A 107,677-nucleotide genomic window follows, 5' to 3' on the forward strand; every position below is an offset into this window, starting at 1 on the left:
AAATCGGGTTTGGGCTGGGTTCGGTATATAGAGGATAAAAAATGTTTACTCAACAAACTACATTGACGTAGCATAGTCAAAAAGAACCTGTTTTGCACACTTTATGGGAGACTAAAACTAGCTATATTTCACAGACACATGAACCGAAAATACCAATAACTTATACAAAAAGCTGAACTTTTGACCCTTACAACACAAAATTGGCATATCTTTTTCAGAAGGTATGAGGAAAAGGCGAAAAACAGGAGAAAACAACAAAAATCCATGAGTTTATCATTAACATCTGAAACTGCTGTTGAGTACACTATCTGATCCGCTAATGACACCTACATCATTACGGTTTATTGAGTCATGAAAATTAGAGAAAAACAGATGATTTCTACTTCATAAAATCGTTGTTGAGTAGAGCACGGATGGTGATGATAAATACATGTTTTGAGTGGTTGGAGTGAATGATTTGTTCATGATGAACAACGGGTTGTGGGAATTAGACTGAATAATATATACAGTTTTAACAAAACTCATGCACCGACAGGGTTCGATTCAATAATCCAACACTTAGGAAAAACGTCATTGCGAGGTATACGGGGTTCGACTGTATAAAACAGCACTTCGGTTATAGAGGAATAGAGATGAGTGTACTCTACGGATGTTTTATGAAGTAGAAAACAGGGGAAATATGATTGCTGGGGTAATTGGATACGACAGTATAAGGGAACACTTAGCCACGTGAGCGGCACGAGGAAAAAATACTATCTGCGAATAGCTGATGTGTACATAGAAAATTAGAGGATACGCCCGATGAGGGCCGGAGGAGTAAATGAATTATGGATATTAAAAAGGAATACGAACGCTGGCTGGCAAATGCCACCGCCGATGCCGATGTAGTAGCAGAACTGAAAACGCTGGATGATGCCAAAATCGAGGACGCATTCTATCGTGACCTTGCCTTTGGCACCGGCGGTCTGCGCGGTGTTATTGGCGCAGGCACCAACCGTATGAACATTTATACAGTGGCAAAGGCTTCTCAGGGTCTGGCGGACTATTTGAAAAAGAACTTTGAAACTCCGTCCGTGGCCATCGGTTATGACAGCCGTATCAAGAGCGATGTGTTTGCAAAGGTTGCCGCCGGGGTGTTTGCCGCGAATGGCGTCAAGGTGAATATTTGGCCTGTTTTGATGCCTGTTCCTACCGTGTCCTTTGCGACCCGCTATCTGCACACCTCTGCCGGTGTCATGGTGACCGCTTCCCACAATCCCAGCAAGTATAACGGCTATAAGGTCTACGGCGCAGATGGTTGCCAGATCACCACCGAGGCTGCTGCGGAAATCCTTGCCGAGATTGAGAAGTTGGACATCTTTGCAGATGTTAAGACTAGTGATTTTGACGCAGGCGTGGCAAACGGTAGTATCCAATACATCCCGGATGAGGTCTACACCGCATTCGTGGAGCAAGTTAAGAGCCAATCTGTCCTGTTTGGCGAAGAGGTAAACAAGAACGTGGCTATAGTGTACAGCCCGCTGAACGGCACCGGTCTGAAGCCCGTGACCCGCACCCTGAAGGAGATGGGCTATACCAACATCACGGTGGTCAAGGAACAGGAGCAGCCGGATGGAAACTTCCCGACCTGTCCGTATCCCAACCCGGAAATCAAAGAGGCTATGGCACTGGGCATGGAGTATGCCAAGAAGTGCAATGCCGACCTGCTACTAGCCACCGATCCCGACTGTGACCGTGTGGGCATTGCCGTCAAGAACAAGGTAGGAGAGTATGAGCTGCTGACCGGAAACCAGACCGGTATGCTACTTTTGGACTACATTTGTAGCCAGCGTGTGAAGCATGGCAAGATGCCTTCTGACCCCATTATGGTTAAGACCATTGTCACGATGGATATGGGCGAACAGATCGCTACCCATTACGGCTTGCGCACTATCAACGTGTTGACCGGCTTCAAGTTCATCGGGGAGCAGATCGGGAAACTGGAACAGCAGGGCAAGGCAGACAGCTATGTGTTCGGCTTTGAGGAAAGCTATGGCTACCTGACCGGCTCCTACGTCCGCGACAAGGACGGCGTGGACGGTGCCTACATGATTTGCGAAATGTTTAGCTACTATGCCACTCAGGGCATCAGCTTGTTGGACAAACTGGATGAACTGTACAAGACCTATGGCTATTGCCTGAACACCCTGCACAGCTATGAGTTCGACGGCAGCGCCGGTTTTGCCAAGATGCAGAGCATCATGCAGGCATTCCGGAGCGATATCAAGGAGTTTGGCGGCAAGAAAGTTGTTAAGCTGCTGGACTACGCTCCGGGTCTGGATGGTCTGCCCAAGTCCGATGTACTGAAGTTCCTGCTGGAAGATAACTGCTCCATTGTGGTGCGCCCCTCTGGCACTGAGCCAAAGCTCAAAACCTATATCTCTGTCAGTGCCGAAAACAAGGAAGTTGCCGAGAAGGTGGAAGCAGAGATTTGCAAGAGCGCGGAAGAGTTCTTGAAGTAAAGATAGAGGAGAAAAAATATGAATATTATTTTACTTTCTGGTGGTTCTGGTAAGCGTCTTTGGCCCCTTTCCAACGATGTACGTAGCAAGCAGTTCATCAAACTGTTCAAGAATAATGATGAGTATGAATCTATGGTTCAGCGAGTTTACCGTCAGATCACTACGGTAGAAGCTAATGCAAAGATTACTATTGCAACGAGTAAATCACAGGCAAGTGCTATTAAGAATCAGTTGGGTGAGAAAGCATCTATTTGTGTAGAGCCTTGCCGTCGCGATACGTTCCCTGCCATCGCACTGGCTGCAGCATACCTGCACGATGAGTTGGGCGTTGCTGAGAATGAAGCTGTTGTTGTTTGCCCGGTTGACCCTTATGTAGATAATACCTATTACGAAGCTGTTAAGACTCTGCAGGAGCTGGCAGAGCAGGGTGGCTCAAATCTGACTCTGATGGGTATTGAGCCGACCTATCCCAGCGAGAAGTACGGTTACATTATTCCGGAAAGCGGCGAAAATGTCAGCAAGGTTAAGGAATTCAAGGAAAAGCCAGATGTTGAAACAGCAAAGAAGTACCTTGCGCAGAGTGCGCTTTGGAATGCGGGTATCTTTGCATTCAAACTGGGTTATTTGTTGGATAAGGCTCACAGCATGATTGAGTTTGAGGATTATCGTGACCTATTCAATAAATACGACACGCTGACAAAAATCAGTTTTGACTATGCAGTGGTCGAAAAAGAATCTAGCATTCAGGTCCTGCGTTACAGCGGCGATTGGAAAGATGTTGGTACTTGGAACATGATGGCGGAGGTCATGGCTGATAAAACCAAGGGCAAGGCTATTCTTGATGAAACCTGCGAAAACACCAATGTGATCAATGAACTGAATATTCCAATCCTTTGCATGGGATGCAAAGACATGATTATTGCTGCAAGCGGCGATGGCATTCTGATTTCGGATAAGGAACGCAGCGGTTATATGAAACCTTATGTTGAGAAGATTGAAACAGAGGCAATGTATGCCGAGAAATCCTGGGGGACTTACACTGTAATTGATGTCCAGCCTGGTTCTATGACTGTTAAGGTTTCCATGAGAGCAGGTGAGCACATGAGCTACCACAGCCATGATTATAGAGAAGAAGTATGGACTGTTGTAAGCGGCAGCGGTAAGGCTGTTGTTGATGGAATGGAACAGAAACTCCGTGTGGGCGATGTTATCACCATTGCAGCAGGCTGCAAGCATACAGTAATTGCTGAGACTGATCTGGATATTGTTGAGGTTCAGATTGGTGAAACACTTAGCGTGGAAGACAAAGAAAAGTACGATTTTGAGGTTTAAAAAGTGCAAATATTAAAGTTAATGCCCGCAGGGAAAGATTATCTCTGGGGTGGAACAAGACTTAGAAAAGAATATAGAAAGAAGATTGATCTTATCCCGCTGGCAGAGACTTGGGAATGTTCAGTACATCCAGATGGATTAAGCATCGTAGAGAACGGTAAATATCGCGGACAGACATTGAAAGATGTTATTGATAAACATCCGGAGTTTTTGGGAACAAAGAATCAAGAGATGCCTGTCCTCATCAAATTTATCGATGCGATGAAAGATTTGTCCGTTCAGGTGCATCCGTATGATGATTATGCCAGAAAATATGAAGGCGATAACGGTAAATCCGAGATGTGGTATGTCATTGATGCTGAGCCAGGCGCAGAGCTGATCTTTGGTTTTGAGCATCCGGTGACAAAGGAAATCTTGAAGGAAGCAGTAGCAAACGGGACACTAGATAAGCATTTGCATAAGATAAAGATTCAAAAGGGCGATGTAATTTACGTACCGGCAGGTACAGTCCACGGGATAGGCGCAGGTGCACTTATTGCTGAAATTCAAGAAAGTTCTAATGTGACATACCGCGTGTATGACTACAACAGAACGGATAAAAACGGCAATAAACGAGAACTTCACTTCGATAAGGCAGTTGAAGTAATGAACATGGATACAGTGAAGGAATCTGGTGAAAAGCGATTGGTTCACTATTATCCGGGAAGTTCAAGAGAAATCATTTGTAGAAGTCAATATTTTGAGACCGAGAAGATTGAAGTAAACAAAGCTTGCTCATTCTCGGTAATGGATGAATCATTCCAGGTTCTTCTTTGTATCAGTGGAGAAGGACAGGTTGGATATTTTAATGATGAAAACAAGCCAGTCCGCTTTAAGAAAGGTGACTGTCTATTTATACCAGCAGGTACAGGAAGATGTACATTGCTAGGGGATGCTGAAGTATTAAAAGTTAGATGTTAAATGAAGGGGAACTTAGAAGATGGCAGAAAAACAGCATGTATTCCTCGTTGGCGCAAAAAGCCTTGGAGCTTACGGAGGATACGAGACATTTATAGACAAGCTGACTGAGTATCATCAGGATAATAAAAATATTCAATATCATGTGGCAGTCAAAGCCAATGGTCAGGGTCATATGGACGAAACAAAGGTGGATGCCAAGATCATCTCTGGTTCTCGTTTTATTTATCACAATGCGGATTGCTTCAAAATTCATGTGCCTGAGAAGCTTGGTCCAGCTCAGGCTATTTATTATGACTGCAAAGCTCTGGACAAGTGTGTAGAGATTATTAAAGAAGAAGGGATTAAACATCCCATCGTCTACATTATGGCGTGCCGTATTGGACCGTTTATGAAGAAGTATTATAAGGCAATACATAGATTGGATGGAAAGGTTTATCTCAATCCAGATGGACATGAGTGGATGCGTGCTAAGTGGTCTGATCCGGTCAGAAAGTACTGGAAAGTATCTGAGCAGATGATGGTCAAGTATTCGGATCTGGCTGTGTGCGACAGCGTGAATATTGAGAAGTATATCCACGAACAGTATGACGGTAAGGGTATCAGAGGAAGAAATCCGAAGACCACATTTATTGCTTATGGGGCTGAGACCAGAAAGAGTCTCCTTGCTGACGATGATAAGAAGTTGTTGTCGTGGTATGAGCAGAAGGGACTGAAGCCTAAGGCATATTACCTAGTGGTTGGTCGTTTCGTTCCAGAGAACAATTACGAGACTATGATTCGTGAATTCATGAAGAGCAAGACAAAGAAGGACTTCGCAATCATCACAAACGTGAATGATAAGTTCTTAGCAGAGCTTGAGGAAAAGTTGGGATATAAAAAAGATCCAAGAATCAAGTTCGTTGGAACTGTTTATAACAAAGAGCGTCTCATGAAGATTCGTGAGAATGCGTATGGATATTTCCATGGCCACGAGGTTGGTGGAACGAATCCTTCTTTATTAGAGGCGCTTGGCAGTACAGATTTAAATCTACTTCTTGATGTTGGTTTTAACCGAGAGGTTGCAGAGGATAGTGCTTTGTACTGGTCGAAAAAGGACGGAGACCTGGCAAGACTCATTGAGAAAGCTGACGAAATGAAAAGTGACGAGATTGCTAATTTGGGTTCGAAGAGTACGCAGCGAATAGAGGAAGCTTATAGCTGGCCTTATATCTGCGGGAAATACGAGAAAGTTTGGTCTATATGATATTTTTGAAAGGAAATGGCAATGAGAGTTGGAATTGATGCGCATATGATTGGCGATCACTCGGGAGGCAATGAAAGCTTTTATACAAATATTATAAACAACATGAATCCTCCAAAGAATATGGAGATAATTTTATTTGTAAAAAAAGGAGCAGATTTATCTGCTCTTACAAATAAATTTAAGCGTATAGAATTTCAGGAAAGTAGTGCTCTGAAAAGGAATTTTTTTGAGCTGCCAAAGTTATGCAAAGAGTATGAATTAGATCTTTTACATACCCAGTACTTTATTCCATTTAACAGACCGTGTCCCGTTGTGTGTACTATTCACGATATTTGCTTTGAACATTACAGTAATATTTTTACAAAAAAAGAATATTACACTCAGAAATTATTAATTCCATACGCAGCAAAAAAATCAAAGGCAGTTTTTACAGTGTCTAATCATGCAAAACAAGATATAGCTTCTCATTACCATATTCCTGAAAGCAATCTTGTGGTTACATACAACGCAGTGAATCAGAACTTTAGAAAACTAAACGAAGAAGAATTGAATGAATCAGAACTTCGTAATAAGTTTGATATTACAGGTAATAGAATTATTCTCAGCGTAGGTAACCTTCAACCGCGAAAAAACTTGCCAAGATTGATGAGAGCTTTTGTGAAATTGAAGAAGGATTCTCATTTCTCCGATGTTCAACTGGTTGTTGTTGGTAAGAAAGCTTGGATGTTTGATGACATCATGAAGGAGTCTGCTGATAACAATAAGGATATTATTTTGACAGATTATGTTTCAAACGAAGATCTTGTGAGACTTTATAATCTTGCAGATGGTTTTGTATATCCGTCTTTTTATGAAGGGTTTGGAATTCCACCATTGGAGGCAATGGCATGTGGAACACCGGTAGCGGTGGCTAATGCCACATCACTTCCGGAAGTGGTTGGTGATGCTGGGATGTATTTTGATCCTTTTAGTGAAGAGGAAATTACAAATAGCATCGTCAAATTATTAGATGAAGATAAAGCTATACGTGATGAAAAAAGAATTGAAAGAGTGAATTGCTTCAATTGGCAAGATTCTGCGAATGCAATGTTTTCTAAATATATAGAAGTCGTAGGTAATAATTAATGGCAAATACAGCTATCATTTTAATAAATTATAAAAATCCAAAGATTACTCTAGAATGCGTGGAAAGCCTGATTAGATTACAATCAAGCGACTATACAATTTATGTTGTTGATAATGCAGCAGATGAGAATACCAAAGGAGAATTTGAGAGATCTATTCTTTTTCAATATATAAAATATATACCATCAAAAGATAATTTAGGATTTGCAGGTGGAAATAATATTGCAATCCAGAGAGCACTAGATGATGGATGTGACTATATAATGCTTTTGAATAATGATACAGTGGTGGATTCGAGCTTTCTTGATGAAATGAAGAGATATTGTAATTCAAAAACGGTAGTTGTCCCTAAAATATATTATTTTGATGAACCAAGTGTATTATGGTATGCGGGCGGAATTATAAATTGGATAAGCGGAGATACGCATCATACCGGAGCTGGTAAGGTCGATGATGGCAGCTATGACAAGGTAGAAAAGGTAGAATTTGCTTCAGGGTGTTGCATTCTGATGAATAAAAATGTAATAGAAAAAGTTGGTATGCTGGATGAAAGTTACTTTATGTATTATGAGGACACGGACTTTTGCGCGCGTCTAAAAAAGGAGACAATTGACATCGTGTATGTGCCAACAGCAAAGATTTGGCATAAGGTAGGAGCGTCATCAAGCGGAGAATATAGTAAATTCACAGCATATTATATGGCCAAAAATCGTTTGAAGTTTATATCCAAATACAGCCATAATAATTTGCAACGAGCTTACCTAAGAACAATTGCAAGTGGAATTAAGGGATATATATTAAATAGAAATTCAAAAGTATCAATTAAGGCTTTGAAGGATTTTATAAAGGAACAAAGAACGTAATATGAAGATATATATGATAGGCGGGACCGATTCCCATGTAAAATGTGGTGTTAAAGACTATACTCTTGAGCTACAAAGATATTTAGAGCAAGAAAATGTAGATATTGTCCAAATTAATGATAAAAGTGATACTGCTACGATTTCAGATTGGCAATCAATTTTTGCATACCATAAACTCGCTGTGGAATTAAAAAAAATAAATGCAAGAATACTACATGTTGAGTATCCTGCAAAAGCATATGGAAAGAGTATTGGTGTGAATTTTCTTCCTATGTTTGCCAGATTGAGAGGAATCAAGGTTGTTTTTACAACTCATGAATATAGTAATAGATCTTTTTTGGGAAGGATGCGTCAAATTCCGTCGTTCCTTTTTGCAAATGAAATTATTGTAGTAGATCCGCAATTCGAGGTAGATATAAAGAAAATACCATTATGTAAAAAAAAGGTAAGAACTATTCGAATTGGTAGCAATATAGTACCGTCTGTTGCTCCGAATGATAAAATTATAGAGCTGCATAACTCTTTAGTAAAAGATAATATGAAACTAATGAGTTACTTTGGTTTTATTAATGAATACAAGTGCTTTTTAGAGCTTGTAGAGGCAATTAAACACCTCAAAGATGCCGGGAAATTGAAGTCAAAACTAGTAGTCATTGGTGAGTTAAAGGAATCTGACGAATACCATAAAAAGGTTTTAGAAAAAATTAGAGAATATAATCTTGATAACGATATTATTGTGACGGGATACCTAAAAGATTCTGTTGGAGATTACCTTAAAGCATCTGATTTTGCCGTTCTTCCTTTTTACTATGGTATTTCGGTTAGAAATGGAAGTTTTCTTGCGGCATATCAGGAAGGAATAGATATCATTACAACTAAGGGAGATAAAAATTTTCCATATGATGATGTGTATCTTATGAATGATAATACTCCGCAGACAATTGCAAGTGCAATAGAATATATGCAAGACAATAGCTTGAAGTCAGAGCATAGAAAAATTGATTTTTATTGGGATGATATTTCTAAACAACACGTGGAGTTATACGAAAAAATCTACGGATAGGATATAGGCAAATGAGATTAAAGATAAGAAAAATTAGTACTGCAGAATTACTTGTAATGTTTTTTATGTTTGTGTTGAGTGGGGCGATGTATACATTGCCAACAACATCCTATACGAACTCTAAGCTGCTATCTGTAGCTGTAGTGTTTGTTTTCATGTTTTTTTTAAAGGGTAAAATCAAACTAAAGGGAACTTATAGTCGATTTATAGTATGTTTTCTTTCCTTTGTTATTATTCTTGCTTTTTATAGCATGATTATTCACTCGGAGATGCCAACAGATGTTTTTAACATTTGTGGAGGATATTTTGCGCTAATTGGATATGTACTTGTACAAAATCTTACGATATCAAAAGAACAGATACAAAAGATTTTTGTTAATTACACCAAATTAATAGTGTTATTTTTCTTTATTCAATACGCAATTTTTAAAATTTCTGGAAATATCATTTTTATAGATTTTTACAATCCTCAAATGAGAGCTGGATTTCTTCGAGCTGGCGTGGGAAGTGAGTTTGTAGCACTTTCAATAATCATTATGTTTGCAGAGTTTTTGCAAACGTATAGGAAAAAGAAACGATTTGACATTAAACTAATAATATGGATGGGGATTTTTTCTGTATATTTTGTGTTATTCATTTGTATTAGGGCAGCGATTCTTGCAATCTTTTTATCATGTCTAGTTTTAGTGTTTATAGGTACAGATAGCCGTAAACTTAAGTTAGGAATTTTGCTACTCGGTGTACTAGGGGGGGCTTTAATTCTTCAATCTTCTGTATTTGATAAGTATATGCAAATAGACAAGATTGAGGGAGGAGGATCAATAACTGGACGGTTAGCAATGTATGCTTATTATTTTAACGGTTTCATGCAGCATCCGATCATGGGACAAGGATTTATAAAACCCATAAACTCAGCATTGACAACCCTACTATATGGTCCATATGGATTCTATTATCTTGAGGACGTTGGAATCGTAGGTTGTTTATTTACGTTCGGATTAGTTGGGGTATTCTTGTTTTTGACATTTATTACAAAAGGAATGAAAACAATTATATCTGGGTATAAAGATAGGTCAATATTTAGTGATTCTGTCGTACTTGGAGTTTTTATGTTTCTGGTATTTACAATGCCTACGTTGTTTTTATTTGATTATGCGAGAAATGGATTTTTGATGTTTGTATTACTGTTTATGACGCCTAAGTCGGAGAGAAATTAAATGTTTGGACTATCTAAGCGACAATTATTATCATTAAGTATACCAAAAACTATATATTTTAACTACAGATATTTTGGATTACATGGACTGTTTAGTTTTAACGTACTGTGTTCTAGATATGTAAAGTTTAGAAGTTTAAAGGGGAATGTAGAACTCGATGGTAAATTAACAACTGGTTGCGTGAAAATAGGTTTTCAAGAAGTCTCCGTATTTGATAACAAGTTTGAACGGACAATCTGGGAAAATTATGGAGACATTATAATGTCTCCGGGCTTTTTCCTAGGCTCTGGATCAATAATTTCAAATCATGGTTCGATGATGTTTAGTGAAAATTTTCACGTATCAGCAAAATCAACATTTATATGTAACAAGAAAATTTTCTTTGGAAAAGATGTGTTGGTATCATGGGAGTGTTTATTTATGGACACAGATTTTCACCAGATAATGGATAATAAGACAGATAGATGCATAAATGAAGATCGTGATATATATATAAGTGATAGGGTTTGGTTTGGCTGTAAATGTATAGTATTAAAAGGAAGTGAAATTTTAAGAGATACAGTTATAGCTGCTGGATCTATAGTTTCGGGGAAGCAGACAGTGCATAGTTGAGTAATAGCAGATGGAGAGGTTATTAAATCAGACGTTAGCTATATAAGATAGCAATGAAAAGAGGTGGTGAAAATGTGGTATCTAATAATTGCCGTAATATGTTTTTATATGATAGATACAGTTGCGACATTTGTATACTGTTATATTCAGGAAAAAAGGCAGAAAAAGAAAGAGGTTGATACACCTCAGAAATCAAAATCAGTCGTATTGTACGAATCAGATTACAAGTTTCCGAAAAGACAGATTAAGTGGCTTTTCCACATCTATGCTGGTTGGATTAGATATAAGTTGATACATCTAGGAAAAATACCGTGTCATACTTATAGAAATTTTATGCTAAGACATGTATACAGGATGAAATTGGCAAAAACAGCGGTCATTTATGGAGGTTTTGAGATCCGTTCTCCGTGGAATATCCATATTGCTGACGGCGCAATTGTTGGAGATGAAAGTAAACTTGATGGCAGAAATGGAATATTTATAGGAAAAAATGTTAATTTAAGCACCGGTGTATGGATTTGGACTGAACAACACGATATAAATGACCCACACTTTTATTCTAATGAAACAGGTGGAGCTGTCATTGTACAAGATAGAGTATGGATTTCAAGTCGTGTTACAGTTTTGCCTAAAACAAAAATATATGAAGGTGCAGTTGTTGCAGCTGGTGCTGTAGTGACAAAAAATTGTGAGGCATATACTATTTACGGTGGGATTCCAGCAAAAAAAATTGGTGAACGAAGTAAAAAGTTGTTTTATGAATTCACGGGAAGACATGAGGTATTCTGGTGATCGAATGAAAAATAAAAATTTAGGAATTAACTCCTTACTAAATGTTATAAAAGCCACATTATCTATAATATTTCCGTTGATAACCTACCCGTATGCAATTCGAGTATTAGGCACTGAAGGAGTTGGAAAAGTATCATATGCCAACTCTATTGTTAGTTATTTCGCTTTAGTCGCAATGCTTGGCATGGTTACATATGGGATAAGAGAAGGCGCAAAGGTAAGAAATTCTACCAATAAACTTCAAAAATTAACAAATGAATTGTTTTCTATCAATTTGCTATCTACGGTAGTTGCATATACGGGATTTATTATTTGTCTCATATTTGTACCACAATTTGTTGCGTATCGTATAGTTCTACTTATTAGCAGTTTAACTATTATTTTTCAGGTTATTGGTTTTGAGTGGATAAATATAGCATTTGAAGATTATCTGATAATCACTGTTAGAAGTATTGTCTCTAATATCGTATGCTTGTTTTTATTGCTGATCTTAGTTAGAGATAGAGAAGATTATAATATTTATGCTTTTATTTCTTCACTTCCTATTATTATTAATTCGATTTGGAACTTCTTTTATATAAGAAAGTACGTGCATCCACGTTTTACTGTTAATTTAAATTTAAAGACGCATCTCAAACCGTTAACAATCATATTTTTTAATACGATAACAGCATTAATATATGTAAACGCAGATATAACTATGCTAGGTTGGATAAAGGGAGATAGTGTTGTAGGTGAATACACTATTGCTGTAAAGGTTTACACGGTTATAAAAAATATTTTGGTTGCAATATATGCTGCGGTAACACCTAGGCTCGCAACAATGATGTCAGAAACAGCAGAAAGTCAGTATAAGAAACTAAATACAACTATTTGGTGCTATCTAAGTTTAATTCTTATACCGGCAGGATTTGGTTTAACAGCTGTTTCGAAAGATGTAATGTTACTTGTGGGCGGAGAGGAGATAGCAACTACTAGTTTTTCGTTGCAAATATTGTCTATAAGTTTGATTTTTGCAATATATGGTGGTCTGATTACATCGGTTTATAATATCACCCAAGGAAGAGAAAAAGAAAATTTGATGGCAACTACTGTGAGTGCAATTATAAATTGTGGACTAAATCTATACATGATTCCTAAATATAGTCTGTACGGTGCAGCATTCACGACATTGTTATCAGAACTGTTTGTATTTGTTTTTTGTACCCTTAGAGCTCCAAATAAAAAACGCTTTTTTGATGTAGACGAAATTAAAAATAGTATTTTATATGCAGTTGTAGGAAGTATTCTTGTATTACTAACTACAAAGGTTGTATATATGCTGGTTGAATGTTCGGCTTTATTGAGACTAATCATAGCAGTTGCATTGTCAGCAGTTGTGTACATAACATATTTAATTATTTTCAAGAACAAATATACTATCGATATAGTAAGAAATATCATGGTTAAAATTAAAAAGAAATATTGACACCATGAAATCACGCAGAGGAATTTTAAATATGAAAATTTTAGTGACAGGCGTCGGTGGCCAGCTTGGTCATGATGTCATGAATGAATTAAATAAAAGAGGTTATAATGGAACAGCTTCCGCAGAAGGATATGCTTTGAAGGATGGAACAAAACTGAATTTGTCTGACAAGGATCAGAAATGGGTTGGAGTGAAGGATACGTTTAAGTTTTAGAAAGCCAATTTAGAAAATCAATTATGCGTCCTTGAAAAGCTGAAATAAAACCTACACCGTGTGGACAAATATTACCCGTCAGTGGAGAACCTGCTGGATCTGATCTGCGAGTATTACACGGAGAACAACCCAGTAGAGAAAAATACAGTTTCCGGGAAAGCAGCAAAGGCTAAGGAAAAGGAACTGGAAGGTAAGTGCCTCAAAACATGGCGTAGTGACTGTCTTTTCCATTCCTGATATACTGTGGCAAACCGTATATTTAAGGAGGCACACTTATGGCAAGACAAAATCAGGAAACAATCACAACGTTTGGAGAGGTTCTGCATTCTTCCAGTATCTCTTATTCTCAGAATCGTTCCTCTTCCAATGATAATCGGCTGGTGATCTATTTTCAGGGAATGAAAGTCTATATTCCAGATAACTTTCAGCCGAATACACTTCTAAAACTTCTTCAGACACTGAAAAAGTTATGATGAAGCGTATTGCAGAAGGAGCGAAAATAACTTTTTGACATTTTCACAGATGCGTGATAATATGGTTATAGAAAAAGAGTGCTACCGATAGACGGTTATTCCGATATATGGTTTGACAAAAATTGCCGCCTAGTTTACCAGACCGGGGCGGCTATTTTTGTGGTTTATTATTATCCTTGCCGAATGTGTATCCGGCACAAAAGCAGGTGATGCCGAAGCTCACAACTGCAATGAAATCCACAATACTCATTGGCTTAGCCCTCCTTTTCACGGGATTCCCTTTGGGGGTTCTATGTAATCAGAGGGTCACAGTCCCTCTGTTGAAGGACTAACCGCCTACCGTTATGGTAGCACCCATGTTCTGATTATAGCAATAAAAAATCGTGGGTGCAATAAGAAAATGGCAGGGGGAAATAGCAGGCGTTGGTAACAAAGCATTTAGAACGAGGCTTTCGGTGCCAAAACGGTGCCAAGAAATCAGGCAAATAAAAATAGATCATGTAAATCAGCCATTTTTCACTGCATTTTGGGTAAGTGCCTCAAACATTGATGTAGCTATTATAGCAGGAACTCTGCTGGTTTACACTACGCCATGTTTTGAGGCACTTGCTATTAGTGTTTAAGGAGTAAAGATAATACGCGAGGCCTTGCCCCTCGTTCATATCGAAATCCAAGAGCATGACGTATTATTTCTGGTAAATAGAGTTTTTCTCCATCTCGTATGAGATAGCCTGACTGGATCATGGATTTTTCTTCAGCGGCTGTAAGTGCATCTTCTTCCAGATTCATAGGAAGTGTTTTTTTCTCAAATGGAAGATTCTCAAGTTTCTCAAAAATTGGTTTTAGGTTTTCGTATTCTGCTTTAATTTCTGTAATCTTATATTTTGAACAATTCGATACCGCATTACGGATTTCGGCGGGCATTAAAATCCTGTCATTGTAAGGCGGCTTTTTTCCATTATATTTTGAAGCATATTTTAAGAAACGAATAATATCTCGTGCCTGTAGCTGACCATTAAAGTCAGAAAGGGCAGCTAATATCCAACGGGAGGAATAGGCTTCATTGGATTCTTTCTTGCCTAATTTTAAGCCCCAGAGTTTTTCAAGATATTGATCAATTACTTCCTGAGATGCGTTTTCAACGGATATAGTTTCTTGATAAAAGTCTGATACAGAATGACTTACCAACCAGACGGCAAGCTTTAACGCTTCATTAGAAGACCATTTCAATTCTGCATAATTAAACGCTTGCTTAAACTGTTCATAGTTAACAGTGATTGCATTTTGCGCCATGTCACTTCGAAGAAAAATAATAAGTCCAATATTTTCATATCTGGCAGCAATTGTATTCAGAATACCCTGGCATAACACTTCAATTGCTTTTTGCTGGTTCTTATTGGAAGAAACCAGTTTCAATATTTCTTCCAGTCCATCGATTAGAAAGACAATCGTTTTTTGCTCTTTTTTTAATGCTTCATTAAGTTGTGCAAGGTTACTGAATTTTTTGTTAACTGAGTTTGCAAACAATTGTTCCCAAAAAATCATCCAGTCAGTTTCGCTATTTGCATTAAGATCTAATTCATAAGAATTGTCATTGTAAACGGATTTGGAAACTGCAGCACAGGAAACTGTTGTATTGAAACTGTTAATACATTCAGCTAAAACAAGTTTGAGTTTGAAAATATTCTGTGGAGCTAAAACCGGAACGAAGAAGCCGTTATCGTTGAAGATTTGTTTATTGTTTATTTCGCTGCAAAATGAATTCCAGTTTCCTTTTTCTATTAATTGACGATATAAAAATGTTTTTCCAGACCCCTTTGCTCCCTGGACAACAGCTGTGGGAACTTGGTTATTAAAGCGGGAACAAAGGTTCTTTATTGGTTCTGTTAATAATAACTCTTCTGCGCCATTTGCCTCGGCGGTAATTTGGTTATCTGCAAAATCATAAATCTTTTTTAAAATGGTTTTATGCTGTTCTTCTGTGTAATATATTTCAGCTGTTTTTACAGGCTGATAATACTGCAAAACTAATTTTTCTATGGCATAATACATATCTCTGTCTTTCAAAACCGTTAAAATCTGTCGCAGATTGGAAAGATGTATCAATTCACTGGCAAATGGGAGCTCAATAATCATATTGTCAAGAAGTTCTTCTGTGTTCTCAGTTGTCTGGAAACAGTTTGTCAGGCTTTCTTTTATTTGGTCTTTTTCCATAGTAGAAAAAGAATCAGGAATCATACTTAAGAATATGGTAGGAAGAAGAGAATCCTCTTTTACTTCCAGTCCCTTGGATATAAAATTTAAAACCTGTTTTGTGCCCATAATTGACTGCAGTGAGGTTGATGTCACGCAATACTTTTTCACTCTCGGATCAAGCAGGAGAGGAGCAGAATATTCACTTATACCAGCACGCAAATCTACAAGAACAGCAGAAGCGCCTAACTGAGCAGCCAAACTGGAAAGAACTTCTGCCAGGATATATTCTTTGTTTCGGCTTATGGTAATAGTCTGTGGGCTTGCGTATAAATCAAATAATTGCTGTTCATAGCGATAGGTAGGAAGGAAGAAATGCTCCACCCGTTGCTGACTGGTTTCGATAGGCAAAGTGAGTGTTCCCATTAAAGCTTCTGCAGTGGATACAATCTCTTCTATGCTGTTGTTATCCTGGATTAAAGTTAACAGATCCAGATAGCTAAATGCAGTTTCGTTTAGGTTTCCCTGAATTAATGTGAGACCTGGGGCTTCAAGATCGGAATCTATAATCAAGAGTTTATTTTTCTGTGGATCGTCCTGAATGCTTGTCCAGGCCTGGGCGAATGCAATCAAGGACAGAGTACGCCCCACACCGCCTTTATAGGAATGGAAAGCGATTACCGGACGGCTAAGCTCTTTTAAATTATTTTTTGGATATACGGAATCTTCATAAATTGCTTTTTTGAACAGTGGCATTATATTGGGGGAAATCGGACTAGATTCGAAATCGTATGAAACAGATAACGAGGCATTTGGGCAATCAAGTTTTATAGCAGAACAACCTGGCAGAATGTTTTTTGGAAACAGTTCTGCTAATGCAGAATGTGCTAATGCAGAATGTGCTAAATCTGATGTCTTTTCCCTGGGATACAGGATAATTTCATCGGGATATACTTCAATATCGTTAAAAGTATTTTTCCAATCTTTGTGATGCATTAAGATGTATCGATCTATATCTTTCCATGTGTAGAATTTCATACCTTATACCACCTCTTTTAACCACTCTTTAATCTGTATAAGAGTGTTGTCAAATTCTTCTAAATATGTAATCTTCTGATTAGCTGGAGCAATTAAATATCGGCATAATTGATGGTAATCAGAAGGTCCCACACTGTCACCGTATTCCGTGGGAAATTGCTTAAATTTATAGTTGCCGGCCTGCTTGGCTTTATTTAGTAAGGTTCTGAAATCGTGGGAATGAAGAACTCTTAATGTTTCGTCACTGGCTTGGGAAACGGTATTTATATTGTCTGTCTGCATGATCAGACATTTTAATCCACACTCAACGCAGTAGCATAACAGCAGACGACGGCTGTAATCGCTGCCTATACTCCATTTATCATAGGAGTTTGCGTGAGTCGTGAATGCTTTTTTGTAATTCTTTTTATCAGCTCGTAGTGTTGCCATGGAATCACTCCTTTTCAAGTCGTATTTTAACATAAATGTACGAGACCGTCTACTTGAAAAGTTCTTACATTTTCCACATTTTTCGATATTCTCCAGGTGCAATCCCTTCTGTTTTCTTAAAACTTCTGAAAAAAATCTTGAACTGGATACAAAACCGCAGGATTCATTGATTTCAGATTTTCTGAGGTCAATAAAAGAAAATCAGATACAGGATTTTCTGGATCAGTGGAATGCGGACAGATGCAAACGTGAGCGTATTTATATAATAACGATGAAAGCAATAAAAATAGAAAAAGGTATTTGAAGATATAAGAACAGGCTGCTCACCAGAAAACAGAACTTGCTATTTGCCGGAGTAAAGGATAAAATCAAAGCACAACCGTAAGTCATAAATTCAGTAAATATTTCAAACAATGATATAGCTGTCATAACAGAAAAAAATCTGTTATTTTACACTACGTCATGTTTTGAAACACCTACAAAAGGAGTACAAGAAAAATGAACCTATCAAAAATACACCACATCGCCATCATCGTATCCAACTACGAATCCGCCAAAGATTTCTACGTAAACAAGCTTGGCTTCTCCATTATCAGAGAAAACTATCGTCCGGAGCGTAGGGACTGGAAGCTGGATCTGCGTGTGGATGAGCACACGGAGCTGGAGATTTTTGCAGAACCAAATCCACCGAAGCGGGTGAGCCGTCCGGAGGCTTGTGGCCTGCGTCATCTTGCTTTCTGTGTGGAGAGTGTGGAGCAGACGGTGAAAGAACTGGCGGAGACCGGGATCGAATGTGAGCCGATCCGTGTGGATGATTTTACCGGCAAGAAGATGACGTTTTTTCATGACCCGGATGGACTGCCACTTGAGCTGCATGAGTAAGGGGGGTGGAACAAATGATGTTTCGTAAAGCAGTCATCAACTTGTTATTTGCGCTGTGAAATGATAAAATCAAAATAAAACAGGTGAGTTGTAACCTTGTGCTTGAGTAACAGCTTCAGAAAGAGATGGTATGTTATTATTGAAAGAAGAAATTTATACTATAGATGATATATATGCTTTACCAGAGGGTGAAAGAGCAGAATTGATTGATGGCCATATGTATATGATGGCTCCACCGAGTCGCAGACATCAAAAAATTTCAATGGAGCTTTCCAGTGTTATTCGTGAATATATTCGTTTTCACAAAGGAAAGTGTGAAGTATATGCAGCTCCTTTTGCTGTCTATCTTGATGAGAAAAGTAATACCTATGTTGAGCCGGATATCTCAGTGATTTGTGATCCACATAAACTGGATGACAGAGGATGTAATGGTGCACCTGACTGGATTATAGAAATTGTGTCACCATCCAGTAAAAAAGTGGATTATCTGTTAAAACTTCTGAAATACCGTTCCTGTGGTGTAAAAGAATACTGGATTGTTGATCCTGAGAAAGATCGTGTTATTGTATACAATTTTACAGGTGACGAAAGTATTAATGAGTATACTTTGGAGGATTCTGTTAAAGCAGGGATCTATGAAGAACTTGTGATTGATTTCGGAAGTATGGAATTGTAGGGGCCAATGAGCTGCCATTACTTAAAGAAGATTATATAAAACAAAGACTGCCGCAGGTTTCGCGCCTGCGGCATTTTGCAGTTTGTACAAAAAACACAGAAAATATATTGGAAAAAGAGCGGGAAAAGGGTATAATGTCAGAGAAAGTGTGATTGATAAAATACAGACGATTTTTTTCTGCTTTGTCAGGTCATAAATAAGTGAGGCGGAGGATGTAACAATGGAACAGCAGCATATGTTTACCAACCGGATGATCCGTAATCTTCTGGTGCCGGTAGTGCTGGAACAGATTTTGAATTCGATAATGGGAACCGCAGATACCATGATGGTCAGCAATGTGGGATCTGCGGCTCTTTCTGCGGTATCGCTGGTGGATTCCATCAATGTGCTTCTGATCCAGGCTTTTTCGGCGCTGGCAGCGGGAGGCGCCATTGTCTGTGCCCAGTATATCGGACAGAGGAATTATGAGAAGGCGAATATGTCTGCCAGGCAGGTGCTTTTTATCATCACAGCGATCTCTGTAGTGGTGTCTGCAGTCTGTCTGATCTTTCAGAAGCCGCTTTTGAGGCTGATCTTCGGTGCAGTGGATGCGGATGTTATGCGTGCATCGGAAATTTATTTCTTTTTCACGGCACTGTCATTCCCCTTTATTGCGGCTTATGATTCTGCGGCTTCGATCTTTCGTGCCCAGGAGAATACCAAGGGGCCTATGGCCATCTCCATGATCTCCAATATCATGAACATTGGCGGAAACGCGGTTCTGATCTGGGTTTTCCACCTTGGTGTTGCAGGAGCGGCGATCTCCACACTGGTTTCCCGTATTTTCTGTGCAGTGGTTGTTCTCTGGCAGCTGCGTAAGGATCGTCAGCCTGTCGTTGTGAAGGATTACCTGAAGATCCGTCCGGACTGGAGCATGATCGGACGGATCCTGGGACTAGGGATCCCTTCGGGAATTGAGAACAGTATGTTTCAGCTTGGAAAGCTTGCCATCCAGTCTACGGTTTCCACACTGGGAACAGCAGCCATCGCAGCGCAGGCAATGACCAATATCCTTGAGAACCTGAATGGTATCGCGGCCATCGGAGTAGGTGTGGGCCTGATGACCATCGTAGGCCAGTGTCTTGGTGCCGGCCGCAAGGATGAGGCGGTCTATTACATAAAAAAACTCTGCGTCATTGCAGAGGCAGTTATTATCGTAAGCTGTCTGATCGTGTATATTTTGGTCAGACCGGTGACGATCCTTGGCGGAATGGAGAGTACCAGTGCGGAAATGTGCATCCACATGATCACATGGATCACCATCGTAAAGCCTGTGGTATGGACAATGGCGTTCGTGCCGGGGTATGGTCTTCGTGCAGCCGGTGATGTGAAGTTTTCCATGATCACCTCCTGCTGTACCATGTGGGCATGCAGGTTCTGTCTCTGTGTTTTCCTGATCCGTGTCCTGGGCTTCGGGCCTATGGGTGTCTGGATCGGAATGTTTGCAGACTGGACTGTTCGTGGGATCATTTTTACCTGGCGTTTCCACAGCCGCAAATGGCTGGAGCACAAGGTAATCTGAAAAGGAGGGCATCGTATATATGAAGAATGGACTGGAAGACCAGTATGTCATAAAAAACAACAAGCGCCTCCGTTATGGCTACACAACAGGCTCCTGTGCAGCCGGGGCAGCCAGAGGTGCAGTCCGGATGCTGCTTTCGGGAGAGACTCTTTCCGAGGTAGAGCTTGATACCCCAAAGGGGATCACCCTCACGTTACAGCTTCACGATATTACCCGGGGCGAAACCTATGTCTCCTGTGCGGTACAGAAGGATGCAGGGGATGATCCGGATACCACCAACGGGATCCTGGTCTATGTAAAAGCGGAGAAGTTTTCTATCTCAGCGGCAGAACAGGCCGGGCAGCAGCAGAAAACAGAGAAATCCTGGCCTCAGATCATCCTGGACGGTGGGATCGGTGTGGGGCGTGTCACCAAGCCGGGACTTTCCCAGAACGTGGGGGAAGCGGCAATCAATCCGGTTCCCAGAGCCATGATCCTGCGGGAAGCCGAAGAGGCGGCCCAGGAATATGACTACGAGGGCGGTCTGAAGCTTACCGTATCCGTCCCTCAGGGGGAAGAGATCGCGAAGAAAACCTTTAATCCCCGTCTTGGCATTCTTGGCGGGATCTCCATACTTGGAACCAGCGGGATCGTAGAGCCCATGAGTGAGAAGGCTCTGATCGAAAGCATCCATGTGGAGATGAAGCAGCATTTCTGCCAGGGAGAAAACTATATCCTGGTGACACCGGGGAATTACGGTGCGGATTATCTCAGAGAGCATATGTCTATTCCCTTTGAGAACAATATCAAGTGCAGCAATTATGTAGGAGAGACCATTGACATGGCCATTGATATGGGCGTAAAGGGCATTCTTTTTGTGGCTCATATCGGTAAGTTTGTAAAGGTTGCCGCCGGGATCATGAATACCCATTCCCACTGTGCTGATGGAAGGATGGAGGTTCTCTGTGCAAGTGCTATCCGTGCAGGGGGCTCTCTGGAATGTGCCAGAGAGATCCTGGAGGCGGGGACTACCGATGAGGCGTTGGCTGTTCTTGACAGCTATGGTATCCTGAAAGAGACTATGGCTGTGGTCATGGAGAAGATTCAGTTTTATCTGGACCACAGATCCTATGAGCAGATCCTTCTGGGTGCTGTGGTGTTTTCCAATGTATACGGACTGCTGGGGCAGACCCGGGATGCAGAGGAGCTGATCCATAAGATACAGGAGCAGGCAGTCGGGGTGGATGATATTTCATGCGTGAAACCCTGATCCGGATGGAGATTTTTGATCCGGGGACAAAATTTGATATAAATAACAGACAGGTTTTATCCTGTCTGGAAAATATAGTTAGGAGGAAAGAAATATGGCAGGTAAATTATATGGTGTAGGTGTAGGACCGGGAGATCCGGAGCTTCTTACCTTAAAAGCACTTCGTCTTGTAAAGGAGGCAGAGGTGATCGCACTTCCGGGACAGGTTCCGGAGGATACGGTAGCGTTTAAGATCGTGGAGGGGGCTTATCCGGAGCTTGGAAAGAAGGAGCTTCTTGCAGTTCCTTTTCCAATGTCCAAGGATCCTGAGGTGCTGAAGAGCTATCACGATGCAGGAGCAGAAAAAGTCAAGGCTGTCCTGGACCAGGGGAAAGATGTGGTATTTCTCACACTGGGAGATCCTACCGTGTATTCCACATATCTCTATATCCATCACAGACTTGTGGCTCAGGGCTATGAGACGGAGATCGTCTGTGGCATCACATCCTTCTGTGCAGTTTCCGCCCGTCTGAACACCGGACTTGTGGAGAAGGCAGAGCCTCTTCACGTGATCCCGGCTTCCTATCAGATCGAAGATGCGCTGAAGCTTTCCGGTACCAAGGTCCTTATGAAGGCCGGAAAGAAGATGAAGGATGTGAAGGCCGAGCTTCTTTCCCAGGGGGCAGAGGCCATGATGATCGAAAACTGCGGAATGCCGGATGAAAAGATCTACCGGACCGTGGAGGAGATCCCTGAGGATGCAGGATATTATTCCCTGATCATTATCAAAGAAAACAAAGACAGAAGAGAGGAATAGATTATGGTACATTTTGTAGGAGCAGGTCCGGGAGCACCGGATCTTATCACAGTAAGAGGTAAACAGTATCTGGAAGAGGCAGATGTGATCATCTATGCGGGATCTCTTGTAAATCCCCAGCTTCTGGAGTATTCCAAGGATGTGTGCACCATCCATAACAGTGCAAAGATGACCCTTGAGGAAGTGATCTCTGTTATGGAGAGAGCAGAGGCTGAGGGTAAGATGACCGTTCGTCTCCACACCGGCGATCCATGTATCTACGGTGCGATCCGTGAGCAGATGGATATCCTGGATGAAAAGGGAATCCCCTATGATTCCTGCCCGGGTGTCAGTGCCTTCTGCGGAGCTGCATCTGCACTGAACCTGGAGTATACACTTCCGGATATTTCCCAGAGTGTGATCATCACAAGAATGGAAGGAAGGACACCGGTGCCGGCAAAAGAGAGTATTCAGTCCTTTGCCGCTCATAATGCGACTATGGTTATTTTCCTCAGTACAGGTATGCTGGAGGAGCTGAGCCGCAGACTGGTGGAGGGCGGATACCGTGAGGATACACCGGCTGCCATCGTCTACAAGGCAACCTGGCCCGATGAGAAGAAGTTTATCTGTACAGTGGGTACTCTGGCCCAGACAGCAAAAGAGAACAAGATCACAAAAACAGCGCTTATGCTGGTAGGTGATGCGGTCAATGCTGCAAGCTATGACAGATCCAAGCTGTATGATCCGGGCTTTACCACAGAGTTCCGTGAGGCTACGAAATAAAATATGAACATTTCCATCATTTGCTTCAGTATGACAGGGCTGGAGACAGGGGAAAGGCTTCAGAGGGCTCTGGAAAAAGAGGGTGAGAGTGTCACCCTTGCAAAAAAGAGCCGGTACCTTCCGGATCCGATCTCTGTTTCCACCTCCCAGTGGGCAGGGGAACAGTTCCAGGCAGGAAAAGAGGGCGTGATCTTTGTTGGTGCCTGCGGGATCGCAGTGCGCAGTATCGCACCTTACATTGCCGGAAAAAAGACGGATCCGGCTGTGCTGGTGATTGATGAGTGCGGAAAATTTGTCATTGCTCTTCTTTCCGGACATCTGGGCGGAGCCAATGAGCTGGCTCTTCGCTGTGCCGGATATCTTAAGGCGGTGCCGGTTGTGACAACAGCCACAGATCTTCACAGCCGTTTTGCAGTGGATGTTTTTGCAAAAAAGAATGGCTGTGCTATTTTTCATATGAAGGCTGCAAAGGAGGCTTCTGCGGCCCTTCTTGCGGGAGAGAGCGTTGGCTTTTACAGTGAGTTTCCATGGGACGGGGAGCTGCCGGAGGGTCTGGTGCTTTGCGGGAAGGACGGAAGGCTCTCAGCTGCAGCGGATCCGGAGAAGGGTGAGATAGCCGGTGAGGCACCGGAAACAGGTATTGCGGTGACGATCCACAGAGGCTGCCTGCCCTTTAAAAATACAGTCCATGTGGTGCCGCCCGCTGCAGTTCTGGGAATGGGCTGCCGCAGGGGAAAGGATGCAGCCTCCATCCGGAAGGCGGCAGAGGAATGTCTGAAGGGATCAGATGTTTACAGAGAAGCACTGAGAGCCATTGCCAGTATCGATCTGAAGAAAGAAGAGGTGGGACTTCTTTCTCTGGCAGAAGCCTGGCAGCTTCCGTTTCTGACCTTTACAGAGGAAGAGCTGAAGGCAGTGCAGGGTGAATTTACCCCGTCACAATTTGTAAAAAAGATAACAGGTGTAGAGAATGTCTGTGAGAGAAGCGCGGTTCTGGGTTGCGGACAGGGTACACTGATCAGAAAAAAAACAGGCCGGGACGGTGTGACCACCGCCCTTGCAGCCGGAAATCGGAGGATACGTTTTGAGTAAGATTTATGTTGTAGGAATTGGCCCGGGTGCGTATGACCAGATGACTGGAAGAGCGATCCGTGCATTAAATGAAAGTGATGTGATCATCGGTTACACGGTGTATGTGGATCTTGTAAAGGAGTATTTTGCAGGCAAAGAGTTCATGACCACACCGATGAAAAAAGAGGTAGACCGCTGTGTACTTGCTTTTGACGAGGCAAAAAAAGGAAAAACCGTTTCCATGATCTGCAGTGGTGACGCCGGTGTCTATGGCATGGCAGGTCTGATGTATGAGGTGGGAGAAAACTATCCGGATGTGGAGCTGACCATTATCCCGGGTGTGACAGCAGCCACAGGCGGCGCCGCAGTGCTGGGTGCACCGCTGATCCATGATTTCTGCCTAATCAGCTTAAGTGATCTTCTGACTCCGTGGGAGAAGATCGAGGCAAGGCTTCTGGCAGCAGCACAGGCGGATTTTGTGGTATGCCTTTACAATCCGTCCAGCAGAAAACGTAAGGATTATCTTCAGAAGGCTTGTGATCTGATGATGAAATACAAGTCCCCGGATACTGTCTGCGGCACGGTTGCCCAGATCGCACGTGACGGCGAGACGGCACAGGTTATGACACTGAAGGAGCTCCGTGATACAGAAGTGGATATGTTTACTACCGTATTTGTGGGAAATTCACAGACTAAGAATGTAAACGGCAAGATGGTAACACCAAGGGGATATAAGAATGTATAAAGCCATTGTTTTTGCAGGGACCACCGAGGGCTATGCGCTCTGTGAGTTCCTTGCGGAAAATCATGTTCCGGTTTATGCCTGTGCAGCTACGGAATATGGCGGCTCCCTTCTGAAGGAAAATGAATTTCTCCATGTCAGCGCCGGAAGGCTGAAAACCGAAGATATGGAGGAGCTTTTCCGAAGGGAAGCGCCGGAGATCGTTCTGGACGCCACTCATCCCTATGCAGCAGAGGTGACAAAAAATATCCGGACTGCCTGTGAGAACGGAAGCATTCGCTATCAGCGTGTCCTTCGCCCGGAGGGGGAGAAGAACAGGGAAGCCATCTATGTGGAAAGCACGGAGAAGGCGGCAGAGCTTCTTTCCGGTACAGAGGGGAACATTTTTCTTACCACAGGAAGCAAGGAGCTGTCTAAATTTACAGTGATCCCGGATTACCAGGAGAGGCTTTTTGCCCGGGTGCTGTCCATCCCTTCCGTGATCAGCTCCTGCGCGGAGCTGGGGATCGAGGGAAAGCATCTCATCGGTATGCAGGGGCCATTTTCCACAGAGATCAACGAAGCCATGCTTCGACAGTTTCAGTGCAGCTATCTGGTCACCAAGGATACCGGTCTGGCAGGTGGATTCCCGGAAAAGATGGAGGCCTGTCAGCGCTGCGGCGTCACACCTGTGATCATCGGAAGACCTTTGCAGGAGGAGGGGCTGTCCCTGCCGGAAGCAAGGGTATTTCTGGCAAAGTTGTTCGGCCTTACCCTGTCACAGAGGGTTTCTCTTGTAGGCATCGGCATGGGTGCGGAAAAAACCCTGACTTTGGAAGGAAAGAAGGCCTTTGATGAGGCGGAGCTTCTGATCGGTGCAAAGCGTATGACAGATGCCGTACAGAGGCCGGGGCAGATGGTTCTCCATGAGTACCGCAGTGATAAGATCGTGGAGTATATCAAGACACATCCACAGTACCGTACCGTAGCCATTGCCCTTTCCGGCGATGTGGGCTTCTACAGCGGCGCAAGGAAGCTGATCGATCTTCTGGATGGTGATGTCCAGGTGATCTGCGGGATTTCTTCCGTTGTCTATTTTATGGCGAAGATCGGTCTTTCCTGGGATGATGCCAGGATCGTCAGCGCTCATGGAAGAGACTGCAATCTGATTGCCCTGATCCGGCATAACCCCAAGGTTTTTTCCATTCTGGGAACAGAGGATGGGGTAGCTCGTCTGGCTTCTCGTCTGGTTGCGTATGGAATGGGTGATGTGACCCTTTATGTGGGAGAAAATCTTTCCTACGAAAATGAAAAGATCTTTCATGCCAGTGCGGCAGAGCTTACAGAATACCGGGGAGATGCGTTAAGCGTGGTAACTGCGTGCAATGAAAAGGCACTACCTTTGCCTGCAGTTCACGGGATCTGTGATGAGGAATTTCTCCGTGGGAAGGCGCCTATGACAAAGGAAGAGGTGCGTACGGTTTCTCTGTCCAAGCTTCGTCTTCAGGAGGATTCTGTCTGCTATGATGTGGGAGCGGGCACAGGCTCGGTTTCTGTTGAGATGGCGCTTCGTGCCTGGAAGGGGCAGGTCTATGCCATCGAGAAAAAGGAAGATGCCCTTGCTCTTCTGAAGGAGAACAGGCGGAAATTTGCCACAGACAATCTGGAGATCGTGCCGGGTACTGCACCGGAAGCGATGGTGGAACTGCCTGTTCCGACACATGCCTTTATCGGCGGGTCTTCCGGAAATATGAATGAGATCATCCGGCTTCTTCTGGACAAAAATCCAAAAGTACGGATCGTGATCAACTGCATCACGCTGGAGACGGTGACGGAAGCCATGAATGCCATCCGAGATTTCAGCCTGACGGATGTGGATATCGTACAGCTGTCTGCGGCAAGATCCAAATCTATCGGAAGGTATCATATGATGATGGGTGAGAATCCGATCTATATCATTTCCTGCAGCGGAAGAGGGGAGGAGATTTAGGTGAAGATCCCGAGAATACTTCTTGCGGCAGGTGCCAGCGGAAGCGGAAAAACCCTGATCACCTGCGGGCTGCTTCAGGCGCTGGTGAACCGTGGCCTTAAGGTGGCTTCTTTTAAATGCGGCCCGGATTACATAGATCCTATGTTCCACAGCCGTGTGATCGGTACAAGATCCCGAAACCTGGATACGTTTTTTACAGATGGAGACAGAACCCGGTATCTTCTGGCAAAGAACGCATCGGACTGTGAGATCGCAGTGATGGAGGGAGTCATGGGGTATTATGACGGTGTAGGAGGAATCACCTCCAGAGCCAGCGCCTATGATCTGGCCTCCACCACAGATACACCGGCGATCCTGATCGTAAACAGCCGTGGCATGAGTGTTTCCCTGGCTGCCTATGTAAAGGGCTTTCTGGAATACAAAAAGGACAGTCATATCTGCGGCGTGATCTTTAACCAGATGTCTCCCATGCTGTATCCCAGGATGAAGAAGCTTCTGGAAGAGGAGCTTTCCGTAAAGGTGCTGGGATATGTTCCGAAGGTGGAGGACTGTGTGATCGAAAGCCGTCATCTGGGGCTGGTGCTTCCGGAGGAGATCCCGGAGCTGAAAAGCCGTCTGCAGAAGCTTTCCGAGGTACTGGAGAAAACCCTGGATATCGATGGGATCCTGGAGCTTGCAGGGGAAGCACCGGAGCTTGCGGCACCGGAGACGGAAATGCTGATACAGAAGGATACTGCCTTCGGATACCGTACAGAGGAAAAGGTGCGGATCGGTGTGGCGGATGATGAAGCCTTCTGCTTTTTCTATGCGGATAATTTAAATCTTCTGGAGCAGATGGGAGCGGAGCTAGTACGTTTTTCACCCATTCATGACAGAGAGCTTCCGGAGGATCTGGACGGGCTTCTTTTAAGCGGCGGTTACCCGGAATTAAACGGGGAGGCGCTGGAAGAAAATCAGGAAATGTGCACCCGGATCCGGGAAGTTATCCTGGACGGAATGCCCTGTCTGGCAGAATGTGGCGGATTCATGTATCTTCATCAGGAGATGGAGGATATGGAAGGAAAGCAGCGCAGAGTCTGCGGGGTGATCCCTGGAAGGGCTTACCGCACACCGAAGCTGAACCGGTTCGGCTATATCACCCTTACGGAAAAACAGGATACCGGACTTGGTGAGATCCCGGCTCATGAATTCCATTACTTTGATTCTACAGATTGCGGAGAGGATTTTCATGCGGCAAAGCCGGCATCTAAAAGAGGATGGGATTGTATCCATGACCGGGGCAGGCTGATGGCAGGATTTCCGCATCTTTATTATTACGGAAATCCCAGGGTTCCGGCACGCTTTCTGAAGAACGCACTGGAATATAAGAAAGAACGGAGGCAGAAAAAAGATGCTGAAATATAGTCTTCCTGCACTGGTCATAGGATTTGTGCTGGATCTTCTGATCGGAGATCCCAGATGGCTTTATCATCCGATCTGTGTCATCGGCAATCTGATTGCAGTGCTGGAAAAGGTGATCCGGAAGATTTTTCCGAAAAATCACGGCGGTGAGCTGACAGGAGGCTTTCTGATCGTAGTGCTTGTCTGTCTGTTCAGCGGCGGGGTGCCGCTTCTGGTGCTTTATTATCTTTACCGGTATCTGCCGGTGGCCGGATTTGTGCTGGAGGTTTTCTGGTGCTATCAGCTTCTTGCCACCCGTTCCCTGAAGGATGAGAGTATGAAGGTTTATGACCGGCTGAAAAACGGAACTCTGGACGAGGCACGCTATGCGGTGTCCATGATCGTAGGCCGTGATACCAGAGAGCTTACGGAAACCGGCGTGACAAAGGCTGCCGTGGAAACCGTTGCGGAAAATGCATCCGACGGCGTGATCGCCCCCATGCTATATATGGCTATCGGTGGGGTGCCGCTGATGTTTTTGTACAAGGGTATCAATACCATGGATTCTATGCTTGGATATAAAAATGACAAATATCTTTATTTCGGCCGTATTGCGGCAAAGCTGGATGATGTGGCCAATTATATCCCTGCCAGGATTTCCGGATGGCTGATGGTGGCAGGAACTGTTTTTACAGGAATGGATACAAAAAACGCGGCAAAGATCTACAAACGTGACCGGAGAAACCATGCAAGCCCCAACTCTGCTCAGACAGAGGCTGCCATGGCCGGAGCGCTGGATGTACAGCTTGCGGGAAATGCATATTATTTCGGGAAATTATATGAAAAACCTACGATCGGGGATCCGATTCGCCCGGTGGAGCCGGAGGATATCAAAAGGGCTAACCGACTGATGTACGCGGCATCTATACTGGGTGTGGTTGTATTTGGACTGCTCAGTGCGGGGATCCGGTTCGGGTTATTAAGGTAACAATAAATACAGACAGGAGAATGACCAATGACAAAACACATACATGGAGGAGACGTATATAAACATAAAGACTGCCTGGATTTTTCGGCAAATCTGAATCCTTTGGGAACACCGGAAAGTGTGAAGCAGGCCATTATCCACAGTCTGGATCATATTGCACAGTATCCCCAGGTGGGATGCGGCGTTCTCAGGGAAAGGATCGCAGAATCGGAAGGGGTAAAAGCGGAAGAGGTAATATGCGGTAACGGAGCGGCAGAAGTGATCTTTACGCTTTGTCATGCAGTAAAGCCAAAGCGGGCTCTGATCCCGGCGCCTACTTTTGCGGAATACGGACAGGCTCTGGCCAGCACAGGCTGTGAGCTAGAATATTACATGCTGACGGAAAATGACGGTTTTGTGCTCAGTGAAGCATATCTGGATATCCTCCATAAGGGACTGGATATGGCTTTCTTATGTAACCCCAACAATCCTACCGGCATGCTGATCCCCCACAGGCTTCTGAAAAGGATCCTGGAAAAATGCAGAAAGCTGGATATCCTGCTGGTGGTAGATGAATGTTTCCTCGATTTTGTAAAGGAACCGGAAGAGTATTCTCTGAAGCGTTCTCTTTCCGGGTTCAATAATCTTTTTATCCTGAAGGCATTTACAAAAAGATATGCCATGGCCGGTGTGCGGCTAGGCTATGGCCTCTGTTCTGACAGAAAGCTGATGGAAAGGATGGAGCTCTGCGTTCAGCCATGGAATGTTTCCACCATGGCCCAGGCAGCCGGGCTCCAGGCACTTACAGAGACGGAATATGTAGAGGAGGGAAGACAGCTTGTTTTTCGGGAGGCACAGTGGCTGAAGGATGAGCTGGTCCGCATTGGGTATAAAGTATTTCCGTCGGAAGCAAATTATATTTTCTTTAAAGGACCGGAGGAGCTCTTTGACTTCTGTCTGCGTAAGCGGATCTTGATCCGTGACTGCAGCAATTATCCGGGTCTTACAAAGGGGTATTACCGGATCGCGGTAAAGCGCCATGAAGAAAATGTAAAACTGATCGAAGTACTTGAGGGAGGTATATTATGGCAAAAGCAATAATGGTACAGGGAACCATGTCCAATGCCGGAAAAAGCCTACTGGCTGCGGGACTTTGCAGGATCTTTAAGCAGGATGGATATCGTGTGGCTCCTTTTAAATCACAAAATATGGCACTGAATTCCTTTATCACAGAGGATGGTCTTGAGATGGGACGGGCCCAGGTCATGCAGGCAGAGGCAGCCGGGATCCGGCCGTCTGTCCTGATGAATCCCATCCTTCTGAAGCCTACCAATGATGTAGGCTCCCAGGTGATCGTAAACGGAGAGGTTCTTGGAACCATGAGTGCCAGGGATTATTTCAAATATAAGAAGACCCTGGTTCCGGATGTGATGAAGGCATACAACGCTCTTGCAGCGGAAAACGATATCATTGTCATCGAAGGTGCGGGAAGTCCTGCCGAGATCAATCTCAAGGATGAGGATATTGTAAATATGGGTATGGCAAAGATGGCCAAGGCACCGGTCCTTCTTGTGGGAGATATTGACCGTGGAGGTGTTTTTGCCCAGCTGATCGGTACGGTAGAGCTTCTGGAGGACGATGAGAAGGCTATGGTAAAGGGGCTGATCATCAACAAATTCCGCGGAGATAAGACTATTCTGGACCCTGGTGTTGTCATGCTTGAGGAAAGAAGCGGGATCCCGGTGGTGGGTGTGGCGCCTTATCTGGATATCCAGGTGGAGGATGAGGACAGCCTGACGGAGCGTTTTGACCGGAAGCAGGAAGCCGGTGTCATTGATATCGCAGTGGTCCGTACACCAAGGATCTCCAACTTTACGGATTTTAATCCTTTTGAGAGCATTCCCGGAGTTTCTCTCCGCTATGTAAAACACCCGAGAGATCTTCACTCTCCGGACATGATCATCCTTCCTGGAACCAAGAACACCATGGGTGATCTGATCTGGATGCGGGAAAGCGGAATGGAGGCAGCAGTTCTTAAGGAAGCCTCCAGAGGCAAGCTGATCTTTGGTGTCTGCGGTGGCTATCAGATGCTGGGTGAAACCTTAAGCGACCCTCATGGAGTTGAAAATGGCGGTTCTATGAAAGGAATGGGACTTCTTCCTATGGAAACGGTATTTGCCGAAAAGAAAACCAGGACCAGGGTGCAGGGGCATTTCGGTCAGCTGTCCGGTGTGTTTGCTCCTCTTTCCGGTGCGGAGATCGAGGGCTATGAGATCCATATGGGCGAAAGCATCCTGAAGGACAATGCAGGAACAGCCACGAAGATCACAGACAGCGTCAGCGGTAAGAAAAAAGAAGAGGGTGCTTTTGCGGGAAATGTGTGCGGAACCTATATCCACGGCGTTTTCGATAAGGAAGCATCTGCAGAGGCGATCATCCGCGTGATCGGCGAGAAAAAAGGTATTGATGTGGAAAATATGACAGGCGTGGATTTTGCGGCATTTAAGGAACAGCAGTATGATATCCTGGCTGCAGAGCTGCGGAAGCATCTGGATATGAAAAAAATCTATGAGATACTGGAAAACGGGATTACGGAGGAAGAATAGAAATGAAAGTTGAGCTTGAAAATGTAAAACCCATGGAGATCGAAAAAAGAAGCTTTGAGATCATCACAGAAGAGCTGGGGGATACTCCCCTGATCCCGGGAACAGAGCTGATCGTAAAACGCTGCATCCACACAAGCGCAGATTTTGATTATGCAAAAAATCTCTGCTTCTCGGAGGGGGCAGTGGAGATGGCCATGGACGCCATCCGCAACGGCGCCTGCATCGTCACAGATACCCAGATGGCAAAGGCTGGGATCAACAAGCGTGCACTTGCCCGCTACGGCGGTGAGGCTTACTGCTTCATGTCCGATGAGGATGTGGCAGCCCTTGCAAAAAAGAACGGGACTACCAGAGCCACAGCCAGCATGGACAAGGCAGCAGAGATGGATAAAAAGCTGATCTTTGCCATTGGAAACGCACCTACCGCACTGGTACGTCTTTATGAGCTTATTGAGAACGGAAAGCTTTCTCCTGAGCTGATCATCGGTGTGCCGGTAGGCTTTGTGAATGTTGTGCAGTCCAAGGAGCTGATTATGCACGCAGATGTGCCTTATATTGTGGCAAAAGGACGCAAGGGTGGAAGCAATATTGCTGCGTGCATTGTAAATGCCCTGCTCTACATGATCGATAACCGGAGAGATTAGGAGCCGGTAACATCCTTCAGAAGCTGACAGGCAGGCAGAAAATCCTTGGATGGAATGGAGGAGCAGGAGAGGACCAGGGTGACCTCGGCTCCGTTTTCTCTGAGAACCTCCAGTCCCAGACCACGGTTCCGGGCTCTGTCTGTCAGTTCACTGCCTGTGAGAGAACAGGGAAGAGTAAGGGCAAGGCTGGTTCCTGCGGCTCCTGTTTGGATCTGGCAGTCCTGGCCGAAGGTTTCCCGGACAGCCTGGGAAAGAGCCTTCAGCTTCTGGGAATAAAGGCGGCGGAGCTTTCTTGTCTGGGAAGCCAGATGCCCGTCGCGGATAAACTGGCAGAGTGCAATCTGTTCTGCCTTGGAAGCAGTCTGATTATAAAAGGCTGCTTTTTTTGTATATTTTTCCCGGAGAGAGCGCGGCAGTACCATGAAGCTGACACGGATGGAGGGCAGCAGCAGCCTGGAAAAGGAACCGATATAGACAACGTTTTCACCACCTGCAAGGCCGAAAAGTGAAGGCGTCGGTTTCTGGAAATAAACAAATTCGTTTTCGAAATCATCCTCAATGATCAGATGGTCATTGATCTCCGCATGACGGATCAGCTCCAGGCGTCGTTTTACCGGCATGATCTCGCCCCATTTCGTCATGTGAGCAGGAGAAACATAGATCACATCGCAGCTTTTGTCCCGGTAATGGACATCAAAGCCGTAATCCTGAAAGATGGTGCTGCATGTGGTGAAGGATGGTGTGGGGAACGAAACGGTTTTCCGTTCATGGATCAGAGGGCAGAGGATCTGGAGAAGGGGCTGGAGACCGGCCCCTACTACAATGTCATCCGGGGAGCAGATCACATTTCTGCGTTCCCGGATATAGTCTGCGAGAACCTCCCGGAAATCGCTTTCGCCCTGGGGTTCGCCATAAGAAAGCATACGGTCGCCCTGGCGGAGGGCACTTTTGATGTAACGCTGCCACAGATCAAAACGGAAGCTTTCCCGGTCAACACCGGAAGAAGCAAAATCATAAAGGCAGGGCGTGATATCCTTATCCTGTTTTTCGGGGGTAAGCAGATGCTGCTTGGAAGCAATGCCGGTGACATAATAGCCGCTCTGTGCCCTGGCGATGATATAGCCGTCTGCTGCCAGCAGAAGATAGGCATTTTCGATGGTGGTACGGCTCAGCTTCAGCTCCTGGGCGCATTTGCGGAGGGAGGGCATTTTGCTTCCGGGAAGGAGACGGCCTTCCAGGATCAGTTTCCGGTAATAGTGATAAACCTCCAGATAAAGGTGTTCTTTTTTGTGTTCTGCAGATATATTTAACATAAGTATGATGATTTCCTTCCAAAAATGATTGCGTAAACCTGACAGTTCATTCTATAATATTACAGAAAAAAACTCAAGACTGGAGAATTACCATGAAAAAAATAGCAGTGATCAATGATCTTTCCGGGCTGGGGAAATGTTCACTGACAGCAGCGATCCCGGTGATCTCGGTGATGGGAGTCCAGGCGTGTCCACTTCCCACCGCTGTTTTAAGCAACCAGACCGGTTATGAAAGTTATTTCTGTGAGGATTTCACAGAGCATATGGAACCATATATGGAGCAGTGGAAAAAAAGAGGATTTTTCCCGGATGGGATCTATACAGGATTTCTTTCTGACGATAAGCAGGCAGACAGGATCCTGAAATTTATGGATGCGTTTGCAGGGAAGGATACTCTGATCCTTACAGATCCGGTGATGGGGGATGACGGCGCGGTTTATCCGATCTATACAGAAGAGCTTCGTAGCCGGTTCTGCGAACTGACACGTCGTTCCTATGTGATCACACCGAACCTTACGGAAGCCCTCCTTCTTCTCTACGGAAAAGAAAAAATGGAGGAGATCTGGAAGGAACTGCAAAAGGCATCAGAGGCCCGGCGGATGGAAGAAATCCGGGAGATCGGGTGCGGACTTGCCCGGAAATTTTCACTTCCTGCCGTTGTGATCACCGGAGTGGATCACAGGGAGGAGGGGCAGCCTCTGAAAATGGGGAATCTTGTCCTGGAAAACGGAAACAGCTCCTGGGTATTTGCAGAGAAATCCGGCGGAAGCTATTCCGGGACAGGAGATCTTTTTGCATCCGTGCTCAGTGCAGGGCTGGTAAAAAGATATTCCATGAAAACCTGTGCAGAGCTGGCCGTGGATTTTATCTCGGCATCGATCCGGGATGCGGTGGAGGAAGGAACAGACCGTAACGATGGTGTATGCTTTGAACAGCATCTCGGCATGCTGCTTCCATAAAAACATAAGGGGATAAAAAAGAGCTGACCGTCAGGCCAGCTCTTCCCATTTTTCATAAAGTTCTTCCAGTTCTTCAGCGATGGATGCTTTTTCGCGGCTCAGCTTTGTACATTCCGCTACATTGGTGCAGACATCCGGAAGGACCATGGTTTCGTCGATCTCGCTGTCTCTTGTTTCCAGCTCTTCGATACGGGCTTCGACTTTTTTTAGCTCGGCTTCCCGTTTTCGTTTCTTTGCCTGTTCTTCCTTCATCTGCTGCCAGGAAAGCTTGTTCTCGGAAACCGCTTTTTCTTCTGCAGGTGCCTCCGGAGAAGTGCTTCCCGGTGCATAGGTACTGGTCAGCTCCTCCTTCTTTTCCAGATAGTAATCATAATCACCGATGTAATTTACCACTGCCTGGTTTGTCAGCTCCATGATCCTGGTCGCAGTCTGATTGATAAAGTAACGGTCATGGGATACATAAAGGACTGTACCGGTGTAGCTGACCAGTGCTTCCTCCAGGATCTCCTTGGAGGCAATATCCAGATGGTTGGTAGGCTCGTCAAGGATCAGGAAGTTGGCTTCGGAAAGCATCAGCTTTGCAAGGGAAACACGGCCTCTTTCTCCACCGGAAAGTGCGGAGATCTCCTTGAAAACATCATCTCCGGTAAAGAGAAATGCGGCAAGCATATTTCGGATCTCGGTCTCTGTGAGAGTCGGATAAGTATCGGAGATCTCCTGGAAAATCGTTTTGTCCATATGCAGAACATGATGTTCCTGATCGTAATAACCGATCTGCACCTTGGAACCAAGGGAAAATTTGCCGGCATCTGCCTCAATAAGACCGTTGATGATCTTCAGCATGGTGGTCTTTCCGGTTCCGTTGTTTCCGATCAGTGCCACACGCTCGCCGCGTTTGATATCAAAGGAGATATCGGAGAACAGGGTCTGTCCCGGAAAGGCCTTGGAAAGCGCTTCCACGTGGAGCACATCGTTTCCGCTTAACACCCGTGGTTCCAGCGAGATACGCATCCGGTCCTGGAGCTCAAGAGGTTTTTCAATTCTCTGTACACGGTCCAGCATTTTTTCACGGCTTTCCGCACGTTTGATGGATTTTTCACGGTTAAAGGATTTCAGCTTGGCGATAACGGCTTCCTGATGCTTGATATCCCGCTGCTGATTTAAGTATGCCTTGTACTGTGCGTCACGAAGCTGAGCCTTCTTGAGAGCATAGGCAGAGTAGTTGCCGCTGTATACGCGGGTCTGTCCGGCTTCGATCTCAATGACCTTGGTGACCACCTTATCCAGAAAATAACGGTCATGGGAGACGATAAAAACAGCTCCCGGATAATTCAGAAGATAAGTTTCCAGCCAGGAGATGCTTTCCATATCCAGGTGATTGGTTGGCTCATCCAGAAGCAGGATATCCGGCTTGGAAAGAAGCATCTTGCCCAGCGCCACGCGGGTTTTCTGACCGCCGGAAAGAGTTTCAATCTGCTTGTCATAATCTTCCTCCGTGAAGCCGAGACCCTTTAAGACACCGGTCAGCTCACTTTTGTAAGCGTATCCGTTCTCCAGCTCAAACTGATGGGTCAGGCGGGTATAGGTTTCCATCAGACGGTTCAGCTCATCACCGGTCACCGTGTTCATTTCCTGTTCCATATTGCGGATACGGCGTTCCATATCGATGATGTGCTGCTTGGTGGTAAGAAGCTCTTCGTAGATGGTATGATGTCCGTGGATATCCTGGTACTGGGCAAGATAGCCGATATTTTTATCCCGGGCAAGCACCACGGTACCGGAATCAGCAGAAAGCTCCTGCATGATGATACGCAGCAGTGTGGTCTTTCCTGCACCGTTGCAGCCGATCAGAGCAGCCTTTTCACGGTCTTCAATGTGAAAGGATGCATCATTTAAAATTACTTTTTCGCCAAAGGCCTTGCATATATTCTGACATGATAAAATCATAAAAACTGTCCTCCTGTATAAAGAATCACCCCTGTTTATGTCTGAACAGGGAAAAATCCTCCACCTATTATAACGGAAACTGCCGGGATTTCAAAGAAAAAATCAATTATTAGAAAAAATATAAAGAAATTTGTACAGAATAGACAACTTTAATTGACAGGAAAATGTCAATTCGTTATAATTAACCTAGTGTAAGGTAAGGAGGAAAACTATCGTGGAGACAAAACAAATCTCGAAAGCGGTGATTAAGCGTCTGCCACGCTATTACCGCTACTTAGGAGAGCTGATGGAAGATAATGTAGAACGTATTTCTTCCAATGAATTAAGTAAGAAGATGCATACCACAGCTTCTCAGATCCGTCAGGATCTTAATAATTTTGGCGGTTTTGGGCAGCAGGGGTATGGCTATAATGTACACTATCTTTATACAGAGATCGGTAAGATCCTGGGACTGGATACCGTTCATCCGATGATCATCCTGGGTGCCGGTAATCTGGGACAGGCACTTGCCAATTATGTGGATTTTGAGAAGCGCGGGTTCAGGCTGGTTGGTATCTTTGACGTAAATCCTGTGCTTGAGGGCATCGCAGTCCGTGGACTTGAGATCCAAATGCTCAGTGAGCTTCCGTTTTTCCTGAGAGAGAATAACGTGGAGATCGCGATTCTGACACTTCCCAAGAATAAAGCCAAGGAAATGGCGGATATCCTGGTGGAGAACGGGATCAAGGCAATCTGGAATTTTGCACATCTCGATCTTGAGACACCGGATGATGTGATCGTAGAGAACGTTCATCTTTCCGAGAGTCTGATGACACTGTCTTATAATCTCAGTAAATACAGGCAGGAACATGTGGATAAGTAAGAATTGTTAAGCTGCCGGAAACGGCAGCTTTCTCTATGACAGAGGGGAGGCAGAAGACAGAATGAAGAAGCTTGTTACCTGCAAAGAAATGAAGGATCTGGACTCCACAACGATCCGTGAGATCGGAGTTCCCTCCGAGGTTCTGATGGAGCGGGCAGCACTGAAGGTGGTAGAGGAAACAGAAAAGTATCTCCAGAAGGACGAAAGGATCCTGGTAGTCTGCGGAAGCGGAAATAATGGCGGTGACGGTATCGCTGTTGCCAGATTGTTCCATCTGAAGGGGATCCGGGTAGAGTTTTATATGGTCGGAAACAAAGATAAAATGACCAGAGAGACTGCTCTTCAGTATAAGATCGCTTCCGGTTATCGTGTCCCGGAGGTGAATAACCCGCAGTGGAGTGAATATACTACTATAGTAGATGCCGTGTTTGGGGTAGGCCTGACGCGTCCGATCGAGGGGCATTATGCTGATATCATCCATGAGATGAACAGTGCGAGGGCCAAAAAGATCGCAGTTGACATCCCGTCAGGAGTGAACGGAGATACTGGCCTGGAAATGGGAATTGCCTTCAGCGCCGATCTGACTGTCACATTTGCCTACCGGAAAAGAGGTCTTTGCTTTTATCCGGGAAGACTGTATGCAGGAAGGATCGTTACCGCCGATATCGGGATCTATGAGCAAGAAGCTGTGACTGCATCTGCCGCCTGTCTGGAAAATAAAGATCTGAAGCTGTTTCCGGAACGTGATCCCGGCGGAAACAAGGGTACCTTCGGAAAAGTGCTCTTTGTGACCGGAAGTGAGGGAATGTGCGGAGCCGCTTATTTAAGCGCCAGTGCAGCACTTCGTGCCGGTGCGGGAATGGTAAAGATCCAGACTGTGGAAGCCAACAGGATCCCACTGCAGATACTCCTTCCGGAGGCTATGGTCTGCAGCCGCTTTGATCAGGAATCCAATGAACAGCTTCTATCCTGGTGTGATGTGATCGTGATCGGACCGGGACTTGGAACATCAGTGGCCAGCCGTGAGAGAGAACAGTGGTTTCTCACGGCGGCTGCCCGGGAGAAAAAGCCGCTGATCCTGGATGCGGACGGCCTGAACCTTCTGGCTGCACATCCACAGTGGTATCAGTATCTGGGAGAGCATGTAGTCCTGACACCGCATATCGGAGAAATGAGCCGGCTCAGTGGCAGAACGATCCAGGAGATCCAGCATGAGATCGCAGATATTGCACTGAAATGTGCTGCGGAAACAGGCTCTGTGTGCGTATTGAAGGATGCATGTACGGTGATCGCAGATGAGAAAAGCCAGATGTATCTGAATCTTTCCGGTAATTCCGGAATGGCAACTGCAGGAAGCGGAGATGTGCTTTCCGGGATCCTGGCAGCAGTGTTATGTATGTATCTGAAAACGGAGGAACAGCCTCCCATGGTTTTAAAGGCCGCGTTAGGTGTTTATCTTCACGGACTTTGCGGTGATCTTGCAGCCGCTGAAAAAGGAAAGCGCAGTATGCTGGCAGGAGATATCATAGAATATCTGCCCAAGGCATTAGCTATAGGTGAAGAGGAGTCGGAATTATGAAAAAATACGAGAGAGTAAAAGCACTGGTATCACTGGATGCCATTGCCCACAATTTTGAGGAAATGCATAAAAATGTCAAAGAAGGGACAAAGATCATCGCTGTGATCAAGGCGGACGGTTATGGCCATGGTGCCAGAGCTATTGCCCGTCTGATCCAGGACTATGACTATATCTGGGGATTTGCAACAGCTACTGCAGAGGAGGCACTGGAACTTCGGCATGCAGGGATCACCAAGCCTGTCCTGATCCTTGGCCTTGTATTTGAGGAATATTATGAGGAACTTGCAGCCAATGATATCCGAATCACCATATCGGATCTTAATACAGCGGCAGAATATGCAAAAGCAGGTGCACGCATTGGAAAAAATGTACATATTCATCTGGCTCTGGATACGGGAATGACAAGGATCGGATATGCGGATATTCCGGAAAATGCGATAAAGATCGAAAAAATCTCAAAAATCCCGAATCTGGTGATCGAGGGAATGTTTACCCATTTTGCCAGGGCGGATGAGACCGACCGTTCTCCTGCACTGGTGCAGCTGGACCGTTATCTCCGTTTTGCAGAGCTTCTGGAAAAAAGAGGTGTTCATATTCCGGTACGTCACTGCTCCAACAGTGCAGGTATCATCCGTGTTCCGGAAGCAAATCTCAATGTCGTTCGTGCTGGCATCACCATTTACGGTATTTATCCGTCAGAGGAGGTAGAACGTGATATTGTGAAGCTGACACCTGCAATGGAGCTGAAAAGTCATGTATCCTATGTGAAAAATGTGGAACGTGGAACAGCGGTAAGCTATGGAGGAACGTTTGTTACAGAACGCTTTACCAGAATGGCAACGATCCCCGTAGGTTATGCAGATGGCTATCCGAGACAGCTTTCCAATAAGGGCTGGGTCCTGATCCGGGGCAAAAAAGCTCCGATCCTCGGACGGGTCTGCATGGATCAGTTTATGGTTGATGTCACAGATATCCCGGAGGTGAAGGCCGGGGACGAGGTCACCCTGATGGGAAGAGATGGAGAGGAATTTATCAGTGTGGAGACACTGGGAGATCTTTCCGGAAGATTTTCCTATGAATTTGTCTGTGGGATCAGTAAACGTGTTCCGCGGGTTTATATCAAAGACGGTAAGGAATGCGGAGAAGAGGAGAGCTTTTTCCAGTAGATCCGTAAATACCCGGATCCGGAAAACGCCGGGTCAGACATAAGGCCGGTAAAAAAGTACCACGCATGGTATACACAAAGAAATTGTGGAAATACTTATCTGTAAAAAGGAATACGGCTTGCAAATAAGCCGGACCAGAATCGGAGTGTGAATTGTGTGGTTATAAAAAGAGGGGATATTTTTTACGCGGACTTAAGACCTGTAGTGGGCAGTGAACAGGGCGGCATCCGTCCGGTGCTGATCATCCAGAACGATGTGGGCAACCGTCACAGTCCCACAGTGATCTGTGCGGCAATTACATCAAAAATGAATAAGGCAAAGCTGCCGACACATATTGAGATCGATGCATCCGCCTACGGGATCGAAAAGGATTCCGTGATCCTTCTGGAACAGCTCCGCACCATCGACAAGCGGCGTCTGAAGGATAAGGTGTGTCATCTGGACAGTGCTATGCTTGATAAGGTGAATCATGCGCTTGAGATCAGTCTGGAACTGACTTTTTAGGGGAACATGAGGAATTTTGACCGGTTTGTTTTCTGATTCTTGACGAAATCTTTCATAAGTGCTATATTAAACCGAGTTGCAATTATGTAAAACGGTACCCAAAATGAGCAGGGCACGAAAGAAAATATACGGTAACAAGGAGAGGAAGATACCATGTCAGGACATTCAAAATTTGCCAACATCAAACATAAGAAAGAGAAAAATGATGCCAAGAAGGGTAAGATCTTCACAGTCATCGGCCGTGAGATCGTTATGGCAGTAAAGGCCGGCGGCCCGGATCCTGCAAACAACAGCAAGCTTCGTGATGTCATCGCAAAAGCAAAAGCGAACAACATGCCGAACGATACGATTGATCGTGGAATCAAGAAGGCAGCAGGTGCGGATTCTGCAGACAGCTACGAGAAGGCTGTATATGAGGGATATGGTCCGAACGGTGTTGCTATTATCGTAGAGACTCTTACAGATAACAAGAACCGTACGGCAGGTAATGTACGTAACGCGTTTACCAAGGGTAACGGAAGCATCGGAACACAGGGATGCGTATCCTTTATGTTCGACCAGAAGGGCCAGATCATCATCGATAAGGAAGAGCTTGAGGATGAGTGCGGCGAGATGGATGCGGACGAGCTGATGATGACAGCTCTGGATGCAGGTGCTGAGGACTTCAACGAGGAAGAGGACAGCTTTGAGATCATCACAGCACCGGACGATTTCAGTGCTGTACGTGAGGCTCTTGAGAAAGCCGGGATCCCGTTTGTAGAAGCACAGATCGCCATGATCCCGCAGACCTATGTGGAGCTGACGGATGATCAGGCTATCAAAGATCTTCACAGAACACTGGATCTTCTTGATGATGACGACGACGTTACTGACGTATGGACAAACTGGGACGAATGATCTCTGAATAGAAAGTAATATTTTGCATATAATACCTCCAGAATTTCAGATTCCGGAGGTATTTTTTTATGGAAAAACAGAGCGAAGAGGGAAAACAGAAGGAACTGGACCGGGAAGCGAGCCAGAACGAACAGATCCGGGAAACCGGGCAGGCAGTGCTCGATGGAAATTCCCGGAAGCATAAAGTGGAGCTTCTGACGGTGATCGGGGAAATCGAAGGTCATGAATCCGCGCCGTCTCACAGCAAAACAACCAAGTATGAGCATGTACTGCCAAAGCTGGCTCTCATTGAGGACGATGAGGAGATCGAGGGGCTTCTGATCCTTTTAAATACGGTAGGAGGAGATGTGGAGGCAGGGCTTGCCATTGCGGAGATGATCGCGTCTCTGAGTATCCCTACGGTTTCCCTGGTGCTGGGCGGGGGACATTCCATAGGTGTACCCATGGCGGTATCAGCAGATTATTCCTTTATCGTGCCAAGTGCTACCATGGTGGTCCATCCGGTGCGCCAGAACGGAATGTTCATCGGCGTGGCGCAGTCCTACCGCAATATGGAAAAGATCCAGGACCGGATCATTGCCTTTGTATCCGGACATTCACATATCACGGCAGAACGGATGGAGGAGCTGATGCTGGATACCTCCCAGCTTGTAAAAGATGTGGGGACTATGCTGGAGGGTGAGGAAGCGGTAAAGGAAGGACTCATCGATGAAGTAGGAGGGATCCGGGAGGCACTGGACCGATTGTATACCCTTATCGAAAGGAAAAAAACACAGAAATAACCAGTTTTGTATGTGGCTTTTGATGATACTAGTTGCATAAGGCTAACATGGTTGCGCTGTGCTGTGGTAAAGAAATTTGACAGAAATTGTAAATCTACTCTTGTCATATGCTGATTTTTAGCGTATTATTAATAAAGGTTTATAATTTGCGCGAGGAGGAAGACCATGTATAAGGTTTTAAAAGCTGAAACGCTGGCAGCTAAGATCCATCTTATGGTTGTGCATGCACCACGTGTGGCAAGCCACTGTCTGCCAGGACAATTTATCATTGTGAAACTTGACGAAAAGGGAGAAAGGATCCCGCTTACCATCTGCGATTACGATCGCGAGGCCGGTACAGTTACCATCGTATTCCAGGAGATCGGAGCATCTACCATTAAGATGTCCGCACTGAAGGCGGGAGATTCATTCCGTGATTTCGTAGGACCTCTGGGATGTCCGTCTGAGTTCGTCCATGAGGATATCGAAGAACTTAAGAAGAAAAAAATGGTATTCGTAGCCGGTGGTGTCGGTACCGCACCTGTTTATCCGCAGGTTAAATGGCTCCATGAGCACGGCATCACAGCGGATGTTATCCTTGGTTCCAAGACTAAGGATATGGTTATCCTTGAGAAAGAGCTTGGCGCTGTTTCCAATCTTTATGTTACAACAGATGACGGTTCCTATGGCCGTTCCGGTATGGTAACAAAGACTCTTGAGGATCTTGTGACAAACGAGGGCAAGCATTATGACGTCTGTGTAGCGATCGGACCGATGATCATGATGAAATTTGTCTGTCTTCTTACCAAGAAGCTTGGTATCCACACAATTGTCAGCATGAACCCGATCATGGTTGACGGAACCGGTATGTGCGGCGCTTGTCGTCTCCAGGTCGGTGATGAGATCAAATTTGCCTGCGTAGACGGACCGGAGTTCGACGGACATCTCGTTGATTTCGATCAGGCTATGAAGAGAAGCCAGATGTATAAGACCCAGGAGGGCCGTGCATTACTGAAGCTTCAGGAAGGCGATACCCACCACGGTGGATGCGGACATTGCGGAGGTGACAACTAATGGCAGATGCAAAAATGTTAAAAAAAGTTCCTGTAAGAGAGCAGGATCCGAAGGTACGTGCGACAAACTTCGAGGAAGTATGTCTTGGATATAATCAGGAAGAAGCAATGGAAGAGGCACAGAGATGCCTTGGCTGTAAGAAACCGAAATGTGTAGAGGGATGTCCGGTATCCATCAATATTCCGGGATTTATCGAGCACATCAAAGAAGGCAACATGGAAGAGGCTTACAAGGTGATCGGTTTATCTTCCGCACTTCCGGCTATCTGTGGTCGTGTATGTCCGCAGGAATCCCAGTGTGAGGGACAGTGTATCCGCGGTAAGAAGGGTGAGGCTGTTTCTATCGGTAAGCTGGAGAGATTCGTTGCAGACTATGCTCTGGAGCATGATATCAAACCTGCAGGAGCAGAGGTTAAGAACGGACATAAGGTTGCAGTGATCGGTTCCGGTCCATCCGGACTTACCTGTGCAGGTGACCTTGCAAAGGCAGGATACGATGTAACTGTGTTCGAGGCTCTTCATGAGCTTGGCGGTGTTCTTGTTTACGGTATTCCGGAGTTCCGTCTTCCGAAGCAGAAGGTTGTTAAGAAAGAGATTGAGAAGGTCAAAGAGCTTGGCGTTAAATTCGAGACAAACGTTGTCATCGGTAAATCCACTACCATCGATCAGCTGATCGAGGATGAGGGATTTGAGGCTGTATTCATCGGTTCTGGTGCAGGACTTCCGATGTTCATGGGTATCCCGGGTGAGAATGCAAGCGGTGTATTCTCCGCAAACGAGTACCTGACAAGAAGCAACCTTATGAAAGCATTCGATGATTCCTATGATACACCGATCGCAGCAGGCAAAAAGGTTGCAGTTGTCGGCGGTGGTAACGTTGCCATGGATGCTGCAAGAACAGCGCTGAGACTTGGCGCTGAGGTACATATCGTATACAGAAGAAGTGAGGCAGAGCTTCCTGCACGAGCAGAGGAAGTTCATCACGCTAAGGAAGAGGGCATCATCTTTGATCTTCTTACAAATCCGAAGGAGATCCTCGTTGATGAGAACGGCCACGTAAACGGTATGAAGGTTGTCAAGATGGAGCTTGGTGAGCCGGATGCATCCGGAAGAAGACGTCCGGTAGAGATTCCTGGTTCCGAGTATGATATGGATGTAGATACTGTCATCATGTCTCTTGGTACTTCACCGAACCCTCTGATCTCTTCCACAACCAAGGGCCTTGACATCAACAAGAGAAGATGTATCGTTGCCGAGGAAGAAACCGGTAAGACATCCAAGGACGGCGTATATGCCGGTGGTGATGCCGTTACAGGTGCAGCTACCGTAATCCTTGCCATGGGTGCAGGTAAAGCTGGTGCAAAAGGTATCGACGAATATCTGAAAAATAAATAAGCAGAAAGTCTGTTTATAAACAGATCCTCCGACTGTGTTTTCTGATGCAGCCGGAGGATTTTTTTTCTTGCAGATCAAAAAAGAACATTTGTTTGAAACTTTTGCCAAGTGAAGATTGTAAGTTTTACTCAGTTATGCTATAATGTGTTGGAAAAAATTTAAGAAAAGGAAATATCATTATGTCAGTGATACATGCGATTATATTGGGAATCATTCAGGGAATCACCGAATTTCTGCCGGTGAGCAGCTTCGGACATCTCTGTGGAGTGCAGGATCTTTTGGGCGGTACCAGAGGCTCCGGTGTGCTTTTTGAAGTGATGCTCCATCTGGGAACTATGATAGCTCTGATCCTTGTTTTTCTGAAGGACATCAAGAAGATCGGGATCGAGCTGATCGGAATGATACTGGATCTGATCGGAAATGCCAATATTTTTCTCTATAACCGTAGGACTGGGAAAGAGCTTACCTACGCAAAGATCATAAGCGGAACTTACCGGAAGCTTACTGCCCTGATCATGGTATCTACTATTCCTACAGTCCTGATCGGATATCAGTGCAAACGACTTGTTGTGCGAAGCGCATCCTCACACATGTTTTCCGGGATCGGAATCCTTCTTACAGGTGTGATCCTCCTTGTTGTGGACTACAGTAATGTCAATGGCAGCAAGGGAACAAAAGAAACCAGCTTCGGAGATGCTATGTGGATGGGTATCTGCCAGGGCCTTTCTGTGTTTCCGGGCCTTTCCAGGCTTGGACTTACCATGAGCGCAGGACTTTTCTGCGGCCTCGGACGGAAGTTTGCAGTGAAATATTCGCTGCTGATGAGTATTCCGGCTGTGGTGGGAGCTTTTTTTGTGGAGATGGGAGAGTTCACTTCTGTTCATATGACTGTTGGCCAGGGATTTACTTATGTTCTTGGAATGATCGTGGCCGGGATCACAGGCTATCTGGTGATCCGTTTTATGCTTAAGCTTTCGAATCAGGTCAGACTGCGTTATTTTGCATTTTATTCTTTTGCAGCCGGAATCCTTATTCTGGCAGCGAATTATATTTGATATCAACTGGGAGGAGTCTGACAATGGCAGCTTCAAAAACGACAAAAAAAAGAAAAAGAAAACCTGCAGCGAAGCAGCAGCCTGTCGGTAACCGCTTTCAGACAGAGATCTTGATCCTTGTGATGTTTGCGGCCTGCCTGATCCTGATGATCAGTGCATTTGGTATGGGAGGGATCGTAGGAAATGCCATCAGTGCCGTATGCTTTGGCATCATGGGACTTTGTGCATATATTTTCCCGATCCTGCTTTTTGCCGGAGTTACGTTCCTGATCGTGAACAATACCAACCGCCTTGCCTACAAAAAGGTACTGGCGGGCGTGGTATTTTTTGTGTTCCTCTGCGGCTTTCTTCAGCTGATCACAGAGGGCTATACGCCAAGTACCACGTTTTCGGATTATTATTCACTGAGTTCGGAATACCGTACCGGCGGTGGAGTATTCGGTGGTGCAGTATGTATTTCCACAGCATCCGCTTTTGGCGTTGTGGGCGGAACTGTGATCATCGTTCTGGTGCTTCTTGTGTCTCTCATCATCATAACACAGAGATCCTTCTTCGGATTTATGAATAAGATCTTGGACTTTTTTACAGATGCAGCAAGAGAGGGCAGAGAAGCTTATCTTGAGGGACAGCCGGACAGAGAAAAGCAGAAGGAGCTTCGCAGAAAGATCCGTGCGGAAAAAAGAGCGGAGAAGATCCGCCGGCTGGAAGAAGAGCTGGAGGAAGAAGAACTTGCCCTTACAGAGAAAGATCCGGAAAATATCTCAAAAAAACAAAAGAAAAAAACAAGAAGATCGCAGAAGGAAAGACAGGCTGCGGTGAAGGCGAACCGGGAAGGAGAATTTAATCTTCCTTCTTTCCTTGATGAACAAAAGGCTGTACTTCCGGCAGATACAGATCTGACAGAAGAGGATCCAGGGCTTGATGAGAAACCGGAGGAGCATGCTCAGCCGCTGGAATTCCAGATCCACCGTTCACAGTCCCAGCCGACCCGGGAAGAGTCGGAGGAGCCGGATTTCGAAAGAGAAATGCAGGAAGCCGAAGAGGAGGATGCTTATGCCGGCTACGAGGATGTGGATATTCCCGAGATGCAGCAGATCCTGCCGTCAAAAACTGAGACAGCAGTAAAAGCTTCCCGGGAAACAGGAAAGGCAGCCGTTCCCGCTGAGATAAAGGAGGATCCTCAGCCGGAAGCTGAACAGAAGGCATCCCATCAGCCCTCCAGAAACCCGAAGTCATCTCAGACAGAGATCGAGCATGGAATCAGAAATATCCAGCATGAGATCAGCCAGGGAGAAGCTCCGGAGAAGAAACCATATCAGTATCCGCCGCTGAAGCTTCTGAAGCGTGGAGATGGCAGATCTCAGGGAGATTCCGATGCACATCTGCGCAAAACAGCGCAGAAGCTTCAGGAAACCCTGCATAATTTCGGCGTCAATGTAACCGTTACCAATGTGAGCTGCGGACCTACCGTTACCCGCTATGAGCTGCAGCCGGAAATGGGTGTGAAGGTCAGCAAGATCGTTGGTCTTTCCGATGATATCAAGCTGAATCTTGCTACACCGGATATCCGCATCGAAGCACCGATACCGGGAAAGGCAGCCGTGGGGATCGAGGTTCCGAACAAGGAGAACAGCCCGGTCATGCTGCGGGATCTTCTTCAGTCAGAGGAGTTTAAAAATGCAAAATCCAAGCTGTCCTTTGCAGCAGGTAAGGATATTGCCGGAAAACCGGTAGTGGCAGATATTGCCAAGATGCCGCATCTTCTTATCGCCGGAGCAACCGGCTCCGGAAAATCTGTCTGCATCAATACGCTGATCATCAGCATCCTTTATAAGGCTACACCGGATGAGGTGCGTCTGATCATGATCGATCCGAAGGTGGTGGAGCTCAGTGTATATAACGGGATCCCGCACCTGTTCATTCCGGTGGTCACAGATCCGAAGAAAGCGGCCGGTGCGCTGAACTGGGCTGTTTCCGAGATGACCAGTCGTTACAATGCCTTTGCGGAATATGGGGTACGTAATCTTGGAGAATATAACAAAAAGGTTGCTAATATGCGGGTCCCGGAGGGAGAAAAGGCACCTGAGAAGATGCCGCAGATCGTGATCATCGTGGACGAGCTTGCGGATCTTATGATGGTTGCGCCGGGGGAAGTTGAGGATGCGATCTGCCGTCTGGCCCAGCTGGCACGTGCAGCAGGTATCCATCTGATCATTGCTACTCAGAGGCCATCGGTCAATGTCATCACAGGTCTGATCAAGGCCAATATGCCGTCCAGGATCGCATTTTCCGTATCCTCCGGTGTGGATTCCAGGACGATCCTGGATATGAACGGTGCCGAGAAGCTTCTTGGCAAGGGCGATATGCTGTTTTATCCTCAGGGATATCAGAAGCCGGCCAGACTGCAGGGCGCTTTTGTTTCCGATGAGGAGGTCAGTGCAGTCGTAGAATATGTTTCTGACAAAAATCAGGGTGCTGTTTATGATACCTCCATCGAGAAGCAGGTCAATACAGCCGGTGTCCCGGGAGGAGCCGGCGGCGGTGACAGAGATGTCTATTTTACAGAAGCCGGTAAATTTATCATTGAGAAGGAAAAGGCCTCCATCGGTATGCTCCAGCGTATGTTCAAGATCGGATTTAACCGTGCGGCAAGGATCATGGATCAGCTTTGTGACGCAGGAGTGGTAGGTCCGGAGGAAGGAACCAAGCCAAGGAAGGTTTTGATGTCAGCAGAAGAATTTGAGAATTATCTGGAGGAGAACGGCGGATGAAAATAAGTATCCTGACAGTAGGGAAGATCAAGGAAAAATATCTGCGGGATGCCATTGCGGAGTATTCCAAGCGCCTCGGGCGTTACTGCAAGCTGGAGATCATAGAAGTGTCCGACGAAAAAACACCGGATAATGCCAGCGAAACAGTAGAAGATGCCATTCGGAACAAGGAAGGGGAGCGTCTTCTTAAATATATCCGGGATGATGCGTTTGTGATCACTCTGGAGATCGGAGGCGAACAGCTGACCTCTGAGAACTTCGCACGGAAGATCAACGAGCTGGGAATACGTGGGACCAGCCATATCCAGTTTGTGATCGGCGGCTCTATCGGTCTTGGAAAAGAAGTACTGAAGAGATCAGACTATGCTTTAAGCTTTTCGAAGATGACATTTCCTCATCAGCTGATGCGTGTGATCCTTCTGGAACAGATCTACCGCAGTTATCGTATCATCAGCGGAGAGCCCTATCATAAATAATATCATACTACATATCTGCAAATATCTTGACAATTTTCGGATATGTAGTATGATAAAAAAAGAGTAGCACTCAAAGCTCAAGAGTGCTAATAATCACAGAAAGAAGGAAATGAATATGGCATTAAAACCAGTTGCAGACAGAGTTATCGTAAAATATTTTGAGACAGAAGACAAAACCGCATCCGGCATCGTACTTCCGGACAGCTCCAAGGAGAAAACCCAGCAGGCAGAGGTTATCGCAGTAGGTGGCGGTAAGGTCGTAGACGGTAAAGAAGTACCGGTACAGGTAAAGCCGGGCGACCGTGTGATCTACGGAAAATACACAGGAACCGAGATCAAATATGAGGGTGAGAAATATCTGGTGATCAACGCAGATGATATCATTGCTATCGTAAAAGACTGATGAAGAATTTTTATCGTAATTTTCTGAAATTATGCTCCATGCTGGTGTTGCAGAATGTAGTGACCTTAAGTGTCAATCTTGCTGACAACATTATGCTTGGAGCCTTCAGCGAAACTGCATTATCCGGTGTGACTACCGTAAACCAGGTACAGTTCGTCTTTCAGCAGCTGCTTATGGCTCTGGGAGACGGACTTGTCATATTCGGAAGTCAGTACTGGGGAAAGAAAGAGACAGAGCCGGTAAGGAAGATCGGTGCCTGGGCCATGCGCACAGGCTTTTTTATTGCCCTTGTGCTGTTTATCCTGGCCAGTCTTTTTCCAACACAGCTGCTGGGGCTTTTTACAACAGACCAGGCGATTATTGAAGCCGGTCTTTCCTATCTGGCGATCATCCGGTTTACTTACTTTTTCTTTGCAGTGACGCAGATCCTGCTTGCTACACTGCGCTGTGTGGAAATTGCAGGGGTTGCCTTCGGGCTTTCGGTAATGACTTAAGTGTAGTAATGGTAGGAATGTCCTATCAGATGCCGACAAACGGTGGTATCATCCGGGGAAGCGGAAGCATCGCTTATTCCATGAAGGTGGACCTGATCAGTACCTGGGGGATCGTGATCCTTCTGTCCATGTTTATGGCATTTGTGGTTAAGGCATCTCCGGCAGTGGTGGTATGCTGCCTGAATGCAGATCAGATCTTTAAATGCGTGCCTGCATTTTTGAAGTGCAATTACGGACACTGGATCAAAAATATGACGAATTAAGGAAATATATATATAGCAGAGGCAAGATACAGAAAATTTATCTTGACGCCTGTGTGATCTGTATGTAGAATAAATACAAGCTTTAACGAAATGCAGTAAAAAAATCTCTGAAGAGCCAGGGACAGCTTGACAAAGGTAATATGGTATAGTATTATTTTACCTATATCATATTAAACTGGTGGGAAAAGAGGAATACTCACTGAAACACAGGAGGAACAGGAAATGAGAAAAAAAGTACTGGCAGCGCTTCTGGCAGCTGCAGTGGCAGGAACAACTGTTATGTCAGGAATGACTGCTTTTGCAGCAGAAACAGAAGGAACCAAAGCGGAAGGCGGAAATATTACCATTGCAGAAACAGCAGATCCGCAGAACATCAATCCGCTTTATGTTGTGGATCAGACAAGCTTCGATATGATGCAGGCACTGTACAGCCCGTTTTTTGAGATCGTGAACGGAGAGATGTATTACGGAAACGGACTTTGCGAAAGTGTAACAGTCAATGATGATGCCAGCGAATTCACACTGAAGCTCAAAGACGGACTGAAATGGCATGACGGTCAGCCGATCACAGCCGATGATGTGGTATTCACCATGCAGGTGCTGGTAGATGAGAAGCAGAATGTTCCGTATTCTTCTTACGGATACGTTAATGACAAGGCAGTAGAGGCAGAGAAGGTTGATGACCTTACAGTCAAGATTTCCCTTGGATCATCTTCCGCAGGATTTCTTGGCGGACTGAGCCAGGTTTACTGTATTCCGAAGCATATTTATGACGGCGTGGAGAATATCGGAGAAAGTGATCTCAACAATGAACCGGTGGGAAGTGGTCCTTTTAAGTTCGAGGAATACAAATCCGGAGAGTATTATAAGGTAACAAAATTCGATGACTATTTTGATGATGTAAATCTGGATTCCATCACCTTCAAGATCGTAAAGGATTCCAGCTCCGCCAATGCGGCACTTGCAAGCGGAGATCTGGATGCACGTTTGATCAGCGCAGATGATTACGATACCGTCAGTGCTTACGATAACGTAAACATCAATACCTATAATTCCGGACGTGTCAACGCCATGTTCATGAATGAGCTGAACGAAGATCTTCAGGATGTAAAGGTACGTCAGGCGATCGCATACGCACTGAATAAAGAGGAGTTCTGTCAGTTTGCTTTCCTTTCCGAGGATTATGCAGAGCCTGCAGATTCTATTTTTACACCGGATACACTCTACTATACAAAACCGGACAATACCTACGACAATGATCCGGCTAAAGCACAGGAGCTCCTTTCCGAAGCAGGAAAGACAAGTCTTTCTCTGAACCTGATGTATATCTCCACAGATAAGACAATGGAGAGTGAGGCTCTGTATGTACAGTCTGCCCTTGCCAATGTAGGAATCACCATCAATCTTCTTCCTACAGATGAGTCTACCTTCAAGAATAAGACAAAGGATACGGAGTGCACAGATTATGATCTGGTACTGAGCTTCTACACTCTGGGAGAAGAGCCGAGCCTTTATGCAGACATGAGTTCTTCCGTCAGCCGTTCCAACTATTCCAGGATCAAGGATACAGATCTGGATGCATTGTGGGAAGAGGGCAACAGCACTGCAGATGAGACAAAACGTGGCGAGATTTATAAGGAGATCCAGAATACGATCAATGATAACATGTATATCTATCCGATCGCTTATTCCAATGGTTTCTATGCGGTAAGTAAAGATTTCGGAGGCTTTGATGAATGTCTGTTAAAAACTATTTATTATGATTATTCCAAGATCTACACATTGGAGAAATAAATAATTTTATAGCGGATGAATACCGGAAACAGAAAGAGGCTGACGCGTTTTTTGCGCCAGCCGATTTCCTGTTTTCGGGGAAAATAAAGGAGGTACATTTTGAAGAAGATCGTAAACCGACTGATACAGTGTATTCTGACACTGTTTATTGTCTCTGTTCTCTGCTTTGCACTGACAAAAGCAGCGCCCGGAGATCCTGTTCTGACTTATGTGGAACCAAATATGAGTGAAGAATATATCCAGAACCTGAGGGAAAGCCTGGGACTTACAAAGCCTGTCTATGAGCAGTACTTTCTGTGGCTGGGAAGGATCCTTCACGGGAATTTCGGAAATTCTCTGATGAATAACCGTCCGGTCCTGACACAGATGCTGGAGAGGCTTCCCGCAACCGTGATCCTCATGGGAACCAGCATGCTGCTTGGTTTTCTCATTGCCATTGTACTGGGCCTGTATTCCGGAAAGAATAAGAATGGTGTTCTGGACAAGATTACCAGTATGTTTTGTTATGTAGGTATCTCCATTCCTACTTTCTGGTTCGGTATCATGCTGATCTATCTCCTCAGTGTGCATTTACATATCCTGCCAAGTATCGGTATGCATTCAGACGGCAACCGTTCCTTTGGAGATCTGATCCTGCATATGGTCATGCCTTGTGCAGTTCTGACCTTTGCAAATGCGTCACAGTACATCCGGTATTTAAGAAGCAGTACCATTACGGAAATGTCCTCCGATTATGTTATGGTGCAGAAGGCTTATGGAATGAAAGAGTCTGGAATCCTTTTCCGGCATGTACTGAAAAATGCCATGCTTCCTATGATCACAGTTCTCGGAATGAGCCTGCAGTCCCTGGTATCCGGTGCCATTATCACCGAGCAGGTTTTTGCATGGCCGGGAATCGGTCAGCTGGCAGTTACTGCCGTCATGCAGTATGATTATCCCCTGATCATGGGAATTACCATGTTCACCGCGCTTCTTGTGGTGCTCGGAAATCTTCTGGCAGATATTCTGTATGCTGTCTTTGATCCGAGGATCCGGAAAGCAGGATGTTAGGAGGTGAAGGAACATGAGAGAAAATATCTGGAAAAATATCAAACTTGGTTTTAAGACAAATAAACTTGCAGTGGTAGGTGCAGCAGCTATCATCCTTTTGGCACTGATCTCCATTTTTGCCTTTCTGTACCCGGTAGATCCCAATGCCATCAGCGCCACAGAGAGACTGAATGCTCCTTCCATGGCGCATCTTTTCGGTACGGATGATATGGGACGGGATTATCTGGCTCGCTGTATTTACGGAGGAAGAGCATCACTTCTGGTGGGCTTCCTTTCCATGGTGCTTTCTACAGCCCTTGGCGTGATCATCGGTTCCATCAGCGGTTTTGTGGGAGGAACGGTGGATGCGGTGCTGATGCGTCTGGTGGATGCATTGATGAGCCTTCCGACATTCCTGATCATGATCGTTATGAATGCCTTCCTGAAACCGGGACTTCAGAACATTGTCCTGATCATCGGCTTTCTGACCTGGATGAACATTGCCAGGATCGTCCGTGGCGAGACTATTTCCCTGAACGAGAGAGAGTATGTCATCTATGCAAAGATCTCCGGACAGAAGAAATTCTCCACCATTGTACACCATATCCTGCCTAACATCATGCCTACCATTATCGTGGCTGCAACCATGAACATTGCCAATGCCATCCTGATGGAATCTGCACTGAGCTTTTTCGGCCTGGGTATCCAACCGCCTACGGCTTCCTGGGGAAGTATGCTGAGCAATGCACAGCGCTATATCCAGCAGGCACCGTATCTGGCTATTTTCCCCGGAATCCTGATCCTGATCACTGTCGTCAGCTTCAATTATCTGGGAGAAGTATTAAGAAAAGTATTCGAGCCCAAGTAAGGAGGACATTTACATATGGAAAAATTACTGGAAGTAAAAGATCTGAAGGTGTCTTTCTTTACAGACCTTGGAGAGACACAGGCAGTAAAAGGTGCTGGCTTTGCCATCGGTGAGGGGGATTTTTTCGGGATCGTAGGAGAGTCCGGAAGCGGAAAAAGTGTGACCACCAAATCCATTCTCCGTCTCGGACCATCCAACTGTAAGATCATGGGCGGTGAGATCCTGTTCCGGGGAGAAGATATCCTGAAGAAAAATGAAGCAGAGCTCCGTGAGATCCGCGGTGGTGAGATCGCCATGATCTTTCAGGATTCGCTTTCCGCACTGAATCCGGTTTACACTGTTGGCAATAAGATGGTAGAGCTGATCCGACGCCATACCAACATGAACAAAAAAGAAGCAAAGGCCCGGGTACTGGAGCTTCTCACAGCCGTAGGCATCACAGACCCGGAAAAGGCTATGAACAGCTATCCCCACGAGCTTTCCGGCGGTATGCGCCAGCGTGTGATGATCGCCATGGCCATGAGCAGTGATCCGAAGGTCCTGATCGCCGATGAGCCGACCACAGCTCTGGACGTTACGATCCAGGCGCAGATCCTTCATCTTCTTCTGGAGCTTCAGAAAAAGAACAGTATGAGCATCATCCTGATCACCCACGATCTGGGCGTCGTGGCGCAGACCTGCAAACGGGTAGCTGTTATGTGTGGTGGCTACGTGGTGGAAGAGGGAACCGTAGAAGAAATCTTTCTTCATCCGGGACATCCCTATACACAGGCACTGATCGCAAGCATGCCGCGTGTGGGAGGTACTTTTGAACAGTTTCTGGAGAGAGATCTTTCGGACGGAAACGGTGATCTGTGTCCCTTCCTCAATCGCTGTAAATATGCGGACAAAACGTGTGAAGCCTGTCTTCCGAAATATTATGAGGCTTCAGAGGGACACAGGATATTCTGTCACAGAAGGGAGGAGAAGAGATGAGCAAGCCCTTAATTGAAGTAAAAGATCTGAAAGTATATTTTAAACAGAAATCTCCGAAGCTTCTGTCCTTTAAGCCGGGCATACTGAAGGCTGTGGATCAGGTAAGCTTTTCTATTGAAAAGGGAAAAACCTTCGGTCTGGTAGGAGAATCCGGAAGCGGAAAATCTACCATCGGAAAGGCAATCCTACGTTATCATAAACCCACAGGCGGTGAGATTTTTTATGAAGGAACAGAGATCGGAGCCATGGGGGAAAAAGAACTGCTTCCATACCGCAAAAAAATGCAGTCCGTTTTTCAGGATCCCTATTCCTCTCTGGACCCAAGCCATACAGTGCAGGATATCATCTGTGAGCCTATGGCGATCCATAAAATGTACACGCAGAAAGAACGCAAAGAGCGTGCAAAAGAACTGATCCGCGTGGTTGGTCTCAAAGAGCAGGATCTTCTGAAGTATCCTCATGAGTTCTCCGGCGGACAGCGTCAGAGGATTTCCATTGCAAGAGCACTTTCCGTACAGCCGGAATTTGTAGTCTGCGATGAGCCCATTTCTGCGCTGGATGTTTCCCTGCAGGCCCAGATCGTTCAGATGCTTCAGGATCTTCAGGAAAAATACGGGCTGACCTATCTGTTCATCAGTCATCAGCTGCAGGTGGTCCAGAAGATCTGTGATGAGATCGGGGTGCTTTATCTTGGAAATCTCATGGAGATCGCAGATGCAGATAAGCTCTATTCCAATCCGCTGCATCCTTATACAAAAATGCTGATCTCCTCGATTCCGGTTCCGGACCCGAGAGTCAAAACTCTGGATCAGATCGTTACGGATACCGGAGTACAGTCCAGATCTATCGGGGGCTGCCGCTTCCATAACCGCTGTCCGTGGTGTGAGGAACGCTGCAGACAGGAAACCCCGGCACTTCGTCAGGTGGAGCCGGGACATATGGTAGCATGTCATAAATATCAGGAAAAGAAATAATCATAAAATACGGGAAGGTAAATAAAAAAGTGGACATAAATATATATAAAAACTATCTGGCGATCCTCCGTGAGGAGATGATCCCGGCTATGGGATGTACAGAACCTATTGCCCTGGCCTATGGTGCGGCAAGAGCAAGAGAGATCCTTGGAAAAGAGCCGGAGCGTATCGTGGCAAAATGTTCCGGAAATATCATCAAAAATGTGCGTTGTGTGATCATCCCCAATTCCGGGGGATTAAAGGGAATTCCGGCAGGTGTGATCCTTGGGGCGGTAGCAGGAGATGCTTCTCTGGATATGGAGGTTCTTTCCAAAGTCGATGAAAAGGGCAGGGCACGCTGCCGGGAACTTCTGGAGGCAGATATCTGTAAGGTAGAGCTTCTGGATACGCCGGTGGTCCTTCACATTATCATCGAAATGTATGCCGGTGAAGATACCGTCAGCCTGGAGATCAAATACGACCATATCAACGTGACCAGGATCAGCAAAAACGGGGAAATCCTCCTTGATGCAGACAAAGCTGTGGAAGAAAAAGAAGAGACGGACCGCGGCCTGTTAAATCTGGAGGATATCCGGGAATTTGCGGATACCGTAGAGCTTTCCGATGTAAGGGAACTTCTGGATGCGCAGATCAGAAGCAATATGGCCATTGCTCATGAGGGTATGACCGGAAAATACGGCCTGGGTATCGGGCGCGTGATCCGTGAAAATTATTCTCATGATATGCTTACCAGAATGAGAAGTCTTACTGCAGCAGCTTCTGAGGCACGTATGGGTGGCTGTGATATGCCGGTTGTCATCAATTCCGGAAGCGGAAATCAGGGAATTGCATGCTCTGTTCCGCTGATCGTCTATGCAAGAGAGATGGAGCTGCCGGATTACAGCCTCTACAGGGCCCTGGTGTTTTCCAATCTCCTCACAGTCTATCAGAAGCAATATATAGGGAAGCTGTCTGCCTTCTGCGGGGCGGTATCGGCCTCCTGTGCAGCCGGAGCTGCCATTACCTATATGGTAGGCGGAGATATTTCCCTGATCAAAAAAACGATCGAGAATACCCTTGCCAATATTCCGGGAATCATCTGTGATGGGGCCAAGATCTCCTGTGCTGCCAAGATCGCAGCCTGTCTTGACGCAGCCTTCCTGGCGCATCATCTTGCCATGAACGGGCAGTCTTATGCGCCTTATACAGGAATTCTCCAGGAAGAAACCGCAGAGACCATCAGCTGTGTGGGACAGATCGGAAAAGACGGCATGAAGGAAACAGACAGAGAGATCCTCAAGATCATGCTGGAGCATTGATCCGCATCGGAGATGGCACAGATTAAACAGAAAAGGTTGGATTTATGGACAACGAATTAAGAATTGCAATACTGATCGATGCAGATAATGTATCAGACAAATACATCAAGATCATCGTGGATGAAGTGGCAAACATCGGCATAGCCACCTACAAACGGATCTATGGAGACTGGACCAGTGCACGGCTTTCCTCCTGGAAAAAGGTTCTTCTGGAAGATTCCATCATTCCTATCCAGCAGTACAGCTATACCACCGGAAAAAACGCCACCGATTCGGCGATGATCATTGATGCCATGGATATTTTGTATTCCGGAAATGTGGATGGATATTGCATTGTTTCTTCGGACAGTGATTTCACCCGTCTGGCAGCAAGGCTCCGGGAATCCGGAATGCTGGTCCTGGGTATGGGTGAGGAGAAGACGCCGAAGCCGTTTATTTCCGCATGCAACCAGTTTAAATATCTGGATCTTCTCTACCGCAACCAGCAGGAGGAAGAGAAGAAGGAAGATATGGCTACTGCAGCAGAAGCTAAAAAATCCGGAAACAGCAGCAAACAGAGCAGCTCTGGCTCCAGGAAGAACAAAGACCTCAAGCGGGTACGCAAAGCCATTAATGCTATCATCGAGAAATTTTCCGACGAAGAGGGATGGCTTTCCTCCGGACAGCTGGGCGACCAGCTTGGGAAACGACTTCCGGATTTTGATGTGCGTAATTACGGATATTCCAAGTTGACCCCCTTTATCAAATCTCTGGGAAATTATGAAACAGGCAGGATCCCCACGGGAAGCGGAGGGAGAAAGCAGATCTATTTCCGCATGAAGGAGGATAAACAATGAAGAATTATCTGGCACCTATGGAGGGCGTAACCAACTGGGTCTATCGGAATGCATATCATGACTATTTTTATCCCATGGATAAATACTTTACTCCCTTCATCACTGCCAAGCCCAATAAACGTCTCAGCAGCAAGGAGATCAAAGAGGTATCACCGGAAACCAACGGAGATCTTCCGGTGATTCCCCAGATCCTGACCAACAATGCGGAGGATTTTGTGAAAACAGCGCATATCTTTCGGGATGAATACGGACACAGGGAAGTAAATCTCAATCTGGGATGCCCCTCGGGAACTGTCACAGCCAAGGGAAAGGGTGCCGGTTTCCTGGGCGAGCCGGATAAGCTGGAACGTTTTCTGGATGAGATCTTCGAAAAGACCGGGATGGAGATCTCCATAAAAACGAGAGTGGGAACGGATTATGAGGAAGACTGGGAACGGCTTCTTGAGATCTACGGCAGATATCCGCTGAAGGAGCTGATCATCCATCCACGCCTTCTGAAGGATCATTATAAGGGGATTCCCAGATATGGACTGTATGAGGAGGCAAGGGAAAAGCTGAAGGTTCCTCTGGGATATAACGGGGATATTTTTTCAGTGGAGGCTTATCAGGAAATCCGGGAGAAATTTCCGGATGCAGACAGCGTCATGTACGGAAGAGGCCTGATCGCAAGGCCCTATCTTCTGGATGCCATTATGCAAAAAGAAGACGGAGAGGATCACCGGGAAGAATACCGGAAAAAGCTGCGGCAGTTTCATGACCGTCTTTACCGGGATTATCAGGAACATCTTTCAGGAGAACGAAATGTACTTTTCCGCATGAAGGAATTGTGGAGTTATATGGCACCGGGCTTTACCAATTATGCCAGATATCTGAAAAAGATCAAAAAATCCCAGCATTTTGGTGACTATGAGGCAGCAGTTATGAGCCTTTTTGGAGAACAGGAGATCTTAAAGGTATGAACAGTATAAAAGAAAAATTTGATGAATTTATTTCCCAGTATCCCATTTTTGAGTATCGTGTGCTGGATACAGGGGATATTAAAGTACAGTCACGTGTGCGTACGATCTGTAAACAGGAATGTGAACGTTATGGGAGCACATGGGCCTGTCCTCCGGCAGTGGGAGAGCTGTCAGAATGCGAAAAGAAGATCCGGAGCTATCCGAGAGCAGTTTTCTTTTCCAGCGTTGCGGAGGTATCGGATATCATGAACATGAAGGAGATGCTTTCCACAAGAATGGAACACGAAGCGCTTACAGAGAAGGTACGTGATTTTCTGGAGGGAGAGGGCTACGAGACCTTTACACTTTCCACGGAATCCTGTGACTTCTGTGAACACTGTGCCTATCTGGACGGAAAACCATGCCGTTTTCCGGAGCATATGCATCCATGTCTGGAAAGCTATGGCGTGGTTGTCAGTGAGATCGTAGAAAAGGAAGCTATGGAATACAATCTGGGTGGAAATACCATCCTATGGTTTTCCATGGTGCTGATCCGCAGATAAAAGACAAAAAGCAGATGCAGCGAAAGATACATAAGAAGAAATCCTCCGGCATAGATTAATGATAAAAGCCGGAGGATTTTTTTATGAGAAAAATGTCAGCTTTTCTGGAGCTTCCCGGGGAACCGGCATTTCGGGAGGTGCAGGTGATACTTACGGGAAAACGCCGGGCAGTGATCGAAAATTACCGGAATATCCAGAGCTATACAAGAGAGGAGATCCTGATACTGACACCTTCCGGCAGACTTGTGATCCGTGGGAAAAACCTTGTGATCCCCTGTTACACAACCCTTGAACTATGTATCCGCGGGCAGATCGAAAACATTACGCTGGAGGAGGGGAATAAGTAATGGCCCCAGGTTTTGTGCGGGTTTCTGTTAAGGGGCAGCAGTGTCAGCGGTTTGTGAACCTTTGCAGAGGCAGGGAAATGGATCTGAAAAGGATTATCCGTACCGGTGAGACAGAGCTTCAGCTGACCATGAAGGTAGCGGATTTTCTGCAGATCTCGCCACTGCGGAGAAAAACAGGGGTACATATCCACATCCTGAAAAAAAGAGGGCCTTTGTTTTTTCTGCTTTTCTGTAAAAGAAGAAAAATGATCCCTGCAGGGTTTCTGGCAGTTTTCTGCCTTCTTTTTTTTCTGTCAGGAAGAGTGTGGAACGTTGAGATCCGGGGAAATATTCTAAATCCCACACCCCAGCTGATGGGATTTTTGAAAGAGCAGGGAATCCATTTCGGAATGCCCAGAAAGAAGATCAGCTGCAGTGCACTTGCAGCTTCTCTGCGAAGAGAATTTCCGGAGATCACCTGGGTGTCTGCCGGATTTTCGGGAACGGGCCTGCGTTTTGAGATCCGGGAGGGAACTGTCGGAGAAAAAGCAGAGCCGGAAGATAAATCCTGCAGTCTGTTTTCAACTCTGGACGGAGTGATCGATTCCATGGTCACACGGCAGGGAACTCCTCTTGTCAGGGTCGGGGATGAAATAAAAAAAGGCCAGGAACTGGTTTCCGGGATCGTGGACATCACCGATGACAGTCAGGAGGTTATCCGCTATGCATATGTTCAGGCAGATGCGGATATTTACATCCGACATACCATTGCCTATTACGATACCTTTCCGTTGGACATGGAGAAAAAGGTGTGGTCCGATAAAAAGAAAACAAGGTTTTTTTTTCAGCTGGAAAACTGGTTTCTGGACTTTTCCTCTCCTTTGAAAGAAAATGAGGAACGCCTCGTCAGCCGGGAACCTCTTTTCAGTATCGGGATTTTTCGTTCTCCTGTTACCCTGGGGATCGCTGCGATCGGGAAGTACGAAGTACAGAAAAAGCAGCTGACAGAGGATGCCGCAAAAAAACAGGCTATACAAAGGCTTTATGCCTATGAAGAAAAATTAATAGAAAAAGGGGTTCAAATATCTGAAAATAATGTTAAAATAGAAATAAATCACCAGGACTGCGTCAGCAGAGGCACTCTTACCGTCATTGAACGGACCGGAAGAGAAGCCCCCACAGAAAAAAAGACGCAGCCAAAAGAAAGGACACCAGAGGATGGCTAGCAGCATTATCGAATTATATGTGGATGTGCCGGCAGACCGCCAGGCGAATATTTTCGGACAGTTTGACGAGCATCTGAAGCTGATCGAACGTACTCTGAACGTAACCATGATCTTCCGTGACGGTTCTCTTAAGATCCTGGGAAGCCAGGAGGGAGCCACACAGGCCAGGGCGATCGTGGAGGAATTGAACACACTTGCGGGCAGAGGCAATACCATCACACAGCAGAATGTGAATTACGCACTTTCCCTTGCCATGGAGAAGATCGGCTCCGTGATGGAGGAGATCGACAAGGATTTTATCTGTAATACCATACAGGGCAGACCCATCAAGCCCAAGACTCTCGGACAGAAGGATTATGTGGAACAGATCCGTAAGAAGATGATCGTGTTCGGCGTGGGACCTGCCGGAACCGGCAAAACCTATCTTGCCATGGCTATGGCAGTAACTGCTTTTCGCAATGAGGAGGTTTCCAGGATCATTCTTACCAGACCGGCCATTGAGGCAGGCGAGAAGCTGGGATTCCTTCCTGGCGATCTCCAGAGCAAGGTCGATCCCTATCTGCGTCCTCTTTATGACGCACTGTATCAGATCATGGGGGCAGACAGCTTTGCCAAAAACATGGAGAAGGGGCTCATCGAGGTTGCCCCTCTTGCCTATATGAGAGGGCGTACACTGGATAATGCCTTTATCATCCTGGATGAGGCGCAGAATACCACACCTGCCCAGATGAAGATGTTCCTGACCAGGATCGGCTTCGGTTCCAAGGTGATCATCACAGGCGATGCATCCCAGAAGGACCTTCCCAGGGACGCCACGTCCGGTCTGGATGTGGCGATGAAGGTGCTGAAGAAGATCGATGACATCGGATTCTGTCAGCTGACCAGCAAGGATGTTGTACGTCATCCACTTGTACAGCAGATCGTGCAGGCCTATGACGATTATGAAAAAAAACAGAAGCCTGCCAAATCCAGGAAGGATGACAGGTATGCTGTGAAAAATAAGGAGTACAGAAGATGACCATAAATATCGAATATGAGACAGATCAGGAGTTAGGTATCGACTATGCTGCCCTTGCATCCCAGGTTGCGGACAAGGTTCTTGAAATGGAGAAATGCCCCTATGACGGACAGGTCAATCTTGTTCTGACAGATAACGAGGAGATCAAGAGGGTAAATACGGAATTCCGGAACATCCAGGCTCCTACAGATGTGCTGTCATTTCCTATGATCCCCTTTGAGACACCGGCGGATTATTCCGTTGTGGAAGAGGATGAGTCCTACTTTGATCTGGACAGTGATGAACTCCTTCTTGGAGATATCATGATCTCCGTGCCTAAGGTTTTTGCCCAGGCAGAGGAATACGGACATAGTGTGACGAGGGAATTCTGTTTCCTGGTGGCACATAGTATGCTGCATCTTCTGGGCTATGATCATATGACAGAGGATGAGGCAAAGGTCATGGAAGCCAAGCAGGCAGCAGCACTGAAGGAACTGGGGATCAACCGCTAGTACAGCGAATGATCACGTGCTGTCCCACAGAAAAGCTAAGCGGAAAGCTCTTCCGCTTTAAGAAAAGGAGGTAATATATGAGAATGAAAAAGACAGGTATTCTGGCAGGTATCACAGCTGCATGCATCTGCATTGCCCAGACTGTTCCCGCTTTTGGAGCCGGGCAGGATCTGGTAGGCTTTGTCCCCAATGAGGAGAAACAGGAAGAAACCCAGGTAAAGAGTTATCTCACCGGCGAAAATGTTCCGGAGAGCATTGGACGTAGGAGACCGGTTGCCGTGATGATGGGCAACAACAGTGTCGGAGCTCCGCAGAGTGGTATCGGACATGCCGGTGTTGTCTACGAAGCGCCGGTGGAAGGTAATATTACCCGTCTTATGGGCATTCTCGAAGATTATGATGAGCTGGAACGGATCGGTTCCGTTCGCAGCTGCCGTGACTATTATCTCTTTTACGCCAACGAATTTAATGCGATCTATGCCCACTACGGACAGGCTGCATATGCACTGCCTTATCTGGAGCAGCATGTGATCGATAACCTTAACGGGATCCAGATCGGCAAGCTTGCTTTTTTCCGTACAACAGACAGGAAGGCACCTCACAATGCCTATACAGATGCCAGCCACCTTCAGGCAGGCATAGATGCTATGGGATACAGCCAGGAATATAAAGAAGAATATACCGGACATTATCTTTTTACGGAAGATGGTACAGAGACCGTACCGGATGGGATCACAGCCAGCCTTGTGAAGCTAGATAATTTTACTGATAATCATCCGTGGTATGAATACGATGAAGAGACAAAGGAATATAAGAGATTCCAGTTTGGCAGGGAACATGTGGATCAGCTGGATAATGAACAGCTTACCTGCGATAATATCATCCTTCAGTATTCATCCTGCCCGGCTTACGATGGAAACGGCTATCTGAATATTGATGCCATTTCCGGCGGGGAGGGCAAGTTTATTACCAGAGGCAAAGCCATTGATATCCGCTGGGAGAAGGATTCTCCATGGGGGATCACGCATTATTACGACGGAAATGAACAGGAGATCCGCCTGAATCCGGGTACTACCTGGGTGGAGATCGTACAGAATGACAGGATCGATTCCGTTACTTATCAGTAAGACTAATATACAGGTATCAGGAGAAACAGAAAACATGAACGCAAATTACAGGGAACGACTGAAAGACAAGAAACGCATTGTTATCAAGATCGGATCATCATCACTGATCCACGCAGAAACAGGAAGACTGGATTTTCATAAGCTGGAGATCCTGGCCCGAGAGCTCAGCGACCTTCATAACCAGGGGAAAGACGTAGTGCTGGTATCCTCCGGAGCCATTGCGGTAGGTGCAGCTGCACTGGGTATGAAGGGAAAGCCGGCAGAGCTTGAGAAAAAACAGGCCTGTGCAGCTGTGGGACAGGCCAGGCTGATGACCATTTATCAGAAGCTTTTCGGGGAATACAATCAGATGGTGGCACAGATCCTGATGACCAAGAATACCATGGTCAACAACACCAACCGCAGGAATGCCCAGAATACCTTCCAGCAGCTTCTGGCAGAAAAGGTGATCCCCATTGTAAATGAGAACGACTCGGTATCCTCCTACGAATTCCAGAACCTGGTAAAATTCGGAGACAACGATACCCTTTCCTCCGTGGTTGCTGCACTGATCGATGCGGATCTTCTGATCCTCATGTCCGATATTGACGGTCTTTTTACAGACGATCCCAATTCCAATCCGGATGCACAGTTTATCGATATTGTAGAAAACATGGATGACAATATGCGTAAGCTTGGCAAATCCTCCACAGGAAGCAATGTGGGTACCGGCGGAATGGCGACCAAGCTTACCGCTGCGATCATCGCCACTGCGGCAGGAGCGGACATGGTCATTGCCAACGGAAATGACTTCCACAACATCCACAGGATCGTGGAAGGCAGGAGCTGCGGAACATTATTTGTAGGAAACAAGAAGGAAGAATTCTTCCTCATTGATTATATCGAAAAACTGCTTTAAGGAGAATAACATTATGATGGATAATATCAAGATCGACAGGATCAACGCACTGGCACATAAACAGAAAAGTGTAGGTCTTACCGAGGAAGAAAAGGTGGAGCAGGCGAAGCTTCGGAGAGAATATCTGGATGCAGTGAAGGGGAATCTCCGTGCGCATCTGAATAACATCGATATCAAAGAAAAGGATGGCAGCATCACCAATCTTGGAGAAAAATATGGAAGAAAAAAAGGAAATTAGAAAAAAGATCTTCAAAGCCAGAAAAGAACATACCGATGCCTGGATCCGGGAAAACAGTCTCCGGATCACAGAGACCCTGACAGAGCTTCCGGAATACCGGAATGCAGAACGGATCATGGCATACGCAGATTATAACCATGAAGTGATCACGCGCTATATTATCGAACAGGCCTGGAAAGACGGTAAGGAAGTGGCAGTGCCAAAGGTTTTCGGGAAGGATATGGTATTTTACAGACTGACCGATTTCAGTCAGTTGGAATCCGGCTATTTCGGGATCCCGGAGCCAAAGGAAGACGGAGAAAAGGTTTTCTGGGAAGAAGCCATGATGGTCATGCCCGGGGTGGCTTTTGACGTGAACTGCAACCGGGTAGGCTATGGCGGCGGTTTTTATGACCGCTTTCTGGAAAAGCATCCGGAGGTCTGCCGCGTTGCAGTAGGATTTTCCTTCCAGATCCTTCCGGAGGTTCCAACAGAGCCTACGGATATCCGTCCGCAGGTCATTGTGACGGAAGAGAATATATACCGCGATGCACAGTAAGATATTGCTGTAAAGACAGAAAGAAAGGCAGGAATATTTGGAAATGAATGAAATGCTTGAAAAATTGGGACAGAATGCGAAAGACGCGGAGACAGTCCTTCGAAATCTTTCCACAAATGACAAAAATAAAACCCTGGAAGCTGTGGCAAGGGCTCTTGTCGCTCATACGGATGAGATCCTGAGGGCCAATGCCCTGGATGTGGAAAACGGCAAAAAGAATCAGATGCCGGAAGGACTGATCGACCGTCTGATGCTGACACCGGAGCGGATCGAAGGAATGGCAGACGGACTTCGTCAGCTTACCGGTCTTGAAGATCCCATCGGGGAAGTTACAGGTATGAAAAAACGTCCCAACGGGCTTCTGATCGGACAGAAACGTGTTCCTTTAGGTGTGATCGGCATCATTTACGAAGCACGTCCCAATGTTACCTCAGATGCATTCGGCCTCTGCTTCAAAACCGGAAATGTTGTGATCCTGAAGGGTGGGAGCGACGCGATCCATTCCAATACTGCCATTGTCAACTGTATCCGTGAGGCATTGAAAGCCTGCGGCATTACCGAAGATGCCATCCAGCTGATCCAGGATACCTCCAGAGAAACAGCTGCGGAATTTATGAAGCTGAACCGGTATGTGGATGTACTGATCCCACGTGGCGGAAGAGGACTGATCAAAGCAGTGGTAAACCAGAGTACGATCCCTGTCATCGAGACCGGAACCGGAAACTGTCATATCTATGTGGACGAGACTGCAGATCTTCAGATGGCAGCGGATATTGTGATCAATGCAAAGACCCAGCGTGTGGGAGTATGCAATGCATGCGAGTCCCTTCTTGTAAACCGCAAGGTGAAGGATGATTTCCTGCCGGTACTGGCCGGACGCCTTAAGGAGAAGCATGTGGAGGTTCGCGCAGATGAAGCGGCAAAGGCTCTGATGCCGGGAGCAGTTCCTGCAACAGAAGAGGACTGGGGAACTGAATATCTTGACTATATCCTTTCTGTAAAGGTAGTGGATTCCGTGGAGGAAGCCATTGCACATATCAATAAATATAATACAAAGCATTCGGAGGCTATCATTACCAATGATTATACCCATGCCCAGAAATTCCTGGATGAGGTAGATGCAGCAGCAGTTTATGTGAACGCTTCTACCAGATTCACCGATGGAAATGAGTTTGGATTCGGTGCGGAGATCGGGATCAGTACCCAGAAGCTCCATGCAAGAGGCCCAATGGGACTCCTTGCACTGACCACCACCAAGTATATCATTTATGGTAATGGACAGGTACGTCCGTAACACAAATAAAGTAAAGCGGGTTTTTCGGTCCGCTTTACTTTTTTGAAGTGTTGTGCTATACTTTTTTGTAATTGGATTTAAAAAGACTAACTCATAACAGGAGGACTTATAAATGAAAAAAAAGCAGCTTTTTGCAGTCCTGCTTGCAGGTTCCATGACTGTTGGAATGGCACCTGCCGCAGCGTTTGCCGCTGAAGATACCGGAGCGGTAACAGAGGCAGAAGCACCGACTGCAGACGAGAATACAGAAACACCAGATGATGGAGCAGCTGTGGATGACCAGTCCCAGAGTGAAGCCGACGCCCAGGCAGCAGCAGAAGCCCAGGCAGCAGCTCAGGCCCAGGCGGAAGCAGAAGCTCAGGCAGCAGCCCAGGCCCAGGCAGAAGCAGAGGCCCAGGCAGCAGCTCAGGCTCAGGCAGAAGCAGAGGCCCAGGCAGTAGCTCAGGCCCAGGCGGAAGCAGAGGCCCAGGCAGAAGAGGCGCAGCAGGAGCAGACGGAAACAGTAACAGGAACAACAGTAACCGATGAAGCTGGATTAGTTGCAGCTATTGCGGCAGCTTCTGACATTGACATTAATAATGTTAATAAAGACAATCTTACGACGATCGTTATCAGTGGAACAGTTCAGATTACAGCACCCGTAACGATTCCGGCAAATAAAGGTGTTTTGATCGTTGGAAAAGACGATACATCCATGATACAGCGTGCAGCCGGCTTTACGGGTAATCTGTTTGACGTAAGCGGTGTACTTTATATGCTTGACAATAGCGACAGCACACTTGTTGTTGATGGTGGCTCTGTCAATGGTGTACCGGCAGCAGGATCTTTGATCCATGTAGCCAGTGGCGCAAAATTTTCAATGTCAACAGGTATCACGCTTACTAACAATAAGGTCGTAGCAGATGCAACAACAGCAGATACAACAGCTGCAGCTATTTTTAACGAAGGTGGAATCGTTCATATTTCAGGCGGTACGATTGAGAATAACAGTTCAGATAAAGGTGCTGTCTATAGTACAGGAAAAGTTTTTATTGAGAAAATTGAAAATACAGCAGAAACAGAACCGGTTATTACTAATAACACAAAAGCGGATGGAACAACACCTGCCAATATTATTCTTGCTGGAGAAGGCCAGCTTGCTGTAAACAGTGCTATAGCAGATCCTCAGATTGGATTTTCTGTGGAAAATGCTGAAGAGAGGCTGCGGAATTCATCTGCGGTAATTGTAAAGGGTGAGGACTGTCGTAATGAAGATTATCCACAGGCACTCCGTGTACTGGCTGGAAAATATGAAGATGTTAATTATAAAGTTAATCCAGAGAATGGTCAGCTTGTTTCCAACAGACCAGTCGTTACCGTTACTGCTAAGAGTGAAAAAGCAAATACGGTTACTGCAAGTATTAAATCTGACAAGGCCGGTACATATTACTATAAATGTGTGGCAAAAAATACCGAAGCTCCGACCATTGGTGGAGCTATCAAAGGTGAAAAAGTTGAAGCCGAAAAAGCAGTTTCTCTGAATCTTACTGAGGTTAAAGACACGTCCATTGATCTTTATGTATGGGTAATAGCAGATGACGGATCTGTCGGTGAAGCTGAAAAACAGACGATTGATGTAACACAGCCACAGAAGCCAGACGATCCGAAACCGGCAGCACCAAAGGTTACAAAAATCAGCGCAGAAAGTAAAACTGCAACAACTGCAGAAGTAGTTCTTCAGTCCGATAAGAGTGGTACATGCTATTATAAATGGGTGGCAAAGGGAGCGGATAAACCTTCCATTAGCACAACTAAAGACAGCAAGATTGAGATCACTGAAAACAAAGATTTTAAGATTGATCTGAAAAACCTGAAAGGTGATGCGATTGATCTCTATGTGCAGGTAGTAGCGAAAGATGGATCAAAGACAGCAGTGACCAAGATTGCAGATGTTACTTTGAAAGTAACACCTGCGAAGATTTCCAACGTAAGTTATAAATGGAAAGGTCATACATCTGCTACTGTAACTATGCGTTCTGATAAAGCAGGTGTGTACTATTATGAATGTGTAAAACGTGGTTCCAAAGCTCCGTCAGCTGATAAAATGAGCAAGGGAAAAGATGTTTCTGCAAATAAGGATTTCACGATCAGTTTGAAAGATTTGGATGCAAACAATGCAATTGATGTTTATGTGAGCATCAAAGGAACTGATGGAACTGTAAGTACACCAAAGAAGATTGCATTGGATGAAGCTAAGCGTCCGGCAAATGTCAGATGGGTTGGATTTTCATGGATCAACCATACATCTGCGAATGTTACTCTTATTTCGAATAAGAGCGGTACCTGTTATTATAAATGGGTTTCTCGTAACAGTAATGGTACGTCCGCCACTCCGAAAGATCTTACATCTACCGGAAAACAGACAACGTTTACTGCTGATAAGAAATTTAATATCGGTCTTGAGGATTTAGACTCTGACAATCCAATTGATCTTTATATCCAGATCAAAGATAAGAATGGTGTTTTGACGAATCCATTGAAAATAGCATTTAAAGAAGATTCCAGACCGAAAGTTGCAGATCCAACTCCGACTAACACACCGAATGCATTCATCCCGGATGTAAAAGAGAGCATAGTACAGGGACTGGACAAGGCAATTCAGTTCTATCCGAATCAGTTCTATGAATTTACTGTGATCGGTGCAGGAACAACCAACCAGGATCCAAATGAGGGTGATGTGAAGTGGGTTCCGGTTTACTGGAGTACAGCTGCAAACCCAACCCAAAGCCAGATGCATACAGCATGGAAGATTGGTTCCGCCAAGGGAATCAACAAAGACGCTACATACAACCTGTATGTATTCTTCCAGAAATACGTCTACACCGGTGGTCAGTGGCAGCAGACAGATACTATTGAATCTGCGGTATATCAGTTTAAATCTGCAAAACTGACACCTACCGGAACTCCGGGAGCAGATGGTTCATATGGCGGCGGTCAGACAGGCTCTGATCCGAACGCAACCATAACAGGAGAGGCATCCGCAACATCCTCCAACGGAGGCAACGGAACCAGATCCAGAAACGCAGTATCAACAGCTGATAACTCACCGGTCGGAACCATGTCCGCACTGGCAGTGGCATCACTTCTTGCAGGTGGATATGTGATCGTGAGAAGAAGAAAAAAAGATATTTAAACGCACAATAGCCAAAGTAGCATAAGAAATAAAAAAATCACCGGTTTTCCGAAAGAACAGGAGAGCCGGTGATTTTTTTGTAAGGATAAATTTACAGATTTTTTTTCTTATAGATAAACCAGGAAGCTGCAATACTGAATGCAATAAGATAGACCGTCAGGATCAGGATACTGAGGTAATTGACTCCACCGCCGGAAGCAATGGTACGAATCAGATGACTGGTCTGTGACAGTGGAAGAGCAGCTACAAAATTCCCAAGAAAGCCTGGGATCTTCTCTGTAGAGAAGAAGGTGTTGCACAAAAAAGCCATTGGCATAATGATATAGTTGGAAAAACGAGGTACATCCGCATGGTTTTTTGCAAGGAAAGAAACCACAACACCGATGGCAGAAAATACAGCACCGTTGAGGAACATCACCAGTAATGACCATCCGTTGAATACAAGACCGGTTCCGATCGGCATAGTCAGAAGAAGAATGATCCCTCCTGCATAAAGCCCACGGAGACTGCCTCCGATGATCTGTCCGGCAATAAACTGCCACAGAGGTGTCGGAGATATCATAACCTGGTCAAAGGCTTTCTCATAAAGACGCTGCACATTCAGATTCTGTGCGATGGCATTAAAGCTTCCGTTCATTGTAGTCAGTGAAACCACACCAGGGATCAGGAAATTCAGATAAGGCTCCCCATGTGAGGAGGTCTGTATCCCCATTCCAAAAACGATCAGATACATCAGTGGCGCGATCATAGCTGCCAGCGTGATCTTATAGAAATCCCTTCGGAATTCCACCCATTTTTCCCATAAAATAGTAAGTATTCCCATGATAATTCATCGTCCATTCTGTTAAATTATAAGATAACTGTGGCTGACGCCGGCTTATCGCTGCATCAGATGCCTGCCTGCGCGCTCCACAAAAACATCCTCCAGAGTTGTTTCACGAAGGGTGCACTGTCCGTCCAGAGAGGACAGAAAAGAGATGGCCTCTTCCCGGCTGTGGAAGTAGTGGCTTTTTGCCCCTTCCGGTGTTTCCTGATCTACGGTGTATTTGCCCAGGCTGTCGATCAGGCCTGACGGAGTATTGATCTCCTCCAGCTTTCCATGATCCATAAGTGCTACCTGGTTGCAGAGAGACTGTGCCTCTTCCATATAGTGGGTTGTAAGAAGAATAGTCAGGTTTTTTCCGTTCAGCTGACGGAGAAGATTCCACATCTGTCGTCTGGAAAGCGCGTCCATGCCTGCGGTGGGCTCGTCCAGAAGAAGGATTTCCGGACTTGTGAGAAGTGCCCGGCATACCATAAGCTTTCGTTTCATACCACCGGAAAGCTTCCTTACAGTCCGCTTACGGAAGGGAAGAAGTCCACAGAAATCCAGAAGCTCTTCGGTTTTCCGTTTGATCTCTTTTCGTGGCATGAAATAAAGACGGCCCTGATATTCCATGATCTCATCCATGTTCATATCCTGGCGCATGGAGTATTCCTGAGTGATCACGCTGATCTTGCGTTTCAGATCCGGTCGGTTGCGTCCAAGTGTCTGCCCGTCAATGAGGATTTCGCCCTCTGTGGGCAGGAGCAGAGTGGAAAGCAGACTGATCGTGGTAGTCTTTCCGGCACCGTTGGGCCCCAGCAGACCAAAAAATTCGCCGGTTTCTATGCGAAGATCCAGAGAATCCACAGCCGTAAAACTGTCGAATTTTTTTGTGAGATTTTTTGTTTCGATCATCTCTGTTCATTTCCTTTCGTTTGTATGCAAATTTCACTCTATTATACTGGAAAAGAAGAGACATTTCAACAACTCTGAGATGTTCTTTACAGAAAAGGAGCGTTGTGCTATAGTGATACGAAGGAAAAACAGAAAACGGAGAGAGAACCATGAAACACAGGATGAGAACAATAATGCTGATTCTTCTGACTATGCTGCTGCTATGCCCTATACAGGTTCTGGCTGCAGATGGAGAGAACGCAGTGAAGACAGATCTGGAGGACGGAGAATATTCCATACAGGTGGAGCTGGAAGGCGGAAGCGGAAAGGCCAGCGTTTCTTCCCCCACACTGATGCTGGTAAAAGAGGGGAAGATGTATGCACGGCTCCAGTGGAGCAGCTCCAACTATGATTACATGATCGTAGATGGGGAAAAATATCTCAATGAGAGTGAGGAAGGCAGAAATTCTGTTTTTACTGTCCCGGTAACTGCGCTGGACGATAAGATGGAAGTGATCGCAGATACACTGGCTATGGGTGCCCCTCATGAGATTGATTATACACTGACCTTTTATGAGGCTTCTATTGGCTCCAAGGGTCAGCTTCCGCAGGAGGCAGCGAAAAGAGTGGTTGCAGTTGCGCTGGTGATCATCATCGGCGGCGGTATCCTGAATTATTTTGTAAACAAAAGGAATCGGTGTTAAACCGGTTCTTTTTTTATGCCCTTTCACATAATATACATAATAATGAACATGTATAAAGATGGAAGGAAGGGAACATCATGGATACAGTACAGGATAAAACCTACGAAGCAATTTATTATTCACTGTGGGAGGCTGCCAGGCGTTACAGCGGCTTTACGCAGTTTCGGGTGATCGGAAAAAGCCACGATGACCGGATGATCCCTATGCTTGAGATCGGACATGGAGATGCCTGTATTTTCTGTGTGGCCGGCTTTTCCGGAACGGATGGTCAGATGACGGACAGGCTTACCAGGATGGCACTGGAGCTTTGCAGGATATATGAATGCAACTGGACCGTGGACGAGCTTTATGAGGTAAAAAAGCTCCTGGATCAGACCAGGCTTTGTATCATACCGGTGGTCAATCCGGATGGATATGAGATCTGCCGGAAGGGCTACAATACCGTGCGAAATCCCATTTTTCGTCAGATGCTGAAAATGCAGGATGTTCCTTGTGATGAATTCGAGGGGAATGCAAGAGGAATGGATACTGCACGGAATTTTCCCACCACCTTCTGCAGCAGAAAAAAGATCCATCAGCAGCCTGCCAGTGAAAATGAGACACGGGCGCTGATCCGGATCTTTCAGGAATACGGAGGACGTGGCCTGCTGGTTTTCTGTGGATATGGGAAAAAGGTGGTTTATTACCGGCGGGATCAGAATTTTTCCACTGGTCAGAGATGCTACCGTCTTGCACGTCACTTAAAAAAATGTACCAGGGGAAAGCTGGAGCAGCTGGCAATAGAAAGAGAAGTGCAGAACGGGCGAAGGAGCACAGGCAGGCCGGAACAGTATTACGGAGAAATGATCCGTCAGCCGGCTTTCCGGATCGAATTGCCGGTAAATTCCGGAAATAAAGAAGAGGAAGAACGGGAAATCCGTGATCTGTTGCTCCTTCCATTGGAATATATTTACTCTCTGGTACAGCTGTAAAAAAATCTGGCGTTGTGCGGATGCAGGGTCTGTCAGCTTATGAAATATAGGGTGGCAGACATACCCGCTGAGAAACCAGTGTCGAATCCTGTCGGACGAATTTGATTGACTTCCGGGGCTGCGAATCCTATAATAACATCATCTGAAACAAATCCTTTTTAACAAATGTTGCAGGAATTCATCCCCTCTGTATGTGATGAGAGGAACTGCACATCTGAGCGTATCTGCTCGAATAATTTCCATTCAGTATTTTTGCTGTATTATTATTCTGATCATGCTTGTCCCCACTTCAAAATCTGTGAGTTTAAGTGATGGGAGCATGTTGCGAACTGCCATATTAACTGTTATACAGGGAGGACTTTTTTATGGCTCAATTTATGTGGAGCAGGTCTCCGCCGGAATTTTTCTGATATCCGAACACTGTTTCTTTCCCTGCAGAGGGAAGTGATCATCAAATATCGTATATAGAACAGAATACAGGAATGAAAATATTTTTTCGATGTATCGGCAACACGGTTCTTGGACTGATGCTGGTGACAGCATTGGTACTTTTAATTCCCGGACTTTTCGGGATCCGGCCCTATGTGGTATATTCCGGTTCCATGGAACCTGAGATTCCAACCGGAGCTGTGGTTTTTACAAAGGAAGGAGAGTTTTCTCCGAAAAAGGGAGATATCATTACTTTTCATAACGGAGATACCGTTGTCACCCACAGAGTGGTAAAAAAAGAAAAGGATATCTTTATCACAAAAGGTGACGCCAACAAGACAGAAGATCCTGTTCCCGCAGAGGCGTCACAGATCATCGGGCGGGTAGTCTTTCACCTGCCTTATCTGGGCTACGTGATCCATTTTCTGAAAGCCCGGATCCCCTTTGCCGCAGTTTGCATTGCGGCATGTCTGTCAGTACTCTTTGATCTGGCATATACCCCAAAAAAGAAAAAAATACAGGGAGGAATTTAATCATGATGAAAAACAGAAAACTGGTAAAAGGAATCGCACTTGCTGCTGTGATCACTGCACTGGCAGCCGGAGGAACAGCGGCATATCTTACGGATTTTGAAACGGCAACCAACAGCTTTACCGTGGGAAAAGTGGATATCGACCTGGATGAGCCTAACTGGAAACCGGAGGACAATACAGATCTGGTTCCTACTCAGGTGATCCGAAAGGACCCCTATGTATCAAATAAAGGAGTAAATGAAGCATTTGTATATCTGGAAGTTTCTGTTCCGGTCCGAAATGTGATCACGGCAGCCAAGGATGGCACCAGGAATGCGCTTGCAAAAACAGAGCTGTTCAGCTTCACCAAAAACAAGGACTGGACACAGCTGGAGCGGACCGAAGTGGGGCAGAATATGGTCTACACCTATGCATATAACCACATCCTGAAACCGGGAACAAAGACAACAACTCTTTTTGATACAGTAACCTTTGCCAATATCATCGAAGGTCAGCTGGATACACAGCAGATCGATATGCCGGTACGGGCTTATGCGATCCAGGCTACCAATACCGGTGATGACAAGACTACGGTTCTGGAGCAGGCAACTGCTGCTTACCAGAAATATGTAAATCAGAATAAAGGACAGGCCGGTGGTGTCACGAAATGAATAGATTAAAAAGACCCGCTTTTTTTCTCCTGACAACAGGGCTCCTGTGTGCAGCAGGGACTGCGGCGTATTTTTCAGATTTCGAAAAAAAGATAAATTCTGCTGCTGTGGGGTATGTGACAACGGAGATCGAGGAGGATTTTCCGGATCCTACACCTACGCCTATGGAGAATGGTCCGTCCTACAGAAAAGAGATCCGGATCGGGAATTTTTCCGGCAGTGTGAAAGGGTTCCAGGCAGACTGCTATGTGAGGATGTCCCTTTCCTACTCCAATGACGATATCGGCAGAGGCGTTAAATTAACAGGTCTTGATACGGCAAACTGGGTGTATAACAGTCAGGACGGCTATTATTACTATCGCAAAAAAATATCCGAGGGAGAAAAAACAGCTCCTCTGTGTACAGGATTTCAGATTGATCCCCAGAAGATCGATGATACTTACAGGGACAGCATTAAAGATTTTGAGATCAATGTTTATGAGGAAGCTGTACAGGCAGAAGGATTTTCAGATTATGAAAGTGCGTGGAGGTATTTTTCAGATCCGATTTCTGCTCAGGCAGAAAGGAGGGGAAATGCTTGAAGAAACACCTTAAAGTCCTGCTGGCAGGTGCTGTTATAGCAGGCAGTATCCTGGCGTGCACGGCTGCTTATGCCAGATTTTCAGATTCCGTGACAGTGACCAATCACATAGCAGTGGGAGATATCAATATTTCTCTCAGGGAACTGGAAAAAAAGGACGGCAGAGAAATGAAATATCAGGATCGCCGGATCGTTCTTCCGGGAGATGAGATATCCAAGATCCCCAGGATCACCAATCATTCAGAGCCATGCTGGGTAAGGGTGAAGATCTCTTATACAGATGATCTGGAAGGTTTGGATGGTCTGGATGACAGGAATCTTACAGGAATGTCACCGAGATGGATCCGGAAGGGAGAGTATTTTTATTATACCAGGAAGCTGGAACAGGGAGACAGCGTGGATATTTTTACCGGTGTGACTGTACCATCCCAATGGGATGAATCCTACCAGGATAAGAAGCTGGGGATCACCATCGTGGCAGATGCTGTCCAGGCGGCAAATTTTGCACCGGATTTCCGTGCCATGTCACCCTGGGGAAATCAGAAGATCTTAAGATGTATCCACGATACCGATGGTCTTGTGGTTCAGAAAAAAAGTCCGGTGGATCTGAAGGTGAAGTTTGAAGGAAACGCGCACAAACTGATCGCAGCTCCGGAAGACTTTTTTTCCGGATTTTCAACGGCAATGCCGGGAGATGTTTTTCATGATTCTGTAGAGATCAGTAACACAACGGAGCATGCTGCAGAGATATTCTTCCGCACATCACCGGAATGTAAATCGGTAAAGGATCAGGAATTTCTGAAAAAGCTGAAGCTGGTGATCACCATGAATCATAAAAAGCTGTATTCCGGGGATCTTTTGGCTGTGTCTCTCAATAAAGCCGTGTCCCTGGGGGAATTTTCCAGTGAAGAAAAAGGAAACATGAGATTTGAAGTTACGGTTCCGGCAGAGCTGGATAATTTATATGCTCTTCGGGCAGCAGACGTGAAATGGATCTTTTCTGTGGAGGAGGATCAGGAGACGTTGGAAACCAGTTCCGTCCCACGCCGGAATGACAGGAAAGAAGCCACAGAAAGAGCTTCCGGAAATAACAGTTCTTCGGTAAGGACAACACCAGTGAAGACCGGAGATGAATCTCCTGTGCTCCTGTTTGCACTGATGGCTGGTATGGCGTTGCTTACCTGCAGTCTGACGCTATGGAAAGGAGGACGAAAAAATTGAAAAGAAGAATGATCGGTGCATGGATGGCATTGATGATCACAGCTTCTTCTCTTGTGGTTTCGGCCAGTCCTGCAGCAGATATGAGTTCGGTATCAGCAGATCCGCAGCAGGAACAGGCAGAACCGGAGAAAGAAGAGGAGGCCCCGGATATTCCGGTAACGTCTCAGCCTGGGGAGGCTGAGATGCCGGTTCCGACAGCCTTGCCTGAACAGGAAACGGTGGAGGGAGCTTTTGAAGAAGGTGAAGATAATGCTGAAAATACTGACAGTGATGAGCTGATCGAACCGGAAGAAGAATCGGAAGCTGCTTCAGAAGAAGAAAATACAGCCCTGACAGAAACACCGGAGCAGGCGGAAGATCCGGGATTTATCGTTTTTACGGAAGAAAATGCAGAAATCCTCACAGCAGAAAGTGAAGAGGATCAAAAACTGATCCAGGAGATTGAAAACGGAGAGATCATTGCCCTTTCTGCAGCACTTTCGGGGAAGATCCTGGAAGCAGGCAGTGCGGAAGTGATTTCAGAGGGAGAGGATTCCCTTGCAGTTACAGCACTTTCCCCGTCCCAGTATTATCTGGACAGCTGGACCAGGGTTTACTGCGATGAGATCTGGACAGCTGCCAATGATTTTCTTGGTCCCGGAAATAAAACTCGTATGGGATGTACGTATCGTTCTGTACATTATATCGATGATACAGGAGAGGAGAAGGTTTCACCTCTGTATTGCCTGAAAGCGACCAAGGATGGGCTGGACAGTATGACGCTGAAGAATGAGGCAGTAAAAGCACTGACTAATTCTGTGATCCAGAAGCTTTTGTACTTTGGTTACGGAGGACCGGGGGATCTGGGGACCGGATATGACCCCTCCTGCAGTCACATAGACTGGTCAAAATGGCAGAACCGTTATGTATTCACGCATATTGCATTGTCAAAGGTATACTTTAATGACTGTGGATATGCCACAGCAGCAGAAGTAGAACATACAGGGATAAACCGCCTGATCGATAAGATCCAAACATTGACGATCCCTGCAAGAAACAAGGCAGCTGTTTATGTTTCCGAAGATGGTTCCTGGTCGGCAGCATCCGGAAAGACAATCCCCTTAAGTGTATTCCGAAGCAGACCAGCAGGTTTTCCCTTTGTTCCGGACAGTATGAAGGACGGATTTCAGATGAGTACTCTTATGAAAGTGACAGACGGAGCAAAAGCAGGAAATGGGATCACCATTACCAGGGGAGCTGCAGAAAAATGGCAGCTTGCCTACTGGACAAGTGCAGCGGAGTATAATTCTCACAAATCCAATCCCAAAATGATGTCGGGAACAAGCCTGAACCTGAAGGATGGAGCATACTTTTTTCTGATCTTTCCGTTAAATGCATCTGCTACAAAGAAGTTTTCCTGCAAAATGCTGCTTCAGCCGGTTTCCTATATCCTGGTTGACGGAAGTGCACAGGCAGGAAAAGATGGAGTACAGGATTTTGGCGCTTACGTATATCAGGGAACAAGAGGAAGCCTTTCGTTTTCAGTAAAGCCATCGGTTTACGGCAATGCAAAGCTGGTCAAGAAGGAACCCAACACGGGAAAACTGATCCAGGGAGCGCAGTACGGACTGTTTGCAGCAGAAGCTCTGACCTCCGGATACCGGACTATGTACAGTAAGGATCAGAAGGTTTCATCCGGAACAACAAACGCCGGTGGAGAGATCCTTTTTTCAAAGCTGCTTCCCGGAAAATATTATGTGAAGGAAACTAAAACCGCTGCCGGATACAAGCTGAACACCGTTATCAAAAATCTTACAGTAACCGGTGGAAAGACAACAACCGTCAACGTAACGGATATCATGGATATCAGTGGAATAGTATCCATCAGAAAGAAAGATGGAAATACCGGTGATCCACTGGCAGGAGCTGAATTTACCCTGTATCAGTGGAGTAAAAAAAGCAAAAGCTATGTAACCTTAAAAAAATTGACTTATGATGGACAGAAACGTATCTATAACTCCGAGAAATTTAATTATACCGAAGACAATCAGGGAAAATTCCGTGTACGGGAGACAAAATCTCCACCCAATTACACCGGAAACTGGCAGAAAAATTTTACGTTGGAAAAGCCGGGAGAAAAGCAGGAATTTCTGTTTGAAGCAGTGAACTATCAGAACGAAAAACGAAGGATAGAGGTTCGTAAGATCGATGCGAAGACCGGTGAGGTCCTGAAGGGTGCGGAGTTTACACTTTATGAATACAGCGCAGCCAAAAAAGCCTATAAAGAAAAAGGAACACTTCTGAATTATGATAGCTCAAGTGAGCTTTATGTAAGCGGTGAACTTTTAAAGACCTCGGATAATGAGGGAAAATATAAGATCATGGAAACAAAGACTCCGCCCGGATATACAGGAAGCTGGGAAGAAGAAGTAAATATCACAGACAAGGATGCCCGCCTTTCCTTTGAAGTTGTCAATGAAAAGGAATATACAGGAGTGATCCGACTGAGAAAAACAGACATTTATACCGGGGAAGTTCTGGAAGATGCTGAATTTACTGTGCTTCAGTGGAACAGAGAGAACCAGACTTACCAGGATGACCTGGGCGGGCAGAGTATCCTGAAGTTTGACGTAGAAACCGGATGGTACTCTACTGAAGAGCTGGTGCTCACAGATGACAATCAGGGAAGGTTCAAAGTAGTGGAAACAAAAAATCCGGAGAACTATACAGGCAAATATGAAAAGGAGGTAATCTTCCAGAAAAAAGCAAATACAGATACGGATACTGTGGATCTGAAAGCAGAGAATACTCCGGTAACACTTCCGCTGGGAAATATCACCATCGTAAAAAAGATCAAAGAGGAGGATATTACCTGGGCTCATGGAAATCCAACCTTTTCCTTTGTGGCAGAAGGTACGGATCTATCCGGAAATCCTCACAGATATGAGGATTATGTGACCTTTACCAGAGGAAGCTATGAAACTGATAAAAATGGATATGCAACATTATCGGTCACTCTCAGGAATATCCCGCTGGGGCAGTATACGGTCTGGGAAAAACCGGTACTACGCTATTATCTGAAAGAGGTATGGGCAAATACAGAGAATGTCCGCATCATAAAAGGCGCTGCACCTGCATATGGTACAGATCCCCGGAAGATTGCTTCCGGTACGGCTGCTCTGACAATGCAAAACAAAAATGCATCGCTGACTTTTGTAAATGAGAAATCCAGATATGATCGATATTCCCATAATGACAGCATAAAAAATACCATACCCGTATCATTTTCCTGAAAAATGCAGAGGGGCAGGAGTAATCCTGCCCTCAGCTACGTATTTTATATAGTAAAAAACAAACTGTAAAAAGAAATAAAAAAACTACATATATACCCAAAGATATGGTATACTTTTTTACAAATACTGTGAACTCAAGAACTCTCTGGGAGGTCGATGATGAAAACAGACGAAAAAAATCCCGTTTTTGATATTCGGGATACATTGGAAAAATACGCTTGCATTTATCGAAATACTACACTGAAGATTTTTCAGTACTGTCAGGAGACGGACACATATGAACGTCTGGATGAATACCTGAGACCTGTAAAAAATATTTCAGATTTTAAAAACAGCGGACAGAAATACAGTAATGTATATAAGGGCGACTGGAAGTACCTGACGGATTTTCTGACATCCCGGGAAGGCGGAACGATAGAAGTAAGATGCATCAATAAAGACGGTAATGCGAGTCTTCTGACAGTACGGGGATTTATAGCACAGGATAAAAATACCGGATATCATTATTTCATAGGAAGCTCCAGAGATATCACCAGGGAGAAGCTGCAGGAAGAATTTCTTGAGGAACGTGCCCAGAAAGATCCTCTGACCGGAGTGTATAACCGCTTTTTCGGAAAAGAACTGATCGATGAATACCTTGCATCCAGAAATCCCTATGCAGGATGCGGGATGATGGTGCTTGATGTAGATTATTTTAAAAATGTAAATGATACTTACGGACATATGTTCGGTGATGAAGTCCTGAAACGTTTTGCGGAGCTGTTTGTGGCTTTGTTCGACATTAATGATGTGATCATGCGTCTGGGTGGCGATGAATTTGTGATCCTTTTGAAGGATATCAGCCATGCAGCGATCATGAAAAAGGCAGGAAAACTGATACGGGAAGTGCAGAAACTTAAATTTTCGGGAACCACGTATCTGGCAACCTGCAGTGTGGGGATCTGCTTTCTTCCGGAAAATGTTTCCGGATATACATATCAACAGCTCTTTGAAAATGCAGACTGGGCACTTTACCAGGCAAAGAAAAATGGAAAAAACCGCTATGCTTTCTGTGATAATCTGAGACGTTTTGAGGATAAGACAGAGGAAAAGCAGGAATTATACGAGGGTGTTGAGATAGATGCCAGATATCTTCATAATGATATTGTTTCTACTGCATTTGAAATATTTGAAAAAATGAGTAGCTTTCAGGCAGCGATTGAACTTCTGATGAAAGTGATCGGTCTGAAATTCCGGCTTAACCGGATCACAGTCCTGCATACCAAGGTGGCAGAGCAGAAAATAAACAGGGTTTTTCAATGGGTTTCGGAAGAAGAATACAGGCTTTTGATAGATGAGATACATTTCTCAAAAAGTGATTTTATCACATTGTTTCGCCACAATGATGAATATGGTACTGTGGTGATTCAGGAGAATGATCTGGCTGAATATTCGGAACAGGGAAGAAAGAATGTGTTACAGTGCGGAGCAAAAACCGTAGTCTGTGCTGCCATGTACTGTGAGGGAAGCTATACAGGGGCCATTGCATACGTGACCTGCCAGGAAAAAAGGCTCTGGTCCAGAGAAGATCGTAAGCTGTTGGGAGAAGTGACCAAGATCATTTCCGCGCATTATGCCAAGAGCCAGGCATTTAACAGTGCTTATCGTAGCATTGCTGCAGAATCCGGACGGGATCAGCTTACCGGATTGTCTTCTTTTTCAAGATTTCGCGAAAACGTGGAGAAAATGCTGATCGGAGGTTACGGGCCGGGACATGCAGTGATATATACCGATTTTGAAAAATTTAAACGTATCAATGCAAAATACGGATATCGTGTGGGAGATCAGATCCTGCGGCAGTTTTCCGAGTATGTGATAAGCGTTCTAAAAACAGATATGGATGTATATTTTACCAGGGCGATCTCTGATCATTTTATCCTTTTCACTCCATGTGATATGGATGTTGATCCGGAAACAGCTGTTTTAAAGACCAATCAGGAGTTCTTACGGCAGATGAAAGAGAAATATCCGGATATGGAGCTCTGTGTCCGCACAGGGATCTATCTGATCACCAAAGAATGTGACAATGCATCTGAGGCGATCGATGCAGCGAATTATGCAAGAAAATATGCTGCTGGAAATTGTGAAACAGGTGTTAAGCTGTATGACGAAGAACTGAAAAAGCAAAGCGATGCAGAGTGAAAGATACAGGAATACGGACCGGAATCTATACTTTTTCAGAATTTCAGGAATAATCTTTCAGGAAAGCTTTTACAATAGAACAGAGATGTTTGCGGCAGGAGTGAGCTTATGAACAGAAGTGTTCCGGAAAGTCTTTTAATCTGTATTTTAGTCTTATGCCTGGCTCTGACACCCGTTGGTGTCAGGGGAGAAACGGAAGATAGTGGAAAAGCACAGCAGCTGATCGAAGCGCCGGGTGCAGTCCTTATGGAAAAAGAAACCGGTACAGTGATCTATTCCAGGGATCCTGACACCCGAAGAAGCCCGGCCAGTATTACAAAGATCATGACATTGATCCTGATCTTTGATGCTATCCGTGAGGGAACCCTGCATCTGGAGGATAGCATTACCACCAGTGCTTATGCCAGATCCATGGGAGGGTCTCAGGTATTTCTGGAAGAAGGAGAAAAGCAGACTGCAGAAACCATGATCAAATGTATTGTGATCGCTTCCGGAAATGATGCCAGCGTAGCTATGGCGGAGCATGTTGCGGGAACAGAACAAGCCTTTGTGGAGAGGATGAACGAGAGGGCGAAGGATCTTGGAATGAAAAATACTCATTTTGTGGATTGCTGCGGGCTGATGGAATCACAGGAGCATTATACAACTCCCTATGACATTGCACTTATGAGCAGGGAGCTCATCAGCAGATATCCGGAAGTTCTTACATATTCATCTGTCTGGATGGAGGATATCACACACGTTACCAGAAAAGGATCCTCGAAATTTACACTGACCAACACAAATAAACTGCTGCGTAGCTATGAGGGGTGTATGGGACTTAAAACAGGCAGCACCAGTATTGCAAAATACTGTCTCAGTGCTGTGGCAGAACGAAATGGGATCACACTGATCGCCTCAGTGATGGCCGCACCGGACCCGAAAACAAGATTCCGGGATGCAGCAGCTCTTTTAAATTACGGCTTTTCTAAATGCACATTGTATCTGGATGATGCTCTGGAGCCACTGAAACCTCTGAAGCTCCGCAAAGGAGTCAAAGAGCAGGTTTCGCTTGTATATAGAGGGAAATTCCGATATATCAGCACAGATGGAACGAAACCTGACAATGTTAAGAAAAAGTTGATCCTCCCCAAAGAACAAAGTGCGCCGGTGAAAAAAGGGCAGAAAGCAGGGGCACAGGAATACTATCAGGATGGGAAAAAGATCGGTAGTCTGGATATCCTGTACGGGGAAACAATAAAAAAGGCCGGATACCATGACTGGCTGGAAAGAACCTGTCAGGCATTTCTTTTGTGATGCCTGCAACATATTTTGACAAAAAGGGCAGACTGGATGTATAATACAACGGATTGAAGAAATAGCAGAACAGGGAAGGGATTTTGGATGAAAGAGATCAGAACAGAAGATGCAGTGGGACACATTCTGTGCCATGATATCACGCAGATCATAAAAGATGAGAAAAAAGGCGTTCTTTTCAAAAAGGGGCATGTAGTGAAAGAAGAGGATATACCACTGCTGCTCTCTGTAGGAAAAGAACACCTTTTTGTGTGGGAGAAAAAACCGGGGATTCTTCACGAAAATGAAGCTGCAGAGATCCTTTACAAAATCTGTGCCGGAAACTCTTCCAAAGTACATGGAACTGAGATCAAAGAAGGTAAGATCGAGGTGGTATCAAAGATCGATGGTATTCTGAAAATACGTCGAGATGCACTTGTGGCTGTGAATTCTCTGGGAGAAATGATGATCGCTTCCAGACATGGCGATTTTCCGGTAAAGAAAGGTGATAAGGTCGCAGGAACCAGGATCATTCCGCTTGTGATCGAGAAAGAGAAAATGGATGCAGCAGAAAAGGCAGCAGGAAGTTTTCCGATCTTTGACATTCTCCCTTACCAGCATAAAAAAGTAGGGATCGTCACAACCGGAAGTGAGATCAAAAAAGGACTGATCCGGGATACCTTCACACCGGTACTCCGGGAAAAGCTTTCCGGGTTTCCGACAGAAGTGACAGGCCAGGTGATGCCGGGAGATGATAAGGAAGAGATCACAAAGGCTATTCTTTCTTTTGCAGATGCAGGGGCAGATCTGATCTTCTGTACCGGTGGAATGAGCGTGGATCCTGATGACCGTACTCCAGGTGGGATCCGGGATACCGGAGCAAAGATCATAACCTATGGAGCACCTGTACTTCCAGGAGCTATGCTGCTTGTGGCATATCTTGAGCGGAACGGAAGATCCATACCGGTACTTGGACTTCCGGGCTGCGTCATGTACGCAAAAAGAACAGTATTTGATCTGATCCTGCCCAGAGTGATGGCAGATGATGAGATCAAGGCAGAGGAGATTGCCGCGCTGGGAGAAGGCGGACTATGTCTAAACTGTCCGGTTTGTACTTTCCCGAACTGCGGATTTGGAAAATAATATGAAAAAATTCAGAATCAAACAATATGAGATCCATATGGACAAGATCCATGCTCCACAGGGCGTGCGGATGATCCTTCTTGCGGATCTTCACGGGATATCCTACGGAAAAGACAATATACGGCTGACAGAGACGATCCGAAAACTTGCCCCGGACGTGATACTTTCTGCCGGCGACATGGCTGTACGCACAGAAACGAATACTCTGGTAACTGCATGTAAGCTGCTGACAGAGCTTGCCGGAGATTTTCCCGTGTATTATGCACTTGGCAATCATGAATATAAAATGTTCCTTTCCGAAGAATACCGGCCATATTATGCGAAATATGAAAAGGCACTGAAAAAAGCTGGTGTGCATATTTTAAGGAACGGACATGAAGCTATGGTCCTAAAGGGAGAGCGCTTCTGTTTCTGGGGCCTGGAGCTTCCCATCGAATATTATCACAAGCCGAGATCACCGAAGCTGAAAAAAGAAGTGATGGAAGAACTGATCGGAAAACCTGAAGATAAAGGGATGCAGATCCTGCTGGCACATAATCCAAAATACGGAAAAACCTATTTTGAATGGGGCGCGGATTTGATCCTGTCCGGACACTATCACGGAGGCGTTGTCCGCCTCAGTGAACATTACGGTCTTTCATCTCCTCAATATCTGTTTCTTCCGCCGTTTTGCTGTGGAGACTTTCACAAAGGGGATCAGCATATGATCGTCAGTGCTGGACTTGGAGAACATACCATCCCCCTTCGGATCCATAATCCAAGGGAACTGCTGGTGATCGATATAAAACCTTCCGAAAAAATGAAATGAGGAAACCCTATGGCATTATCTGTTAAGCTGAATGTATTTGAAGGCCCTCTGGATCTTCTGCTTCACCTGATCGACAAAAACAAGATCGATATCTATGATATTCCCATTGTGGAGATCACAGATCAGTATATGGAATATCTGCATTCCATGGAAAAAGAGGATCTGGGAATCATGAGCGAATTTCTTGTCATGGCAGCCACTCTTCTGGATATCAAATGTAAAATGCTTCTTCCGAAAGAAGTGAATGAGGAAGGAGAAGAGGAGGACCCCAGAGCAGAGCTTGTGCAGAAGCTGCTGGAATATAAAATGTACAAATATATGTCCTATGAATTACGGGACAGGCTTGGAGATGCGGCAGGGGTTTATTACCGAAAACAGGATCTTCCGGAAGAAGTGCTGCAGTATACTCCACCGTCTGATCCCCAGGAACTTCTCCGGGGTCTGACACTGGAGCGGATGAGTGCGATCTATCAGGCTTTGATCCGCAGACAGGAAAATAAGATCGATCCGATCCGAAGTAAATTCGGAAGGATCGAAAAAGAGGAAATATCACTTTCCGATAAATTGCTGGAAATGAAGGAATATGCAAAAGCTCACCGGAAATTCAGCTTTCGCAGGCTGATGGAAAACCAGCATTCCAAAATACAGCTGATCGTGACATTTCTGGCAATTCTGGAATTGATGAAAATGGGACATGTTCATGCAGAACAGGAAGATCTTTTTGATGATATTCATGTGGAAGTTATCACGGATCCGGACACATGGAAGAATCTGACAGAGTTCGCAGATGAATAATATAGTAGGAATGAGGACAATAAGTGGAAATCAAACGAATTGAAGGAGAAATCGAAGCCATCCTGTTTGCAATGGGAGAAGCAGTGGAATTACCCCGTATTGCCAGAGCGATCCGTCAGGATCCGACAACAACGGAAAATATCATCCGAAATATGATGATCCGTTATCAGGAAGAAGAGCGGGGGATCCAGATCATAGAGCTCGAAAACTCCTTTCAGCTTTGTACAAAAAAAGAATACTATGATTCTCTTATCCGGATCGCAGCGCAGCCAAAGAAACCCACGCTGACAGACGTTATGCTTGAAACCCTTTCGATCATTGCCTACAAACAGCCCGTTACAAAAGCAGAGATCGAAAAGATCCGAGGGGTAAAATGTGATCATGCCATCAATAAACTGATGGATTATGATCTGGTGAGAGAACTTGGACGTCTGGATGCTCCGGGTCGCCCAATCCTCCTGGGAACCACCGAAGAATTTCTGCGTTGCTTTGGTGTCCATGGGCTGGAAGACCTTCCGGAAATGGATCCGGTCCAGCTGGAGGATTTCAAGGCGGAAGCAGAGGAAGAGATCCAGCTGAAGCTGGACGTATAACAAATAACACGGACAGATGCCGGTTTACCGGGACCTGCCGGACAGATCAGAAAACAGAAGAGGAGTGACGAAAATGCCCACAACATACGCACATGATCTTTTTGGAAAAAGGGTTTACCGGAAACTTTCCGCAAAATTACAGCATCTGATCCGAAGCAACGGAAATCTGTACCGGATCGGACAGCATGGTCCGGATATCCTGTTTTATTATTTTATATCCAAAAATCCGGTGACACAGTACGGAGTGCAGATGCATGGACGGAAAGCAAGAGAATTCTTTGAAAAGGGCATGGCGAAGGTCCGAGAAGAAAAAAATCCTGCACTGATGGCTTACCTGCTGGGGTTCGGATGTCATTATATCCTGGATTCTACCTGTCATCCTTACGTCAATCAGGTAGCTGCCGAGGGGAAAATCTCACATACGCTCTTTGAGAAGGAATTTGACCGTATGCTGATGTATGAAACCGGCAAAGATCCATTGCGTTTTTATCCGTCGCATGGGATCCGTGCCAGTTTTCTCAGTGCATGGACGATACACCAGGTACTACCGGCGATCCGTACCTGGAACATTTATCTGTCATTGAAAATGATGAAGATATTCACCTGTATTTTGGTATGTGATGATGGAGGAAGGAAGAGACGCCTTTCGGAACATGCCCTTTCCCCCGCAGGAAAAAAGATATCTGCGTTTATTACCGAATTTTTTATGAGCCAGGAACCGGAGATCGACTGTAAGGAGGAGCTTCTTAATCTAGACAGTCTGATGGAAGAGGCGCTTGCCAAGGCGCCAGATATGCTGGAAGAGCTTGCTGCACTTGCAGTCAGGCCAGGACATCTTTCTGACAGATGGGATCTGACCTTTAACGGATGATCGATCCCGGCAGACAATAGATACAAGTGATATCTGAATGCTATCCCCGCATAAAATTAAATATAACAGTTACTGTAAACAGTTATATGAACCGTGTACGGGGTGATGCATTATGAGCAAACGGCGTATGGCCGCTGTCGTGCTGGTGACAGCGGTCCTTATTATTTGTCAGATCTTTCCGGTAAAGGCGGCAGATGGCGAAAATCTATATGCACTTTCTGCAGTTCTTATGGATGGGGAGAACGGCCGTGTGCTGTACGGAAAAGAAGCATACAAAGGACGGCCGAATGCCAGCACAACAAAGGTAATGACCTGTATTCTTGCTCTGGAGCTAGCAAAGGGAGATGATTACGTACAGGTTTCCGGGAATGCGGCATCTCAGCCACAGACACGTCTTGGCATGCGGGAAGGCCAGCAGTTTTATCTGGAGGATCTTCTCTATTCACTGATGCTGAAAAGCCATAATGATTCCGCAGTGGCCATCGCGGAACATATCGGCGGCTCCGTAGAAGGTTTTGCAGAGAAGATGAATGAAAAAGCAAAAGAGCTGGGATGTAAGGACACACATTTTGTTACACCCAATGGTCTGGATGGAGAAGATGAAGGAGGTATCCATCATACAACAGCCCGGGATCTTGCCTTGATCATGGCGTATGCAATAAAAAATGCAACATTTGTCCATATTACCCAGACTAGAGATTATACTTTCACGGATATCTCAGGAAAAAAGCATTATTCGGTACATAATACCAATGCTTTCCTGGATATGGAAACAGGAGTGATCTCCGGAAAAACAGGATTTACAGGAAATGCTGGATATTGTTATGTCTGCGCAGTCCGACAGGACGAGCGATTATTTATCGTGGCTCTTCTGGGATGCGGATGGCCCGGAAATAAAAATTATAAATGGAGCGATACTAAGAAGCTTCTTTCCTATGGCAGGGAAAATTATCAGTATGTGATGCTGCCGGAGCTTCCACAGCTGCCTGAGATCCCGGTAACAGAAGCAGCACCGGGAAAAGAAGATCCATATCCGCAAAAGTCCGATCGTTCCGGATATCCTCCCAAACAGGTCATGCTGAAAATACACGCAGTACTTTCTGAAAAAGATCGTGAGAAAAGATATCTTTTGAAAAAAACAGAAACGATCACATGGGAAACGGAGCTTCCGGATAAGCTCCCGGCACCAATACAGAAAAACCAGAAGATCAGTACACTCCATGCAAAACTCAACGGAAAAGAACTCCTTTCCTGCCTTGTAACCGCCGATGACAAAATCGACAGAATTACCTATAAATGGTATGTGGATAAAGTATTTAAGGATTATTTCCATTAATTTAGCGACCCCTGGCATATGTCAGGGGTTAATTTTTTAACGTTCGTGACGAAAAGTATTGAATTTTCTGCAAAAAAAAGGTACAATTATACTCGGCTGAATTTTTGGTTATATTAATAAAAAAATGGAGGGCATAGTATAATGAGTAATGCGACACAAAGCGTAGCGGCTGCAAGGATCAATTCCCTGCTTGACGCCAACAGTTTTGTTGAGATCGGACAGGCTGTCACAGCCAGAGCTACGGATTTCAACATGACTGAAAAAAAAGCACCTTCAGACGGTGTGATCACCGGATATGGTGTGATTGACGGCAGTCTGGTGTATGTATACAGCCAGGATGCATCTGTACTGAACGGAACAGTTGGTGAGATGCATGCCAAAAAGATCGCCAAAATTTATGATCTCGCTCTGAAAGTTGGAGCACCTGTTATCGGTCTTGTAGACTGTGCGGGACTTCGTCTTCAGGAGGCTACCGATGCACTTGAGGCATTTGGTGAGATCTATCTGAAACAGACACTGGCATCCGGTGTTATTCCACAGATCACTGCTGTTTTCGGAACATGCGGCGGTGGAATGGCAGTTGTACCGGCTCTTACAGACTTTACATTTGTAGAGGAGAAGAAGGGCAGACTGTTTGTAAACACTCCAAATGCACTGGAAGGAAACAGAGTGGAAAAATGCGATTCAGCTTCCGCACAGTTCCAGAGTGAGGAGACAGGACTTGTTGACGGCATCGGAACAGAAGAGGAGATCCTTGGACAGATCCGTACACTGGTCAGCATGCTTCCGGAGAATAATGAAGACAATGACAGCTTCAAGGAATGCACAGATGACCTGAACAGAGTATGTGATGATATTGCAGGCTGCACAGGCGACACAGCTATTGCGCTTTCAAGAATCGCTGATAATGGTGAGTTTTTTGAAACAAAGGCAGCTTACGGCCAGGATGTCGTAACAGGCTTCCTTCGTCTGAACGGAGCTACCGTTGGCGCTGTTGCAAACAGAAGCGAATCTTACGATGCTGATGGCAATAAGACAGAGATTTCCGACGGAACTCTTTCTGCAAGAGGTGCAAGAAAAGCAGCAGACTTCGTAAAATTCTGTGATGCTTTTGAGATTCCGGTACTTACTCTTACTAATGTAACAGGATTTAAAGCTACACTCTGCAATGAGAAGATGATGGCTAAATCCGTAGGTGAGATGGTACATGCTTTTGCATCTGCGACTGTACCGAAGGTAAATGTTGTAATTGGTAAAGCATACGGAACTGCATACGTTGCCATGAACAGCAAATCTGTCGGAGCAGATATGGTTTATGCATGGGATACAGCTGAGATCGGTATGATGGATGCTTCCCTTGCAGCAAAGATCATGTATGAGGGAGCTGACGCTTCTACACTGAATGAGAAGGCAGCTGAGTACAAAGAACTCCAGAACGGTATCGCATCTGCAGCAGCAAGAGGATATGTGGATACTGTGATCAAAGCAGAAGATACAAGAAAATATGTAATCGGTGCTTTTGAGATGCTGTTCACAAAAAGGGAAGACCGTCCATCCAAAAAGCATGGAACAGTCTAAGTGAGGTGAGCGTATGAGACAGTTTTATAAAAAGATCTCTTCTGTCTGCATGGCACTTCTTTGCGTAGCTGCACTTCTGATCGGATGCACAGCTACTGCATGGGCTGCTGATGAGATTGATGATTCTGTAAAGAGTCAGCTTGTCACAACAACCAAGGGCCTGACGGATGCGATCATCGCAATGTCCGAGGATGATATCCAGGGATATCTGGAATCAGAGGATGCTTTCACACAGAGTGCTGCAAGTGCATGGGATGGCTCCAGAGAAGAGCTTGGTGAGAAAAAAGGTGATATTGATGAGAAAGATATCACAGTGGAGTATTCCGATGATCAGTATACCGTTGTTGTTCCGGTATCCTTCGAGAAAAACAAAGCGAATTTCACTTATGTATTTGATAAATCAGGAACCCCGACTTCTCTTACAGTTGATGTGAATTATACACTGGCACAGAACATGGAGAAGGCAGCGATGAATACAGTGATGGGTCTCGGAACAGTATTTGTGATCCTGGTATTCCTGATCTTCGTGATCTCTCTTTTCAAATATATTCCTGGACTTGTGGAAGGAAAGAAAAAAGAGAGCAAACCGGCTCCGGCAGCCGCAGCACCGGCTCCGGTTGCAGCACCAGTTGCTGAGCCTGCTGTTGAGGATGTGACAGATGATGGTGAGCTTATTGCCGTGATCGCTGCAGCTATCGCTGCTTCTGAAGGCAAAACAAGCACAGACGGATTCGTAGTACGTTCCATCCGCAAAGTCAACCGCAGAAAAAGATAATCATTATTTAGGAGGATTTTAAAATGAAGAGTTATACAATTACTGTTAACGGAACAGCATATGAAGTTACTGTAGAAGAGAACGGAAACGCAGCAGCTCCAGTTGCAGCAGCACCAAAAGCAGCAGCTCCGGCTCCTAAGGCAGCTCCGGCAGCAGCTCCTAAGGCAGCAGCTCCGGCAGCAGGCGCAGGTTCTGTTAAAGTTTCCGCAGCCGTTCCTGGAAAAGTTGTAAAAATCGTTGCATCTGTTGGACAGAGCGTAAAAGCTGGTGACAGCGTAGTGATCGTTGAGTCCATGAAGATGGAGATCCCGGTTGTTGCTCCTCAGGACGGAACAATCGCCAGCATCGATGTTGCAGAGGGTGCTGCCGTTGAAAATGGAGATACTCTTGCAACAATGAACTAAACAGGAGGTAGACAAATGTCTTATGTAACAAATACCCTGTCAAACCTGATCCATCAGACAGCATTTTTCAACCTTACCTGGGGAAACTACCTGATGATCGCAGTGGCATGTGTGTTCTTATATCTTGCCATTAAACATGGTTTTGAGCCGCTGCTGTTGGTTCCGATCGCTTTTGGTATGCTTCTGGTAAATATTTATCCGGACATTATGCTGAGCATTGAGGATTCATCCAATGGCGTTGGCGGACTTCTTCATTATTTTTACTTAATGGATGAGTGGAGTATTCTTCCTTCACTGATCTTCCTGGGTGTCGGTGCGATGACAGACTTCGGTCCGCTGATCGCAAACCCGATCAGCTTCCTGATGGGAGCAGCTGCACAGCTTGGTATTTACCTTGCATACTTCCTTGCAATTTTCCTTGGATTTAATGGTAAAGCAGCAGCAGCGATCTCTATCATTGGTGGTGCTGACGGCCCGACTTCCATTTTCCTTGCAGGTAAGCTTGGACAGTCTTCTCTTATGGGACCGATCGCAGTGGCAGCATATTCCTATATGTCCCTGGTACCGATCATCCAGCCTCCGATCATGAAGGCATTCACAACAGAGAAAGAGCGTAAGATCAAAATGGCGCAGCTCCGTCCTGTTACAAAACTTGAGAAGATCCTTTTCCCGATCGTTATCACAATCGTTGTTTGCCTGATCCTTCCGACAACAGCTCCCCTTGTTGGTATGCTGATGCTCGGAAACCTGTTCCGTGAGTCCGGAGTTGTTAAACAGCTTTCTGAAACAGCTTCCAACGCTCTTATGTACATCGTAGTAATCCTTCTCGGAACATCTGTAGGTGCTTCCACAAGTGCTGAGGCGTTCCTGAACGTAGATACACTGAAGATCGTAGTTCTTGGTCTTGTTGCCTTTGCCTGCGGTACTTTTGGTGGTGTTATGCTTGGTAAGCTTCTCTGCAAGGTTACTCACGGAAAGATCAATCCTCTGATCGGATCAGCCGGTGTTTCTGCCGTTCCTATGGCAGCCCGTGTATCCCAGAAGGTTGGTGCTGAGGCAGATCCTACAAACTTCCTGCTGATGCATGCGATGGGACCGAACGTTGCTGGTGTTATCGGTACAGCGGTTGCTGCCGGTACATTCATGGCGATCTTTGGTGTCTAACCCATTGTCTTATAAAAATTTGTAAGGAGAATAATTATGGCAGAAATAGAGAAAAAACCTGTGAAAGTTGTGGAAACGATCCTGCGTGACGCTCATCAGTCCCTGATCGCTACACGTATGAGCACAGAGCAGATGCTTCCGATCATTGAGAAGCTTGACAAAGTCGGCTACTATGCAGTAGAGTGCTGGGGCGGTGCTACTTTCGATGCTTCCTTACGTTTCCTGAAAGAGGATCCGTGGGAAAGACTTCGTAAACTTCGTGACGGTTTCAAAAACACAAAGCTTCAGATGCTGTTCCGTGGACAGAACATCCTTGGATATCGTCCATATGCAGATGATGTAGTAGAGTATTTTGTACAGAAATCCGCAGCTAACGGTATCGATATCATCCGTATCTTTGACTGTATGAATGACCTTCGTAACCTTCAGACAGCTGTAAAAGCAGCAAACAAGGAGAAAGCACATGCACAGGTTGCAATGGCTTACACACTTGGTGATGCTTACACACTTGATTACTGGACAGATCTTGCAAAACGTATCGAGGATATGGGTGCAGATTCCATCTGTATCAAAGATATGGCAGGACTTCTTGTTCCGTACAAAGCTACAGAGCTTGTTCAGGCTCTCAAAGAGACTGTTAAGATCCCGATTGATCTTCATTCTCACTATACATCCGGTGTTGCTTCCATGACATATATGAAGGCAGTAGAGGCAGGTGTTGATATCATCGACACAGCAATGTCTCCGTTTGCTCTTGGAACATCCCAGCCGGCAACAGAGGTTATGGTTGAGACCTTCAAGGGAACACCATATGATACAGGATTTGATCAGCAGCTTCTCGCTGAGATCGCTGACTACTTCCGTCCGATGCGTGATGAGGCTCTTGATACAGGTCTTCTCAATCCGAAGAACCTTGGTGTAAACATCAAGACTCTTCTGTATCAGGTACCAGGCGGAATGCTTTCCAACCTGACATCACAGCTGAAAGAGCAGCATGCCGAGGATAAATTCTACGAAGTACTTGAGGAAGTTCCGCGTGTACGTAAAGACCTTGGTGAGCCACCGCTTGTTACACCGTCCTCTCAGATCGTTGGTACACAGGCTGTATTTAACGTGATCATGGGCGAGCGTTACAAGGTTGTCACAAAAGAAACAAAAGACGTGTTAAGTGGTAAGTATGGCGCAACAGCCAGACCGTTCAATCCGGAAGTACAGAAAAAATGTATCGGAGATATTGAACCGATCACATGCCGTCCGGCAGATCTTCTGGAGGATGAGCTTGATAAGCTTGAGAGCGAGATGGCACAGTACAAGGAGCAGGATGAGGATGTTCTCACATATGCACTGTTCCCGCAGGTTGCCATGGACTTCTTTAAATATCGCCAGGCTCAGAAGACAAAAGTTGATGAGACTGTAGCAGATACCAAGAACGGCGCATACCCGGTATAAAGCACACATAGAAATGCAGATGCATTTCAAAACAGGAAAAGGAGCTTGCTGTATGCAGGCTCCTTTGTGCATAAAAAAGATAAAAAAGGCAGGATAACAGGTAATGTCCAAAGTTGCGATCATAGGCGGCGGTGCCGCCGGAATGCTCTGCGGTGTATATGCTGCGCGCAGAGGACACCAGGTTCACATACTGGAAAAAAATGAGAAACTAGGAAAAAAGCTTTTCATCACCGGAAAGGGACGATGCAACGTCACCAATGATTCCGATACCGAAGAACTTTTTCCGGCAGTGATGTCAAACCGCAAATTTCTTTACAGTGCTTTCTACACCTATGGAAGCAGAGATGTGATGGAATTTTTTGAGGAGGCAGGAGTGCCGCTGAAAACAGAGCGTGGAAACCGGGTTTTTCCGGTATCGGATCATTCATCAGATATTATCCGTGCGCTTGAGCGGGAACTGAAAAAAGCCGGAGCGCAGATCCATCTTCATACAGAGGTAAAGGAAGTTTGTACACAGGATGAAAAAGTTACCGGTGTATTACTTTCGGATGGTACCTTTTTTGAAGCGGATACTGTGGTAGTTGCCACAGGAGGGCTTTCCTACCCGTCCACAGGTTCCACAGGAGACGGATATCGTTTTGCTGCTGAGACGGGACATAAAGTTGTTTCCCAGTCACCATCACTGGTACCACTGGTGGCAAAAGAAGATTATGTCTCCAAACTTCAGGGCCTTTCCCTTCGGAATGTGGAGCTTACAGTAAAATCCGGCAAAAAAGTTCTCTATAAAGATTTCGGCGAGATGATGTTTACTCATTTCGGAGTGACAGGACCGCTGATCCTTTCCGCCAGTGCCCAGATCGGCAAAAAGCTGGAAAAGGAGCCTTTGGAGGCTTTCCTGGATCTGAAGCCGGCGCTTGATGCAGAACAGCTTGACGCCCGGATCCTGCGTGAATTTGATGCAAATCATAACAAGCAGTTTAAAAATGTGATCGGTGTTCTTTTTCCGTCTTCTCTGACTCCGATCATGATCGAAATTGGCGGTATCCCCGGGGAAAAACCGGTACATGAGATCTCCAGGGAAGAGCGTCAGGCTTTTGGCCGTCTGATCAAGGCTTTTCCGTTTACGATCACGGGAATGGGAGAGTTTAAGGAAGCGATCATCACAAGAGGCGGTGTGTCAGTAAAAGAGATACAGCCATCCACAATGGAATCCAAAAAAATAAAAAATCTGTATTTTACAGGTGAAGTACTGGATCTGGATGCAGTGACCGGTGGCTATAATCTTCAGATCGCATGGTCTACAGCGTATGCGGCAGCTCAGGCGATAGAATAACAGAAAAGAGGAAGGAGCAACGATTATGGGTATTAATATTGCAATTGACGGACCGGCAGGTGCAGGAAAAAGCACAATTGCAAAAAAAGTGGCAAAGGAGCTGTCCTTTATTTATGTAGATACAGGGGCAATGTATCGTGCCATGGCACTTTATCTTCTGGAAAAAGGGATCAGCGGTGACGAAAAAATCTCTGAAGCCTGTCACGATGCGGATATCTCTATCCGTTATGAGAACGGTGAGCAGCAGGTGATTCTTAACGGAAAGAACGTAACTGCGTTCCTCCGTAAGGAAGAGGTAGGAAATATGGCATCTGTAAGCTCTGCAAATCCGGAGGTGCGTGCACATCTTCTGAAGCTGCAGCGCAATCTTGCAGCTGAGAATAATGTAGTTATGGACGGAAGAGATATCGGAACCACCATTCTTCCCAATGCGGAAGTGAAGATCTTTCTGACTGCAAGTGCAAAGACCCGTGCCAGCAGACGATACCTGGAGCTTACAGAGAAGGGGGAAGCCTGCGATATGGATGAGATCCTGAAAGATATCGTTGACAGAGATGAGAGAGATATGAACCGTGCGGTTTCTCCGCTTAAAAAAGCAGAGGATGCTGTTCTTGTTGATTCATCTGAGATGGGAATTGATGAAGTGGTTGAGAGTATCCTTTCCGTATACAGAAAAAGGGTGAATGGATGAATGTAAAAGTTGCAGAAACTGCCGGCTTCTGTTTCGGCGTACAAAGAGCAGTTGACCGTGTTTATGAGCTGATCGGTTCCGATGCAGCACCGATTTATACACTAGGCCCGATCATCCATAATGAGGAGGTTGTCTCAGATCTCGAAAAAAAAGGTGTGGCTGTGATCTGTGAGAAGGATCTTGGCAGCCTGAAGGGCGGTACTGTTGTGATCCGTTCCCATGGAGTAGGCCGCAGGGTTTATAACATGATCAAAAAATATGGTCTCGGATATGTAGATGTTACCTGTCCTTTTGTGCTGAAGATCCACAAGATCGTTGAGAGAGAAAGCTCCAGAGGTGCCCATATTGTGATCATCGGTGATCCGGACCATCCGGAAGTCCAGGGGATCTGCGGATGGTGTCAGGGACCATATACAGTGATCAGAAATGCTGAGGATGCTGAGAAATTCAATATTTCTCCGGAAAAAGAAGTATGTGTAGTGTCCCAGACGACATTTAATTACAACAAATTTCAAGAATTAGTTGAAATTCTCCGCAAAAAGAGTTATGATAATAATGTTTTAAATATTTTAAATATTTTAAACACTATTTGTAATGCTACCGAAGAACGGCAGAAAGAAGCTAAAGCGATAGCCGGAGAGGTAGACACTATGCTGGTCGTAGGTGGCCGACATAGCTCCAATACTCAAAAGCTGTTTGAAATATGTAAAAAGGAATGTGGAAATACTTACTATATACAAACACCTGTAGACTTGGATTCTGAAATGTTCCAATGCAGTAGTTGTGTAGGTATTACAGCAGGGGCTTCCACCCCAAAGAAAATTATTGAGGAGGTTCAAGAACATGTCAGAGTTAAGTTTTGAACAGATGCTGGAAGATTCCGTAAAAACAATCAGAAATGGAGAGATCGTACAGGGTACCGTCATCGATGTTAAAGATGATGAGATCATCCTGAATATCGGCTATAAAGCAGACGGTATCATCACAAAGAACGAGTACACAAACGATTCAAGCGTTGTGCTTACAGACGTTGTTAAACCTGGCGATACCATGGAAGCAAAGGTTCTCAAAGTAAACGACGGAGAGGGACAGGTTACACTTACCTACAAACGTCTTGCTGCAGAGAAAGGCAACAAACGTCTTGAGGAGGCATTCGAGAACCAGGAGGTTCTGAAGGCTCCTGTAACACAGGTACTTGACGGTGGTCTTTGTGTCAATGTTGAGGAAGCAAGAGTATTCATTCCTGCAAGCCTTGTATCTGACACATATGAGAAAGATCTTTCCAAATATGCAGATCAGGAGATCGAGTTCGTTATCACAGAGTTCAACCCAAGAAGACGCCGTATCATCGGTAACCGCAAACAGCTTCTTCTTGCTGAGAAAGCTGAGAAACAGAAAGAGCTTCTTGCTAAGATCAACGTAGGCGATAAAGTTGAGGGTGTTGTTAAGAATGTTACAGATTTCGGTGCATTCATTGACCTCGGCGGAGCAGACGGACTTCTTCACATCTCTGAGATGTCCTGGGGCAGAGTAGAGAATCCGAAGAAGGTATTCAACGTAGGTGATAAAGTTACAGTTCTTATCAAAGATATCAACGGAGACAAGATCGCACTTTCCCTTAAATTCCCGGAGGAGAACCCATGGCTTACAGCTGCTGAGGACTTCGCAGTAGGAAACGTAGTAAAGGGCAAAGTTGCACGTATGACAGATTTCGGTGCATTTGTTGAGCTTGCACCTGGAGTAGATGCTCTTCTTCATGTATCTCAGATTTCCAGAGAGCACGTTGCGAAACCATCTGATGTACTTTCCATCGGTCAGGAGATCGAGGCTAAGGTTGTTGATTTCAATGGCGAAGACAGAAAGATCAGCCTCAGCATGAAAGCACTCGAGGATAATTCTGCAGAGCAGACAGAGGAGTAATTTCTCAGAAGCTGTACAGCAGATGAATATTTTGAATTTCAGAGGCCGTCACATTTATTGTGACGGCCTTTTTTAATTGGAATTTCGTAACAGAGATATTATTTAAGAACAGAAAGATAATATGGCAGGCAGTGTTTCAGATAGGTTTTCTGTTTTAAAGGATCATGCAGAAAAGCTTCTGTTACAGGAAACCAGGTATAACAGTTGTCCCTTTTGGCAGGCCTTCGGAGCTTTTTATCCATGCAGGCACTTAAGGTTTTTGGTATTGCAGTGTCTTCGGAAGGGATGTAATCGTAATCTTTATAATTGGAATAATATTGCTTTAAACGTCCATTTTGAAGCTTCACAAGAAGACGGACACGGTTATTCTGTCCGATTATGTAGAATTCTTCACTATGATTTGAAAATTCAACAGGCAGATCGTAATTAGTTTTAATGGTAAAGGCCAATTGATCGTCTTGAATTTCACAATTTAGTGCTTCGTAATCTTCATTGAAAAGAGCAAGATAGGACAGCATGGAGAAAATTTTTCCAAGTCCCAGAAGATCTTCCCGGTTATGTCCCATAACGATCTCTGCCGCTTCCGGTTTCTTTCCGGAAGCGAATTGTTTGTAAAGACGGATGCAGGCACCTCCATCATAGTAGTTCCGTTCAGTAATACCGAGAAATGATTCCATGGAAGGCTGATTCATCCGTGAAAGCTTCAGAAGTCCCTTGAGCGGCTTTAGTTCCCGGTAAAGATCCAGAGATGGCAGCTCCGTAAAAGGGGAAGAGAGTCCGTGGATCTGATATCGTGCATCCAGATAAGGCTGGTCAAAGCTGTCACCGTTATATTGGATCGTACATGAAAAATCCTGAAGGAATTCAGAAAATGTTTTCAGAAGTTCAGGTTCTTCCTCTTCATTTTCAATCATCCACTGGTACATCTGCCAGTTGTTTCCTTCGTAGGCTACAGCACCGATCAGATACAGAAAAGTGGAATTTCGTGATAGTCCTGTAGTTTCAATATCATAGAAAAGCGGTACAAAACGCTCTGAAAATCCATGATTTTTAGTCAATTTTTTAACAGTCTCAAAGTCTGGAAATCCTTGTAAAATCGGCATTTTTTTAACGATCATGTTAATTTTCTCCTTTATGGATTGTATCTGATTATACACAAAAAAATTGCTTTTCAATAGTGCAATTTAAAGTGAAATGAGTTATAGTTATTAGTAGAGTTGATGATAAAAAACAGGAAATGGTACTGGATTTATGTAGGGATTGACAGTGAAAAAATGACTATTATCGCTTCATAAATTAGTTATTCATTTACAGCTTTTTATGAGCTGATGAATATCTTCTACCGAAGTATATCACAGGATCGTGTCTGGATTCAATCTTTCATACATATCCTGCTCAAAGCAGAAGCTATTTTGTTACTGTTCGCTGGTAATGTTTCGCGAAATGATTTATGGGAGCGAAATAGATCTTGTTTGTCTTGGATGAAATAAGAAAAGGAAAATCAGAAACACAGAATCAACTTTAAAAAAGAGTATATGCGCAACGCAGAAATACCATGTACATGTACTTGCAAAAATAAAGGAGGAGATGAGATCTATGGCATTTTTAACCTTCAGGGGTGGTATCCATCCTTATGACGGCAAAGATTTGTCAAAAAACTGTCCTGTCGAGAAGTATCTGCCGAAGGGAGATCTGGCAATTCTTGTTTCTCAGCACATCGGAGCTCCGGCCAAGCCGATCGTAAAAAAAGGTGATCATGTGCTTGCAGGACAGAAAATCGCAGAAGCAGGAGGATTTGTTTCCGCACCGATACACTCGTCTGTATCAGGAACCGTAAAGGGAATCGAGAAACGTCTGACCGCAGTAGGCGCCATGGGTGATGCGATCATCATTGAGAATGACGGTCTGTACGAATCTGTGGAATATGCACCTGCAAAGCTTTCGGATCTTTCCAAGGAGGATATCCTGAAAAGGATTCAGGAAGGCGGAGTTGTTGGTCAGGGTGGTGCAGGTTTCCCGACACATGTAAAGCTCTCACCAAAGGAACCTGACAAGATCGATCATATCCTGGTCAACGGTGCGGAATGTGAGCCTTATATCACCAGTGACTACCGAAGGATGATGGAAGAACCGGAAAGTATTGTTGGTGGTCTGGAAGTAATCCTGAAAGCTTTCCCGAAGGCAGTGGGATGTATCTGTATCGAGGACAACAAACCGGATTGTATTGCCAGGATGAAAGAAGCCATCAAAGGCAAAGAGCGTATGGAAGTAAAAGAGCTTAAGACCAAATACCCTCAGGGTGGTGAGCGTACACTGATCTATGCGGTAACAGGCAGAGAGATCAATTCCACCATGCTTCCGGCAGACGTAGGATGCGTGGTTGATAACGTAGAGACCGTCACTTCTGTTTATAAGGCAGTGATCCTTGGACAGCCGGTCATCAGCCGTAATGTAACGGTTACCGGAGACGGTATCCGTACACCGAAGAACTTTTCCGTTCTTACAGGCACAGATCTGTCTGAACTGGTAGATGCTGCAGGCGGACTGAAGGAAAAGATCGCAAAAGCAATCTCCGGCGGACCGATGATGGGATTTGCGTTGTATGATCTTCATATTCCATGTACGAAGACAACTTCTTCCCTGCTTTTCCTGGAGCGTGACGCAGTTTCCGAGGCGAAGCAGATCCAGACTGCATGTATCAATTGCGGACGTTGTGTAAGCGTCTGTCCGGGCCATGTGGTTCCGGCCCGCCTTGCAACTCTTGCAGAACACGGTGATATGGCAGGCTTCGAAAAAATGGATGGTATGGAATGCTGCGAGTGCGGCTGCTGCAGTTACATCTGTCCGGCCAAACGACCTCTGACTCAGAGTATTAAATCTATGAGAAAAATGGTTCTTGCAGAGCGCAAGAAAAAGAAATAGGGGGAGGAATAACAATGGAACAAATGTATAACGTATCATCTAATCCCCATATCAGGGATAAAATGACCACCAGCCGTATTATGCAGCTGGTAGTGATCGCACTTCTGCCGACAACACTTTTCGGTATCTGGAACTTTGGAGTGCATGCACTCCTTGTAGTGCTGGCGACGGTTGCATCCAGTGTGTTTTTTGAATGGCTGTATGACCGACTGATGCATAAAAAGAATACAACTACTGATTTCAGTGCAGTTGTAACAGGACTTCTGCTTGCACTGAACATGCCGCCCCAGATCCCGATCTGGATGCCGATCCTTGGCAGTGCTTTTGCGATCATTGTTGTAAAACAGCTGTTCGGTGGACTTGGACAGAACTTTATGAACCCGGCTCTTGCAGGAAGATGTTTCCTTATGATCTCTTTTGCCGGAAAAATGACCAACTTTGCAGTTTCCAAAAGCTCCCATGCTGTTGTAGATGCGGTTACACAGGCAACACCTCTGGCAGCGCTTAAAAGCCAGGGATTCATTGAGAGGACTTCTATTCCTGTAAAGAATCTGTTCCTTGGTAATATCCAGGGTACCATCGGTGAGACTTCTGCTCTGGCGATCCTCATCGGTGCAGTGATCCTTCTCGCATTTAAGATCATCGATCTGAAGGTACCTCTTACATATATTGGAAGTTTTGCAATATTTGTCATTTTCTATATGCTGGGAACAGGCAAAGGCTTTGATGTAAATTATCTTTTCAGCCATATCTTTGGAGGAGGTCTGATGCTTGGAGCCTGGTTTATGGCAACCGATTATGTGACAACGCCGATCACTCCGAAAGGTCAGCTGGTATATGGTTGCTGCCTCGGTATCGTGACAGCGGTATTCCGTCTCTTTGGTGGTTCCGCAGAGGGCGTTTCCTATGCGATCATTTTCTGCAATCTTCTGGTTCCGCTTATTGAAAAAGTAACAAAACCGGTTGCTTTTGGAAAAGGAGGCAAGAAATAATGGGTAAGATTATCAGAAATACATTGATCCTTACGATCATTACAGTAGTTGCCGGCCTTGGCCTTGGACTGGTTTACGAAGTTACCAAAGAACCCATTGCAAGAACCGAGGAACAGGCAAAAAAAGAAGCCTGGCAGACTGTATTCAGTGATGTAAGCCTGGAAGATTTTAAAGCTGTAGATGTAGACAAGGAAGCAGCAGATAAAACAGTTGCAGATCTTGGAATCAAAGCAACCGTAGATGAAGTCTGTGAAGCAGCAGATGAAGGCTATGTGGTAACTGTAACCGATAAAGAGGGTTACGGCGGTGATATCCAGATCACAGTTGGTGTAACAAAAGACGGTACCGTCAGCGGCGTTTCCATTCTTTCCATCAGTGAGACTGCCGGACTTGGAATGCGTGCTACAGAAGCGAAGTTCCAGGAACAGTATGTTGGAAAGAATACCGACAAATTCTATGTATCCAAGGACGGCGGCGAAGGTGAGCCTATTGATGCTATCAGTGGTGCGACCATCACATCCAGAGCTTTTACCGGTGCAGTCAATACAGCTATCGGCTATTGCAAAAACGCATTTTAGGAGGGTAGTTGAATATGAATAATTGTGGTGAAAGATTAAAAAACGGCATTATAACCGAAAATCCGATTTTCGTCCTGATGCTTGGTATGTGTCCTACCCTTGCGGTAACGACTTCTGCGATCAATGGTATTGGTATGGGACTTTCCACAACCGTAGTTCTGGTTATGTCAAACATGCTCATCTCCATGCTGCGTAAGGTTATTCCAGACTCCGTCAGAATGCCGGCCTTTATCGTAGTTGTAGCATCTTTTGTAACTATCGTACAGTTTCTGATGGAAGGCTTTACTCCTTCTCTTTATGAGTCACTTGGAATTTACATTCCACTGATCGTTGTTAACTGTATCATTCTGGGACGTGCAGAGAGTTATGCTTCCAAGAACCCTGTCCTTCCGTCTATCTTTGACGGACTTGGAATGGGTCTTGGCTTCACAGTGGGCCTGGTTGCCATTGGTCTTGTAAGAGAGATCCTTGGTTCCGGAAAGGCTTTCGGAGCACAGATCATTCCGGTTGCTGATGCAGCTACCGGTGCTGCCGGCTATACCCCGATCACTATCTTTATCCTTGCACCTGGAGCATTTCTGGTTCTTGCCGGACTTGCAGCGATCCAGAACAAAGTAAAGATCAACATGGCAAAGAAGGGCAAAGATGTTTCCAAGATCCAGTCCGGCTGTGGCTCCAATTGTGCGACCTGCGGCGGATGTCCTTCCGACAAAGAATAAAAAGGGGGAATAGAAAATGGCAAGCTTGATGTTGATTGCAATTGGTTCTGCGCTTTGCAGTAACGTTGTATTGAGTCAGTTCCTGGGAATCTGTTCTTTCCTTGGAGTTTCCAAGAAAACAGAAACCGCAGCCGGCATGGGTGGTGCAGTTGTGTTTGTTATTACTATTGCATCTTTTGTTGCAGGACTGCTTTATAAATTCATCCTGGTACCGACCCATTTTGAGTATCTGAAAACGATCGTATTTATCCTGGTTATCGCGGCACTGGTACAGATTGTAGAAATGTTTCTCAAGAAATTTGTACCATCCCTTTACAAGGCACTTGGTGTATACCTTCCTCTGATCACAACAAACTGTGCAGTTCTTGGTGTAGCACTGAACAATGTTAAATATGAATACAGCATTCTTGAAAGTGTTGTCAACGGATTTGCCACAGGTGTAGGTTACCTGATCGCAATTGTATTACTTGCGGGAATCCGTGAAAAAATGGAATACAACGATATTCCGGAATCCTTCCAGGGTATGCCGATCGTTCTGCTTACGGCAGCACTGATGGCTATTGCATTCTTTGGATTCTCCGGAATCGTATAGGAGGAAGAAGAGCATGAGTATAACAGGAATTATTATGGCTGCAGTCATTGTCGGCGGTACTGGTTTATTCATTGGTATCTTCCTCGGACTTGCAGACAAGAAATTAACCGTTAAGGTAGATGAAAAGGAAGAAGCCATTCTCGGCGTTCTTCCAGGAAATAACTGTGGTGGTTGTGGATATCCGGGATGTTCCGGACTCGCTGCCGCAATTGCAAAGGGAGAAGCTCCTGTAGATCAGTGTCCGGTTGGCGGTGCTCCTGTTGCAGCCAAGATTGGCGCGATCATGGGACAGGAAGTAAAAGAAACCGCACGTCAGGTTGCTTTTGTAAAATGTGCGGGAACCTGTGATAAGACGACTGTGAAATATGAGTACACAGGTGTGGAAGACTGCGAGATGATGGCTTTCATCCCTGGCAGCGGTGCAAAAAACTGTACATTTGGATGTATGGGCTTCGGAAGCTGTGTAAAGGCATGTCCATTTGATGCGATCCATATAGTGAATGGTATTGCGGTCGTAGATCAGGAAGCATGTAAAGCCTGTGGCAAATGTGTTGCCAAATGTCCGCGTCACCTGATCGAGCTGGTACCATATGACAAACAGACACGTGTAGCCTGCAGCTCCCACGCAAAAGGTAAGGCAGTTACAGTTGCCTGCGAGCTTGGCTGTATCGGCTGTAAAAAATGTGAGAAGAATTGTCCGTCCGAGGCGATCACAGTTACCGATTTCTGTGCACACATCGATTACGATAAGTGTACAGGCTGCGGTAAATGTAAGGAAGTTTGCCCAAGACATGTGATTCTGTAAAACAAAAAGGACTGCCTGTCACAGAAGTTTTCCGAGTGACGTGGCAGTTCTTTTTTGGAATAAAGCATGTTGTGCCCGATAATGCATAAATAAATACGTACAAGCTTTTGGTTATATTTCGATGAAAAATTGCAGTTTCCGGTTAAAAATATTTGACCGGTGAATTTCAAGGGGCTATAATAGGATATAAATATTCAGTATACTTCAAGGAGAACGAAATTCATGAGTAAGATTATTTTAACTGGCGACCGTCCGACGGGGCGCCTTCATGTAGGTCATTATGTTGGATCTCTGGCAGAGCGTGTGAAGCTGCAGAATTCCGGCTTATATGATGAGATTTATATTATGATCGCAGATGCCCAGGCACTTACAGATAATGCAGAGCATCCGGAGAAAGTACGTCATAACATTCTTCAGGTTGCTCTGGACTATCTGGCATGCGGGCTTGATCCGGAGAAATCCAATATTTTTATTCAGTCCATGGTTCCGGAGCTGACAGAACTTACCTTTTATTATATGAATCTGGTTACGGTAGCACGAGTACAGCGTAATCCTACCGTTAAATCCGAGATTAAGATGCGTAATTTTGAAGCCAGCATCCCAGTAGGCTTTTTCTGCTATCCGATCAGTCAGGCTGCGGATATTACTGCTTTCCGCGCAACACATGTACCGGTAGGTGAAGATCAGCTTCCGATGCTTGAGCAGTGCAAGGAGATCGTCCATAAATTCAATACCGTTTATGGTGACACACTGACAGATCCGGAAATTGTTCTTTCTTCCAATAAAGCATGCTTACGTCTTCCGGGAATTGACGGAAAGGCTAAGATGAGTAAGTCTCTCGGAAACTGCATCTATCTGTCTGATGAAGAAGATGTTGTGAAGAAAAAGATCATGTCCATGTTTACAGATCCGAATCATCTTCGTGTTCAGGATCCTGGTCGTGTAGAGGGAAATCCGGTATTTATCTATCTGGATGCCTTCAGCCGCCCGGAACATTTTGCTGAATTTCTGCCAGAGTATCAGAATCTGGATGAACTTAAGGCTCACTATCAGAGAGGTGGCCTTGGTGATGTGAAAGTCAAGAAGTTCCTGAATAATGTTATGCAGGCAGAGCTTGGACCGATCCGTGAAAGAAGGAAAATGTGGGAGCAGCGAACCGAAGATGTGTTCGATATCCTGAAAGCCGGTACAGAGGTTGCCAGAGAAAAAGCTGCCGCAACGCTTCATGATGTCCGTTCTTCTATGCGGATCAATTATTTTGAGGATCAGGATTTCCTTAATCAGTGATAGAAAACAACGAGAGGAATCACAGGCTTGTATACAGGATCAACCCGGAGATTGTATTCCGGGTTGATTTTTTTTGAAAATTATGTTACTATTGCGTTCATATGGGAAACAGATGTTCAGCTGTTTCAGGGAAGGAGCCTTGAGATTTGATTTCTTTTGTAAAAGGTACTGTAGCAGATATCGGTGAAAATTGTCTGGTTGTGGAAAATGGCGGAATTGGTTATGAGATTTATATGACAGGACAGGATCTTGGGAAAGCACGGATAGGCGATGAAAAGAAGATCCATACCTTTCTCTATGTGCGGGAGGATATTCTACAGCTATATGGTTTTTTTTCGAAGGATGATCTTGGCATGTTCAAGCTTCTGATCGGTGTCAACGGAGTCGGACCTAAAGGCGCTCTGGGGATCCTTTCCGGGATCAGTGCAGACGAGCTTCGTTTTGCAGTGCTTTCCGATGATGTAAAAACAATCTCCAAGGCCCCTGGAATCGGGAAAAAGACAGCCCAGAAAATGATCCTGGAGCTGAAAGACAAGCTGAAGTTGGAAGATGCTTTTGAGATGAAACTGGCGCATCAGCAGGAAGAAGCAGCTGAGGGAGCATCTGATCTGAGGGATAGTCGTCAGGAAGCGGTGGAGGCGCTTGCCGCATTAGGATACAGTTCTGCAGATGCCCTTCGTGCAGTACGAAAGGTACCGGAAGATGTGCCGGCAGATGATGTAGAAGCAATTCTTCGGGCTGCACTGAAAAATTTTTAACAAATGTAGCAAGAATTCTCCCACCTCTTCAGGTGGTGAGATGAATTGCACATCTGAGCATATCTGCTTAAAAAAATCTCTATAGTATAAAAGAAACACTTGTTCTCCTTTCCCTGATGTAGTATACTGAAAAAGAACAATTAGTTCATAAATACATATCCGTCGATATAAGAAAAAGGATGATAAATATAATGGAGTTAGACCATGAAAGATGCATTCTGGAGTCAGATCTTCTGTCTGCTCAGTGCAGGCGGAGCAACGATTGAAACGATACGGCAGTATATAGAAAGCCAGGGTGAG

At 45.4% G+C, this 107,677-nt stretch carries 100 protein-coding genes and 2 pseudogenes; 95 read left to right on the forward strand and 7 right to left on the reverse strand.

Features of this window, described 5'->3' with window-relative positions; genetic code table 11:
* Positions 1–827: 827 nt before the first annotated feature.
* From DMI82_RS01590 to DMI82_RS19615, 14 genes and pseudogenes are all read left to right on the forward strand, one after another.
* Entirely contained in the window at positions 828–2,501 is a 1,674-nt protein-coding gene (locus tag DMI82_RS01590; protein WP_015524785.1) for a phospho-sugar mutase, read from the forward strand.
* Between the two features lie 18 nt (positions 2,502–2,519).
* Positions 2,520–3,833 carry a sugar phosphate nucleotidyltransferase gene (locus DMI82_RS01595; RefSeq protein ID WP_015524786.1) on the forward strand — a complete coding sequence of 438 codons (1,314 nt, stop codon included), beginning with the start codon at positions 2,520–2,522 and terminating at the stop codon, positions 3,831–3,833.
* 3 nt (positions 3,834–3,836) lie between these two features.
* Positions 3,837–4,793: a type I phosphomannose isomerase catalytic subunit gene (locus DMI82_RS01600; protein WP_110102226.1), complete on the forward strand. Its 957-nt coding sequence runs from the start codon at positions 3,837–3,839 to the stop codon at positions 4,791–4,793.
* A gap of 19 nt (positions 4,794–4,812) precedes the next feature.
* Positions 4,813–6,036 (forward strand): beta 1-4 rhamnosyltransferase Cps2T, encoded by a 1,224-nt coding sequence (gene cps2T, locus DMI82_RS01605; RefSeq protein ID WP_110102228.1) that lies wholly within the window; start codon positions 4,813–4,815, stop codon positions 6,034–6,036.
* Between the two features lie 21 nt (positions 6,037–6,057).
* The gene (locus DMI82_RS01610) at positions 6,058–7,161 is read left to right on the forward strand and encodes a glycosyltransferase family 4 protein (RefSeq protein ID WP_158526415.1); all 1,104 of its coding nucleotides are present in this window, start codon (positions 6,058–6,060) and stop codon (positions 7,159–7,161) included.
* Positions 7,161–8,024, forward strand: a complete 864-nt coding sequence (locus DMI82_RS01615) for a glycosyltransferase family 2 protein (protein WP_110102232.1) — start codon at positions 7,161–7,163, stop codon at positions 8,022–8,024. Before DMI82_RS01610 ends, DMI82_RS01615 begins: the two co-directional genes overlap by 1 nt.
* 1 nt (position 8,025) lies before the next feature.
* Positions 8,026–9,087, forward strand: a complete 1,062-nt coding sequence (locus DMI82_RS01620) for a glycosyltransferase (RefSeq protein WP_110102233.1) — start codon at positions 8,026–8,028, stop codon at positions 9,085–9,087.
* Between the two features lie 11 nt (positions 9,088–9,098).
* Entirely contained in the window at positions 9,099–10,304 is a 1,206-nt protein-coding gene (locus DMI82_RS01625; RefSeq protein ID WP_110102235.1) for an O-antigen ligase family protein, read from the forward strand.
* Positions 10,305–10,916, forward strand: a complete 612-nt coding sequence (locus tag DMI82_RS01630; protein WP_110102237.1) for an acyltransferase — start codon at positions 10,305–10,307, stop codon at positions 10,914–10,916. It begins immediately after the preceding gene.
* Between the two features lie 72 nt (positions 10,917–10,988).
* Entirely contained in the window at positions 10,989–11,708 is a 720-nt protein-coding gene (locus DMI82_RS20000) for an acyltransferase (protein ID WP_199579955.1), read from the forward strand.
* 4 nt (positions 11,709–11,712) lie between these two features.
* On the forward strand, positions 11,713–13,176 hold the full coding sequence (locus DMI82_RS01640; protein ID WP_015524793.1) for a flippase: 1,464 nt from the start codon (positions 11,713–11,715) through the stop codon (positions 13,174–13,176).
* Positions 13,177–13,279: 103 nt separating this feature from the next.
* Positions 13,280–13,390 (forward strand): annotated as a pseudogene (locus DMI82_RS20620) (dTDP-4-dehydrorhamnose 3,5-epimerase); the annotation flags it as partial.
* Between the two features lie 275 nt (positions 13,391–13,665).
* Positions 13,666–13,863, forward strand: coding sequence for a hypothetical protein (locus tag DMI82_RS01650; RefSeq protein ID WP_110102240.1), 198 nt, complete (start codon positions 13,666–13,668; stop codon positions 13,861–13,863).
* A 383-nt stretch (positions 13,864–14,246) separates the two neighbouring features.
* Positions 14,247–14,486, forward strand: a complete 240-nt coding sequence (locus DMI82_RS19615; protein WP_146207124.1) for a hypothetical protein — start codon at positions 14,247–14,249, stop codon at positions 14,484–14,486.
* Here the strand turns inward: DMI82_RS19615 and DMI82_RS01655 are convergent.
* On the reverse strand, positions 14,476–17,094 hold the full coding sequence (locus DMI82_RS01655; protein ID WP_110102242.1) for a KGGVGR-motif variant AAA ATPase: 2,619 nt from the start codon (positions 17,092–17,094) through the stop codon (positions 14,476–14,478). The genes DMI82_RS19615 and DMI82_RS01655 overlap by 11 nt on opposite strands.
* Positions 17,095–17,097: 3 nt before the next feature.
* Positions 17,098–17,523, reverse strand: a complete 426-nt coding sequence (locus DMI82_RS01660; protein WP_015524798.1) for a hypothetical protein — start codon at positions 17,521–17,523, stop codon at positions 17,098–17,100.
* A gap of 498 nt (positions 17,524–18,021) precedes the next feature.
* On the opposite strand from DMI82_RS01660, the gene gloA2 reads away from it, so the two are divergent.
* The 14 genes from gloA2 (at position 18,022) to DMI82_RS01735 (ending at position 32,828) form a co-directional block, all read left to right on the forward strand.
* Positions 18,022–18,405 carry an SMU1112c/YaeR family gloxylase I-like metalloprotein gene (gene gloA2 / locus DMI82_RS01670; protein WP_110102246.1) on the forward strand — a complete coding sequence of 128 codons (384 nt, stop codon included), beginning with the start codon at positions 18,022–18,024 and terminating at the stop codon, positions 18,403–18,405.
* Between the two features lie 130 nt (positions 18,406–18,535).
* Complete coding sequence (locus DMI82_RS01675) at positions 18,536–19,081, forward strand: Uma2 family endonuclease (RefSeq protein WP_110102248.1); 546 nt, start codon at positions 18,536–18,538, stop codon at positions 19,079–19,081.
* 220 nt (positions 19,082–19,301) lie between these two features.
* Positions 19,302–20,642, forward strand: a complete 1,341-nt coding sequence (locus DMI82_RS01680; RefSeq protein WP_110102250.1) for an MATE family efflux transporter — start codon at positions 19,302–19,304, stop codon at positions 20,640–20,642.
* Between the two features lie 19 nt (positions 20,643–20,661).
* On the forward strand, positions 20,662–21,891 hold the full coding sequence (gene cbiD / locus DMI82_RS01685; RefSeq protein WP_110102252.1) for a cobalt-precorrin-5B (C(1))-methyltransferase CbiD: 1,230 nt from the start codon (positions 20,662–20,664) through the stop codon (positions 21,889–21,891).
* Positions 21,892–21,985: 94 nt separating this feature from the next.
* A complete protein-coding gene (gene cobI, locus DMI82_RS01690; RefSeq protein ID WP_092069119.1) occupies positions 21,986–22,687 on the forward strand; it encodes a precorrin-2 C(20)-methyltransferase in 702 nt (233 codons plus the stop codon).
* Positions 22,688–22,690: 3 nt separating this feature from the next.
* Positions 22,691–23,449 (forward strand): precorrin-4 C(11)-methyltransferase, encoded by a 759-nt coding sequence (gene cobM, locus DMI82_RS01695; protein ID WP_015524810.1) that lies wholly within the window; start codon positions 22,691–22,693, stop codon positions 23,447–23,449.
* Positions 23,450–23,452: 3 nt separating this feature from the next.
* Positions 23,453–24,541 carry a cobalt-precorrin 5A hydrolase gene (locus DMI82_RS01700; RefSeq protein WP_110102254.1) on the forward strand — a complete coding sequence of 363 codons (1,089 nt, stop codon included), beginning with the start codon at positions 23,453–23,455 and terminating at the stop codon, positions 24,539–24,541.
* On the forward strand, positions 24,534–25,265 hold the full coding sequence (gene cobJ / locus DMI82_RS01705) for a precorrin-3B C(17)-methyltransferase (protein WP_021650567.1): 732 nt from the start codon (positions 24,534–24,536) through the stop codon (positions 25,263–25,265). Before DMI82_RS01700 ends, cobJ begins: the two co-directional genes overlap by 8 nt.
* Positions 25,258–27,231 (forward strand): precorrin-6A reductase, encoded by a 1,974-nt coding sequence (gene cobK / locus DMI82_RS01710; protein WP_110102256.1) that lies wholly within the window; start codon positions 25,258–25,260, stop codon positions 27,229–27,231. The genes cobJ and cobK overlap by 8 nt, the downstream gene beginning before the upstream one ends.
* Entirely contained in the window at positions 27,232–28,635 is a 1,404-nt protein-coding gene (locus DMI82_RS01715) for a cobyrinate a,c-diamide synthase (RefSeq protein WP_110102257.1), read from the forward strand.
* Entirely contained in the window at positions 28,622–29,599 is a 978-nt protein-coding gene (gene cbiB, locus DMI82_RS01720; protein WP_015524814.1) for an adenosylcobinamide-phosphate synthase CbiB, read from the forward strand. Before DMI82_RS01715 ends, cbiB begins: the two co-directional genes overlap by 14 nt.
* A gap of 27 nt (positions 29,600–29,626) precedes the next feature.
* On the forward strand, positions 29,627–30,679 hold the full coding sequence (cobD, locus tag DMI82_RS01725) for a threonine-phosphate decarboxylase CobD (protein ID WP_110102259.1): 1,053 nt from the start codon (positions 29,627–29,629) through the stop codon (positions 30,677–30,679).
* Complete coding sequence (locus DMI82_RS01730; RefSeq protein WP_021650563.1) at positions 30,664–32,184, forward strand: cobyric acid synthase; 1,521 nt, start codon at positions 30,664–30,666, stop codon at positions 32,182–32,184. The genes cobD and DMI82_RS01730 overlap by 16 nt, the downstream gene beginning before the upstream one ends.
* Positions 32,185–32,186: 2 nt before the next feature.
* Positions 32,187–32,828: a precorrin-8X methylmutase gene (locus tag DMI82_RS01735; RefSeq protein WP_015524817.1), complete on the forward strand. Its 642-nt coding sequence runs from the start codon at positions 32,187–32,189 to the stop codon at positions 32,826–32,828.
* Here DMI82_RS01735 and pdxR read toward each other — a convergent pair.
* Positions 32,825–34,141 carry a MocR-like pyridoxine biosynthesis transcription factor PdxR gene (pdxR, locus tag DMI82_RS01740; protein WP_110102261.1) on the reverse strand — a complete coding sequence of 439 codons (1,317 nt, stop codon included), beginning with the start codon at positions 34,139–34,141 and terminating at the stop codon, positions 32,825–32,827. The two genes, DMI82_RS01735 and pdxR, sit on opposite strands and share 4 nt — an antisense overlap.
* 92 nt (positions 34,142–34,233) lie before the next feature.
* Here pdxR and DMI82_RS01745 point away from each other — a divergent pair, with 92 nt between their 5' ends.
* Positions 34,234–35,100 (forward strand): pyridoxamine kinase, encoded by an 867-nt coding sequence (locus DMI82_RS01745; RefSeq protein ID WP_015524819.1) that lies wholly within the window; start codon positions 34,234–34,236, stop codon positions 35,098–35,100.
* Positions 35,101–35,130: 30 nt separating this feature from the next.
* Here DMI82_RS01745 and abc-f read toward each other — a convergent pair whose 3' ends face one another.
* Positions 35,131–37,047 (reverse strand): ribosomal protection-like ABC-F family protein, encoded by a 1,917-nt coding sequence (gene abc-f / locus DMI82_RS01750; RefSeq protein ID WP_110102263.1) that lies wholly within the window; start codon positions 37,045–37,047, stop codon positions 35,131–35,133.
* A 214-nt stretch (positions 37,048–37,261) separates the two neighbouring features.
* On the opposite strand from abc-f, the gene DMI82_RS01755 reads away from it, so the two are divergent.
* The 33 genes from DMI82_RS01755 (at position 37,262) to DMI82_RS20005 (ending at position 70,349) form a co-directional block, all read left to right on the forward strand.
* Positions 37,262–37,909: a redox-sensing transcriptional repressor Rex gene (locus DMI82_RS01755; protein ID WP_021650558.1), complete on the forward strand. Its 648-nt coding sequence runs from the start codon at positions 37,262–37,264 to the stop codon at positions 37,907–37,909.
* 61 nt (positions 37,910–37,970) lie between these two features.
* Positions 37,971–39,488, forward strand: coding sequence for a bifunctional ADP-dependent NAD(P)H-hydrate dehydratase/NAD(P)H-hydrate epimerase (locus tag DMI82_RS01760; protein ID WP_021650557.1), 1,518 nt, complete (start codon positions 37,971–37,973; stop codon positions 39,486–39,488).
* Positions 39,485–40,654 carry an alanine racemase gene (gene alr, locus DMI82_RS01765; RefSeq protein ID WP_110102265.1) on the forward strand — a complete coding sequence of 390 codons (1,170 nt, stop codon included), beginning with the start codon at positions 39,485–39,487 and terminating at the stop codon, positions 40,652–40,654. Before DMI82_RS01760 ends, alr begins: the two co-directional genes overlap by 4 nt.
* A 156-nt stretch (positions 40,655–40,810) precedes the next feature.
* Positions 40,811–41,158: a type II toxin-antitoxin system PemK/MazF family toxin gene (locus DMI82_RS01770; RefSeq protein WP_021650556.1), complete on the forward strand. Its 348-nt coding sequence runs from the start codon at positions 40,811–40,813 to the stop codon at positions 41,156–41,158.
* Positions 41,159–41,311: 153 nt separating this feature from the next.
* The gene (locus DMI82_RS01775; RefSeq protein WP_110102267.1) at positions 41,312–42,055 is read left to right on the forward strand and encodes a YebC/PmpR family DNA-binding transcriptional regulator; all 744 of its coding nucleotides are present in this window, start codon (positions 41,312–41,314) and stop codon (positions 42,053–42,055) included.
* Between the two features lie 68 nt (positions 42,056–42,123).
* Positions 42,124–42,837 (forward strand): ClpP family protease, encoded by a 714-nt coding sequence (locus DMI82_RS01780; RefSeq protein ID WP_022426789.1) that lies wholly within the window; start codon positions 42,124–42,126, stop codon positions 42,835–42,837.
* Positions 42,838–43,002: 165 nt separating this feature from the next.
* Positions 43,003–43,890, forward strand: a complete 888-nt coding sequence (locus DMI82_RS01785; RefSeq protein ID WP_015524825.1) for a sulfide/dihydroorotate dehydrogenase-like FAD/NAD-binding protein — start codon at positions 43,003–43,005, stop codon at positions 43,888–43,890.
* Positions 43,890–45,284 (forward strand): NADPH-dependent glutamate synthase, encoded by a 1,395-nt coding sequence (gltA, locus tag DMI82_RS01790; protein WP_021650554.1) that lies wholly within the window; start codon positions 43,890–43,892, stop codon positions 45,282–45,284. The genes DMI82_RS01785 and gltA overlap by 1 nt, the downstream gene beginning before the upstream one ends.
* Positions 45,285–45,463: 179 nt before the next feature.
* A complete protein-coding gene (locus DMI82_RS01795) occupies positions 45,464–46,339 on the forward strand; it encodes an undecaprenyl-diphosphate phosphatase (RefSeq protein WP_015524826.1) in 876 nt (291 codons plus the stop codon).
* Between the two features lie 23 nt (positions 46,340–46,362).
* Positions 46,363–49,110: an FtsK/SpoIIIE family DNA translocase gene (locus DMI82_RS01800; RefSeq protein ID WP_110102269.1), complete on the forward strand. Its 2,748-nt coding sequence runs from the start codon at positions 46,363–46,365 to the stop codon at positions 49,108–49,110.
* A complete protein-coding gene (gene rlmH, locus DMI82_RS01805; RefSeq protein ID WP_021650552.1) occupies positions 49,107–49,586 on the forward strand; it encodes a 23S rRNA (pseudouridine(1915)-N(3))-methyltransferase RlmH in 480 nt (159 codons plus the stop codon). The genes DMI82_RS01800 and rlmH overlap by 4 nt, the downstream gene beginning before the upstream one ends.
* A gap of 115 nt (positions 49,587–49,701) precedes the next feature.
* Complete coding sequence (groES, locus tag DMI82_RS01810; protein WP_044960825.1) at positions 49,702–49,989, forward strand: co-chaperone GroES; 288 nt, start codon at positions 49,702–49,704, stop codon at positions 49,987–49,989.
* On the forward strand, positions 49,989–50,483 hold the full coding sequence (locus DMI82_RS01815; RefSeq protein WP_022426787.1) for an MATE family efflux transporter: 495 nt from the start codon (positions 49,989–49,991) through the stop codon (positions 50,481–50,483). The genes groES and DMI82_RS01815 overlap by 1 nt, the downstream gene beginning before the upstream one ends.
* 29 nt (positions 50,484–50,512) lie before the next feature.
* Complete coding sequence (locus DMI82_RS20515) at positions 50,513–50,746, forward strand: hypothetical protein (protein WP_330409182.1); 234 nt, start codon at positions 50,513–50,515, stop codon at positions 50,744–50,746.
* Between the two features lie 222 nt (positions 50,747–50,968).
* A complete protein-coding gene (locus DMI82_RS01820) occupies positions 50,969–52,540 on the forward strand; it encodes an ABC transporter substrate-binding protein (protein WP_110102271.1) in 1,572 nt (523 codons plus the stop codon).
* Positions 52,541–52,639: 99 nt separating this feature from the next.
* Positions 52,640–53,590 (forward strand): ABC transporter permease, encoded by a 951-nt coding sequence (locus DMI82_RS01825; protein ID WP_242981793.1) that lies wholly within the window; start codon positions 52,640–52,642, stop codon positions 53,588–53,590.
* A gap of 13 nt (positions 53,591–53,603) precedes the next feature.
* Positions 53,604–54,437 (forward strand): ABC transporter permease, encoded by an 834-nt coding sequence (locus DMI82_RS01830; RefSeq protein WP_021650546.1) that lies wholly within the window; start codon positions 53,604–53,606, stop codon positions 54,435–54,437.
* 15 nt (positions 54,438–54,452) lie between these two features.
* Positions 54,453–55,412, forward strand: coding sequence for an ABC transporter ATP-binding protein (locus tag DMI82_RS01835; protein WP_110102274.1), 960 nt, complete (start codon positions 54,453–54,455; stop codon positions 55,410–55,412).
* Positions 55,409–56,386 carry an ABC transporter ATP-binding protein gene (locus DMI82_RS01840; protein ID WP_021650544.1) on the forward strand — a complete coding sequence of 326 codons (978 nt, stop codon included), beginning with the start codon at positions 55,409–55,411 and terminating at the stop codon, positions 56,384–56,386. Before DMI82_RS01835 ends, DMI82_RS01840 begins: the two co-directional genes overlap by 4 nt.
* A 77-nt stretch (positions 56,387–56,463) precedes the next feature.
* Positions 56,464–57,684: an L-cysteine desulfidase family protein gene (locus DMI82_RS01845; RefSeq protein ID WP_110102338.1), complete on the forward strand. Its 1,221-nt coding sequence runs from the start codon at positions 56,464–56,466 to the stop codon at positions 57,682–57,684.
* Positions 57,685–57,728: 44 nt separating this feature from the next.
* Entirely contained in the window at positions 57,729–58,520 is a 792-nt protein-coding gene (locus tag DMI82_RS01850) for an NYN domain-containing protein (RefSeq protein ID WP_110102276.1), read from the forward strand.
* Entirely contained in the window at positions 58,517–59,479 is a 963-nt protein-coding gene (locus DMI82_RS01855) for a tRNA dihydrouridine synthase (protein ID WP_110102278.1), read from the forward strand. Before DMI82_RS01850 ends, DMI82_RS01855 begins: the two co-directional genes overlap by 4 nt.
* Entirely contained in the window at positions 59,476–60,021 is a 546-nt protein-coding gene (locus tag DMI82_RS01860; RefSeq protein ID WP_110102280.1) for a DUF2284 domain-containing protein, read from the forward strand. The genes DMI82_RS01855 and DMI82_RS01860 overlap by 4 nt, the downstream gene beginning before the upstream one ends.
* 83 nt (positions 60,022–60,104) lie before the next feature.
* Positions 60,105–60,368, forward strand: coding sequence for a YabP/YqfC family sporulation protein (locus DMI82_RS01865; protein WP_110102282.1), 264 nt, complete (start codon positions 60,105–60,107; stop codon positions 60,366–60,368).
* Positions 60,368–61,573, forward strand: a complete 1,206-nt coding sequence (locus DMI82_RS01870) for a sporulation protein YqfD (protein WP_110102284.1) — start codon at positions 60,368–60,370, stop codon at positions 61,571–61,573. The genes DMI82_RS01865 and DMI82_RS01870 overlap by 1 nt, the downstream gene beginning before the upstream one ends.
* Positions 61,566–62,591, forward strand: a complete 1,026-nt coding sequence (locus DMI82_RS01875; RefSeq protein ID WP_022426778.1) for a PhoH family protein — start codon at positions 61,566–61,568, stop codon at positions 62,589–62,591. Before DMI82_RS01870 ends, DMI82_RS01875 begins: the two co-directional genes overlap by 8 nt.
* Positions 62,588–63,082 carry an rRNA maturation RNase YbeY gene (gene ybeY / locus DMI82_RS01880; protein ID WP_015524845.1) on the forward strand — a complete coding sequence of 165 codons (495 nt, stop codon included), beginning with the start codon at positions 62,588–62,590 and terminating at the stop codon, positions 63,080–63,082. Before DMI82_RS01875 ends, ybeY begins: the two co-directional genes overlap by 4 nt.
* 77 nt (positions 63,083–63,159) lie before the next feature.
* Positions 63,160–64,209: a DUF3048 domain-containing protein gene (locus tag DMI82_RS01885; RefSeq protein ID WP_242981794.1), complete on the forward strand. Its 1,050-nt coding sequence runs from the start codon at positions 63,160–63,162 to the stop codon at positions 64,207–64,209.
* A 34-nt stretch (positions 64,210–64,243) separates the two neighbouring features.
* Complete coding sequence (gene proB / locus DMI82_RS01890) at positions 64,244–65,107, forward strand: glutamate 5-kinase (RefSeq protein WP_110102340.1); 864 nt, start codon at positions 64,244–64,246, stop codon at positions 65,105–65,107.
* 16 nt (positions 65,108–65,123) lie between these two features.
* Positions 65,124–65,345 carry a DUF896 domain-containing protein gene (locus DMI82_RS01895; protein WP_044960849.1) on the forward strand — a complete coding sequence of 74 codons (222 nt, stop codon included), beginning with the start codon at positions 65,124–65,126 and terminating at the stop codon, positions 65,343–65,345.
* On the forward strand, positions 65,323–65,883 hold the full coding sequence (locus DMI82_RS01900; RefSeq protein ID WP_110102286.1) for a 5-formyltetrahydrofolate cyclo-ligase: 561 nt from the start codon (positions 65,323–65,325) through the stop codon (positions 65,881–65,883). The genes DMI82_RS01895 and DMI82_RS01900 overlap by 23 nt, the downstream gene beginning before the upstream one ends.
* Positions 65,884–65,926: 43 nt before the next feature.
* Positions 65,927–67,177, forward strand: a complete 1,251-nt coding sequence (locus DMI82_RS01905; RefSeq protein ID WP_110102287.1) for a glutamate-5-semialdehyde dehydrogenase — start codon at positions 65,927–65,929, stop codon at positions 67,175–67,177.
* Between the two features lie 112 nt (positions 67,178–67,289).
* Positions 67,290–70,349 (forward strand): hypothetical protein, encoded by a 3,060-nt coding sequence (locus tag DMI82_RS20005; RefSeq protein WP_199579956.1) that lies wholly within the window; start codon positions 67,290–67,292, stop codon positions 70,347–70,349.
* Positions 70,350–70,440: 91 nt separating this feature from the next.
* Here DMI82_RS20005 and DMI82_RS01915 read toward each other — a convergent pair whose 3' ends face one another.
* On the reverse strand, positions 70,441–71,172 hold the full coding sequence (locus DMI82_RS01915) for an ABC transporter permease (protein ID WP_110102289.1): 732 nt from the start codon (positions 71,170–71,172) through the stop codon (positions 70,441–70,443).
* 54 nt (positions 71,173–71,226) lie between these two features.
* Entirely contained in the window at positions 71,227–72,069 is an 843-nt protein-coding gene (locus DMI82_RS01920) for an ABC transporter ATP-binding protein (protein ID WP_110102291.1), read from the reverse strand.
* A gap of 149 nt (positions 72,070–72,218) precedes the next feature.
* Between DMI82_RS01920 and DMI82_RS01925 the strand changes: the two genes are divergently transcribed.
* The 24 genes from DMI82_RS01925 (at position 72,219) to rpsA (ending at position 98,724) form a co-directional block, all read left to right on the forward strand.
* Positions 72,219–72,752 (forward strand): hypothetical protein, encoded by a 534-nt coding sequence (locus DMI82_RS01925; protein WP_227752256.1) that lies wholly within the window; start codon positions 72,219–72,221, stop codon positions 72,750–72,752.
* A 77-nt stretch (positions 72,753–72,829) separates the two neighbouring features.
* The gene (locus tag DMI82_RS01930; protein WP_110102293.1) at positions 72,830–73,723 is read left to right on the forward strand and encodes a M14 family zinc carboxypeptidase; all 894 of its coding nucleotides are present in this window, start codon (positions 72,830–72,832) and stop codon (positions 73,721–73,723) included.
* A 482-nt stretch (positions 73,724–74,205) separates the two neighbouring features.
* Entirely contained in the window at positions 74,206–74,685 is a 480-nt protein-coding gene (locus DMI82_RS01935) for a signal peptidase I (RefSeq protein WP_110102294.1), read from the forward strand.
* Between the two features lie 2 nt (positions 74,686–74,687).
* Positions 74,688–75,335, forward strand: a complete 648-nt coding sequence (locus DMI82_RS01940; protein WP_110102296.1) for a TasA family protein — start codon at positions 74,688–74,690, stop codon at positions 75,333–75,335.
* Positions 75,332–75,916, forward strand: coding sequence for a hypothetical protein (locus DMI82_RS01945; protein WP_110102298.1), 585 nt, complete (start codon positions 75,332–75,334; stop codon positions 75,914–75,916). Before DMI82_RS01940 ends, DMI82_RS01945 begins: the two co-directional genes overlap by 4 nt.
* Positions 75,913–77,136, forward strand: a complete 1,224-nt coding sequence (locus DMI82_RS01950; RefSeq protein ID WP_110102300.1) for a hypothetical protein — start codon at positions 75,913–75,915, stop codon at positions 77,134–77,136. Before DMI82_RS01945 ends, DMI82_RS01950 begins: the two co-directional genes overlap by 4 nt.
* Entirely contained in the window at positions 77,133–80,408 is a 3,276-nt protein-coding gene (locus DMI82_RS01955; protein ID WP_110102302.1) for a SpaA isopeptide-forming pilin-related protein, read from the forward strand. The genes DMI82_RS01950 and DMI82_RS01955 overlap by 4 nt, the downstream gene beginning before the upstream one ends.
* Before the next feature lie 156 nt (positions 80,409–80,564).
* The gene (locus tag DMI82_RS01960) at positions 80,565–82,589 is read left to right on the forward strand and encodes a GGDEF domain-containing protein (RefSeq protein ID WP_110102304.1); all 2,025 of its coding nucleotides are present in this window, start codon (positions 80,565–80,567) and stop codon (positions 82,587–82,589) included.
* 108 nt (positions 82,590–82,697) lie between these two features.
* Positions 82,698–83,885, forward strand: a complete 1,188-nt coding sequence (locus tag DMI82_RS01965; protein WP_110102306.1) for a D-alanyl-D-alanine carboxypeptidase family protein — start codon at positions 82,698–82,700, stop codon at positions 83,883–83,885.
* Positions 83,886–83,972: 87 nt separating this feature from the next.
* Positions 83,973–85,007 carry a molybdopterin-binding protein gene (locus tag DMI82_RS01970; RefSeq protein ID WP_110102308.1) on the forward strand — a complete coding sequence of 345 codons (1,035 nt, stop codon included), beginning with the start codon at positions 83,973–83,975 and terminating at the stop codon, positions 85,005–85,007.
* A 1-nt stretch (position 85,008) separates the two neighbouring features.
* Positions 85,009–85,815, forward strand: a complete 807-nt coding sequence (locus tag DMI82_RS01975; RefSeq protein WP_110102310.1) for a metallophosphoesterase — start codon at positions 85,009–85,011, stop codon at positions 85,813–85,815.
* Between the two features lie 9 nt (positions 85,816–85,824).
* Positions 85,825–86,610 carry a segregation and condensation protein A gene (locus DMI82_RS01980; RefSeq protein ID WP_015524863.1) on the forward strand — a complete coding sequence of 262 codons (786 nt, stop codon included), beginning with the start codon at positions 85,825–85,827 and terminating at the stop codon, positions 86,608–86,610.
* Positions 86,611–86,633: 23 nt separating this feature from the next.
* On the forward strand, positions 86,634–87,203 hold the full coding sequence (scpB, locus tag DMI82_RS01985; RefSeq protein WP_021650518.1) for an SMC-Scp complex subunit ScpB: 570 nt from the start codon (positions 86,634–86,636) through the stop codon (positions 87,201–87,203).
* A gap of 73 nt (positions 87,204–87,276) precedes the next feature.
* Positions 87,277–88,074, forward strand: coding sequence for a zinc dependent phospholipase C family protein (locus tag DMI82_RS01990; protein ID WP_110102312.1), 798 nt, complete (start codon positions 87,277–87,279; stop codon positions 88,072–88,074).
* Between the two features lie 112 nt (positions 88,075–88,186).
* Positions 88,187–89,410, forward strand: coding sequence for a D-alanyl-D-alanine carboxypeptidase family protein (locus DMI82_RS01995; protein WP_242981795.1), 1,224 nt, complete (start codon positions 88,187–88,189; stop codon positions 89,408–89,410).
* Positions 89,411–89,551: 141 nt separating this feature from the next.
* Entirely contained in the window at positions 89,552–90,988 is a 1,437-nt protein-coding gene (locus DMI82_RS02000; protein WP_021650515.1) for an acyl-CoA carboxylase subunit beta, read from the forward strand.
* A gap of 13 nt (positions 90,989–91,001) precedes the next feature.
* Entirely contained in the window at positions 91,002–91,763 is a 762-nt protein-coding gene (locus DMI82_RS02005; RefSeq protein ID WP_021650514.1) for an OadG family transporter subunit, read from the forward strand.
* A gap of 23 nt (positions 91,764–91,786) precedes the next feature.
* A complete protein-coding gene (locus DMI82_RS02010; protein ID WP_015524870.1) occupies positions 91,787–92,167 on the forward strand; it encodes a biotin/lipoyl-containing protein in 381 nt (126 codons plus the stop codon).
* Positions 92,168–92,182: 15 nt separating this feature from the next.
* Positions 92,183–93,331, forward strand: coding sequence for a sodium ion-translocating decarboxylase subunit beta (locus tag DMI82_RS02015; RefSeq protein ID WP_015524871.1), 1,149 nt, complete (start codon positions 92,183–92,185; stop codon positions 93,329–93,331).
* Positions 93,332–93,367: 36 nt separating this feature from the next.
* Positions 93,368–94,780, forward strand: a complete 1,413-nt coding sequence (locus tag DMI82_RS02020; protein WP_015524872.1) for an oxaloacetate decarboxylase subunit alpha — start codon at positions 93,368–93,370, stop codon at positions 94,778–94,780.
* Positions 94,781–94,883: 103 nt separating this feature from the next.
* Complete coding sequence (locus DMI82_RS02025; RefSeq protein ID WP_110102314.1) at positions 94,884–96,113, forward strand: NAD(P)/FAD-dependent oxidoreductase; 1,230 nt, start codon at positions 94,884–94,886, stop codon at positions 96,111–96,113.
* Positions 96,114–96,138: 25 nt separating this feature from the next.
* Positions 96,139–96,804: a (d)CMP kinase gene (gene cmk, locus DMI82_RS02030; RefSeq protein WP_015524874.1), complete on the forward strand. Its 666-nt coding sequence runs from the start codon at positions 96,139–96,141 to the stop codon at positions 96,802–96,804.
* Positions 96,801–97,667, forward strand: coding sequence for a 4-hydroxy-3-methylbut-2-enyl diphosphate reductase (gene ispH / locus DMI82_RS02035; protein WP_110102316.1), 867 nt, complete (start codon positions 96,801–96,803; stop codon positions 97,665–97,667). The genes cmk and ispH overlap by 4 nt, the downstream gene beginning before the upstream one ends.
* Positions 97,648–98,724, forward strand: a complete 1,077-nt coding sequence (rpsA, locus tag DMI82_RS02040; RefSeq protein ID WP_015524876.1) for a 30S ribosomal protein S1 — start codon at positions 97,648–97,650, stop codon at positions 98,722–98,724. Before ispH ends, rpsA begins: the two co-directional genes overlap by 20 nt.
* A 98-nt stretch (positions 98,725–98,822) precedes the next feature.
* Here the strand turns inward: rpsA and DMI82_RS02045 are convergent, their stop codons facing one another.
* Entirely contained in the window at positions 98,823–99,842 is a 1,020-nt protein-coding gene (locus tag DMI82_RS02045) for a ribonuclease H-like domain-containing protein (RefSeq protein ID WP_110102317.1), read from the reverse strand.
* A 478-nt stretch (positions 99,843–100,320) separates the two neighbouring features.
* Here DMI82_RS02045 and rsxC point away from each other — a divergent pair, with 478 nt between their 5' ends.
* The 9 genes and pseudogenes from rsxC to DMI82_RS02090 form a co-directional block, all read left to right on the forward strand.
* On the forward strand, positions 100,321–101,646 hold the full coding sequence (gene rsxC, locus DMI82_RS02050; RefSeq protein WP_021650509.1) for an electron transport complex subunit RsxC: 1,326 nt from the start codon (positions 100,321–100,323) through the stop codon (positions 101,644–101,646).
* Positions 101,647–101,660: 14 nt separating this feature from the next.
* On the forward strand, positions 101,661–102,638 hold the full coding sequence (locus DMI82_RS02055; RefSeq protein WP_110102319.1) for an RnfABCDGE type electron transport complex subunit D: 978 nt from the start codon (positions 101,661–101,663) through the stop codon (positions 102,636–102,638).
* Entirely contained in the window at positions 102,638–103,216 is a 579-nt protein-coding gene (locus DMI82_RS02060; RefSeq protein WP_015524882.1) for an RnfABCDGE type electron transport complex subunit G, read from the forward strand. Before DMI82_RS02055 ends, DMI82_RS02060 begins: the two co-directional genes overlap by 1 nt.
* Before the next feature lie 14 nt (positions 103,217–103,230).
* On the forward strand, positions 103,231–103,935 hold the full coding sequence (gene rsxE, locus DMI82_RS02065; protein ID WP_015524883.1) for an electron transport complex subunit RsxE: 705 nt from the start codon (positions 103,231–103,233) through the stop codon (positions 103,933–103,935).
* 16 nt (positions 103,936–103,951) lie between these two features.
* Positions 103,952–104,527 (forward strand): electron transport complex protein RnfA, encoded by a 576-nt coding sequence (locus tag DMI82_RS02070; protein WP_015524884.1) that lies wholly within the window; start codon positions 103,952–103,954, stop codon positions 104,525–104,527.
* A gap of 13 nt (positions 104,528–104,540) precedes the next feature.
* A complete protein-coding gene (locus DMI82_RS02075) occupies positions 104,541–105,332 on the forward strand; it encodes an RnfABCDGE type electron transport complex subunit B (RefSeq protein ID WP_110102321.1) in 792 nt (263 codons plus the stop codon).
* Between the two features lie 222 nt (positions 105,333–105,554).
* Positions 105,555–106,619, forward strand: coding sequence for a tryptophan--tRNA ligase (gene trpS, locus DMI82_RS02080; protein ID WP_015524886.1), 1,065 nt, complete (start codon positions 105,555–105,557; stop codon positions 106,617–106,619).
* 146 nt (positions 106,620–106,765) lie between these two features.
* Positions 106,766–107,377, forward strand: a complete 612-nt coding sequence (ruvA, locus tag DMI82_RS02085) for a Holliday junction branch migration protein RuvA (protein WP_110102322.1) — start codon at positions 106,766–106,768, stop codon at positions 107,375–107,377.
* 207 nt (positions 107,378–107,584) lie between these two features.
* Positions 107,585–107,677: pseudogene (locus DMI82_RS02090) on the forward strand (transposase); the annotation flags it as partial.

Source organism: Blautia sp. BCRC 81119, from assembly GCF_003184505.1.
Taxonomy (GTDB): domain Bacteria; phylum Bacillota; class Clostridia; order Lachnospirales; family Lachnospiraceae; genus Blautia_A; species Blautia_A fusiformis.

Coding starts and splice junctions, on each gene's coding strand:
- DMI82_RS01590 (WP_015524785.1), top strand. CDS start 828: ATGGATATTAAAAAGGAATACGAACGCTGGCTGGCAAATGCCACCGCC.
- DMI82_RS01595 (WP_015524786.1), top strand. CDS start 2,520: ATGAATATTATTTTACTTTCTGGTGGTTCTGGTAAGCGTCTTTGGCCC.
- cps2T (WP_110102228.1), top strand. CDS start 4,813: ATGGCAGAAAAACAGCATGTATTCCTCGTTGGCGCAAAAAGCCTTGGA.
- DMI82_RS01610 (WP_158526415.1), top strand. CDS start 6,058: ATGAGAGTTGGAATTGATGCGCATATGATTGGCGATCACTCGGGAGGC.
- DMI82_RS01615 (WP_110102232.1), top strand. CDS start 7,161: ATGGCAAATACAGCTATCATTTTAATAAATTATAAAAATCCAAAGATT.
- DMI82_RS01620 (WP_110102233.1), top strand. CDS start 8,026: ATGAAGATATATATGATAGGCGGGACCGATTCCCATGTAAAATGTGGT.
- DMI82_RS01625 (WP_110102235.1), top strand. CDS start 9,099: ATGAGATTAAAGATAAGAAAAATTAGTACTGCAGAATTACTTGTAATG.
- DMI82_RS01630 (WP_110102237.1), top strand. CDS start 10,305: ATGTTTGGACTATCTAAGCGACAATTATTATCATTAAGTATACCAAAA.
- DMI82_RS20000 (WP_199579955.1), top strand. CDS start 10,989: ATGTGGTATCTAATAATTGCCGTAATATGTTTTTATATGATAGATACA.
- DMI82_RS01640 (WP_015524793.1), top strand. CDS start 11,713: ATGAAAAATAAAAATTTAGGAATTAACTCCTTACTAAATGTTATAAAA.
- DMI82_RS01650 (WP_110102240.1), top strand. CDS start 13,666: ATGGCAAGACAAAATCAGGAAACAATCACAACGTTTGGAGAGGTTCTG.
- DMI82_RS01655 (WP_110102242.1), bottom strand. CDS start 17,094: ATGAAATTCTACACATGGAAAGATATAGATCGATACATCTTAATGCAT.
- DMI82_RS01660 (WP_015524798.1), bottom strand. CDS start 17,523: ATGGCAACACTACGAGCTGATAAAAAGAATTACAAAAAAGCATTCACG.
- gloA2 (WP_110102246.1), top strand. CDS start 18,022: ATGAACCTATCAAAAATACACCACATCGCCATCATCGTATCCAACTAC.
- DMI82_RS01675 (WP_110102248.1), top strand. CDS start 18,536: ATGTTATTATTGAAAGAAGAAATTTATACTATAGATGATATATATGCT.
- DMI82_RS01680 (WP_110102250.1), top strand. CDS start 19,302: ATGGAACAGCAGCATATGTTTACCAACCGGATGATCCGTAATCTTCTG.
- cbiD (WP_110102252.1), top strand. CDS start 20,662: ATGAAGAATGGACTGGAAGACCAGTATGTCATAAAAAACAACAAGCGC.
- cobI (WP_092069119.1), top strand. CDS start 21,986: ATGGCAGGTAAATTATATGGTGTAGGTGTAGGACCGGGAGATCCGGAG.
- cobM (WP_015524810.1), top strand. CDS start 22,691: ATGGTACATTTTGTAGGAGCAGGTCCGGGAGCACCGGATCTTATCACA.
- DMI82_RS01700 (WP_110102254.1), top strand. CDS start 23,453: ATGAACATTTCCATCATTTGCTTCAGTATGACAGGGCTGGAGACAGGG.
- cobK (WP_110102256.1), top strand. CDS start 25,258: ATGTATAAAGCCATTGTTTTTGCAGGGACCACCGAGGGCTATGCGCTC.
- cbiB (WP_015524814.1), top strand. CDS start 28,622: ATGCTGAAATATAGTCTTCCTGCACTGGTCATAGGATTTGTGCTGGAT.
- cobD (WP_110102259.1), top strand. CDS start 29,627: ATGACAAAACACATACATGGAGGAGACGTATATAAACATAAAGACTGC.
- DMI82_RS01730 (WP_021650563.1), top strand. CDS start 30,664: ATGGCAAAAGCAATAATGGTACAGGGAACCATGTCCAATGCCGGAAAA.
- DMI82_RS01735 (WP_015524817.1), top strand. CDS start 32,187: ATGAAAGTTGAGCTTGAAAATGTAAAACCCATGGAGATCGAAAAAAGA.
- pdxR (WP_110102261.1), bottom strand. CDS start 34,141: ATGTTAAATATATCTGCAGAACACAAAAAAGAACACCTTTATCTGGAG.
- DMI82_RS01745 (WP_015524819.1), top strand. CDS start 34,234: ATGAAAAAAATAGCAGTGATCAATGATCTTTCCGGGCTGGGGAAATGT.
- abc-f (WP_110102263.1), bottom strand. CDS start 37,047: ATGATTTTATCATGTCAGAATATATGCAAGGCCTTTGGCGAAAAAGTA.
- DMI82_RS01760 (WP_021650557.1), top strand. CDS start 37,971: ATGAAGAAGCTTGTTACCTGCAAAGAAATGAAGGATCTGGACTCCACA.
- alr (WP_110102265.1), top strand. CDS start 39,485: ATGAAAAAATACGAGAGAGTAAAAGCACTGGTATCACTGGATGCCATT.
- DMI82_RS01775 (WP_110102267.1), top strand. CDS start 41,312: ATGTCAGGACATTCAAAATTTGCCAACATCAAACATAAGAAAGAGAAA.
- DMI82_RS01780 (WP_022426789.1), top strand. CDS start 42,124: ATGGAAAAACAGAGCGAAGAGGGAAAACAGAAGGAACTGGACCGGGAA.
- DMI82_RS01785 (WP_015524825.1), top strand. CDS start 43,003: ATGTATAAGGTTTTAAAAGCTGAAACGCTGGCAGCTAAGATCCATCTT.
- gltA (WP_021650554.1), top strand. CDS start 43,890: ATGGCAGATGCAAAAATGTTAAAAAAAGTTCCTGTAAGAGAGCAGGAT.
- DMI82_RS01795 (WP_015524826.1), top strand. CDS start 45,464: ATGTCAGTGATACATGCGATTATATTGGGAATCATTCAGGGAATCACC.
- DMI82_RS01800 (WP_110102269.1), top strand. CDS start 46,363: ATGGCAGCTTCAAAAACGACAAAAAAAAGAAAAAGAAAACCTGCAGCG.
- rlmH (WP_021650552.1), top strand. CDS start 49,107: ATGAAAATAAGTATCCTGACAGTAGGGAAGATCAAGGAAAAATATCTG.
- groES (WP_044960825.1), top strand. CDS start 49,702: ATGGCATTAAAACCAGTTGCAGACAGAGTTATCGTAAAATATTTTGAG.
- DMI82_RS01815 (WP_022426787.1), top strand. CDS start 49,989: ATGAAGAATTTTTATCGTAATTTTCTGAAATTATGCTCCATGCTGGTG.
- DMI82_RS20515 (WP_330409182.1), top strand. CDS start 50,513: ATGCCGACAAACGGTGGTATCATCCGGGGAAGCGGAAGCATCGCTTAT.
- DMI82_RS01820 (WP_110102271.1), top strand. CDS start 50,969: ATGAGAAAAAAAGTACTGGCAGCGCTTCTGGCAGCTGCAGTGGCAGGA.
- DMI82_RS01830 (WP_021650546.1), top strand. CDS start 53,604: ATGAGAGAAAATATCTGGAAAAATATCAAACTTGGTTTTAAGACAAAT.
- DMI82_RS01835 (WP_110102274.1), top strand. CDS start 54,453: ATGGAAAAATTACTGGAAGTAAAAGATCTGAAGGTGTCTTTCTTTACA.
- DMI82_RS01840 (WP_021650544.1), top strand. CDS start 55,409: ATGAGCAAGCCCTTAATTGAAGTAAAAGATCTGAAAGTATATTTTAAA.
- DMI82_RS01845 (WP_110102338.1), top strand. CDS start 56,464: ATGATCCCGGCTATGGGATGTACAGAACCTATTGCCCTGGCCTATGGT.
- DMI82_RS01850 (WP_110102276.1), top strand. CDS start 57,729: ATGGACAACGAATTAAGAATTGCAATACTGATCGATGCAGATAATGTA.
- DMI82_RS01855 (WP_110102278.1), top strand. CDS start 58,517: ATGAAGAATTATCTGGCACCTATGGAGGGCGTAACCAACTGGGTCTAT.
- DMI82_RS01860 (WP_110102280.1), top strand. CDS start 59,476: ATGAACAGTATAAAAGAAAAATTTGATGAATTTATTTCCCAGTATCCC.
- DMI82_RS01865 (WP_110102282.1), top strand. CDS start 60,105: ATGAGAAAAATGTCAGCTTTTCTGGAGCTTCCCGGGGAACCGGCATTT.
- DMI82_RS01870 (WP_110102284.1), top strand. CDS start 60,368: ATGGCCCCAGGTTTTGTGCGGGTTTCTGTTAAGGGGCAGCAGTGTCAG.
- DMI82_RS01875 (WP_022426778.1), top strand. CDS start 61,566: ATGGCTAGCAGCATTATCGAATTATATGTGGATGTGCCGGCAGACCGC.
- ybeY (WP_015524845.1), top strand. CDS start 62,588: ATGACCATAAATATCGAATATGAGACAGATCAGGAGTTAGGTATCGAC.
- DMI82_RS01885 (WP_242981794.1), top strand. CDS start 63,160: ATGAGAATGAAAAAGACAGGTATTCTGGCAGGTATCACAGCTGCATGC.
- proB (WP_110102340.1), top strand. CDS start 64,244: ATGAACGCAAATTACAGGGAACGACTGAAAGACAAGAAACGCATTGTT.
- DMI82_RS01895 (WP_044960849.1), top strand. CDS start 65,124: ATGGATAATATCAAGATCGACAGGATCAACGCACTGGCACATAAACAG.
- DMI82_RS01900 (WP_110102286.1), top strand. CDS start 65,323: ATGGAAGAAAAAAAGGAAATTAGAAAAAAGATCTTCAAAGCCAGAAAA.
- DMI82_RS01905 (WP_110102287.1), top strand. CDS start 65,927: ATGAATGAAATGCTTGAAAAATTGGGACAGAATGCGAAAGACGCGGAG.
- DMI82_RS20005 (WP_199579956.1), top strand. CDS start 67,290: ATGAAAAAAAAGCAGCTTTTTGCAGTCCTGCTTGCAGGTTCCATGACT.
- DMI82_RS01915 (WP_110102289.1), bottom strand. CDS start 71,172: ATGGGAATACTTACTATTTTATGGGAAAAATGGGTGGAATTCCGAAGG.
- DMI82_RS01920 (WP_110102291.1), bottom strand. CDS start 72,069: ATGATCGAAACAAAAAATCTCACAAAAAAATTCGACAGTTTTACGGCT.
- DMI82_RS01925 (WP_227752256.1), top strand. CDS start 72,219: ATGAAACACAGGATGAGAACAATAATGCTGATTCTTCTGACTATGCTG.
- DMI82_RS01930 (WP_110102293.1), top strand. CDS start 72,830: ATGGATACAGTACAGGATAAAACCTACGAAGCAATTTATTATTCACTG.
- DMI82_RS01935 (WP_110102294.1), top strand. CDS start 74,206: ATGAAAATATTTTTTCGATGTATCGGCAACACGGTTCTTGGACTGATG.
- DMI82_RS01940 (WP_110102296.1), top strand. CDS start 74,688: ATGATGAAAAACAGAAAACTGGTAAAAGGAATCGCACTTGCTGCTGTG.
- DMI82_RS01945 (WP_110102298.1), top strand. CDS start 75,332: ATGAATAGATTAAAAAGACCCGCTTTTTTTCTCCTGACAACAGGGCTC.
- DMI82_RS01960 (WP_110102304.1), top strand. CDS start 80,565: ATGATGAAAACAGACGAAAAAAATCCCGTTTTTGATATTCGGGATACA.
- DMI82_RS01965 (WP_110102306.1), top strand. CDS start 82,698: ATGAACAGAAGTGTTCCGGAAAGTCTTTTAATCTGTATTTTAGTCTTA.
- DMI82_RS01970 (WP_110102308.1), top strand. CDS start 83,973: ATGAAAGAGATCAGAACAGAAGATGCAGTGGGACACATTCTGTGCCAT.
- DMI82_RS01975 (WP_110102310.1), top strand. CDS start 85,009: ATGAAAAAATTCAGAATCAAACAATATGAGATCCATATGGACAAGATC.
- DMI82_RS01980 (WP_015524863.1), top strand. CDS start 85,825: ATGGCATTATCTGTTAAGCTGAATGTATTTGAAGGCCCTCTGGATCTT.
- DMI82_RS01990 (WP_110102312.1), top strand. CDS start 87,277: ATGCCCACAACATACGCACATGATCTTTTTGGAAAAAGGGTTTACCGG.
- DMI82_RS01995 (WP_242981795.1), top strand. CDS start 88,187: ATGAGCAAACGGCGTATGGCCGCTGTCGTGCTGGTGACAGCGGTCCTT.
- DMI82_RS02000 (WP_021650515.1), top strand. CDS start 89,552: ATGAGTAATGCGACACAAAGCGTAGCGGCTGCAAGGATCAATTCCCTG.
- DMI82_RS02005 (WP_021650514.1), top strand. CDS start 91,002: ATGAGACAGTTTTATAAAAAGATCTCTTCTGTCTGCATGGCACTTCTT.
- DMI82_RS02010 (WP_015524870.1), top strand. CDS start 91,787: ATGAAGAGTTATACAATTACTGTTAACGGAACAGCATATGAAGTTACT.
- DMI82_RS02015 (WP_015524871.1), top strand. CDS start 92,183: ATGTCTTATGTAACAAATACCCTGTCAAACCTGATCCATCAGACAGCA.
- DMI82_RS02020 (WP_015524872.1), top strand. CDS start 93,368: ATGGCAGAAATAGAGAAAAAACCTGTGAAAGTTGTGGAAACGATCCTG.
- DMI82_RS02025 (WP_110102314.1), top strand. CDS start 94,884: ATGTCCAAAGTTGCGATCATAGGCGGCGGTGCCGCCGGAATGCTCTGC.
- cmk (WP_015524874.1), top strand. CDS start 96,139: ATGGGTATTAATATTGCAATTGACGGACCGGCAGGTGCAGGAAAAAGC.
- ispH (WP_110102316.1), top strand. CDS start 96,801: ATGAATGTAAAAGTTGCAGAAACTGCCGGCTTCTGTTTCGGCGTACAA.
- rpsA (WP_015524876.1), top strand. CDS start 97,648: ATGTCAGAGTTAAGTTTTGAACAGATGCTGGAAGATTCCGTAAAAACA.
- DMI82_RS02045 (WP_110102317.1), bottom strand. CDS start 99,842: ATGATCGTTAAAAAAATGCCGATTTTACAAGGATTTCCAGACTTTGAG.
- rsxC (WP_021650509.1), top strand. CDS start 100,321: ATGGCATTTTTAACCTTCAGGGGTGGTATCCATCCTTATGACGGCAAA.
- DMI82_RS02055 (WP_110102319.1), top strand. CDS start 101,661: ATGGAACAAATGTATAACGTATCATCTAATCCCCATATCAGGGATAAA.
- DMI82_RS02060 (WP_015524882.1), top strand. CDS start 102,638: ATGGGTAAGATTATCAGAAATACATTGATCCTTACGATCATTACAGTA.
- rsxE (WP_015524883.1), top strand. CDS start 103,231: ATGAATAATTGTGGTGAAAGATTAAAAAACGGCATTATAACCGAAAAT.
- DMI82_RS02070 (WP_015524884.1), top strand. CDS start 103,952: ATGGCAAGCTTGATGTTGATTGCAATTGGTTCTGCGCTTTGCAGTAAC.
- DMI82_RS02075 (WP_110102321.1), top strand. CDS start 104,541: ATGAGTATAACAGGAATTATTATGGCTGCAGTCATTGTCGGCGGTACT.
- trpS (WP_015524886.1), top strand. CDS start 105,555: ATGAGTAAGATTATTTTAACTGGCGACCGTCCGACGGGGCGCCTTCAT.